This window comes from Paenibacillus sp. FSL H3-0457, assembly GCF_037981725.1.
Taxonomy (GTDB): Bacteria; Bacillota; Bacilli; order Paenibacillales; family Paenibacillaceae; genus Paenibacillus; species Paenibacillus amylolyticus.
The window spans coordinates 6746870-6862212 of sequence record NZ_CP150283.1; the positions used below are offsets into that span (position 1 = coordinate 6746870).

General features: G+C 46.2%; 99 protein-coding genes and 3 pseudogenes (2 of these 102 running past the window's edge). 32 read left to right on the forward strand and 70 right to left on the reverse strand.

The window, feature by feature from the left end; translation table 11 throughout:
* The 3 genes from MHH25_RS29685 to MHH25_RS29695 all read left to right on the forward strand — a co-directional run.
* Positions 1–491 carry the 3' portion of an aldo/keto reductase gene (locus MHH25_RS29685; protein ID WP_340018746.1) on the forward strand. 367 nt of this gene lie to the left of the window's left edge, so 491 of the gene's 858 nt are visible here — the last part of the coding sequence; its start codon lies beyond the left edge, outside the window; the stop codon is at positions 489–491.
* Positions 492–1107: 616 nt separating this feature from the next.
* Positions 1108–1638, forward strand: coding sequence for a hypothetical protein (locus MHH25_RS29690; protein WP_051447254.1), 531 nt, complete (start codon positions 1108–1110; stop codon positions 1636–1638).
* Between the two features lie 26 nt (positions 1639–1664).
* Positions 1665–2282 (forward strand): hypothetical protein, encoded by a 618-nt coding sequence (locus MHH25_RS29695; RefSeq protein ID WP_036612205.1) that lies wholly within the window; start codon positions 1665–1667, stop codon positions 2280–2282.
* Positions 2283–2530: 248 nt separating this feature from the next.
* On the opposite strand, the gene MHH25_RS29700 is transcribed toward MHH25_RS29695, so the two are convergent.
* The 12 genes and pseudogenes from MHH25_RS29700 to MHH25_RS29755 all read right to left on the reverse strand — a co-directional run bounded on the left by MHH25_RS29700 (position 2531) and on the right by MHH25_RS29755 (position 16865).
* Positions 2531–2719: a hypothetical protein gene (locus MHH25_RS29700; protein ID WP_036612207.1), complete on the reverse strand. Its 189-nt coding sequence runs from the start codon at positions 2717–2719 to the stop codon at positions 2531–2533.
* A gap of 317 nt (positions 2720–3036) precedes the next feature.
* Complete coding sequence (locus MHH25_RS29705) at positions 3037–3351, reverse strand: pectinesterase family protein (RefSeq protein WP_162158981.1); 315 nt, start codon at positions 3349–3351, stop codon at positions 3037–3039.
* 228 nt (positions 3352–3579) lie between these two features.
* Positions 3580–4798 (reverse strand): annotated as a pseudogene (locus MHH25_RS29710) (IS3 family transposase).
* A gap of 152 nt (positions 4799–4950) precedes the next feature.
* Positions 4951–7050, reverse strand: a complete 2100-nt coding sequence (locus MHH25_RS29715; RefSeq protein WP_076320128.1) for a glycosyl hydrolase family 18 protein — start codon at positions 7048–7050, stop codon at positions 4951–4953.
* The gene (locus tag MHH25_RS29720) at positions 7051–8562 is read right to left on the reverse strand and encodes a glycosyl hydrolase family 18 protein (RefSeq protein ID WP_256721354.1); all 1512 of its coding nucleotides are present in this window, start codon (positions 8560–8562) and stop codon (positions 7051–7053) included.
* 444 nt (positions 8563–9006) lie between these two features.
* Positions 9007–10062: a pectinesterase family protein gene (locus MHH25_RS29725; RefSeq protein WP_340018747.1), complete on the reverse strand. Its 1056-nt coding sequence runs from the start codon at positions 10060–10062 to the stop codon at positions 9007–9009.
* On the reverse strand, positions 10059–11171 hold the full coding sequence (locus tag MHH25_RS29730) for a glycoside hydrolase family 88 protein (RefSeq protein WP_340018748.1): 1113 nt from the start codon (positions 11169–11171) through the stop codon (positions 10059–10061). Before MHH25_RS29730 ends, MHH25_RS29725 begins: the two co-directional genes overlap by 4 nt.
* A 26-nt stretch (positions 11172–11197) precedes the next feature.
* Positions 11198–12175: a LacI family DNA-binding transcriptional regulator gene (locus tag MHH25_RS29735; RefSeq protein WP_340018749.1), complete on the reverse strand. Its 978-nt coding sequence runs from the start codon at positions 12173–12175 to the stop codon at positions 11198–11200.
* 39 nt (positions 12176–12214) lie between these two features.
* Positions 12215–13810 (reverse strand): extracellular solute-binding protein, encoded by a 1596-nt coding sequence (locus tag MHH25_RS29740; RefSeq protein ID WP_340018750.1) that lies wholly within the window; start codon positions 13808–13810, stop codon positions 12215–12217.
* Between the two features lie 68 nt (positions 13811–13878).
* Complete coding sequence (locus MHH25_RS29745) at positions 13879–14760, reverse strand: carbohydrate ABC transporter permease (protein WP_036612222.1); 882 nt, start codon at positions 14758–14760, stop codon at positions 13879–13881.
* Positions 14761–14789: 29 nt separating this feature from the next.
* Positions 14790–15707: an ABC transporter permease subunit gene (locus MHH25_RS29750; RefSeq protein WP_340018751.1), complete on the reverse strand. Its 918-nt coding sequence runs from the start codon at positions 15705–15707 to the stop codon at positions 14790–14792.
* 354 nt (positions 15708–16061) lie between these two features.
* Positions 16062–16865, reverse strand: coding sequence for a helix-turn-helix domain-containing protein (locus MHH25_RS29755; RefSeq protein WP_340018752.1), 804 nt, complete (start codon positions 16863–16865; stop codon positions 16062–16064).
* A 117-nt stretch (positions 16866–16982) separates the two neighbouring features.
* Here MHH25_RS29755 and MHH25_RS29760 point away from each other — a divergent pair, with 117 nt between their 5' ends.
* Together MHH25_RS29760 and MHH25_RS29765 are read left to right on the forward strand one after the other, a co-directional pair.
* Positions 16983–18206, forward strand: coding sequence for an MFS transporter (locus tag MHH25_RS29760; protein ID WP_340018753.1), 1224 nt, complete (start codon positions 16983–16985; stop codon positions 18204–18206).
* Between the two features lie 78 nt (positions 18207–18284).
* Positions 18285–19067 (forward strand): ABC transporter ATP-binding protein, encoded by a 783-nt coding sequence (locus MHH25_RS29765; protein ID WP_036612232.1) that lies wholly within the window; start codon positions 18285–18287, stop codon positions 19065–19067.
* A gap of 198 nt (positions 19068–19265) precedes the next feature.
* Here the strand turns inward: MHH25_RS29765 and MHH25_RS29770 are convergent, their stop codons facing one another.
* The 5 genes from MHH25_RS29770 to MHH25_RS29790 form a co-directional block, all read right to left on the reverse strand.
* Positions 19266–19994 (reverse strand): class I SAM-dependent methyltransferase, encoded by a 729-nt coding sequence (locus tag MHH25_RS29770; protein WP_036612235.1) that lies wholly within the window; start codon positions 19992–19994, stop codon positions 19266–19268.
* Between the two features lie 146 nt (positions 19995–20140).
* Positions 20141–21436, reverse strand: a complete 1296-nt coding sequence (locus MHH25_RS29775) for a glycosyltransferase (RefSeq protein WP_036612238.1) — start codon at positions 21434–21436, stop codon at positions 20141–20143.
* A 160-nt stretch (positions 21437–21596) separates the two neighbouring features.
* Positions 21597–22472, reverse strand: a complete 876-nt coding sequence (locus MHH25_RS29780; protein ID WP_036612242.1) for a diguanylate cyclase — start codon at positions 22470–22472, stop codon at positions 21597–21599.
* A gap of 112 nt (positions 22473–22584) precedes the next feature.
* Positions 22585–23694 carry a glycosyl hydrolase family 8 gene (locus tag MHH25_RS29785; RefSeq protein WP_036612246.1) on the reverse strand — a complete coding sequence of 370 codons (1110 nt, stop codon included), beginning with the start codon at positions 23692–23694 and terminating at the stop codon, positions 22585–22587.
* Between the two features lie 101 nt (positions 23695–23795).
* On the reverse strand, positions 23796–24236 hold the full coding sequence (locus tag MHH25_RS29790; protein ID WP_036612335.1) for a MarR family transcriptional regulator: 441 nt from the start codon (positions 24234–24236) through the stop codon (positions 23796–23798).
* A gap of 212 nt (positions 24237–24448) precedes the next feature.
* Between MHH25_RS29790 and MHH25_RS29795 the strand changes: the two genes are divergently transcribed.
* Positions 24449–24889: a GNAT family N-acetyltransferase gene (locus tag MHH25_RS29795; protein ID WP_339196083.1), complete on the forward strand. Its 441-nt coding sequence runs from the start codon at positions 24449–24451 to the stop codon at positions 24887–24889.
* A 171-nt stretch (positions 24890–25060) separates the two neighbouring features.
* Here the strand turns inward: MHH25_RS29795 and rlmN are convergent, their stop codons facing one another.
* From rlmN to greA, 3 genes are all read right to left on the reverse strand, one after another.
* Positions 25061–26155, reverse strand: a complete 1095-nt coding sequence (gene rlmN, locus MHH25_RS29800) for a 23S rRNA (adenine(2503)-C(2))-methyltransferase RlmN (protein WP_339196085.1) — start codon at positions 26153–26155, stop codon at positions 25061–25063.
* Between the two features lie 179 nt (positions 26156–26334).
* Complete coding sequence (locus MHH25_RS29805; protein ID WP_076329216.1) at positions 26335–27690, reverse strand: sodium-dependent transporter; 1356 nt, start codon at positions 27688–27690, stop codon at positions 26335–26337.
* A 282-nt stretch (positions 27691–27972) separates the two neighbouring features.
* Positions 27973–28449, reverse strand: coding sequence for a transcription elongation factor GreA (gene greA / locus MHH25_RS29810; RefSeq protein ID WP_036612258.1), 477 nt, complete (start codon positions 28447–28449; stop codon positions 27973–27975).
* Between the two features lie 291 nt (positions 28450–28740).
* On the opposite strand from greA, the gene MHH25_RS29815 reads away from it, so the two are divergent.
* Both MHH25_RS29815 and MHH25_RS29820 read left to right on the forward strand, forming a co-directional pair.
* A complete protein-coding gene (locus MHH25_RS29815) occupies positions 28741–29613 on the forward strand; it encodes an arylamine N-acetyltransferase (RefSeq protein WP_036612261.1) in 873 nt (290 codons plus the stop codon).
* 160 nt (positions 29614–29773) lie between these two features.
* Complete coding sequence (locus tag MHH25_RS29820; RefSeq protein WP_340018754.1) at positions 29774–30460, forward strand: 4'-phosphopantetheinyl transferase superfamily protein; 687 nt, start codon at positions 29774–29776, stop codon at positions 30458–30460.
* 167 nt (positions 30461–30627) lie between these two features.
* On the opposite strand, the gene MHH25_RS29825 is transcribed toward MHH25_RS29820, so the two are convergent.
* Together MHH25_RS29825 and MHH25_RS29830 are read right to left on the reverse strand one after the other, a co-directional pair.
* Complete coding sequence (locus MHH25_RS29825) at positions 30628–31374, reverse strand: Bax inhibitor-1/YccA family protein (protein ID WP_047841093.1); 747 nt, start codon at positions 31372–31374, stop codon at positions 30628–30630.
* A gap of 208 nt (positions 31375–31582) precedes the next feature.
* On the reverse strand, positions 31583–31939 hold the full coding sequence (locus MHH25_RS29830) for a nucleotide excision repair endonuclease (RefSeq protein WP_036612270.1): 357 nt from the start codon (positions 31937–31939) through the stop codon (positions 31583–31585).
* A gap of 673 nt (positions 31940–32612) precedes the next feature.
* On the opposite strand from MHH25_RS29830, the gene MHH25_RS29835 reads away from it, so the two are divergent.
* The 3 genes from MHH25_RS29835 to MHH25_RS29845 are packed head-to-tail and all read left to right on the forward strand — an operon-like array spanning position 32613 to position 35452.
* Positions 32613–34064, forward strand: coding sequence for a PLP-dependent aminotransferase family protein (locus MHH25_RS29835; RefSeq protein WP_340018755.1), 1452 nt, complete (start codon positions 32613–32615; stop codon positions 34062–34064).
* Positions 34065–34076: 12 nt separating this feature from the next.
* A complete protein-coding gene (locus MHH25_RS29840; RefSeq protein WP_340018756.1) occupies positions 34077–34997 on the forward strand; it encodes a D-alanine--D-alanine ligase in 921 nt (306 codons plus the stop codon).
* A complete protein-coding gene (locus tag MHH25_RS29845; RefSeq protein ID WP_235193849.1) occupies positions 34994–35452 on the forward strand; it encodes a GNAT family N-acetyltransferase in 459 nt (152 codons plus the stop codon). The genes MHH25_RS29840 and MHH25_RS29845 overlap by 4 nt, the downstream gene beginning before the upstream one ends.
* Positions 35453–35583: 131 nt before the next feature.
* Here the strand turns inward: MHH25_RS29845 and MHH25_RS29850 are convergent, their stop codons facing one another.
* The 5 genes from MHH25_RS29850 to MHH25_RS29870 all read right to left on the reverse strand — a co-directional run bounded on the left by MHH25_RS29850 (position 35584) and on the right by MHH25_RS29870 (position 40670).
* The gene (locus MHH25_RS29850) at positions 35584–36369 is read right to left on the reverse strand and encodes a glucose 1-dehydrogenase (protein WP_340018757.1); all 786 of its coding nucleotides are present in this window, start codon (positions 36367–36369) and stop codon (positions 35584–35586) included.
* Positions 36370–36512: 143 nt separating this feature from the next.
* Positions 36513–37976 carry a GNAT family N-acetyltransferase gene (locus MHH25_RS29855; RefSeq protein WP_340018758.1) on the reverse strand — a complete coding sequence of 488 codons (1464 nt, stop codon included), beginning with the start codon at positions 37974–37976 and terminating at the stop codon, positions 36513–36515.
* A 244-nt stretch (positions 37977–38220) separates the two neighbouring features.
* The gene (locus MHH25_RS29860) at positions 38221–39729 is read right to left on the reverse strand and encodes a copper amine oxidase N-terminal domain-containing protein (protein WP_340018759.1); all 1509 of its coding nucleotides are present in this window, start codon (positions 39727–39729) and stop codon (positions 38221–38223) included.
* Between the two features lie 208 nt (positions 39730–39937).
* Entirely contained in the window at positions 39938–40066 is a 129-nt protein-coding gene (locus MHH25_RS29865; protein WP_268745229.1) for a hypothetical protein, read from the reverse strand.
* 136 nt (positions 40067–40202) lie between these two features.
* Positions 40203–40670 (reverse strand): DUF1877 family protein, encoded by a 468-nt coding sequence (locus tag MHH25_RS29870; RefSeq protein ID WP_340018760.1) that lies wholly within the window; start codon positions 40668–40670, stop codon positions 40203–40205.
* Between the two features lie 96 nt (positions 40671–40766).
* On the opposite strand from MHH25_RS29870, the gene MHH25_RS29875 reads away from it, so the two are divergent.
* The 3 genes and pseudogenes from MHH25_RS29875 to MHH25_RS29885 all read left to right on the forward strand — a co-directional run bounded on the left by MHH25_RS29875 (position 40767) and on the right by MHH25_RS29885 (position 42642).
* Positions 40767–41231 (forward strand): DUF4385 domain-containing protein, encoded by a 465-nt coding sequence (locus MHH25_RS29875; protein ID WP_340018761.1) that lies wholly within the window; start codon positions 40767–40769, stop codon positions 41229–41231.
* 104 nt (positions 41232–41335) lie between these two features.
* Positions 41336–41626: pseudogene (locus MHH25_RS29880) on the forward strand (TerD family protein); the annotation flags it as partial.
* 188 nt (positions 41627–41814) lie between these two features.
* Positions 41815–42642, forward strand: a complete 828-nt coding sequence (locus tag MHH25_RS29885) for a VWA domain-containing protein (RefSeq protein WP_340018762.1) — start codon at positions 41815–41817, stop codon at positions 42640–42642.
* A gap of 22 nt (positions 42643–42664) precedes the next feature.
* On the opposite strand, the gene MHH25_RS29890 is transcribed toward MHH25_RS29885, so the two are convergent.
* A complete protein-coding gene (locus MHH25_RS29890; protein WP_074092771.1) occupies positions 42665–43480 on the reverse strand; it encodes an SDR family oxidoreductase in 816 nt (271 codons plus the stop codon).
* Between the two features lie 249 nt (positions 43481–43729).
* Here MHH25_RS29890 and MHH25_RS29895 point away from each other — a divergent pair, with 249 nt between their 5' ends.
* The gene (locus MHH25_RS29895) at positions 43730–44389 is read left to right on the forward strand and encodes a TetR/AcrR family transcriptional regulator (RefSeq protein WP_017691579.1); all 660 of its coding nucleotides are present in this window, start codon (positions 43730–43732) and stop codon (positions 44387–44389) included.
* Positions 44390–44519: 130 nt separating this feature from the next.
* On the opposite strand, the gene MHH25_RS29900 is transcribed toward MHH25_RS29895, so the two are convergent.
* From MHH25_RS29900 to MHH25_RS29915, 4 genes are all read right to left on the reverse strand, one after another.
* A complete protein-coding gene (locus tag MHH25_RS29900) occupies positions 44520–45581 on the reverse strand; it encodes an LLM class flavin-dependent oxidoreductase (protein ID WP_017691578.1) in 1062 nt (353 codons plus the stop codon).
* Between the two features lie 155 nt (positions 45582–45736).
* A complete protein-coding gene (locus tag MHH25_RS29905; protein ID WP_156946131.1) occupies positions 45737–45898 on the reverse strand; it encodes a hypothetical protein in 162 nt (53 codons plus the stop codon).
* Between the two features lie 363 nt (positions 45899–46261).
* On the reverse strand, positions 46262–47074 hold the full coding sequence (locus tag MHH25_RS29910; RefSeq protein WP_036612302.1) for a class I SAM-dependent methyltransferase: 813 nt from the start codon (positions 47072–47074) through the stop codon (positions 46262–46264).
* 154 nt (positions 47075–47228) lie between these two features.
* Positions 47229–47570, reverse strand: coding sequence for a zinc ribbon domain-containing protein YjdM (locus tag MHH25_RS29915; RefSeq protein ID WP_036612305.1), 342 nt, complete (start codon positions 47568–47570; stop codon positions 47229–47231).
* A gap of 233 nt (positions 47571–47803) precedes the next feature.
* On the opposite strand from MHH25_RS29915, the gene MHH25_RS29920 reads away from it, so the two are divergent.
* Complete coding sequence (locus tag MHH25_RS29920; protein WP_076320385.1) at positions 47804–48955, forward strand: VanZ family protein; 1152 nt, start codon at positions 47804–47806, stop codon at positions 48953–48955.
* A gap of 172 nt (positions 48956–49127) precedes the next feature.
* Here MHH25_RS29920 and MHH25_RS29925 read toward each other — a convergent pair whose 3' ends face one another.
* The 7 genes from MHH25_RS29925 to MHH25_RS29955 all read right to left on the reverse strand — a co-directional run bounded on the left by MHH25_RS29925 (position 49128) and on the right by MHH25_RS29955 (position 56350).
* On the reverse strand, positions 49128–50585 hold the full coding sequence (locus MHH25_RS29925) for a carboxylesterase/lipase family protein (protein ID WP_036612311.1): 1458 nt from the start codon (positions 50583–50585) through the stop codon (positions 49128–49130).
* A 278-nt stretch (positions 50586–50863) separates the two neighbouring features.
* Positions 50864–51958 carry a metallophosphoesterase family protein gene (locus tag MHH25_RS29930; RefSeq protein WP_340018763.1) on the reverse strand — a complete coding sequence of 365 codons (1095 nt, stop codon included), beginning with the start codon at positions 51956–51958 and terminating at the stop codon, positions 50864–50866.
* Positions 51958–52296 carry a multidrug efflux SMR transporter gene (locus tag MHH25_RS29935; protein WP_340018764.1) on the reverse strand — a complete coding sequence of 113 codons (339 nt, stop codon included), beginning with the start codon at positions 52294–52296 and terminating at the stop codon, positions 51958–51960. Before MHH25_RS29935 ends, MHH25_RS29930 begins: the two co-directional genes overlap by 1 nt.
* Positions 52293–53063, reverse strand: a complete 771-nt coding sequence (locus tag MHH25_RS29940; RefSeq protein ID WP_235193851.1) for an HAD family hydrolase — start codon at positions 53061–53063, stop codon at positions 52293–52295. The genes MHH25_RS29935 and MHH25_RS29940 overlap by 4 nt, the downstream gene beginning before the upstream one ends.
* Before the next feature lie 95 nt (positions 53064–53158).
* Positions 53159–54532 (reverse strand): ABC transporter substrate-binding protein, encoded by a 1374-nt coding sequence (locus MHH25_RS29945; RefSeq protein ID WP_192135348.1) that lies wholly within the window; start codon positions 54530–54532, stop codon positions 53159–53161.
* A gap of 37 nt (positions 54533–54569) precedes the next feature.
* Positions 54570–55415, reverse strand: coding sequence for a carbohydrate ABC transporter permease (locus MHH25_RS29950; protein WP_223199815.1), 846 nt, complete (start codon positions 55413–55415; stop codon positions 54570–54572).
* 59 nt (positions 55416–55474) lie between these two features.
* Entirely contained in the window at positions 55475–56350 is an 876-nt protein-coding gene (locus MHH25_RS29955) for a sugar ABC transporter permease (RefSeq protein WP_036671737.1), read from the reverse strand.
* 198 nt (positions 56351–56548) lie between these two features.
* On the opposite strand from MHH25_RS29955, the gene MHH25_RS29960 reads away from it, so the two are divergent.
* On the forward strand, positions 56549–57121 hold the full coding sequence (locus MHH25_RS29960; RefSeq protein ID WP_036671739.1) for a transcriptional regulator: 573 nt from the start codon (positions 56549–56551) through the stop codon (positions 57119–57121).
* A gap of 239 nt (positions 57122–57360) precedes the next feature.
* On the opposite strand, the gene MHH25_RS29965 is transcribed toward MHH25_RS29960, so the two are convergent.
* From MHH25_RS29965 to MHH25_RS29985, 5 genes and pseudogenes are all read right to left on the reverse strand, one after another.
* Positions 57361–60903 carry a DUF4073 domain-containing protein gene (locus MHH25_RS29965; protein ID WP_340018765.1) on the reverse strand — a complete coding sequence of 1181 codons (3543 nt, stop codon included), beginning with the start codon at positions 60901–60903 and terminating at the stop codon, positions 57361–57363.
* 354 nt (positions 60904–61257) lie between these two features.
* The gene (locus MHH25_RS29970; protein ID WP_340018766.1) at positions 61258–64863 is read right to left on the reverse strand and encodes an S-layer homology domain-containing protein; all 3606 of its coding nucleotides are present in this window, start codon (positions 64861–64863) and stop codon (positions 61258–61260) included.
* A gap of 227 nt (positions 64864–65090) precedes the next feature.
* Positions 65091–65186, reverse strand: a pseudogene (locus MHH25_RS29975) (dehydrogenase); the annotation flags it as partial.
* A 171-nt stretch (positions 65187–65357) separates the two neighbouring features.
* A complete protein-coding gene (locus MHH25_RS29980) occupies positions 65358–66515 on the reverse strand; it encodes a glycerate kinase (RefSeq protein WP_338707358.1) in 1158 nt (385 codons plus the stop codon).
* Positions 66516–66518: 3 nt separating this feature from the next.
* Positions 66519–66953: an Lrp/AsnC family transcriptional regulator gene (locus MHH25_RS29985; protein ID WP_036671743.1), complete on the reverse strand. Its 435-nt coding sequence runs from the start codon at positions 66951–66953 to the stop codon at positions 66519–66521.
* Positions 66954–67114: 161 nt separating this feature from the next.
* On the opposite strand from MHH25_RS29985, the gene MHH25_RS29990 reads away from it, so the two are divergent.
* Complete coding sequence (locus tag MHH25_RS29990) at positions 67115–67582, forward strand: VOC family protein (RefSeq protein WP_340018767.1); 468 nt, start codon at positions 67115–67117, stop codon at positions 67580–67582.
* Positions 67583–67673: 91 nt separating this feature from the next.
* Here MHH25_RS29990 and MHH25_RS29995 read toward each other — a convergent pair whose 3' ends face one another.
* The gene (locus MHH25_RS29995; protein ID WP_076252008.1) at positions 67674–68228 is read right to left on the reverse strand and encodes a hypothetical protein; all 555 of its coding nucleotides are present in this window, start codon (positions 68226–68228) and stop codon (positions 67674–67676) included.
* Between the two features lie 96 nt (positions 68229–68324).
* Here MHH25_RS29995 and MHH25_RS30000 point away from each other — a divergent pair, with 96 nt between their 5' ends.
* Complete coding sequence (locus tag MHH25_RS30000; RefSeq protein WP_076252010.1) at positions 68325–69242, forward strand: phosphatidate cytidylyltransferase; 918 nt, start codon at positions 68325–68327, stop codon at positions 69240–69242.
* A gap of 354 nt (positions 69243–69596) precedes the next feature.
* On the opposite strand, the gene MHH25_RS30005 is transcribed toward MHH25_RS30000, so the two are convergent.
* On the reverse strand, positions 69597–70169 hold the full coding sequence (locus tag MHH25_RS30005) for a hypothetical protein (protein ID WP_340018768.1): 573 nt from the start codon (positions 70167–70169) through the stop codon (positions 69597–69599).
* Positions 70170–70346: 177 nt separating this feature from the next.
* A complete protein-coding gene (locus tag MHH25_RS30010; RefSeq protein ID WP_179086580.1) occupies positions 70347–70724 on the reverse strand; it encodes a LysM peptidoglycan-binding domain-containing protein in 378 nt (125 codons plus the stop codon).
* Positions 70725–71029: 305 nt separating this feature from the next.
* Between MHH25_RS30010 and MHH25_RS30015 the strand changes: the two genes are divergently transcribed.
* The 3 genes from MHH25_RS30015 (at position 71030) to MHH25_RS30025 (ending at position 73502) form a co-directional block, all read left to right on the forward strand.
* Entirely contained in the window at positions 71030–72094 is a 1065-nt protein-coding gene (locus tag MHH25_RS30015; protein WP_076320231.1) for a trifunctional transcriptional activator/DNA repair protein Ada/methylated-DNA--[protein]-cysteine S-methyltransferase, read from the forward strand.
* Between the two features lie 65 nt (positions 72095–72159).
* Complete coding sequence (locus MHH25_RS30020) at positions 72160–72933, forward strand: isocitrate lyase/phosphoenolpyruvate mutase family protein (RefSeq protein ID WP_036611671.1); 774 nt, start codon at positions 72160–72162, stop codon at positions 72931–72933.
* Between the two features lie 50 nt (positions 72934–72983).
* Positions 72984–73502: a hypothetical protein gene (locus MHH25_RS30025; RefSeq protein WP_076252018.1), complete on the forward strand. Its 519-nt coding sequence runs from the start codon at positions 72984–72986 to the stop codon at positions 73500–73502.
* Positions 73503–73665: 163 nt separating this feature from the next.
* Here MHH25_RS30025 and MHH25_RS30030 read toward each other — a convergent pair whose 3' ends face one another.
* The 7 genes from MHH25_RS30030 to MHH25_RS30060 form a co-directional block, all read right to left on the reverse strand.
* The gene (locus tag MHH25_RS30030; RefSeq protein ID WP_340018769.1) at positions 73666–74364 is read right to left on the reverse strand and encodes a hypothetical protein; all 699 of its coding nucleotides are present in this window, start codon (positions 74362–74364) and stop codon (positions 73666–73668) included.
* On the reverse strand, positions 74361–75236 hold the full coding sequence (locus MHH25_RS30035) for an ABC transporter ATP-binding protein (RefSeq protein WP_340018771.1): 876 nt from the start codon (positions 75234–75236) through the stop codon (positions 74361–74363). The genes MHH25_RS30030 and MHH25_RS30035 overlap by 4 nt, the downstream gene beginning before the upstream one ends.
* A complete protein-coding gene (locus MHH25_RS30040; protein ID WP_036611682.1) occupies positions 75233–75613 on the reverse strand; it encodes a GntR family transcriptional regulator in 381 nt (126 codons plus the stop codon). Before MHH25_RS30040 ends, MHH25_RS30035 begins: the two co-directional genes overlap by 4 nt.
* 99 nt (positions 75614–75712) lie before the next feature.
* Positions 75713–75883: an aspartyl-phosphate phosphatase Spo0E family protein gene (locus tag MHH25_RS30045; RefSeq protein ID WP_017691550.1), complete on the reverse strand. Its 171-nt coding sequence runs from the start codon at positions 75881–75883 to the stop codon at positions 75713–75715.
* Positions 75884–76123: 240 nt separating this feature from the next.
* The gene (locus tag MHH25_RS30050) at positions 76124–77506 is read right to left on the reverse strand and encodes a transcriptional regulator (RefSeq protein WP_076252020.1); all 1383 of its coding nucleotides are present in this window, start codon (positions 77504–77506) and stop codon (positions 76124–76126) included.
* Positions 77507–77779: 273 nt separating this feature from the next.
* Positions 77780–78697, reverse strand: a complete 918-nt coding sequence (locus tag MHH25_RS30055; protein WP_076213731.1) for an aldo/keto reductase family oxidoreductase — start codon at positions 78695–78697, stop codon at positions 77780–77782.
* Between the two features lie 147 nt (positions 78698–78844).
* On the reverse strand, positions 78845–79735 hold the full coding sequence (locus tag MHH25_RS30060; RefSeq protein WP_340020560.1) for a diacylglycerol kinase family protein: 891 nt from the start codon (positions 79733–79735) through the stop codon (positions 78845–78847).
* A 380-nt stretch (positions 79736–80115) separates the two neighbouring features.
* On the opposite strand from MHH25_RS30060, the gene MHH25_RS30065 reads away from it, so the two are divergent.
* The 3 genes from MHH25_RS30065 to MHH25_RS30075 all read left to right on the forward strand — a co-directional run bounded on the left by MHH25_RS30065 (position 80116) and on the right by MHH25_RS30075 (position 84746).
* Positions 80116–81633 carry a leucine-rich repeat domain-containing protein gene (locus tag MHH25_RS30065; RefSeq protein WP_340018772.1) on the forward strand — a complete coding sequence of 506 codons (1518 nt, stop codon included), beginning with the start codon at positions 80116–80118 and terminating at the stop codon, positions 81631–81633.
* Positions 81634–81925: 292 nt separating this feature from the next.
* The gene (locus tag MHH25_RS30070; RefSeq protein WP_340018773.1) at positions 81926–83266 is read left to right on the forward strand and encodes a glycoside hydrolase family 30 protein; all 1341 of its coding nucleotides are present in this window, start codon (positions 81926–81928) and stop codon (positions 83264–83266) included.
* Positions 83267–83585: 319 nt separating this feature from the next.
* Positions 83586–84746 carry an MFS transporter gene (locus tag MHH25_RS30075; RefSeq protein ID WP_340018774.1) on the forward strand — a complete coding sequence of 387 codons (1161 nt, stop codon included), beginning with the start codon at positions 83586–83588 and terminating at the stop codon, positions 84744–84746.
* Between the two features lie 140 nt (positions 84747–84886).
* Here the strand turns inward: MHH25_RS30075 and MHH25_RS30080 are convergent, their stop codons facing one another.
* The gene (locus MHH25_RS30080) at positions 84887–85849 is read right to left on the reverse strand and encodes an endo-1,4-beta-xylanase (protein WP_340018775.1); all 963 of its coding nucleotides are present in this window, start codon (positions 85847–85849) and stop codon (positions 84887–84889) included.
* A gap of 260 nt (positions 85850–86109) precedes the next feature.
* Between MHH25_RS30080 and MHH25_RS30085 the strand changes: the two genes are divergently transcribed.
* Positions 86110–88404 (forward strand): 5'-nucleotidase C-terminal domain-containing protein, encoded by a 2295-nt coding sequence (locus MHH25_RS30085; protein WP_340018776.1) that lies wholly within the window; start codon positions 86110–86112, stop codon positions 88402–88404.
* Positions 88405–88496: 92 nt separating this feature from the next.
* Here the strand turns inward: MHH25_RS30085 and MHH25_RS30090 are convergent, their stop codons facing one another.
* The gene (locus MHH25_RS30090; protein WP_340018777.1) at positions 88497–89435 is read right to left on the reverse strand and encodes a macrolide 2'-phosphotransferase; all 939 of its coding nucleotides are present in this window, start codon (positions 89433–89435) and stop codon (positions 88497–88499) included.
* Positions 89436–89871: 436 nt separating this feature from the next.
* On the opposite strand from MHH25_RS30090, the gene MHH25_RS30095 reads away from it, so the two are divergent.
* Together MHH25_RS30095 and MHH25_RS30100 are read left to right on the forward strand one after the other, a co-directional pair.
* Positions 89872–90228, forward strand: coding sequence for a hypothetical protein (locus MHH25_RS30095; RefSeq protein WP_340018778.1), 357 nt, complete (start codon positions 89872–89874; stop codon positions 90226–90228).
* Between the two features lie 223 nt (positions 90229–90451).
* Positions 90452–91897, forward strand: a complete 1446-nt coding sequence (locus tag MHH25_RS30100) for a DEAD/DEAH box helicase (protein ID WP_340018779.1) — start codon at positions 90452–90454, stop codon at positions 91895–91897.
* A 130-nt stretch (positions 91898–92027) separates the two neighbouring features.
* On the opposite strand, the gene MHH25_RS30105 is transcribed toward MHH25_RS30100, so the two are convergent.
* A complete protein-coding gene (locus tag MHH25_RS30105) occupies positions 92028–93440 on the reverse strand; it encodes a DKNYY domain-containing protein (RefSeq protein ID WP_340018780.1) in 1413 nt (470 codons plus the stop codon).
* Between the two features lie 245 nt (positions 93441–93685).
* Here MHH25_RS30105 and MHH25_RS30110 point away from each other — a divergent pair, with 245 nt between their 5' ends.
* Together MHH25_RS30110 and MHH25_RS30115 are read left to right on the forward strand one after the other, a co-directional pair.
* Entirely contained in the window at positions 93686–95554 is a 1869-nt protein-coding gene (locus MHH25_RS30110; RefSeq protein WP_340018781.1) for an AbfB domain-containing protein, read from the forward strand.
* A 106-nt stretch (positions 95555–95660) separates the two neighbouring features.
* A complete protein-coding gene (locus MHH25_RS30115) occupies positions 95661–95810 on the forward strand; it encodes a winged helix-turn-helix transcriptional regulator (protein ID WP_340018782.1) in 150 nt (49 codons plus the stop codon).
* 73 nt (positions 95811–95883) lie between these two features.
* Here MHH25_RS30115 and MHH25_RS30120 read toward each other — a convergent pair whose 3' ends face one another.
* The 5 genes from MHH25_RS30120 to MHH25_RS30140 all read right to left on the reverse strand — a co-directional run bounded on the left by MHH25_RS30120 (position 95884) and on the right by MHH25_RS30140 (position 108294).
* Positions 95884–102963 (reverse strand): InlB B-repeat-containing protein, encoded by a 7080-nt coding sequence (locus tag MHH25_RS30120; protein WP_340018783.1) that lies wholly within the window; start codon positions 102961–102963, stop codon positions 95884–95886.
* 371 nt (positions 102964–103334) lie between these two features.
* Complete coding sequence (minD, locus tag MHH25_RS30125; protein WP_340018784.1) at positions 103335–104144, reverse strand: septum site-determining protein MinD; 810 nt, start codon at positions 104142–104144, stop codon at positions 103335–103337.
* 406 nt (positions 104145–104550) lie between these two features.
* On the reverse strand, positions 104551–105249 hold the full coding sequence (locus MHH25_RS30130; RefSeq protein WP_036671783.1) for a response regulator transcription factor: 699 nt from the start codon (positions 105247–105249) through the stop codon (positions 104551–104553).
* A 4-nt stretch (positions 105250–105253) separates the two neighbouring features.
* Entirely contained in the window at positions 105254–107395 is a 2142-nt protein-coding gene (locus MHH25_RS30135; RefSeq protein WP_340018785.1) for a sensor histidine kinase, read from the reverse strand.
* 269 nt (positions 107396–107664) lie between these two features.
* On the reverse strand, positions 107665–108294 hold the full coding sequence (locus MHH25_RS30140) for a hypothetical protein (RefSeq protein WP_161799407.1): 630 nt from the start codon (positions 108292–108294) through the stop codon (positions 107665–107667).
* 231 nt (positions 108295–108525) lie between these two features.
* Between MHH25_RS30140 and MHH25_RS30145 the strand changes: the two genes are divergently transcribed.
* The gene (locus tag MHH25_RS30145) at positions 108526–109386 is read left to right on the forward strand and encodes a GNAT family N-acetyltransferase (RefSeq protein WP_100526695.1); all 861 of its coding nucleotides are present in this window, start codon (positions 108526–108528) and stop codon (positions 109384–109386) included.
* A gap of 49 nt (positions 109387–109435) precedes the next feature.
* On the opposite strand, the gene MHH25_RS30150 is transcribed toward MHH25_RS30145, so the two are convergent.
* The 5 genes from MHH25_RS30150 to MHH25_RS30170 form a co-directional block, all read right to left on the reverse strand.
* Positions 109436–109660: a hypothetical protein gene (locus tag MHH25_RS30150; protein WP_243391261.1), complete on the reverse strand. Its 225-nt coding sequence runs from the start codon at positions 109658–109660 to the stop codon at positions 109436–109438.
* A 33-nt stretch (positions 109661–109693) separates the two neighbouring features.
* Positions 109694–109981, reverse strand: a complete 288-nt coding sequence (locus MHH25_RS30155) for a hypothetical protein (RefSeq protein WP_340018786.1) — start codon at positions 109979–109981, stop codon at positions 109694–109696.
* Between the two features lie 185 nt (positions 109982–110166).
* The gene (locus MHH25_RS30160) at positions 110167–110436 is read right to left on the reverse strand and encodes a CD3324 family protein (RefSeq protein ID WP_036611734.1); all 270 of its coding nucleotides are present in this window, start codon (positions 110434–110436) and stop codon (positions 110167–110169) included.
* Between the two features lie 271 nt (positions 110437–110707).
* A complete protein-coding gene (locus MHH25_RS30165) occupies positions 110708–111634 on the reverse strand; it encodes an oxidoreductase (RefSeq protein ID WP_100526694.1) in 927 nt (308 codons plus the stop codon).
* 59 nt (positions 111635–111693) lie between these two features.
* The gene (locus MHH25_RS30170) at positions 111694–112602 is read right to left on the reverse strand and encodes a YafY family protein (protein WP_100526693.1); all 909 of its coding nucleotides are present in this window, start codon (positions 112600–112602) and stop codon (positions 111694–111696) included.
* A 69-nt stretch (positions 112603–112671) separates the two neighbouring features.
* Between MHH25_RS30170 and MHH25_RS30175 the strand changes: the two genes are divergently transcribed.
* The gene (locus tag MHH25_RS30175) at positions 112672–113238 is read left to right on the forward strand and encodes a dihydrofolate reductase family protein (protein ID WP_100526692.1); all 567 of its coding nucleotides are present in this window, start codon (positions 112672–112674) and stop codon (positions 113236–113238) included.
* A gap of 139 nt (positions 113239–113377) precedes the next feature.
* Here MHH25_RS30175 and MHH25_RS30180 read toward each other — a convergent pair whose 3' ends face one another.
* The 3 genes from MHH25_RS30180 to MHH25_RS30190 all read right to left on the reverse strand — a co-directional run.
* Entirely contained in the window at positions 113378–114502 is a 1125-nt protein-coding gene (locus MHH25_RS30180; RefSeq protein WP_100526691.1) for an SGNH/GDSL hydrolase family protein, read from the reverse strand.
* A gap of 64 nt (positions 114503–114566) precedes the next feature.
* Positions 114567–114935: a DUF4180 domain-containing protein gene (locus tag MHH25_RS30185; protein ID WP_100526690.1), complete on the reverse strand. Its 369-nt coding sequence runs from the start codon at positions 114933–114935 to the stop codon at positions 114567–114569.
* Between the two features lie 67 nt (positions 114936–115002).
* Positions 115003–115343, reverse strand: the 3' portion of a protein-coding gene (locus tag MHH25_RS30190) for a response regulator (protein WP_100526689.1). It continues 553 nt past the right edge of the window; the window shows 341 of its 894 coding nt (coding positions 554–894); its start codon lies off the right edge, out of view — the gene reads right to left on this strand; it ends in the stop codon at positions 115003–115005.

Genomic DNA, 115343 nt, shown 5'->3' on the forward strand with positions numbered 1-115343 from the left:
CTAAGGCAGGCAAATACAAAGCAGCCTGGAAAGCAATCGAGATACTGTACGCAGCCGGCCGTATTAAGGCGATTGGCGTAAGCAACTTCCAGATTCATCATCTCGAAGACTTGATGCAGGATGTCAAAGTGAAACCAATGATCAATCAGGTGGAATACCACCCTCGCCTGACTCAGGTTGAGCTTAAGGCTTTCTGTGAAAAACATGGTATCCAGCTTGAAGCTTGGTCGCCTCTGATGCAAGGTCAGCTGTTGGACAATCCAGTACTCACGGCTATTGCTTCAGCCAAAGGCAAATCGGTTGCACAAGTCATCCTGCGTTGGGATCTGCAAAATGGAGTCATTACCATTCCGAAGTCCACCAAGGAAAACCGGATTATCGAGAACTCCTCCATCTTCGACTTTGAACTTTCAAATGAAGAGATGGATCAGATCAGTGCTCTGAACGAAGATGTACGCGTTGGACCTGATCCGGACAACTTCGATTTCTAAATTGAATCGAATTGCTGTTATTCTGTGCTGATTTGCAGGTAAAATAAAACAGTGAAAAGCCTCCAGACTTCTCGTTACGTACGAGAGTTGGAGGTTTTTCACTGTTTTTTGTTTCTCAACAGATGACATTGTCACTTCTAAAATTCTGAAACCTCAATCTCTATAATCAATCAGCTTAACTTTCAATTTGATCCGCAACAAATTCATTCTCGCATTGTCAAATTTATAAGTGACATTGAATTCACACACATATGTGGTGGTAGACCGGCCAACAGATCCCCTGAGGTTCAATTTTTTCCAAAAAAAATAAATGTATACACCACCAAACCCAAGGCTATCTTGCTCGTGATAATCCGGAACTGGATCAAATTCATAATTGAAGTTGTATTCTTTTCCTTGCACTTTAACCGAAAGATGTTTTTGTTTGACTGCTAGTGTATTTAAAAGAGTAAAATAGCATCTACTTTTTCGTTTAGTTTAAAATTTCAAAATTATTCCTTTTTTTCTAGTAGATCGCAACCTTTTGTTGAAGTATGACGTTAAGTATATGTGGAAGCATTTTCCAAACCACTCAGAAAACAAAAGCAAGAATAAAAAAACTATGAGGTGATAATGAATGAAGGTTAATTACGTAAAAAATGGTATTATCACATTAGCTCTCGCTGTACCACTTATGTTCAGTTTTAACCTTACAACAAGCGCAGAACTTACTAACTCCGGTAGTCCAGACGCAGGAATTAGCGTAAAGTCTCCAGATAACCTGAATGATACCTGGAAGACACCAATCAATGAAGGAATTATTGCTTGGAACGGTACTCCTACTCCAGTTACAATTGGATACTTGAGTTCATCAACCAACACAATTACAGCGGCTTCTTATCCAGATACCTGGTATGGCCTAAATTCACAGTGGTTTTCCCCAAAGTATAGATACACAATTCAATTAAACTCAAGAACAATTGTCAGAGACGCCACTAATTTCTCCAATTTTGTTAAAGGAGCGACCGTTCATGAATTTGGGCATTCCTTCTTCTTGAAAGATAACCCGAATACAACTAAGGCGTCTATTATGAAATATAGCAATGATTTTAACACAGTCACTACCCCTAGGCAGTATGATATTGACGATGTAAATACTGCTTACTAATTTAAAAGGATTGGGAGGAAGATAGCATGAAGAATTTTACATCTGTAGCTTCAGCATTTTGTATCACTGCAATGTTACTCGCCGGATGTGGAACAGCAGAGCCATCAAAAGAAGGATCCGCTGCAACAGAAACAGCAAAAAAAGAAGTGGTGCTGATGGATGCCTCTTTTCCAACTTACAACAACATTGATGAGTTGGCTAACCAGGCGGATTTAATTATTGAAGGAAAGATTTTAAAATCATCTTTTAAACTTATAAATATCGCAGAAGAACCTGCTGATCCTAATGATGAAAAATTAAACCCAGGTGGGGATATATCAGACAGCCCCGCTATTCCATATACGATCTATGATGTTGAAGTACAAAAAAACTATAAAGGGGAAGCAGCCGAAAAAGAAATCATTCAAGTCAAACAAGTAGGGGGAGAGGATCAAGAACATACATTTAAGGTAGAAGATTCTGAAGAACTCAAAACGAATGAAAACTACGTTATGTTCCTAGCGACGTTTGAAAATTCACCGGCATCACTGTTAAATCCAGTTCAAGGTTCATACACGGTAGAAGATGATGGTACGATTAAAGGGAATGAAAAAAACCAAATCAAAATTGAAATGAACAATTTGTTGAAGTTAGAACAACAGTAAATACTCGAAAGAAGGCACTGACTGGATTAATTTCAGCGCCTTCTTTTTATCCCTCTACTAGCCATTATTTTTCGAAAAACAATAATGGCGTATAGCGCTTGAACAACATTATAATCATCATGATCGGCAATAATGCGAACTTCCGGATTTTGCTCTTAATGAGTTTGGACGTACTGGTACACCTCCGCTACCGTTTCTAATGGATCTGGCGGAAGATACTTTCGCCACGCTTTAAAAATCTGTACGCCTTAAACATCAAATTTCCCCAATTTAACAAAACCATGATGTGAAAGATACACTTCTATAAATCTAACTTCCATTTTGGAATCATTATTATATGAATCGTTCTTGAATCCCCTCTCTAGAAATAGATCGGTAGTATAATCATTGCTCATTATGAAAAAGCCATCTTCGGCACTACTTTTAAGCAGTTCCACATTCAAATTCTCCCACAAAAATTTTTACGATTAATACAACTAGTGTTACCTGAGCGCCAATGTAAGACGTTATAACCTGTAACGCCTACATTAACGTTGAAGCAATCTAGGCCAGCGTCACCGAGTCTACTGTTACGCCTGTAGAACAATCGCGTTGGAGGCGTTACAGCGATAAGGCCCCTTGGCAAGTATCGTTCCAGTACCCCGTGTATCAGTTTTTGTTAATGTAAGCCCACAAAAAAGGCCATCCACCAAGTCCATAAGAGATTCGAAAGACAACCTTTCATTATAAATATCGCAAAGTAAATATACTTGGCTTAATGCCGATTAATCCCTCTCTCCCCAAAAGGCTGCCACCCGTCCTCACCAGACAAAATAAGCGGCAACGCATATTCGGCGGCTTCCTGTTCGCTCAGCACTTTTGCCCATGAAACTCTCGTTGTCGCTTTTCCCGCCCCAGGCCCGAAACTGTTATATTCCACATACTGAACGGTCTGCTCTGCATCTGTCTTGTTCCAGTTGTGCCATCCCTCCCGCTTCACATGAGCGCCGATCCAGCAGTTCACTTGTCCATCCGCATCCTCCGCTTCAGTCAGGCGATGCTTCGTAACGATCTCGTAGCCCTTAAACACCACCGTAGCCGAGCCAAGAATAAAATCGATATCACCTTCGATGTAACAGTCCTCGAAATACTACCGAAGTTTGCGCCGCACTGAACGAAGATGTATGCATTGGACCTGATCCGGACAACTTCGATTTTTAATGAATAGCCTTTTTGGAGCCTGCTTTGTTTGACATAGCATAACGAAAAACCACCGGACCAGGTGAAGTGACCCCGTAAAGTTAGACAGATTATAACGTTAAACAACTTGTTGGGCATTAGTCCGGTACCGTACCGGACTAATGCCTTTTAGTTTTGCCTTGATGCGTTTGTTGATGTAATAATCGATGTATTTGGATAGCTCTTGTTTAATATGTGAGATATTTTCAAATTTCTTTAAAAACAAGAACTCGGATTAATGATGCCAAAGAAGTTCTCCATGACGGCGTTATCGTAACAGTTACCTTTCCGGGACATACTTGCGTGATGCCAACTTCTTTAAGGGTATGACGATATGTTCTCATCTAGTAGTGCCAGCTTGGTCCGAATGAATAAGGAGTTTATCTTCATTTGTTAAACTGCAAAATGGTCGGTCTAACATCGTGGAAACAAGCGAGTAGACCGGTCTTGAACCAATCGTATATGTAATGATTTCTACGTTATACAGATCAAGTATGGGAGATAAATATAGTTTTTCTCCGAACAATTTAAACTCTGTAATGTCCGTTAACCCACTTCTCGTTTGGCCTTTCAGCGCGGAAATTGCGTTCTAATAGGTTCGGTGCAATCTTGCCAATCGAATCTTTATACGAACGATATTTCTTCATATGTACCAAATACTTTAATCCCAATACTTTCATCAAACGCTGTACCTTTTTATGATTCACATGGTGTCCACGATTGATTAACTCATCGCGATTACGACGATAACCATAGCGTCCCTTATGCTCCTCATAAATCGCTTGTATCATGTCTTTTAGCTCTAATTCTTGTCTACCGTACCAAATGCTTTTACCACGTAATAATACGTGCTACGAGGGATATCTGCTAGTTGTAGAAGTGCTTTCACCGAAAATTCGTTCCTTAGTTCATAGACTACTTGCGCTTTGTCTTATTTGGTGAGTTTTCCTTGTTTCGAACTAAGGCATTCAACTTTTTTTTAAATAAGCATTCTCCATTTTCAAACGCTCTACCTCTGCTTGTAAAGCCTCTACAGATCCTTCTGTGCTTTATATCCTTTTTTCATGGATGGGCGCCCCTTTTTCTTTGGTTGAAGGGCGTCTAGTTTAATCTGTGTAGGATATGATGTATAGCCCTTTATAAAAAACTTTTTCCCTATGATGCTCATATTGTCTAATCCAGTTTAAAAAGACAGAATCGTGAAGCCCGCTCGATTTTGCAATGCTTTTCAAGCTTTCTGATCCCTTTTCATAACGCATAACGGCTTGTATTTTTTCATCTGAACTGAATTTAGTCATAAAAAAACTGCACCTCCAATTGGTAGTTGTGTCTAACAATTGGGGTGCAGTTCAACCAGAAACCGGTGTTTTTTCGTTATGTTCTCTTCCCTATAACCAAGCCTCGCTAAAACTACATGTTTCAATTCAAAATGTGGTAATCCATTTTTTAACTATTGAACCTGCCACAATGCAGGGACATTGGATGGTTCCCACCCAGACAAGGATGTGTGGGATTGCAAACATTTATACGTCTTACCGCTATAGGTGACCAGCTGTCCTACAATATAGGCTGTATTCGCCTGCCAGGCGGAAACGCCCGGATTTGTCGTTCCTGCTGCCGTTTTCACAGTCACCGCATTGCTCGCAGCAGAACCATTCCCCGCCGCATCCTTTGCTTTTACCGTAAATGTATACGAGGTATCCGCTGCAAGCCCGCTGATCGTTGCTGTCGTTCCGGTCACGGATGTCGCCAGAGCCGCTCCATTGTACACATCATAACCCGTTACACCCACGTTATCCGTGGATGCCGCCCAGCTCAGCGTTATACTGGATGTTGTTTGCGCGGTTGATGCGAGGTTCGTTGGCGCAGTTGGCGCCTGCGTATCTCCACCCGGCTGAGCTGTCGTGCTTACAGTTACAGCATTACTGGCTGCAGACAGATTACCTGCCGCATCCTTTGCTTTTACCGTAAAGCTATAGGATGTACCCGCTGACAGTCCGCTGATTGTTGCGGTCGTCCCGTTGACGGAGGTCACAAGATTGGCACCATTGTAGACGTTATAACCGGTAACACCCACATTATCTGTTGAAGCATTCCAAGCTAGCGTAACCGAGTTGGCCGTCACGCCTGTCGAACGGGCATTACCGGGTACGCTTGGCGCCGTCGTATCTGCTGGAGGCACTGTACCTCCGGTAGGCAGATCGGCTTTCAGTTTATTTTGAAGTGTTTTGTTCCGGTCACCGCTAAGTTCCCAGAACATCGCTCCGCCGAGTCCTTTGCTTTTGATATAAGCGGTTTTATATCCAATAGACTCCGCATCGTCATAGCTAATAAATCGCTTGTTGGTCGCATTATAGAGATATGGCACCTTGGCTGTGTCATTCCAGTAACGCGTGTACCCGTTTTTGTTAATGTAGTTGGTCTCCAGATCATACAAATCAAAGGAGCCTGCTTCCCATGTTCCAACGGAAGAACCTCCCGCACAGGTCTGATACTGACCATTGCCCGCCTGTGCGCATCCATCCCAGCCGCGGCCATAGAACGGAACACCAAGCACAAGTTTAGCGGCTGGTACGCCTGCATTCAAATGCCCTTGTGCTCCGGCAGCCACATTAAATGTATTGGCATCCGGCACCCCAGCAGCCGAAGCCGCAGGGTCATAGTTCAACGGCGCGTTATGCGCGCTGACTTTTTGCCAAGCCCCGTTAAAATCGTATGTCATAATATTAATCCAGTCGACGATGGCAGCTATATTGGCAAGCTCAGTATTCGCAGCATAGGTCGTCGATGCACCGCTTGCAATCGTAAGCAGATACTTCTTGCCGTCCACAGCTCCGGCAGCATCCAGCTTCTCACGGATTTTGCTCAGAAGCAGTGTGTAATTTTGCTTATCCTCAGGACGTTTGCTGTTACCATCAAGTCCGCCTGATACCGGGTACTCCCAGTCCAGATCTACCCCGTCAAAATTGTATTTCCGCAGGAAGTCGACGGCAGAGTTTGCAAATACCTCTCTCGTTGCAGCAGTCGCAGCTACATCGGAGAAGCGGTTGGACCATGTCCATCCTCCCACGGAGATGATTGTCTTCAGATTAGAATTGATCTGTTTCAGCTTGTTAAGCTGATTGATATTGCCTGCAATGGGCTGATCCCACGTATCGCCTGCAAATGTCTTGCCGGTATCAATCCATGGATCGCCAAGCACGATCGTTCCATTGGGTACATTGATTGTCTGGCTCTTCTCATTCTGACACGACCAGGTCACCGGGTTAGGGCCCGAAGGGTCCGGATTTCCATGAATACCGTTCCAGCAAATATCGGCAAACGCATAGTTGATATGCGTGACTTTGGTTGGGTCGATGTCCGTTACATTATAGTTTCTCCCATACGCAGCCCAGGACGGGTAGTAACCAACAATTTTATAAGAATCTGCAGCTGCTGCCGTAGCGGGTTGGAGCACAAAAGAAGGAATAATGACGGATAAGAGCAGGGATAGACCCAGGAGAAACTTCGCGGTTTTCTTGACAGCAGTGTGTTTATTTAAATGTATCATCTAATATACAACCTCCTTTGTCGTTTGCGTACTCAGCCTGGTCAGGAACGGACGATGTGCGCTCGAAAACTGGTTATTCGTATATACATCCCAGTTGATTGACCAGGTCATAATCCCTTTTATCCCCGCATAGCCCGCAGGCTGGAGCAAGGTATAGGAACCGCCGTATGATACACCTTTGATTAGGTAATTCAGTGCCTTTTGCAGCTCGGCTGGCGTTGTATAACCACCTCCAGCAGCCTGCTGGGAAGCCGGTACACCGATGGCAATCTGATCCGGTCGTAAGGGACTAAAGAAAGGGCCTGTGCTGCCGCCTACATGAAAGCCTTGAAGCAACATCTCCGCCATGGCCACATGGAAATCAGCTGTTCCTTGGGCGTAAGAGCGCCCATCCAGCCCCACCATGGAGCCCGTGTTATAGTGTTGCACATGAAGCAGGGTCAGGTCATTACGCAAGGCATGGATGACTGGCAAGTATGCTCCCCAAGGACCGCCGTAGCTCAGATATCCACCCTGTACATAGGCCGTCTCCGGCGCAGCCGTCAGGATGAAATTGGCGCCGAAGTGTGACTTAACCGCTTTCACGCCTTGGATGAGGTTAACAATTTTCGGTGTAGTTGGACTACGGAAATCGGTATCCCCTGCATTCAGAGACAGGGAGCTTCCTTCCAGATCGATATCTAAACCATTGAAACCATACGTGGAAATGATTGATTTTAACGAATCTTCGAACTGCTGTCTCTTGTTCGCGTCGGTAAGCTCAATGGTACCGTTGGCTCCCCCCATGGAAAGAAGTACTTTTTTCCCCTGGCTTTGCAGATAGGCAATATCGGATTTGAATTCGGCTACCGTCGCATTGTATGGAGTAAAAGCAAGCGTTCCGCTGCCATGTGAAATCGGTTCGGCAAAGGAGACATTAATGACGTCATAGGCGGTTGATACGTTACGAAGTCTGATATTCGTTGAACCATTGTCGAAGTTATGCCAGTAGCCGATCAGCCATTTGCCGCCGGTTGGCCCCGGATTGGATGATCCATTGGAAGTTGTCACACTGAGGGAGGTACTCGCAGCGGATATATTGCCTGCGGCATCTTTGGCTTTTACCGTAAAAGCATAAGTCGTGCTGGCTGTCAGTCCCGTGACTACAGCTGTTGTAGTTGAAGTACTTGTCACAAGAACGCCGTTCCGGTACACCTCATACCCCGCTACGCCCACATTATCCGTGGATGCATTCCAGGAAAGACTCACAGAGGTGTTCGTGACGGAGGATGAAGTCAGACCCGCAGGAACAGAAGGTGGTGCCGTATCTGGCGTCGGCGTTTCCCCTCCCGAACCTTCCCCGACGTATTTCCACAACGCGGGCACAACAGAGGGCTCCCATCCGGTCAAAGCTGTGTGTGCCTGAATACACTCATAATCTTTATTTTGATATGTTACGAGGTCTCCTTTCTTGTATGCGGTGCCTGCCTGCCACTGGGCGGCGGCATCGGCTCTCGGTGCAAACCACGAAATAAGAAGAAGAAATGCCAAAGCAAATGTAATGACCGGGCGGAATCGAACAGCTTGATTCAAGCAAAATCCCTCCTGTACTAAGGATACGTTCACCTTGCAAACAAAACTTCAATTGTCCACCTGCATCTGATCTGTGATCGATTAGAGCCAGCCCCATTCAGCCATCTGATGTTGCGTGTCACTTCACTCCCTTCCCTTACCAAAATGGACCTTCCCTCTCGTGTTCTTTTTTTGCAGGCAACATCCAAATTTTACAGGGAATTTACAGATCCTCACCCTGTATTTAATCAGTAAAATGCAAAAGAGATAAGGGATAAAATAGTTCTATTGGGGGCGAAAAATGTAATATAGCGCACAAAAAAGGTTTTCTTTCAACTCCTTAGGAGACTTGAAAGAAAACCTGTGTTAGATATTGTGCAGAGAAGAGGGCGTGTCTTACCGTCGCTACTCCCCTCTCCGTTCAAAAGGCTGCCATTCATCCACGCCGGACAGAATCAGAGGTATAGTGTACTCGGCCGCTTCCTGTTCGGTCAGTATTTTGGCCCAAGGCACACGATCAGCAGCATATCCGGCACCAGGTCCGGCGCTGTTATATTCAGCATACTGAACGGTCTGCTCTGCATCTGTCTTGTTCCAATTGTGCCATCCCTCCCGCTTCACATGAGCGCCGATCCAGCAGTTCAGAAAACAGACTTTGGCATGATGACGCCACGGTCTGCCCAGATACACCGACTGCGGCGGAGCATTGCTGGTCAGATCACAGTCCAGAAACACATAGCCGTAACGCACATCCTCCGGCGTAGAGGCTGCGGTAATCCAGCCGTTCACTTGTCCATCTGCAGCCTCCGCTTCAGTCAGGCGATTCTTCGTAAAGATCTCGCAGCCCTTAAACACCACCGTAGCCGAACCAAAAATAAAATCGATATCACCTTCGATGTAACAGTCCTCGAAATACTGCCGCAGCTTACGACGCTCGGCACCATCGCGTGGCCCGCCAAAATAACTGCGATCCATGGGCTGCTCCGGCAGCGGGCCGGTGAAGATCGTATCCTGGTGACCGATCAAACGACAGCGGCGAAAGACCGCCCGGTCTCCATCCACATAAACGGCCAGGGCCTGACCAACCTGCTTGCCCGGCCCGGAAGCATTTACGAAGGAAATCCCCTCTGCCGTGAAATCATCGGCACCAATGAAAGCCGTATAGGAATGAAACGTATGATATGGCGACCCGTCCGGAAACTTCTTGAGTGCATGATCATCATACGTAATGATCGTCTGCTCCGCCCCCTCACCAATCAGGTGGATGCCCGGCTTCTCCATATGCAGCTTCTCATGATAGACACCAGCCTTCACTCGAATTGGAACGATTCCGATGCCATTCTCCGGCAGCGCATCAACTGCGGCCTGAATCGTCACATAATCCCCTGTCCCATCTGAAGCAACAGTCAGACAGGGAGCCGATGATTCCAATGCTGTATTTGGCAATCTCTGCTGCGTCATAGCAGTCGCTCCATTTCCAGTGCTGCCAGCAGAAGCGGAGCCACACCCATAAAGGAATCGCTTACAACCGCTTCGGTTACATAGTAGTTGTACGAGCCATCCCGATCCAGGCTTAGTCCTGCGCCATGACAGATCCCGTTTAACCGAACGCCGTCAGCCGTCTCCTCCACCAATCTGGAGGACAGTCCCTGCCATCCCTTCTCCACCGCAGCTCTGAAATGCGGCTCCAGATACCTTAAGCGCACACCCTTCGCAAGTGCATATACAAACATGCTTGATCCGGATGCTTCCAGATAGTTGCCTTTGCGGAAGCCCTGATCCAGCACTTGGAACCATAACCCGCTTTCCTGCTCCTGCACGCGTACCAAAGCATGACACATCCGTTCGAAGATACCGATGATGGTTCCGCGCTTTGGATGATTCACGGGGAAATGCTCCACGCTGTCTACAATCGCCATGGCATACCAGCCCATCGCCCGGCTCCAGAAGTGTGGCGAGCACCCTGTAGATGAATCTGCCCAGACCTGCTCCTTCGATTCATCCCAGCCATGATAGAGCAGCCCGGTCCGCAGATCACGGGTCTGGCGTTCGATCAGCAGAATCTGATGTGCAACTTCATCCCATAACTCGGGACGATGAAATGTCTTCGCATACTCGGACAAAAAGGGAGAGGACATATACAGGCCGTCCAGCCACATCTGGAATGGATAGATTTTTTTGTGCCAGAAGCCGCCCTCCGACGTGCGGGGTTGCCCTGCGAGCTGTGCTGCCAGGAGATGCGCCGCTTCTGCGTAACGCTGATCTTCAGCACCATCCAGTAAGGCAAACAGGTTTTTCCCTTGATTAATCTGATCCAGATTATATTCTTCCAAAGTATAGGTGCCAATAGAGCCATCCGGCTGGATATACAGGTCCATATGTTTTTTCATAAAATCAACATACTCTTGTTTGCCATAATACTGCCCGGTTCGTGCCATCGCCATCAAGGTCATGCCTTCCACGTATGCCCATCGTCCCGAAGGGAACGCATGATAACCGTCCCCGTCACATTGCTGGATGATTGTTGCTGCAATTCGCTCAGACCAGGATAACTGTGTCTGTACCTGCATAAGCAATTCCTCCTTGAATGTTGTACTCACCTAATACATGTATGACTAACTGCTGTTGAATTGCGAAGGTTCAGCTTAGGCTGAATGACTACCGGAACATCGACCTGTTCATCACGGATTAACGAGACAATCAGCTCTGCTGCCTGCACGGCCAGTTCATCCAGAGGCGGGCCAATTGTAGTCAAGGCCACTTCCGCATATTGCATATCCGGCAGATCATCATACCCGATTAACGAGATATCGCTTGGAACGCTGTAACCTGCCTCAAGCAAAGCCCGGAGCGCACCTCGGGTGACTAGGTTGTTCAGTCCAATAAAAGCTGTTGGCGAATCCGCCCCAAACGCATGATTACGTATGGCAAAATACCCGTCTTCCCAGGAGGAATACGCTGGCAGCACATGGTCTTCGTTAAAAGCCAGACCCGTACGCTGCAACGCTTCCCGGTAACCCTCCAACTTGACGTGCTGGGAGTTGCCGATGAATCCGATTCGGCTGTGGCCCAGCGATTTCAGATGCTCCACTGCTTTGAACAGCCCTTCTTTGCGATCAATCTTGATGTAAGGAGAGTTCGGCGCTTCATCTGTACCCAGCACAAAACATGGCATGTTGAGTGTTGCGAACTTTTTCCAGAACATCTCCCGATTGTCCAGTGCATAGTCCCACAGAATACATCCGTCCACGCGCAGCTGGCTGAAGACATCCACGCCATCATCCGCCACAACCAGGATCATCTGATATCCCCGCTTCTTCAGCTCGGTGTGCAGACGGCCGGAGATGTTCGAGAATAACGGATTGCTCAGCTCATCCAGCACAAAACCGATGATGTTGCTCCTGCCGGTGGAGAGCTGCCGAGCCAGCATGTTTTTCCGATATTGATGTTTCTCCGCGACCGCAAGCACCTTCTGCTTTGTTGCCGGTTTGATTCGGGGATCATCATTCAGCGCCTTCGATACCGTGCTATAGCTCACCCCCGCCAGTTTGGCAATGTCTTTAATGGTTATCAAAATCAATCAACACCTCTCATACGCCTGAAGCCCTATTTCCTATTTCTGTGCAGATTTATAACGATCATATTGTGCCTGTCTGCCCGCAATAACCTGCTCTATATTCATCTTTTTCAACGTCTCAATATAACTGTCAAACTGGTCCAGACTGGCGTCCCCGCTAATAAACTTAAAGTTCATCTCTTCCACATATGTCGTGATGTCAGGCATCGCCATGCTTTCCACACTCGCTTCATCCGGCAGGGCATAGACAAACGGGAACGGTTCGCGCACATACGGCTCCAGTTCTTTATCCATCTTCGCATGCCAAGGGGCTACGACGGAATCAGCAGAATCGGTCGATTGAATGTTCGGCAGATTCACCGGACCAATGCCAAGCTTCTGGATGTATTCATTGTCCTTGCCTTTGTCCGTAAATGTCTTCACGCCATTCTCTTCCGTATACGTGTCATCCTTGATGCCCCACGTATAATACGTCTGTGCTTCCTCACTTACGGCATAGTCCAGGAAACGGAAAGCAAGTTCGGGATTTTTACTATCACGTGTAATGCCAAAGATGCCACTCACTGGTGTACGTCCTACATAGAACTGATCCCCATGCGGTCCTTTCAGTGGTAAAATGCCTTTGATGATCGGCTCTTCCGGATTGTAATCCTTGAATAACGGACTGTAGACCATCGACATATACCAGCTAAAATTAAACGTTGCTCCCGTCACATCCTGAGAGATGCGCGACGTGACCTGATCGCTCGTCGTACTCGCATAATCCACCCCAAGCAGACCTTCCTTGTACAGTCCGTTCAGATAGGTCAAGTACTCCTTATAAGTAGGCTCATAATAGCTGAAATGTACCTTGCCCTGATCGTCTGCATAAAACTGGTTGGACAGATCAAGTCCAAATGCCGGGCCAAAGGCCAGTGACACAAATTTTGCTTCCATGGACAGCGGAATCTCATCGGCTTTTCCGTTGCCGTTCGGGTCATCTGTCTTGAATTTGCGCAGCATCGCCGTGAATTCATCCAGCGTGGTCGGCTCGCTTAATCCCAGTTTATCAAGCCAGCGCACATTGACCATAAATACCGGCATGTAGTTGCGGGTTAACGTCTGCTGTGGGATATAATACATTTTACCATCTGGCGTTGTTAAACTGGCTTTAACCGAAGGTGACTTTTCATATATTTTTTTGAGATTCACGCCGTATTTCTCTACCAGTTCACTAATCGGAATGAATAGACCGCTGTTAATGTACTTCATCAGCTGATCCTGATCCGGCAGGTACACGATATCGGGCAAGCCGGTACCAGCAGCCAGCCTCGGATTGACGGCATCCGCATAGTTCTGCGGCGGAATCAGATCCCAATCCACCGTCACACCAGCGTTGCTCTCAATTTTCTTCACGATGGCTGCGGTGGACAAGTCCACATTGGTCGTCCAAGCGTTGGTGCCGAGAATAGACAGTTTGGCATCCGGTTGATCCGTCACCGGCCCTGCTCCGGTATAATTGAAGGCTGGCTCCGAACTGGACGGGGTGCTCCCCGCATCGGTTCCCGCCCCTGTTCCGCCGCTACATCCCGCCAGGCTGATTGCCAGTATCGCTGCGATTACACTTTTTCTTCCTGCCCCTTTAAATCTCATCCATCATTCCTCCTTGGTATGAACCATTTTGAACTCCCTTGAATGACATGACACTTAAGTAAGTAAAGCTATCCTTTCACGGCTCCGAGGGTGATCCCCTTAACGAAGTACCGTTGGATAAACGGGTAGATCGTAACAATAGGCAGAATGCTGACCACAATGGATACATAACGAACCTGAAGGGAGGAGACCGCCAACGCACCGGATGTCATCGTACCGCCCATCTTCTGCATCACTTCCGGCGAAGCCATGATCAGCACTCTTCGCAGGAACATCTGTAAGGGCTGCATATCCTGTTTGCCCAGATATAATAGGGCCGTGAAAAAGTTGTTCCAGTGGAATACCGCATAGTACAGCGTGAGCACAGCCAGTGTTGGCTTAATGATCGGAACCGCCAGACGATAAAGCATCGTCATCTCGTTGGCCCCGTCTATACTGGCACTTTCGAAAATTTCATTCGGAATGCCTTCGAAAGCTGAGCGGCAGATCATGACGTTAAACGTAATCACCAGCACAGGCAGCACCATAACCCAGCGAGTGTTGTACAGCCCAAGCGAGGTAATCAGCATGTAGACCGGAATGAGTCCACCCGAGAAATACATGGTGAAGGCGATGAAGAAATTCAGCTTGCGACGTAAGAAAAACTGCTGTCTGGATAATGGAAACGCCGCAAGACATGTTGCCACGATGTTCAACAGTGTGCCTACCACGGTGTACCAGAGGGTGTTGTAGAACGAAACCCACAACTCCTTGTATTGCAGTACCATTTGGTAACCTGACAGGGTAAACCCAACGGGCCACAATACAACTTTTTGTTTGTCGATGGCATCCACCGAGCTGAATGAAATACTAATGACGTACAGAAAGGGATACAACGTGACAACAACCGCCAGTATGGTCAGCAGGTAGACACATCCGTAGAACAAACGGTCACTTCTCGATTTTTGCATACAGGTCTCCTTTGGTCCGGGGTATAGTCTTACCAGAGTGACATCTTGGTCAGGCGGCGGGTCATGGAATTGGCAGTAAACACAAGGATAAAGGTGATAATGGAGTTGAACAATCCGACCGCTGTGGCAAAACCGTAATTCTGGCCCTCAATCCCCATCCGGTATACATAGGTGGACAAGACATCAGCCGTTTCGTAGGTGGCTCCGTTGTAGAGCAGATATACCTTCTCGAAACCTACACTCATAATGCCGCCAAGCGACAGAAGCAAAAGAATGACAATGGTTGGTTTGATACTGGGTAGGGTCAGGTGCCATAGCTCCTGGAATTTGTTGACGCCATCAATTTTGCCGGAATCATACATCTCGGGGTCGATCCCCATAATGGCTGCAATGTAGATGATGGAGCTGAAGCCAAAACTTTGCCAGATGTCGGAACTTGTGAAAATGGTACGGAACCAGCTCGCATCCATCATGAAGTTCACTTTTTCCATGCCAAGACTCGCGATGAGGGTGTTCACAATACCGTCTGTTGGTGACAGGAAGTTAATAATCATGCCAGCTACAACAACAGTGGAGATGAAGTGAGGAAGGTACGTAACGGTCTGGGCAAATCGCTTGAATGTCCGGTTCTTGATCTCCACGATGCAGACAGCGAATAAAATCGGAATGGAGAAACCAAACAGGAGCGGCAGGAAGGCGAGCAAAAATGTGTTACGCAGCAGTCGCCAGAAGTAAATGGAATTCACGAACTGTTCGAACCAGCGCAGTCCCACCCATTCCCCGCTGAGCATGCCCTGCCCCGGCAAGAAATTACGAAATGCCAACAGCACGCCAGGCATCGGAAGGTACATGAAGATGAGGTAATACAGAAAGATAGGCGAAAACATCAGTAGCAAATACTTATCCCGTCTGATCAGGCTGAACAGCGTGGACATGCGTTTTTTCAACGTGAAACACTCTCCTTCGCTACATAATTACAACGTTTGAATTTTGAATAAAAAGGAACCGTCATTTCACTGACGTATTTGTTATTTATCTCATTCACATTTTGTAACAACCTATACTAATCTGCATAAAAACGAGATATTTGCTTGGAATAGGCCTCCTCGCACCGTATTTCTTTCTTTTAAATACTTGCCATAACCATAATTACAACGTTGTAATTTTAATCTAAATGTATACGCTTACATAAACTTTTTCCCATCTTAGCAAAGTCTTCAATGTTTGGCAACAAAAAAAATCAGTGGCATGCTGTAACGTACTAAATACAGTCTCGCATTCGCGAGACTGCCCGTTAAAATCTACACATGATTCCGATATTCCATCGGTGTCATAACATACACTCGCTGAAAGGCTCTGTAAAACTGACTGACGCTGGAAAATCCCAGTTCATAACTGATTGTGGTTACTGAATCCGTTGTATGGCGAAGCCTCTTGGACGCTTCTTCTACGCGCAAATTCAGCAGATATTGATACGGTGTTGTTCCCGTAAGAGCCTTGAAAGAACGCATAAAATGATACCGGCTCTGATGTGCAACCATCGCCATCGAATCAATATCCATTGGACCTGTATAGGCACTGTGAATGTAATCCAGCACTCGTTGGAGATGAGGATCAATGAATGAGCCGGGATTTACAGTTCTTTTTCCATTTTCATGCCCCGTCAACATACGTCTTAGATACGTCTCGATCGCCATTTCTGTTTCCTGCACTTGCAGCATTTCGGGCACATCATCTAACAAAATGGAATTCCAGCCACGAAACAGACTGCTGATCTCAGCAGGATCAAAAGTCTGGGTAGGTCGAAACTCAGCTCGCCCCCCTCTTGACTCCACACCTTCGAAACTGCCTAATGGCGGTTTACGGAACTTAATCACAATGACAGCCGAATCCGACCCTATCTCAAAATAATGCTCAGTCTGGGGATGAGCAATAATCCCTATGCCTGCTCTTAGCGGGTATGCATGCCGTTCCTGTACCAGATGACATTGACCTCTGACCGGCAGCGTTAGCTGATACCAGTCGTCGTGTACATGCGGCTCATTCGCAAACCCTCCGGTAGCTTTCCATAATTCCAACCCATTTAGCGTCATGTTTAATTCCATCGTTTGCTCACCTGCTGACATTATAGCAAATCGTGCTCACTTTCCAAGCACTTTTCACAAAGACATGATCTGCCCCCATCTTTTATCATTGAAAAAAATAATTCGAGGTGATCTCCCATGGCTCAGGCCACTTTAAGCAAAATGCAAATCAACTCTTCAGCCAATTGGGCACTTGCCGGAGTCAGCTTCGCCCATCTGCTGAATGATGCGATGCAGACAGTTGTTCCGTCTGCTTTCCCGTTATTCCAGCAGACCATGCAACTCAGTTTCGCCCAGATGGGCTGGATTGCCTTCACCCTGAATATTACCGCATCCGTCCTTCAGCCACTGGTCGGTTATATGTCAGACCGCAAGCCAATGCCGATCCTGCTTCCCGGAGGCATGTTATTCTCCCTGATCGGTGTTCTCGGCTTAGCCTTGTCTTCCGAGTTATGGATGCTGCTTGTTGCGGCAGCATTGATTGGTATAGGCTCATCCATCCTCCACCCCGAATCCTCACGAGTGGCCCACATGGCAGCCGGCCGTGGACGCGGAATGGCGCAGTCGATCTTCCAGGTGGGAGGCAACACAGGGCAGGCCATTGCTCCATTGCTGGTCGCCTTCATCCTGCTGCCACATGGGCAGCGTAGTTTTCTATGGCTGATGGGCTTTGCCCTGATCGGCATCTTCATTCAGTCTTTTGTCAGTCGTTGGTACAGAGACAAGCTTACCGAGACTCGCATTCGTCAGCAACGCCCTCTAAAATCAAGCGGCGCAGAGCCAGGAGCTCGGCCTGTAAGCCGGGGATTCATCGCTTTCACAATGGGAATTCTCATCCTGCTGCTGTTCTCCAAATTTGTATATATTGCTGGTATGACCGGATACTACGCCTTCTATTACGCCGATGCATATGACTTACCGCTCTCCCAGGCACAGATCTGTCTATTTATTTTGCAATTTGCAGGCATGGTCGGAACCTTGCTTGGCGGCCCACTCGCTGACCGCTACGGACGCAAACCGATGATCTGGTTTTCCATTGCAGGCACTGCACCGTTTTCCCTGTTGCTACCTTATGCGGGACCTGTCCTGTCCATGGTGTTGTGCGGAATGATTGGACTCATCCTGATGTCCGGCTTCAGCGTCATCATTGTCTATGCACAGGAATTGCTTCCTCGTCATATTGGAACGGTATCCGGATTGTTTTTTGGCCTGTCGTTTGGCATGGCTGGGCTTGGCTCGGTTGTGTTAGGTTCCTTAATTGACGTGACTAGCATTTCGTTTGTTATCAAGTTATGTTCGTTTTTGCCACTGCTTGGTGTGTGTGCTGTATTTCTGCGCAAGGACCAACCAAGAACAGCATGATAACCGTTGAAACCTCACTGATTTTGTGACTACAATACACCTAAGACACTCGAGGATATCAGAAGGAAGGAATAACGCATGATTATTGATGTACAGCATGTCACTTGGAAAAGGGGACCCCTTACCCTGCTGAACGATGTAAGCTGGCAAGTTAATGACGGTGAACACTGGGCGTTGCTCGGCCTGAATGGCTCCGGCAAAACAACACTTCTGAACATGATCACCGGATATCTCTGGCCGACCGAAGGTAAGATATCCGTGTTAGGCCATGAATATGGGGATGTGGATCTGAGACAGCTTCGCAAATCCATTGGCTGGGTCAGTTCATCTCTGCAAGAGAAATTGCATGGCACAGACCGCACACAGTATGTCGTGATCAGCGGCAAACATGCCACCATTGGCTTGTATGACAAGCTGTCGAATGATGATCTGGAACAGGCACAGGAATTGATGCAAACGCTGGGCTGTCGGCACCTGTGGGATCGCGAATATCGTACCTGTTCTCAAGGGGAGAAACAGAAACTTCTCATTGCACGAGCACTTATGGCCAACCCACGGGTACTTATTCTGGACGAGCCTTGCAATGGACTGGATCTGTTCTCAAGAGAGCGACTGCTGGAGAGTATTCGTGAATTGTCCCAGCGACCGGATACCCCATCGCTCATCTATGTCACCCATCACACGGAGGAAATATTGCCCGTATTCAGTCACAGCCTCCTGCTTCGACGGGGCGAAGTCGTCCGTAGCGGATTAACTGGCGATCTGATGAATACGGAAGTGCTTAGCGACTTCTTCGAGGCACCTGTGGAAGTTGATCAGCATGGAGAACGTGTCTATGTCAGAGCTGCGGCGGATTTATAATTGCGGGGTTATACACAGCAAACGTAACATAGGTGAAGAAACTTAACAGTAAAAGCCCGATATCTTATCCACATGTGGATAGATTTCGGGCTTTTTACTCCTATATCTAGTGTTATCCACCGTTTTCTGTGTAGAACTTTCTAATTTATGAGTATAACTTTACGGTTTCATCTATTTATCTATACGTTTACCAATATCCTATTTCCGGGCACTTAAAAACAGAAACAATGGAATGCGTTGCCTGCGCAGATAGGTTTCCTCGTTTACAAAATAAGCACGTTGTGGTGCTGACTCGCGCAAATGTTCTACACGGAACCCTGCCCGCTGCAATGCCATAAAATACGATTCAATGGAACGATGCATCTTTTTCACAGAACCGCCCAGCCACTGCTGCTCCCGATATCCTTCTACAAAATACTGATCAACCACCCAATCCGTTCGAGTCCCGGAGGGTTGCAGTGTGGACGTGATCACAGGATGTTCTACAGAGAATACAAATGTCCCGTTCTCTTTCAAAGTATTGTATATGTTGCGGAACAGGCTCTCCACATCTTCAATATAGTGAACAGCCAGTCTCGATATAACCAGATCATATGCTCCCGCCGGATAGGTCCAGTCTTCCATGAACGCTTGCTCAATCTGTGCATTCGTGCCTTTAACCGATTCGTTAGCTGCCCGCACCATATTCAGTGAACCTTCAACTCCCGTGTAAGTTGTACCCTCTTGACCAGAACGGAGCAATTCTACGCCAAACCTCGCATCCCCGCAGCCAAGATCCAGTATGCTCTTGCCCGCAACGTCTCCGATCAGCTCTAGCATAACAGGTTTCTCTAACGTATCATTGGCATTCTCCTGCCACTGGCGGCGTTCCATATACTTCTCAAAGTTTTCCTCATTATCGTAAAACTCAGGTCCTCTGTAGCCCATTCCACACGCCTCCGTTTCCTTTATGCAACGTTCAATATGTACAGCCTGAAAGAGTATACATAATGCCAACCAATCTTTCCATAGTAAAAAAGACTGCCTTCTGAACGAATCCAGAAAACAGCCCTTCATTTATAAGTTGATGTTTCTCAGCCAAAACGCTGCGTTTTGTACCATTTGGTTTCTCTCCGGAATAGCTTATCTCCAATAAGCGAGATAAATGCTTTGACGGATATGACCAGAAATAACTGGGCATATGTGAAATAGGAGAGGCAGGCCACAATAAAATTCTGCGTATTGCTTTGCCCAATATCTGCTGAGAGTGCGAGATTAATTTGTAGTACATAAATGTAGTACATTAATGCCCATGCTATTACGAGATACACGTAAACATCCCCTGAGAACTGGAAGGGAGAAATGACATTCGGATTAAATAATGCAATAACCTGATACACTAGATTCGAGACAAAAATAATATCCGATACAATAATAGCGATCATAAACCAAAAATAACTTGCAGCATAGTACAGAACATGCAGTTTAATTCTCCAGCTAGTACGGTCAAATAAATGCTTCACATTGTCGATAACAACCTGGTAATTTCCCTTGGACCAGCGCTGGCGCTGTTTCATATATACCGATAATTGCTCAGGTTCCTGCTGGTAAGCCTCTGCTTGTGGCGCTAATGCAATAAGCTGACCCCGAGTAAGAATATCAAACGACACGGCCGTATCTTCCGTGATCGCATCAGGGTCCCATCCACCAATCTCACGGATCAGTGCTGCCTTGATAATATAGTTCGTACCAGGAATCGTGCCCAGTTTGAATAACTCCCATAGCCCCGTATGGTGAACACGTTGGACCGTTACAAGTTCCAGATTAATGCAACGGGAGAGAAAATTCTGACCCCGATTACGAGCTTTGTTTCGACCAAATACAGCACCATACTTCTCCGGGTTTTCCAATGCTTTTTGTGTCAAAAACATCAATGCATTCCGCTCAGGCGCCGCATCTGCGTCATAGATACATATCCATTCTCCCCACGCCAGTTCAAGGCCATCATTCAAAGCTCCCGACTTCCCACCTGTACCGGTACGCTCCAGAATGGTAAAGTCACGATCTGCATAACTCGTCTTGGCCTTGAGTTCCTTCAGGCGCTCTGCTGTATTATCTGTACAATTATCTGCAATAACAATAACTTGAACTTTATGCTCAGGGTAGTTCAGACGCAATATATGCTCAACGGTAGACACGATAACTACCCCTTCATTATGCGCAGGCACCATGACAGTCACAGTGGGGTAATCATCCATACTTTCAGGAATTTGAATTCCCTTTTTTTCTTGTTTGTTAATGAAACGAATAGCTCCAGCCATAATGACAATCGACTCGGTGACGGATATCCAAATACTGAGGATGGACATCAACAGCAGGAAATCAGCCATTCAATTTCCTCCGATCATATTTCCTGTTAATTTTCCCTCGAAAACGAAGAGTCGCAAAGGTTAATATAAGAATCGTAATGGCAAAGAAACTGCTAACTACAATACATAATGGAACAAACCATGTTAAATAATTCACAGAAATACTCCTCCCCCATAGCATCTAGATGTATTCACCAATGAGATCTGTCTCTGTGTTCCGTTCCAGTGCCGCAATAACAGCATCGATATCCTCATACTTACTGAATTGTTCCTTCTGAAATACCAGTGCACCCGATCGAATAACCGTCTGCAACTCATTTCCCTTTTTATCGATGATTTGCAGATCCATCATGGCTTTTTTGATCCGTTGTGTCAGGATGGGCAAGTACTCCACATTGGTCATTGGACAGATAATCACAAAACGTCCTCGATCCACAAAAAATTTATAATCCTCAAACCGAATCTGCTTCTGTATGGTAGTGGATAGTTCAAGAAGGAACTGTGCATAACGTACGGAACCGAGTGATTCCAGTACCAACGGCAAAAACTCGATCTTGAACATCGCCATGCTGAATCCATATTGCTCCGAATAACGTCTGGCTAGATTACTTTGCTTAACAAGCGTATCCGCAAGTGCATCCTTATTACCCAGAGAGGTATCCAGGTCAATCTCCGGATTACGCTCCTGAAGCTCCTGCAGACGCTCCATGACACGCGCATTGCGCACAAGACTTGCCTTGATAAAAGCAGCCACAGCCACATTGGCTGGAATGAGCAGCCACCAAGAGAACGTAAGTACACTTACATCCGCGTAGGTAACAAGCCATACAAAATAAGAGACCAGATAGATAAATCCGGCGACGACAGATACCCCGACAGGTATCACAAAACCCAGGATCAGCGCTCCAAGCGACACAATACTAAACACCACATCCAGTGTAGTATAACTCTGATTCATATAAATCTTAAGATAGACAACGAGCTGCTGGATTACGGCTAATCCAATCAAACTCGCATATCCCCATGCAATACGAAGGATGGGTGCTTTATTCCTCATAGGTTTCTTCTCTCCAGTAGATTGGTTAGTGATATTTCGAGTAAACAATATATGACATGAATAGACAAACATCATGTTAACACATTGTTGAATATATTAAATGACATTTTTATTACTTTTTAAGTAACTTTTGTAATTCAGTCTCCCCAAGCAAAGGAAACAGGTTATCAAACATATGTGTGTTTCCACTAAATACATATCCGCCTGGATAACTGGCGTCCAGACTACGCATGCTGATCATATGCTTATACAGCTGTTTCGCCCATTTTGGATCACCTGACTGAACCGCAAGCAGCATCGCGAGTCCATATACGGATGGAGATTGGTAAGATACCGCAGGTGTGCGAGTACTACGCTTATATTGTCCCGGCAGCTGATGACGGGTATTGAATTCTTTTTTCAAAAAAGCAATGAGCTTGTCCGGTTTGCGGCTGGTCGCAGTTAGATGGTTCGCTACGATCAGCTGATCAATCAGATTCACTGTGTCATCATATGTATACTCTTTCGTCCCCACATTGAATGTTTTCGGATAAAATATCCCGTCATCCGGCATACTCTTCAACATAGATTCGTACTTGGCATATGTGCCCGGCTCCAGCAATTCATGCTTCTCCATTAATTGGAGAGACGGTAGATCCACATAAACCAGGCTTAACATATCCGCGGAGTAACCATTGCCAAAATCGTGAAAATCAACATAATATCCTTTATTCTGAACCGACTGCGTCAGTGTACGGGAAATATCCGAGGCCGTTGCCATTTTGGCTTCTCTTCCCTGTTGCCATTGATCTGCTGCCTTTAATAAGGCACCGACAATTCGGAAATCATCACCGAGCGCGTTGGTGGTCACGTGAGATTTTCCCTCAGCATCCAGCTTCCAGGCAATATATTTTTGCGGCATGAGGAAATAGGTCGTCAGCAGCTCATAGCTTTGCTCAAATAACGCCTGATCGTTCTTGGCTACAGCATATTGCATCCAAAGACCAAGTGATTCAGATAAAACCTCTCTGCCTGCTACGATATCCGCTTTTTCGGATGTGGCATCCTGCAAATAGGACGCAAGTAAACCATTGGGATTGGTCATATGATCTTGGACAAAGGATACTGTAGGGGATAATTCATTCATCACGAACCGCTCCTTCATGAAAATAATGAACGCTGCTGCAATACTGACCACCAATATGACCAACCACGTTACTGTTTTCCGGTTCATTCTCTTCATGATTCCCTCCTGTACTTTTGCTATTGTGAGATAATGACTCTGCTCCTTGAGATCGGTTCGGCTAGGGTCTGGGATGTAGGGGTCAAGGATAGAGGTATTGTTCATTCTGAGATATCCATGTAGGACCGCCGTCCGCCCTTTTTGACAAATTTCCAGTCTACCTCGATGTTGTGGCGCATTCGGCGGAGAAGCTTAACCGCGGTCTCGATCTCTTCATCCGTAAAGCCGTCCAGCGTCACCTGGTCGGAATGCTCGCCCTCTTTACGAATGAATTCCCATGCTTTCAGGCCAGCTTCTGTCGGATATAACAACTTGTTCTTCTTATTGTCTATTGCCGACTGTTTGACAATAAATCCATCGGATTCGAGTTTGCTAATCGCTCTGGCCGCTGTCGTTCGATCTACTTTGATTAGTTCAGCCAGCTGGTTGGGAATAATGCCCGGATTCTCACATATGCGATAAAGATACAGATATTGGCCTCGGGACAAGTTCAGATGTTGAAATTCGACATTGCTGATCGAATCCAGACAGCGGGCAATCATGCCAATTTCACGCAACACTTCTTTTTTATCAGTCAATGCGCTCACGCCCTTTTATAAAATTGTTGCATTCACAACATAAATAGTGATATAACTACAGTTAAATTGAATTGAATTTTAACCATCATACTCACATGGAACGGCTGCAATGATTATGCTATATACCAGTTTATCATGCCCGGATATGATTACTATCGTCCAAAGGAGAAACATTCATGAATACAACGATTGTTGAAGTTACTAATCAGGAATTGCTCGATGCCTGCTTCGCCATTCGTACGGCTATTTTCGTCGAAGAACAAGGCGTATCCGCAGCGGACGAATTCGATGCTTATGATACATTAGACGCGGAGGTGCGCCACATTCTGCTCTACGTAGACGGTGTACCTGCTGCTTCCTCCAGACTGCGCATTGTGGAACAGGTCGCCAAATTGGAACGGATCTGTGTCTTGCTTGATTACCGCAAACACGGCCTGGGCCGTGTGCTGATCAACAAACTGGAGCAGATGGCTGTTGCTGATGGTCTTGAGAAAGCCAAGCTGCACGCACAGGTACAAGCTTCCGGGTTCTACGAACGTCTCGGATATGCACCCGCGTCGGAAGTATTTATGGAAGACGGCATCCCCCATCTGCTGATGACCAAAAAACTGAAATAATGAAACTCCAAAAAACGCCTCCGTTATCACTTCTCAGTGATATACAGAGGCGTTTTGCATTCAGGCAACGCATTCGCGAACTCAACAACGGTAGGTGGCACGTACAAAGTACAGGCACTAATAATTATACAACCAAGTATCCTAACTTACTTGCCAGCTCCGCGTTGTATCTTATCCCAGTGCCAGACGGCCTGGTTCGGATTCGACAGCGTTGTTCTTCATTTGTTTACTGCGCAACTGTCCGCAGGCAGCATCGATATCGGTACCATGTTCCATACGTACAGTGGAGTTGATGTTGTTCTTTTTGAGTGTATCATAGAAGCCCAGAATCGACTCTTCTGTACTCCGTTGATACTGACTGTGCTCATCCACCGGGTTGTATGGGATTAGATTCACACTGACCATACTTCTGCGACTGGACAACAGTTCAGCGAGCTCCGCGGCATGCTCACGTTGATCGTTAACATCACGTAACAGGATGTACTCAAACATGATGCGTTTGTTCGTTGTAGCCAGATAATAATCCACCGCATCCATCAATTGCTCAATCGGAAAAGCCCGGTTGATCTTCATGATGTGTGTACGCAGTTCATTATTAGGTGCATGCAGAGAGATCGCTAAGTTAACCTGCAGACTGCTGTCTGCAAATTCCTTGATCTTGTCCGGAAGGCCACTCGTGGACACAGTAATCCGTTTGGCGGCAAGTGCCAGTCCTTTGCGATCCTTGATGACTTCGATGAAATCACTCATGTGCTGGAAGTTGTCGAATGGTTCACCAATCCCCATCACAACCACGTTGGTTACCCGCTCATCTTGACCTGCTGCATCCAGATGTCGCTGCACATGCATAATCTGTTCCACAATCTCTCCAGCGGTCAGGTCCCGGCTCTTCTTGATCAGACCGCTCGCACAGAAGCTACAGCCAATATTACAGCCCACTTGTGTGGTCACACAGACGGTAAGTCCGTATTTTTGCCGCATCAATACTGTCTCAATCAGGTTGCCGTCCTGCATCCGAAGCAGAAACTTCACGGTACCATCTGCCGATTCCTGCTTCACATGTTCGCTAAGAGAGTTCATTGTGAAGTGCTCAGAAAGAACAGCCAAACATTCTTGACGGACATCGGACATCGCGGGGAAATCGTGTACACGCTCTTGATATAACCATTCCCAGATCCGGGATGCACGGGATTTTTTCTGCCCATGCTCCGGCAGCCAGGAACGTAATTGCTCTAATGTTAATCCATATATGGATGATTTGTTCATTGTATAATCCTCTTTTCGCAAAAAAGCATATGGCTTATCGGTCCTACCCAAAAAACCTCTACTCCGTATTGTCCCAAAATTGACGAGGGAAAACAAGGGCTTTTGCATTTCTTCCAAGAGGTTTTATCCATGGTAAATCTGCACAACATACCATATTTCACCCTATCGGGCCTTCACCATTAGAAGTGAATGATACCGGATGTGTGCAGTAGAACCAGCAGAACCAGGATCGGAGCTACGTAACGCAGCATGAACAGCCACACCCGGAACCATCCGGAACGCAGGCCGGAAGCTTCCGCAGCCGTTTTCCAGAAGTATCCGGCAAAAATCGTTACAAGCAGTCCACCGACAGGCAACAGGATGTTGGATGCTACAAAGTCCATCCAGTCGAACACACTCTTCGATCCAATCGTCCATTCAGGCAGCAAGCCGAGCGACAATACCGAAGGAAGTCCCACGATGAAGACCGCTAGTGATATAACCCATACCGCACGACTTCGGCTCCAGGACAAACGTTCCATGAAATATTTCACCGGAACTTCCAGCAAGGATACTGCTGACGTTAATGCCGCAATAGCCAGCAGGATGAAGAACAGTCCACCAAACAAGAAACCAAGTGGCATTGCCGAGAAGGCCGCCGGAAGTGCCACAAAGATCAGTGACGGTCCTTGGTCCGGTGCAATACCAAACGAGAATGTTGTTGGGAAGATGATCAGACCGGCAATGAATGCATAGATCAGGTCACCTGCACCAACGGCGACGGTTGCCGCACCGAGGGATTGATTTTTATCCACATACGAACCGTAGGTTACAAGAATACCCATCCCCAGTGACAGGGAGAAGAAGGCATGTCCAAGCGCCACCAGTGCGGATTCCGTTGTAAGCTGCGAGAAGTCCGGATTCAGGAAGAAGGAGACACCTGCGCCTGCACCCGGTAATGTAACCGCACGGATCATCAGGATAATAAGCAGTACAAGCATAGCTGGAATCAGAACTTTGTTGAATTTCTCGATTCCGTTGGATACCCCTTTGGCTACAATCCAGCCTGTAATGAGGACCGCGACCAGTTGCCATACAATCGGCATATAACCACCTATGAAGGAATCGAACTGTCCGGCATAATCCGGATTGTTGAACAGTGTTCCACTGAATGACGTAATTGCATATTGGAGGGTCCACCCTGCAATAATGACATAAAAAGAAAGGATGATAAAAGGCGTCAGTACTTGCAGCAATCCGGCTGCGAGCCAACCTTTATGTCCACCTGCTTTGATAAAAGCCGTAGCTGCACTACCTCTGCCACTGCGACCAATCGCAAGTTCCGCCAGTAGCACCGGCAGACCAATCAGCAGCAAACAAACGATGAAGAGCAGGAAAAACGCAGCCCCTCCGTTCTCACCCGTAATGTATGGGAATTTCCACATGTTGCCCAGACCAACCGAACTACCAATGGCCGCCAGGATAAATCCAGCTTGGGAGAAACGTTCTCCTTTGCCAGCGTTGTCTTGATCTAGATTAGGCTTACTAAAATTCATCGTATCTACTCCATCACTTTAAAGTTTTCCCGTAATTATATACTACTCAACTTGTCAGGTCATTCGAAATTCGAAATTTGTCGAAATGTTATTTTTTTACATATAAAACATACGGAAATCTTCAGCTCATAAGTTCCTTAAACACAGTATGTGATAAAGTCCGTTAGTCCAACCGTATGAAGTTTCAACAAATCCGTATTCCCAACCGTTAAAGCCCAATAGAATCAAAAAGAGGTGTCCCCTCAGCCATTTGGATGACTGCGAAGCACCTCTCTTTTTGAATTACACTTTAATTTGAAGTAACTCGTACTTGATAACGCCCATCGGAGCATTGACATGAATGACGCTGCCCACTTCTTTGCCCATTATCTCCTTGCCCAGCGGGCTCTCGTACGAAATTTTATTATCCGCAACATCGGCCTCGGCAGGACCAACCACTTTATATTCAATCTTCTCGGCGAACTCAATGTCATTAAGCAACACCGTCGATCCAATGCTCACTTTGTTGGAGTCTATATTGTCTGAAGAAATGACTCTTGCTTTTGTCAGCATCTTCTCCAAGATCAAAATTCGGGTCTCCATAAAGGCCTGATCATCTTTGGCTGAATGATACTCACTATTTTCCTTCAGGTCACCGTAACTGATCGCGAGTTTCAGACGAGCTGCCAATTCCTTACGCTTCACCGTCTTCAAATCCTTCAGTTCGTCCTCCAGCTTTTCCAAGCCTTCCTGTGTCAAAATCACTTCATCATTAGCCATTTTTCCATCTCCTAATCCTGCTATCTATCTATATTCTAACCTATATCCACTCCAAAGGGTTAGCATACCCCGGAAAAAGAAATAGCTCATCCATATATTGTATTTCAATGAAATCAGAACCATGCCCATCTCTTGAGATGAATTTCAAGGCTTTGTTCAATAATTGTACCGTTACAATCTGCACAACTGATGATGTCGTTTTCATCCGTTCGCTTTTACAATGAACACAGGGCAGCAGAAGTTTATAACCATCGCCTGCAGCCCACTATATGACGTGAGGTGATCTGAATAATGATTGAACTATTGAATACAGCTGAAATACAGGCCTATCTGAAACGGATCGGCATAGATGATATAAAGGAACCTACACTGGAATTCTTATTTGAACTCCAGCGAGCACATGTGCAATATTTATCCTGGCAAACGCTCGATATTTTTGCAGGTCTTCCTGCGGAAATCAGTCTTCAAGATTCAATTCAGCTTATATTACAGGGACGTAGCGGCTACTGCTTTCATCTAAATGGTGCATTTAGTGTTCTTCTCCGCTCGCTGGGTTATACGGTTGATTGGCATCGCGGGGGAGTACAGCCTCATGGGGAACAACCCCGTGTGAACTCATTCCATCTCGGTCTATCTGTGCTTCTGCCAGATGCTGACCCGACAGTTGAACGCTGGATTGTAGATGTAGGTCTCGGCGGAATGCCCTTTGAACCTCTGCCACTTCGTTATGGAACCTATGGTTCAGCTCCGTTCACGTACCAATTGATGCCATCATCTGTTGTGGCTGGGGGATGGCGGCTTGAGTACGAGCCGAATGGGCCAAGTGAAGGTGTGGACTATGCTCCTGAAGCAATTACCAGCCTGGAAGAGTTCATTCCCAAACATGAATTCTACAGTCGGGCAGTCGAATCACCTTGGCATAACGTATTTTTGCTTCGTCAGCGGAATGAGATCCGCAGTCATGAACTACGTGGATGTATGCTTCGAACACATGATATGGAAGGAATCCGGAAAAAGGAGATCCGGAATTATACCGAGTGGCGTAACGTATTAACTGAAATATTCTATGAACCCTTGGTGAATTACAGCGAACTGGAATGCCAAGATATGTGGGAGCGAATACAAGCTGCGCATACAGAATGGAAACGAGTACAGGAAGCATGAAGAGGAAGATGCAAAACCTGAGGCCTTAACATGAAAAGCGAGACAATCGGCTTGCTTGTTAGGGGCATCCGTATAGTGATGATTTGGGAGGAAGAGTTGAGGGGACGTTCCATATAAAGGAAAGTTACTGAACTGCGCCGAATACGTATTCAGGTGATTAATGATGATAACTATTCGTGTACTCCAAGTTCCAGAAGTATTGCCCGAGGCGAACTGGAACCAATTGCTATCGCAAGTTTCTGCGGAGCGACGTGCTCAGGCTTCGCGTTTTGTGCGTCAGGCTGACGCGTATCGCTCCGTGCTGGGAGAGATATTGACTCGTGTGACTTTGAGCAAGTTAACTGGACTGAGACCTGCTGAGCTTTCTTTTACCCGTAATTCCTACGGCAAACCTTCGCTCAGTCACCATTCGGATGTACAATTCAACGTCTCCCATTCTGGTGATTGGATTGCTCTGATCTCCGGCAGTACAGATGAACTAGGCGTGGATGTGGAAAAGATAGCTCCAATTGACATGCAGATTGCAGAGCGTTTCTTCTCTCCTAAGGAAAGCCAGTTCTTGGCTGCCGAGCCTGACGATCGTCGGCTGGAAACCTTCTACCGTCTATGGACGCTGAAGGAAAGTTATATCAAGGCAGTCGGTATGGGCTTGTCCATGCCACTGGATTCCTTCGCCATCCTTCCCAATGAGCGGGAAGATTGGCATTGCAAACAGGCCGGGACATATCTCTTTCTCAGTCAGCGACTGGATGATGGACATATGCTGGCAGCCTGTTCGGCTGGGGGAGAGCTGCCGAGCAAGCCGGAAATCATAACCTTAGAGGATCTGTATCCGGATTTAGTATAGAGTGGTGCTGGGCCTCAACGAGTTGGAATCAGTTGAGTTTTGTAAGAGGCCGCCATTAAGATAATCCTGCTAATGTTAATCAAAAAAGCTAACGACGTGAGTATCACGCGTTAGCTTTTTTGGCTTTATATTCACACTCCGTTTACGTCTCTGACGTATGGATAGGACTAGTCCCGACTCCGCAATTTGCCAAGCAGGCGGATGATCTCAATGTACAACCATACCAGCGTCACCATCAATCCAAATGCACCGTACCACTCCATATACTTGGGCGCACCACGTTCAGCACCACCCTCGATGAAGTCGAAATCAAGGACCAGATTGAGGGCAGCCACAATGACGATAACGACCGAAATACCGATGCCGATCAAGCTGTTATCATGCAGATAAGGAATTGAAATGCCGAAGAAACCCAGTACAAAGCTCAACAGATACATGATCATGATGCCGCCAGTTGCAGCAACAACGCCCAACTTGAAGTTCTCCGTAGCTTTGATCAATCTGGTTTTGTATGCCACCAGCAGAGCGATGAATACAGCCATGGTCAACAGAGCCGCCTGCAAGGTAATTCCGTTATACAGGGACTCATAGGTTGCAGAGAGTGCTCCAAGGAAAAGGCCTTCTGCCACGGCATAGATAGGTACTAGATACGGTGCCGCTACTGGTTTGAAGGAAATGACAAGCGCCAGAATGAAACCAACGATTAATCCACCATAAGCGAGCGGCATCACTTGTTGTCCGTTAAAGAACATCATCCATGTTGCAAACGCACTGCCCAGCAGAATCACAAGCGTAATAAACGCTTTGTTCACCGTGCCGTTAATCGTCATGTAATTCTGATACCGATCTTCTCCATATCCTCTGTTTTCAAACGTGCTGTCTTTAAGTGTAGGGTTACCGCTACGACCGATCAACACAATCACCTCTTCATATGTATTTGATATATCTGTGATACTAAGTTTGGGCGTACTACGTTTCAAAATCTACAAGCTACTCCCTCGAAAAGATCGGGATGGCACCAGAAGGAATCGGATGCAATCCTTCGATTACATCCTTACCCACTGGCGAACCACTTAGGACATATGTCCCAGACATTGCATGTTCATGTGCTTTTTAAGCGTCTTATTTGTACAAAACTTTATCTACATTGTATTTCGCACGCATCGTGTTGATGATATACGTCTCGTAAATTTCACGATCTACCGGATCTTCAACCAGGCATACTTCAATCTTCGTTACTTCTTCGCGGTGATTCTTAATTGGTGATACGGTATCTTCAAAATGCTTTTTGATGCGGGGTCTTAATTTTCGTGCTTTCCCGACAAATAACAATTCTCCAGCGGCATTGTAAAACATGAAAATCCCGCCTAGTTCCCGGGTAATCAGGTGAAAATCAGTAAATCCATAAATGTGGCTAAGCTGTGGATCAGCCTGCTTTGTGATGGTTACATCCGGTGTTGGCACGGTAATATTAATCAATAGGCTCACTTCCTCATTATCTATAGGTTTACATCCTATCACATATTATAAAGGGACACCATTTCAATCTATATGAAGTACAATTCACGCAATTTTCGCTATTACGACAAATATTTCAAAAAAAAGGTTAACTTCCCTGATTCAAAGTGGTACTATAGGGGTATGAGGAAGAAATTGGGCACTGAGACATACGTCTTTATATCTACCTCCGTCTATTGTACCCTATGATTGAAACTCTTTTTCATGCTGAATTCTGTTATGTGATCACGACAAGAGTACAGTTAGCAAGAACCCTAGCTTATAGATTGTAGATTCATCATCTAATCGACCCTTGCAGCAAGCAAACCTAGAAAGACCTAGATTCATGATTCACTGTAGATTTTAAGTATCACCTAGAAAGCCTGCAATTATAGTCGTACTGAAGTTAATAGACACACGTAGAAGGTCAGATAGCTATCGATCCTAGAGAGACTAGTCATGCAATACAACTGTAGAAATTATAGCAGCAGTACTATAGAAAATGGATCAAGTTTCACCACCAGGCCCCGGCATACTGCCAGGGCTTTTTTGCGTTTGTGCGAACAACCAACCACACGCTCAGGGAAACAGAGGTATCGTGGTTCTTTCTGCGGGGTTTATAATATGACAAGATACCAGTAGAGGGAGTGATGGGATGTATTCCGATCTGCAACTGACGGAGGACCGCCCTGTATATATACAAGTCAAAGATTATATGAAGCGATTGATGCTCAAAGGCGGCCTGCAAGCCAAACAAAAACTGCCCTCGACCCGTGAACTCAGTACACTCATGAAGGTTAGTCGCAGCACGGTCCTGCTCGCTTATGCCGAGCTTGAAGATGAAGGTCTGATTTATGCAGTCAAAGGCAAGGGCAATTACGTCAGTACCTCCATCAAAACACCTGAGGCAGCAGCAAGCTGGGAACTGGACTGGACGACGGAGGTAAGCGAGTATGCAATTCACGCAGAGCAGTACGATCTGATGAAGCATGGCTCCGGAGCAGAGCGCGGTGAGATATCGTTTACCAGCATAGCGCCGGATGAAAAGCTGTTTGATCTGCACAACGTGAAACGGGCTTTTCTGGATCGCATGTCACTTGAGGGCGAAGTACTGCTGAATTACGGATATGCGCAAGGATACAGACCGCTGATGAACTATTTACTACGTTATATGGAGAACAAAGGTGTTGACCTCCGTGGCAAGGACATCCTGATCACCAACGGATTCACGGAAGGATTCGATCTGGTGCTTGGAGCGTTACGCAAAAAAAGCGGAAAAGCGCTCTGCGAGAATCCAACGCACCACACGGCGATCAAAAATCTAAAATTGCACCAGTTTCAACTGACCGGTGTGAACATGGAGCCGGATGGCCTGGACTTGAAGCAACTGGAACATGAACTTGAGGCAAGTCCATATGATCTGGCGTATCTCGTGCCATCCTATCACAATCCAACCGGGATTGTGACGTCCCCTGCGAAACGGGTAGAGATCATCCGGTTGATGAACAAGTATCAGGTACCGATTATTGAAGACGGTTTTAACGAAGAATTGCGATATTCCGGTTCGCATGTCTCTCCCCTGATCGCCAGCATGGGCAAAGGCAATGGACTGGTGTATCTGGGCAGCTTCTCCAAAGTCCTGTTCCCAGGTCTGCGGGTGGGTTGGATTATTGCGGATGCGGCGCTGATTGATTATCTGGAGAGTATGAAACGGGCACGCAGCATCCATACCTCCACGCTGGACCAATCGTTATTGTATCAATATCTGAGCAACGGTAATTTCGAGAAATATTTGAAGCGAGCTCGCACCGAATATAAGCGAAAATATGAATTGGTTGTGCGTTGCCTGAAACAGTATCTGCCAATGTGCCGAATTTCCGGTGCGGGTGGTCTGCATCTGTTCGTGCAGTTCCCGTCCGAATACAGAACCCGTGAACTGCTGGAAGCCTGTAAAGTGAAAGGTGTAACGTTCACACCAGGGGATACCTTTTATCTGGAACCCGGTCAGGGTGTAAACACGATGCGTCTGGGTTTCTCCAGAGTCAGCGATGAGAATATACGTAAAGGCATTCGCATCATTGGCGAGACAGCAGCTCAAATGAGATAAGGAGGATTTCACATGAAAGTTGGCGTGATTATGGGCGGTACATCTTCAGAGCGGGATATTTCCCTGCTCACCGGACAGGAGATGATTGCAAACCTGAATAAAGACAAATACGAGGTTGTACCCATCGAGCTGAATACCAAGCGCGATCTAATCGACAAGTCAGCGGGGATCGATGTGGCACTGCTTGCCCTGCATGGCAAATATGGCGAAGACGGTACGGTCCAAGGCACATTAGAATCTCTGGGTATTCCCTACACAGGCTGTGGTGTGCTGGCAAGCAGTGTATGCATGGATAAAGACATGTCCAAACAACTCATGCAGCATGCAGGTGTGCTTACCGGGGAATGGCTGCGGGTGAACCATATGGAGGAACTGTCCTCTATTGCTGTTCAACAATTAACGTACCCCGTGGTGGTCAAACCCAATTCAGGTGGTTCCAGCATTGGTACCCAAGTCGTGAAGGAAGCTTCCGCCCTGCCGACTGCCGTAGAGGCTGCACTCATCTGGGACGATACGGTCATGATTGAACAGTATATCGAAGGTGAAGAAATTACCTGTGCCATTCTGGATGGTAAGATGCTGCCGGTGATCTCCATTCGTTCGAACGCGGAGTTTTTCGATTATTCTTCCAAATATGATGACCACGGGGCCGATGAGCAGGTTGTGCAATTGCCTTTGGACCTTCACAATCGCGTCGAAGCCGCGGCCTTGGCCTGTTATCAGGTGCTCAAATGCAGCGTCTACGCTCGCGTGGATATGATGATTCGGGAGGGCATGCCGTATGTGCTTGAAGTGAATACGCTGCCGGGTCTTACCCGTAACAGTCTGCTGCCCAAAAGTGCAGCTGCTGCAGGCATTTCTTTTGCAGAACTGCTGGATACCATTATTGAACTTTCGTTGAAGGAAAGACCCAAGGAGGATACAACATTATGAGCCTGGATGTGACGATTAGACATAGCTCCACTACCGATCTGCAAGATATGGTCATTCTGATGGACCAACTTGGTTATCCCACCACGTACGCCGAGATGGAAGAGCGCTATACCCATATCTCTGCGGACGCAAACTTTACTACACTCGTTGCTGAAGCACGAGGCCGCGTAGTTGGACTGATCGGATTACAGACTTCTTATATGTATGAAAAAAACGGAAGACACTGCCGCATCTTGGCATTGGTTGTACACGACCAGTTCAGGGGCTCAGGCATCGGCCGTCAGCTCATTCTTGAAGCTGAGCAATGGGCAGCCACGCATAACGTGGATTCCCTGTCTCTGAACAGTGGCAATCGCCCAGAACGTGAAGCTGCACATGAATTCTATCGCCAGATGGGCTTTACAGCCGGGAGTACCGGCTTTAGCAAAAAGCCGCAGATTCTACAGCACACTTAACCTGCCGGATACGGGATACGCCCCTTGAATATCAAACCAAAAAAAGAACGCCCCAATCCGCACATTGGCGAAAAAGGGCGTTCTTCAGTATATATCTATGTCGCATTGATGTGCTGTTGATGATTATGGGATCAATATTTGGCTGACTGCGCACCATCAATCGGAATAATGGCTCCATTGATAAACGGTGCTTCACCGGACAGCAGGAAGGCAACTAGACGCCCTACTTCCTTCGGTTCACCCAAGCGCTTCGCCGGGTTGTCCTTCACGAACTCTTTGGATGCTGACTCCCAGTCATTCGGATTGATCTGTTTGAACGAGCCGATAACCATATCTGTCAGAATGGCTCCGGGTGCAATTGCATTAACGCTGATCCCATGCTCGGCGTATTCAATCGCTGCATCTTTGGTCATGCCGGCTACGGCATGTTTGCTCGCTCCGTAGGCTACCAGGTTTGGCACGGCGCGAATCCCTCCAACAGAGGACGCGTTCACGATGTAGCCTTCTCCCTGTTTTTTCATCACAGGTAGAACGTGCTTCAACCCAAAAAATACACCCTTCAGATTGATATCGATAACTTTATTGAACATCTCCGTCTCGTAGTTCTCGATCAGGTTTTGCTTGCCTTCAATGCCTGCATTGTTGAAAAATGCATCGATACGCCCAAATTCATTGACCGTATCACTAACATACTTCTTCACAGCTTCTTCGTCCGATACGTCACCTTCAATTAACAGAAACTCGGCATGCTGTACCTCTTCCGAGATCACACGCTTGGTCTCTTCCAGCGCCTTCATGTTCACATCCACTAGGGCAAGCTTCGCCCCTTCACGTGCAACTTCCACAGCAGCTGATCGTCCAAGACCGGAGCCACCGCCTGTAATCATTACCACTTTACCCGCAAATCGTTCAGTCATAATCCATAGACCTCCCTTTGCTGTTTTGACATCCTCCATACGTAAATACCCATTTCTTCATTTGCTCTAATCTAACGGGGAACAGTTACAGCCATCATCTCAACCGGATTAGTATGCTTCCGTACTGGCCCTGCCATTCGTCCTCAGGACTTCATAGCCTCATAGGCTGCAAGTAATTCCCTTACTTCTACTCCGTTGATCTTCATCCCGTTCACTTGACACTGTTCCAACTGTACTCCAGATAAATCGCAATCGATAAAACGACTTCCCCCAAGATCACAATGCGCCCACTGCATGGGTACACGGTCAGATCCAAGATGTGTGTCCTGGAATTGAACGCCATCCAAAGCACAAAATTCAATCTTGCTATCAGTTAGGCGTAAATCAGCTAGCAATATATTGGTCATATTTAAATTGGTAAATTTGCTTCCACTCAGGTTGCAGTCGGTAATCCGACTATTGGTCAGATTACTGGTGCTGTAACGGACTGAGTCCAGATTAGCTTGAACATATTCAACCACCGACTCACCCGAGTCCTTGGCTAATGTCTCATCACATGTTGGATCAAAAGAATCAACGGACTTGTTCTTCTCATATACAAACTCATCCTCAGATGCATAGATACAAACATATCCCATTTTTTCGTAAAAATGATGATTATCCAGCTGCCGACCTGAGGTCTCCAACTTCCAGGTTTCAATCTGCGGAAATTCAGCCTCAATAAGCCTCATGACTTGAGTTCCAACGCCACGGCCCTGGCATACCGGGTCAATATAGATCTTATCGATCCTGGCATGTTTTCGTCCAAGCACGTTAACACTCACTCCGCCAATAGCGCATCCATCTGATTCTACAACATAATAATCCCATTCACGGATCACGTAACGATGCATTCGCACTGACGAATAATCAGGCGGGCATAGATTGCTATCGATATCCTTCTCATTATCCGCCCAGACTTTTATGACATGATCAAAAGCACGAGTGCAAATCTCTGTAAGTACAACAGCATCTTCCTGCTGTGCTCGTCGTAAGCGAATTTCAGAATGTATCTGTTTCGGTTGCATTGGTTCGGTCTTTACTATGAGCAGTTCAAAATAATCGTAGCACTCCTTGTCCATAAGCATTCTGCGAGAGATATAACGAAAACCCGCATGCTCCAGAACTTTGCGTGACGGCTGATTGAAGGGCTTCACAATGCCCACAATTCGATCCAGCAAGGTATGCTCAAATAAATATGCTGTTAGGGCATGCACCGCCTCTGAGATATATCCTTTATTCCGGTAATCCCGGGAGATGGCGTAGGCCACTTCACGGTCATCACGATCCAGCAGTTCATTTGGAAATACGCCACACCAACCAATGATACGCTGATCTTTATTGTGTACAACAGCAAGCAGGATGCGCACATCTTCCGGGTTGAACTGTTCGTAACTGCCAACGACAAATTGTAAGAATTCGCGCAACTGCTCCTCGGTCATCTTCCAATCTGGCAGGACATCTGTGATTTCAGGTTGTTGGGTTAATGCATACACAGCAGCCTGATCTTCAAGCGTAAATGGACGCAACGTAACGGAGTTTGAATGGATGAATAATTGACTTTTCATATACAACACCTCTGGGGATTTATTTAGGATGAAACGACAAAGAGGAGCACCTCCAATAGAGGCACTCCCCGATCCGTTTCATCATTTCAGAAACGCCGAAGCTCCTCGTAATGGGTCAAAAGGACACACGTATCCCGTTCATGGTCTAACGGAATTTTTGCGGTGTTCTTTTCACGATCATTACGAGAAATCTGGCATACTCTAAAATCCCCTCTCATACTAAGGATTACTTATAACGTCTCCCTTAAGGACGGTCAATGTAAATCCAGCCTGTTTCTTGTTCCTTATCTACAGTAGCTCCAAGGGATTCAGCCATAAAGCGCAGCGGCACATACGTCTTGCCGTCTTTGCCTACATAAGCGGATTCCACCATGGTTACTTCTTTACCAGCAACGGTTGCTTTCTTGGAACCTACAGTCAGGACAATCTCATCACCAGTGATGTCGTCAATGACAACGATTTGGTTTGAGCCTTTGGTCCATTTCACTTCAGCATCCAGTTCTTCAGACACGTAGCGAAGCGGAACAAATGTTGTATTCTTAACGGTGATCGCCCCAGCGTATTCATCATCCGGGAAGAGCACTACACTTTTACTCGTGATTCCAGCTTCCTCTTTCAGCAATTGGTAAGCCAGTGAATTGGAATCAAAATTGCGCAGCATCTGTCCAGGCGTAATATCATCCTTCATCAGATCCATAACGCCGCCCGATACATCCACTTCATCAACTGCAACTGTGCCACCGATATTCCACTGTTCACTGTCTCCACTTACCGTCACAGAGTTCACCGGCAGATCCTCAGAAGCAGGCAGCGCTACTTTCAGTTCAAAGTTTTGCTTGCGAATATCCAGCTTGCTGTCGAGATAGAAGTCCAATTTCAGTTTGGTTTCTGTGCCAAAGACCGTTTTGAATTCAGGGGTCTCATTCAACAGGTTGTTCAGCTCCTGATCATAATTGACCAGCATACTGTCCAGTCCTACTTTGATGATGGCATATAGTGACGCAACGGCTTCATCTTTCGATTCAGGAACGATCGAATTCAGCGTGTCGTCTCCCCCACCTTCTACCTCATTCACTGCTTCCAGTACAGGGTAGAACACATCGTACAGATCGCCAATCAGATCTTTCAGTCCTTGCTCATCCTTCGAAATACTCGTCAGGAATGGTTTAACCATGGCAAGCATCTCTTCACCACTAACTTCCAGATGCAGCTTGGAGAGGCTAAGTGCTTCGCCATTCACGGATTCCTGTACCGGTGTTACGGAGATGTTCTTCGGATTGGACAGATGCTTCAGGACAAAAGAGAACAGTTTCGGGGAAATTTCCTCGAGTTGTTTCTCCAGAGCCTTCGTATCTACCATTGGAAGCGCCTGTGCATCCTGGAACGTATCCAGAGACATGTACAGCGGTTTCTGGGCTCCGTCCAGATCAATGACCAATTGGGACTCATTCATGGACACGTGGAAAGGTAACTTCGTTCCCTCCATGCTCAATGTACCTTTGATCGATGCTGTCTTCGCATCTTTCATTTTGGCTTGATCAATATCCAGGGATATGGAGTTAATAAGTTCGATCATTTCAAGGTCTTTTTCTGTAGCAAATTCCTTAGCCGGTTCTATGTTTATATTCATGGATTGTCTGGATTCACCGGACTTGATACTCGCGCCATTGGCCATTGCTTTGCCAACGTCTACTCCACCCACAGCCTGACATCCTGTAAGAACAACCATTAAAAGTACTAGTGGCACTGCCATCCATTGGACTAACTTCCGATTCGTAATATGAACTCCTCCTTAGAAAAATATGGTTCATTTCCATTATGAAGGTATAGGTAATTCTTGTAAACGGATACGCAAAAAAATAAACCAAAAGGCCGGAACATGTCCGACCTCTGGTCTATCTATATTTCAGCATATCGTATGTTTCGATAAAACATCCTGCTTCATTGTGCAATGCTGGGAGTTATTCTTTCTCCTGATCTTCTGCAAGTTTCTCATCCGTTTCTTCATCTTCCGCAGTTGCGGGAGTCTCGAATTGATCCGGCTCGTCCTCTTGAATCGCTTTGTTCTCTTCGTTCTGATCCTGTGTCATATCGCATTCCCTCTCTTCTACCGGATTGTCATGTCATCAAGGCCTGAGCCTTGTGTCTATCAATAACCCGAATAGGCGTAGTTCAAACCTGCCTCAGTGTCGGCCATAGAATCCCCATCATAATTTTAGTGCTCATTTAGAAAACATAAAAGATGATCCCGTTCCCACTTGCAGCCGTGGCCTGAAACAAGGCCTGGACATCATCCGCAGTCTGAACGATCTCCTGAAATGTCTCTTCCGCGTCCCAATCTTCCATGACAGGATAGACGCCTTCAGCGATCATATGGTCAAGGCTATACCGCTCCTTTAATTCTTCCGGTGTGAGCTGTTCCAGTGCCATGTAGGCTTCCAGCACCTGCTCGTTACTAAGCAAAAACAGATCCATATCCGAATAGTTTCCCACGTATTGCTCACCTGCGAGAGGCACAACATATCCCAGGGGCGGCTCCCCTTCTACCAAGTTACCGTTCAGCGTGAACTGCAGCATTTGCCATGTTTTATCGATATCCAGATCCACTGCACAATCATGCACACTAACCTCACCTGACTTGATGGATTCAACCAGCTCCTCAGTTACCACAAGATATCTGCCGGACATTCCCATACCGCTACCCCTCCTGTGTAATTCCTTCTATTGTTCCCCATTAACCGTGCTTGTTGGTTCAGAATCGGGGTAATCCCTATCAAGGAGGGTGTATACATGAAAAAATTTGATTACAGTCTCAATTATGATGAGTTGGATCTGCGCAAACATCCTGAGCTGTACACCGTAGGCCGGGGCGAGCAGGGTGTTCTGATGGTAGAGCCGTACAAAGGCGAGATTCTGCCACACTGGCGGTTCAAAACACCCGAGATTGCGACAGAGTCATCGGAGAAGATCTATGAGCTATTTTTGGACTATAAGAAAAAGGGAGATTTCGTGGGTATGGATATGGCACGCAAATTTCTCCAGATGGGTTATACACGGGCCAGACGGTATACAAATCACAAAGGAGGACGCAAATACTCGAAGAAGGATGGCTCGATTCTGCCCTATCAGAATGATAAGGTGAAGGCAGAAGCCGCGGCTATATTCAAAGCACAATGGGAGATTGCGAAGACGGATCCAGACTATGTGAAGATGAAGAAGGAGCATCGGGAAAAGTACGAGTCTGATGAGGCGTAGGATCAACGGTGAAAAGATTGACTTATGGAAACATTTGTCTCAGAATCGATCTTGTTACTGTACATTTTCAACCATTATATTGGAGAAGAGAGGCGCATCCGATTATGACAGATTCGTTCATCCACTTAAACACAGGCCAGAATATCAGTATCAACGAATCCACCCAACTTCAGGTAACCATTCAATGTACATCATCTCCTTCTCCCTTGGATGTTAGCTGCTTTATGGTGAACGAAGAGGGAAAGGTCCCATCTGACGACTATTTTGTATTTTATAATCAGACGGCCGATCCCCATCAAAGTGTGCATTTGCAACAGGCAGAGGAACTGAAATCGTCTTTTGTACTGGATACCAATCAATTACGGCAGGCCCCTGTGGAAAAATGTGTGTTTACGGCTACTCTGGATGCGGGAGGGACTTTCGCCGATGTTCAGGCATGTCAGGCGATTGTACAAGCTGGTTCCCAGCAGATCACCTATAGATCAAGCAGGTCACTGCGGAAACAGCTCTTATTTTTATTGAAATCTATAAGTATCGTGACGGGTTCAAAGTTCGTGCGATTGGACGAGGTTTCTTTGGTGGATTGCAGCCGCTGGCAGAGTCATTTGGTGTTGAAATTGAGAGTAACGACACCTCGGAAGCCGAACAAGTTCTTCTCACGGCACAAGCTGAAGTAGCAGCGGCCTCTCCAGAAGTCTTGGCACCTGTTGCTGTACCAAACACGGTTCATCCGCCGCTTAACCTGACCAAGATCGATCTCCTCAAGCGTAAAGTAACCCTGTCTCTACAAAAGAAAAAGATCGAACCTATACAGGCACGTGTTGCCGTTGTATTTGATGCATCTGGCTCCATGTACCATCTGTATCGCAAAGGCATCGTGCAAGAAGCCTTCGAGCGTATCCTGGCGATTGCATCCGCTTTTGATGATAACGGAGAGTTGGACGTCTGGTTCTTCGCCAAAGACTTCTTGCGTGCACCTAGCATCACCGCCAGGGATTTCGAGAATTATATTGAACGCACATATACGCTGGGAAGCAAAGGCGGTACCAATAACGAACCTCCTGTGATGCAGGATGTCATTCGCAAATATACGATCGAGGAACCCGATGTGAAGATGCCAACGTATATTATCTTTTTTAGCGATGGTGGAGTCAGTCAAAAAGGGAAAATCATGCGGCTTATTACCGAAAGCTCAACCAAAAACCTGTTCTGGCAATTTGTTGGCCTAGGCCAAGCCAATTACGGTATTCTCGAGAAACTCGATGACATGACTGGACGTTTCATCGATAATGCTGACTTTTTTGCATTGGACGACATTTCCAAGATCAGCGATGAAGAATTGTACGATCGTCTCCTCACTGAATTTCCAGGTTGGATAAAGGAAGCTCGGGCCAAAGGCATTTTGGCCTAAAGTTTGTACCCTATACCCCTAATCAGGCTTGTACTTTTTCTGGTTTAACACCCTCGGAACGTGGACGAAGCATACTTCCTACGATTCGCAACATGGACTTGCGTGGTATGAGACGGGTGAACTGTGCTGTCCAATAATTCCTGGCCCCCGGCACAGCATAAGGTTTGCCTGACTCCAGTGCCCTCATGGCTACGGCCACGACATGCTCAGGTGTATCACGTTTGCCCACCGAGGCTTCATCAGCACCCACTACATCAAAGAACGAAGTCTCGGTTGAACCTGGGCATAGTGCCAAAAACTGAACGCCACGCTTCCTGTTTTCTTCGTATAATGCCTCTGTAAAAGAAAGTACAAATGCCTTTGTCGCTCCATACACAGCCATATACGGATCAGGTTGAAAGGCAGCCGTCGACGATACATTAATGACAGCACCATTTTTCTTCTGTAACATGCCTGGCAAGAAAAGATGCGTCATGTTTGTCAAGGCGAGCACGTTCAACATAATCTCCTCCTGTTGCCGGGAACCATCCAGTTGTTCAAAACATCCATGGGTAGCAAATCCCGCATTGTTGATCAGCATATCGATGTGTATTCCCCGATTCTGACATTCCTCATATACGTTCTGAGGTGCCTCTACTTCGGAAAGATCCGATACGATTACCTCAGCCCTTACTTGATATGTACGTTCTATGCGTTCTGCCAATTGATTCAGTTTGGATTCTGTTCTAGCCACCAGCACGATATTTTTACCCTTAGAAGCCATCTCGAGTGCAAAAATTTCCCCAATACCTGAAGAAGCACCTGTAATAAGTACCCATTGATGCTGTTCCTTTATCATCTCTCATCCATCCTCTGTGTATAATTTAAACACTTGTTTTCATCAGGAAACATTGTTTCTGTATAGAATCATCGTAACCAAAACCCATGACGCTGTCAAATGCATTTGTTAAATTTGAATCTAGAACGGGGTGCTTACTTACTAAACTCGGATTAAATTGACGTTATCCGGCGTAAAACAGTAGAATGACCTTAAGAAAAGGAAACGTAGTTTCTGTTCAACAACAATACGGTTACGAGGATGAAATCAATGAAGGATCTTAATTCGGGTTCTACGGAATCTGCACATACGGTAACAACCTTTCAGGAAGCCAGACTGCAGCACTCGGATAATCTGCGGCAAAATATTGTGCATGCTGCTGCTGCTTTACTGCAAGAGCATGGACCAGAAGCCGTCACAGTACGCCGTGTAGCTGAACGCATGGAGTGCTCCACCAAAATCATATATAATCTCTTCGGCAAAAAAGAAGGGTTAGCCAAACATCTGTATTTAGAGGGATGCTCCCTCATGGCCCAGCGTTTTGAAGCTATGCCCCGGCAGGCATCGTTCGAACAATATTTCCGTGATCTGGCCCACGTCTACTGGGACTTCGGCATTTCTCAATCCAGCTTCTATCAGCTGATGTTTGGAGGATCTTTTTCCGAATTCAAACCAGATGGAGAGACCTTACAGGGAACAGCAACTGCACTGAAACAAGTGTCTGCCTTGGTTGAGGTAGCGATTGAACAGGGAATGCTTCAGGTGCAAGATCCCCTGCTTGCGGTTCGGATGATCTGGGCTCCCTTACACGGTGTTATTCATCTGTATTTGGGAGGCCATATTGAGAGCGAAGAAGCTGCCAAAACCCTCTATGATCATACGTTGTCCATGGTTATACACTCCCTTGTGAGTACATCTGCGAATGGGTAAGCATTAAATCTGTGCTGTTTTAGATACTTTTAGAAGATAAACAAAAAGGAGCAGCCCCATTGGCGTAATACGCCTAGGGCATGCTCCTTTGTTTTGTTGACTCATCTAGTTCCGTAACGGTTTCAGTCGATTAACGTGCCTCTTCGTTCTCAGCTTCCCAACGTGCAATTTCTTTACGCACGATAGGAGCGACTTCTTTACCAAGCAGTTCGATCGCTCTCATGACCTCGTTGTGCGGCATGGTGCCGAGGGGAGTGTGTAACATGAAGCGTGTAATCCCAACTTCTTTGCGTAGGTAAATAATTTTCTGAGCTACGGTATCCACATCACCTACATACAATGCACCTTCCAGGCTACGCGCCGCATCAAATGTCGCACGGCTGTAGTGTCCCCATCCACGTTCACGACCCAGGATGTTCATGACCGCTTGCGCTGGCGGGAAGAATTTCTCCACGGCTTCGTCTGTTGTATCGGCAATGAAGCCGTGAGAGTGAGAAGCAACGGTCAGCTTGGAAGCATCATGTCCTGCATGTGCAGCTGCTTTCTTGTACAGCTCCACCAGTGGTGCGAATTGCACCGGACGACCACCAATAATGGCAAGCACCAGTGGCAAACCGAGCAGTCCTGCACGAACAACGGATTCCTGATTACCGCCACTGCCAATCCATACCGGAAGTTTTTCCTGTACTGGGCGCGGGTAGATGCCCAGATTGTTAAAGGAAGGGCGGTGTTTGCCTTCCCAGGTTACTTTTTCCGAATCACGCAGCTTGAGCAGCAAATCCAGTTTCTCGTCGAATAACTCATCGTAGTCGTTCAGATCATAGCCGAACAGTGGGAACGATTCGATAAATGATCCCCGCCCTGCCATAATCTCTGCACGCCCGTTCGAAATGCCGTCCAGTGTCGCAAAATCCTGATAGACCCGTACCGGATCATGCGATGACAGCACGGTTACCGCACTCGTCAAGCGAATATTCTTGGTCTGTGAAGCTGCAGCCGCCAGAATGACAGCTGGTGATGAAGCGGCGTAGTCGGCACGATGATGTTCTCCCACGCCATATACATCCAGACCTACCTGATCTGCCAAAACAATCTCTTCAACAACATCCCGAATTCGCTGCGCATGACTGATAAGTTCTCCTGTTTTTACATCCGGATTCGTCTCCACAAATGTACTAATTCCGATTTCCATTGTCTGTTCCTCCCTGGTATGAAGCGATCCGTTGTTCATCTTACCTATTGTAAGTAGATCACCTTTTGTTATGTATCTTAATATTGAACTATTTTGATGAAAAACACAAGTACCCCCTGTTTCCAGAGGGCACATTTATGTTTATTTTCTATAGATTACAGCTTATCTATACTTAGTTCCATCAGGTTGGCATTAATTACAACACCGGTCTGTTTCATAAAATTAAATCCCAGAATTCCGTCAATCTCCAAACCATAATCCATATTTCCTATTTCAACTTGAAATTCATTAATCGTTGTTCCATCTGAAATTTTCATCGAGGACCTCTCATGCCAACATATCGTTCTCTTGCCACAACTTCTGGACGTGAAGTGTGAAAAAAGCAGTATTCCCGTCTGGGATCTTCCTGATGCAATTCACCATAACGTTTTAGTGCCTTTGTAGAATCATCAAATGAATCAATCACTGCCATCTCTTCAATGTAACGCTGGCCTTCTCAAGAGTACGCCTTGGTTGCCTCAAAAACGACCCATTCATTAGGGAATCGCTCCTGAACTTCCTTCCATTGCATAGTGACACCTCCAGACCATCAGATAGAGATATTATATCATGTGGAAACAGTATTCCACGGGCTGAAATTCTAAAATACATAGATTTTTAGAGCATTGCCTGTAAGTCTATTATTTCTTCCTCCCGATGTACAGCAGATGCGACGAGATTCCCAATATGGAAGGGTCTTTGGCGGCTTCAATCATATATTGCATGAGTTCATCATACTCGCCACGCTCTTTCCAGTATTGCTGCTGCTCGTCCGTAAACATCGCTCTAAGGCTGGATGAACCAATCAAATCAACGGTTTCAAATCCATGTTGCTCCATGAAAGGTTTAACGTCCTGAATATTAAAATAGTATGCTCCCGTAAATCGTCCTTGATCCTGATGATTGAATATACCCTTTTCCACAAAAGAATGGATTGCTGCCATGTTATCATTCGGTTTCCAGTGCTGCGGGGATTGCAGCGAATTGATACTCATGCGCATTCGACTCTGCATGGCTACGAACACCACGCCACCTCGCTTGGTCACACGGTACAACTCCCGTACAGCATCCGTGCGCTCTTCGTCTGTCTGCAGATGATATAACGGCCCCAGCATGAGGGACGCATCGTACGTCTCGTCAGCCATACCGGAGAGCGAAGTGGCATCGAGAACATGGAACCCATCGAATTGTTGTGTCAAACCAAACTCCTGAGCCTTTTGCCGCGCAGTATCCACGGAGGAAGGTGTCAGATCCGATAAAGTGACCTTGTACCCCAGCTTCGCAAGCTCCATGGCATACTTTCCTGGTCCTGCGCCATTATCCAGAATACAACCAGTAGCGGGGAGATGTTCCCTGATGTAATGCATGTTAATGATGAATTCAATTGGTTCCCGCTCCAGTCTGCCCCACTCATCAAACCCGGAATAATATTCAATAATATGATCTCTCTTCATCGCTCTGACACCTGCCTTTTCTTATATATAGACTACTCATCCATGTTCAAAAAAATTAAATTCCAACCAGTATATATCCACTAAATATTTCCTGTCAAACAAAAAAACGTTCGATTCCCATTGAATGCGGAACTGAACGTTTCTCAATCTGATCTTATATCTTTTTCACAAACTCAGACTTCAACTTCATTGCACCCAAGCTGTCGATCTTGCAATCAATATCATGATCCCCATCAATCAGGCGGATATTCTTTACCTTCGTGCCCTGTTTGACCACGAGCGAGCTACCTTTTACCTTCAGATCTTTAATGACGGTAACGGTATCGCCATCACTTAGCACATTTCCGTTGGCATCGCGGATTACTTTTGTATCCTCAGCGTTATCATTGTCTGCTTCCAAAGACCATTCATGCGCACACTCTGGGCAAACCAACAGGTTACCATCCTCGTACGTGTACTCTGAATTACATTTGGGGCAGTTAGGCAAATTAGACATATGTATTAAACTCTCCATTCTACGATTGGCATTCCCGCAAGTATACGGGATTTCGACGGTATATTCCATACGCTTGGTCACTGCATGGATGGATTTAAACCAAATTTAAGGTTCATGCATCCCTCACTTTAAGGGTAACTACTTATGATGTAACTAATAGATACGCACTACACATACATGAATTTTAATGTCTATGAATGTTATTATATTTAATACCAAAGGAGTTCCTACTCATGTCCTCATATGTTTTCCCTGTGCAAATGGCTTTTTTGATCTTTGTTGTTGCGGCCATGTTTTTGCTGGTGCCGTGGTTGATCTATGGGTATCGTAAAGACGGTTTCTTCAGCTGGTCACGGTTTGGCATCAGCTTTTCGTTTATCTTTTATATTCTGGCCGCCTATTGCCTCGTCATTCTCCCGTTTCCAACTACGCGAGATACCTGTGCGCAGCAAGCCGCTGACACGATCTACTACAATCTGGTTCCATTCACTTTTGTCAAAGACATCATGAAGGAAACACCCATTGTATGGACCCAGCCTTCCAGCTATCTCAGCATGATTCAGGGCAGAGCCTTTCTGCAAGTATTGTTTAACGTCCTGCTTCTCATGCCGCTGGGTGTATATATCCGTTATTTTTTTCAAAAGAGATCATTCTGGAAGTACGCCCTGCTTGGTGGATTAGGGCTTTCCTTATTCTTCGAGATCACTCAAATCACCGGATTCTACGGGTATTATAATTGTCCTTACCGCCTCTTCGATGTAGATGATCTGTTATTGAATACTTCGGGAGCAGTCATTGGATTCTTCACAGCGCCCATCCTGCTTGCTTTATTCCCATCACGTGCAAGCATTCAGGCGAAGAGTGAACAGATCGTGGAGCAAAACCGAGTGTATACTATGCCTCAATTGCTCGCGTTAATTATTGATGGAATCATTGTTGTCTTCCTTTCGAATCTGATATCAATCTTCACAGCATCTGATGTGATCAGTGATGCGCTAAGTACATCCATTGCTATGGTCATTGTACTGTTCTTCATCCCTTGGGTGCGAAATGGGGTAACTCCAGGCTCGGCCATCTTGCGATTCCGCTATGTGAATCGTCAGACCGGCACACCCACCAGTGAATCGTTATTCAAAAGATTTGCCGCACTCTATGTTCCATGGCTGCTCGTTACGATCATTCGCTTGGTCAACGATTATGCTTTTTCAGGTCATCAGGATGTTATGCTTCAGCCTTATCAAATGTGGATCTCCTTGGGGACATTCGGTATCTATATGTTAGTCTACGCCGTACTCTTTGTTCATGTCTTGATCGTACTCTTCTCCCGTGGAAAACGTTCCTTCTACTTCGATGAGGTGTCCCGCACTCGTGCCTCTCGTAAATAATGTTTGGAGTATAACAATGCAATGCATAATGTCCCCCCTAATTGGTGCTTGCGTTATGCTTACTTCATTAGCCAGATTACAAAAAGAGGACGTTCATTCTGAGAATGAACGTCCTCTTTTGATCGGGCGCATAGCAGTTATTCAGAGTATCCATTCAAATAATCAGCCTGGGTTATAATCCTAACAGCTCTCGCTTGGCTGCATCCGGATCATGTACGACCTCAATCTCATGGTTGAAAATTAGTGTCGCACGATCCTGCTCATATTCAGGCCAGTTCACACCTGCAACTTCAGGTTGGCCATTCTTGGCAAAGGAAATCCAGGCATCCTGTACCTTGAGGGCAAGTGCCGCAGCAGCTTCATCCGGTTCTGCATTCATGAATTTGAGGACATGCAGTGTATTAAACACAAAGAACATTTCGATGCTGTGAATCGCTCTTTTTAACAAGGGATGTTCCGGCATCACCCAATCAAATCGATACATCCACACCGGGGCATATTTCTGCTGTGCCGCAGCATATTGCAGCGCTGAACGCCAGAAGAACATATCGGTCATGACTTGGGCTTGTCCATCTGCCGTTTTTGGATAACTGTCCGCAATGGCTACCCGGTTCTCCAGATCTGGCGTCATAAAGTCTACGCCCTGAACCATATCGATTTCTTTTGAAAAAGGCACATGTGGCTGGATGAACAGCGCACCCTCGTGTAATGTCGTACCAATCAGCACCGGAATATCCTGCGCTGAGCCTTCGCTCACTGCCTGAAGTGGCACCTGTGGTAGTGTCTGCCCATCCAATACAGGTTGGAAGAATAATGCCATACCTGCCCCGCTCTGCTGTTTGACCGTTTCACCGGCTGCAATAATCTGCTCTACAGGAATTGTATTTAACTTCTGCAGGTTGTCCCCGTCCACCCCAAGAATCTTTAACATCCCTTCCCGCAACGCTGAAGCTTGCTCTGCCGGCATGAACTGGGATGCACCACTCTCCATAATGGCACGTTGGAACAGTCCTTTGGCCGCTGGCATCGCCATCAGTGCTGCAATACTCATGCTACCTGCTGATTCGCCGAACACCGTAACTTGATCTGGGTTACCACCAAAAGCAGAGATATTATCCTTCACCCACTGTAATGCCGCAACCTGATCCAGCAGACCTGCATTGGATACATATGAATCACCTAATGGAGCCATATGCAGGAAACCCAAAGGTCCTAATCGGTAGTTGATCGTCACAACGATGACGTCCCCCCGAACCGCTAACTGTGTACCATCATACATCGGCTGGCTACCTGAACCTGTTACAAAGGAACCACCGTGAATCCATACCATGACCGGCAGTGGTGTTGCTCTTTTTCCCTTAGGTGCCCAGATGTTCAGATATAAACTATCTTCTGACTCATTCGGAATTTCTGTCTGGCCTTCTGGTTGATGATTTCGTGGTTGTATATTCTCAGGTCCAAATTGAGTGGCCTGTCTGATTCCATCCCATGACTCGGGCTGTACCGGAGCCTTGAAACGCAGCTCACCTACCGGAGGTTTCGCATAGGGAATGCCTTTCCATACACTTGCGTCGTGCAAAAGTTCGCCTTGAACGGTACCATATGTCGTTTGAACTTGAAGTTCTCTCATGCCACTTCTACTTCCTCTCCGTAAATAGGTTAGACTAACGATGAATGAGTTCATGTGTACTTATTTGAGTATAGTTTGTTGTCATACCCATTTACAACTTTACCCAACTCTAGCCTCCCCTGCTACGTTTCACGTGGAACTTTATGGGGTGGATGATCTGATATATATCTTTAAGATGAACACCAAAAAGGCCACCCATTAAGCAATGTCATCAAGTTTAACTTGTCTTAATGGCATTGACCCTTAGAGTAACCCTTTCCTTTTCACCACCCAAATAACTACCCTTTTACAGGATAACGCACCGTAAACTCAGCACCCTCAATCCATTCGCTCGTAACAAAGTTCCGCCCCTTTACAACCACTCGATCCTTATAAACCTCCACATGAAGCCCTTCGCTGCCCTCCAGATGTTCATCCTGATCCGTCCATAGATAACCTACAGACGACGCATTGAACATGGTTGGCATGTGGCCTGCACCATCGTACATCGTATGCTGTGCTTCCAGTTGCCAATGGGTATGACCGGAGAAGAGAATCACTTGCGGGTAATTGGCCAGAACGACCTTGAGTTCCGCATCCTGATTCACACCATACCATCCCTGTTCCTTCAGCGATCCTGCTACCGTATCCATAAGCGGCTGGTGTAAGAATAGGAAGATGGGATGATCGAGTGTTGCATGCTCAGACAATTTCGCATCCAGCCAGTCCAACTGTTCAGCCGACATATCACAATCCTTCGGATGAGGTTGCTCAGTGCCCAGGAATATATAATGATACCCATCAATCCAATGGTCGTGGTATGCGCCCTTCATGCCTGTTGTCCCTTCAAAATCACTTAATCGACGTTGCCATAACCCTGCGACTGTAATGGGGTCTACTCCTGAAGAGATCGGTCCCCCGTCTTGGCCCTCCTGCTCCGAAGTTACAGCAGACAACGTATAGGTCCCGCCGGATAGTTGCTCAATTAGTGCAGCTGATTCAGCAGCGGTTTGTTTTGTGACCAGTTCCATATCTGCTTCCTGCTCCAACAACTCGGTTACTTCATCCTCTTTCATCTCAAGCAAAACGATCGGCGGATCTTGCCATACCACGGCTCCAATATCATGGTTACCTACCGTGTACCGGATGTCCGGCAAACTCTCCGCATGCTGCTTCCATATCCGCTGCAACTCACGATATTCGCTCGGCAGACCCCGATCCGTCACATCGCCCACATGCATAATCCCGCTGCTCCCCTGACTAAATGTAGCTATGTCGGCTAATGCTTGGTCCAGATGCCGGTTATGAATATGGTCTGCCTCATCTCGCACATGTGTGTCCGTAATAACCTGGAAGCTGACAATAGGTTGCTCCGGTGTATGTTCATTTTTCATCAAGAATCACTCCATTTCAGTCCAATAATGCCAATCAGAATAAAACCGATCCATACCATCGACGTGAGCCGCAGACGTTCACCAAAAAAGTAATGCCCCACGACACCAATGAGCGTAATGCCCACCCCAGACCAGATCGCATATGCTACAGCCAGCGGCACATACTTCACTGCAAAATTAAGAAAGGTAAAACTTGCGCCATAACAGACAAACATCAACACCGAAGGCCATAACCGTGAGAACCCATCCGATACTTTTAGCAAAATGGTAGCGCTCAGCTCCAGCCCGATGGCCAATGCCAACAGTACCCAGCCCAAGTAGGCGTGACTGTTCGTCATCGATTCAGCCCACCATTCAGCAATTCATGGAAGGATTGAATCGTTCTATCCGCCAAGCGGATTTTTCCCGGTTCTCCAATGCCCATCCTGTACCCCGCACCAGCGGTTCGTGCCATCTCCATGTCTCCGTCCGTATCTCCAATGACCACGGTATACTGCACGGATACACCCAACCGTTCACAGGCAAGCAGTAGCATATCGGGAAAAGGTTTGCCCCGCTCCACCAGATCTGTACCAATCACCACGTCAAAAAAGGAATCCAGTCCCATCCACTGTAAATGTTTAATTGCACTGGGTGTATCATCTGCCGTCACGACACCCATAGCGACACCTTCGCTACGGCACTGTTCAAGGAATTCTTGAACTCCCGGTAACGGACGTGCCGGACGATGCTGTTCCATCTCTTCCTCCGCTCGCGCCAAACACTCCCGGACTATAATCTTGGCTTCCGCCCAGCTGAGACCCGCACGATATCCATGCCACGTCAGCACGGCATACACTTCATCCATCGTGCCCATCGCAAGTGGCCCCCGCACGTCATACCCATTCATCCGGCCTTGGTCATCGTGGAATGTACCCCAGATCTGTGGGAATTCCTCTGTATCGATACGAAGTCCCCTGGTCGCCAACTGGTCTCTGAAGTCGTTCAACACACAATCGGTCCAGAACCCCCACATGCCCGTAAAATCAAGTAATGTCCCGTCCTTGTCGAACAAAACGGCTTCAATCGGATTTGGTAATCCGTCCACATACATCTCATCTTGCATTGGTTAAACTCCTTGTCTGCGATCTTGTATGAACGGAAAGGACGGTACAGCATGTACCGCCCTTATCGCGTGAGTCAATTGCCTGTATACGTTTCTTATTTCGTTACCCGATCCAGTTCCTTCTGTGCTTTCTCTTTCGCTTCCTTCAGCGCTTGTTCCGCTGGCATATTATTGATCTGTACCTGATCAGCTGCATCTTTTAAAGCATCATTGATCTTGCCACCCGTTGGATCCTGGAAGGGAGCCGAAGCGTGAGCTGCCTGTTGCAGTGGTACGGTGATCTGTGGATTTTCCTCACTGAATTTCATGAACTCTGGATCTTGTTGGGCCGATTGACGTACTGCGATATATCCGGTGTTCATGGACCATGAAGCTGTGTTCGAAGTTTCAGAGAAATACGTAAGCCATTTATAAGCTGCCTGCTGTTGCTCTGGACTCGCTGCTGACGGAATACCTGCCGAAATGGCACTTGCTACCGGTTTTCCTTCACCAATACCTTCCCAGCCTGGTTGTTGCATCGCAGCGACTACGCTAAAGTCCAAGTCGCCTTGGTCACCACTAGATCCGGTATAACCTGCTGCTTTATTTTTCATCACATCATCAATCGTTTTGTACCAGTACTCCCAGCCCTGACCTCCATAATGAATGCCCATAATCTTGTCTTCGTTAATCCATTTACGGAACAAGTCCCATGTCTCGATCCATTCCGGAGAGTCGATCATAACGGTTTTGCCATCGTCGCTAAGAATCTGTCCGCCCTTACCCAGCACGGCATCAATCATATTGTCTCTACCCCACATCGGTTCCCAACCGTAGAATGTGGTCTTACCATTTTCTTGTTTGCTCATCTTCGCAGCCGCCTCAGCCAGCTTCTCCCATGTCGTCAGAGTTGCTGGGTCGATTCCGTTCTCCTTGAACGTATCCATACGGTAATACATGATCTGAGTTGTACCATACATTGGCAAAAAGTATTGCTTTCCATCCACCTGTCCCTGGTTCAGGAATGTCTGAATGAAATCGTCTTTCTTAAAATTCGGATCAGCTGCAATCATCTCATCCATGGGTGCATAATATCCTTTGCGTGCCCAGTCTATATTGGAGCTGAGTACAGCGGCTGGAACCTTCTTGGAAGCAATTGCTGCTTGCAGCTTCTGTTCCGTTTCCGTGTAATCTGCTTGTACAATCCCTTTTACAACGACTTCGTTCTGGGAGGCGTTGAACGCATCAATCGTCTTTTTCATGTTATCGCCCAGATTACCACCCAGACCATACCAGAACTCAATCTCCACCGGATCTTTCGCCTGAGCTTCGGTTCCACTGGCAGCAGCCGTCGTGCCTGATTCTGCGGGTGCTTGTGTTCCACAAGCGGTCAGCAGTGCAAAGCTGGTCGCAAGTACCAGCGACATGCCACCCTTCCAGTTCAACCTCAATCTCTTTTTCCATGTCATGCTTGCCTGACTCCAATTCATTGTTGTTCCTCCCGTTTTAGGTGAATGGTAGTGCATATCAGTTCTTGTTCACACCAGCCGTAATATTCACGCTCTGCATGATCGTCTTCTGGGTGAACAGGAAGAGAATAAGTAGAGGTGCGATGGTGAAGGCACTCGCAGCCATAATCTGTGGCCAAGCAAGTCCATATGCCCCGCCTTCTACAAAGAAGCTACGCAGACCCGCCGATACCAGCTGTAAATCAGGGTCTTTGGTGATGAGCATAGGCCAGAAATAGTTGTTGTACTGTTCAATAAACGTAATCAGCACCATCACGGCGAAGCTTGAGCGAACAAGCGGCGTAATAATCGTCCAGAGAATCCGGAAGTGGGATGCACCGTCCAGTTGTCCGGCTTCCACCAATTCATGAGATACCTGCATGAACGCCTGCCGGATCAGGAAGATCGAGAACACGCTGACACAGTTGGATACAATCAAGCCGGTGTAGGAATCCAGCAGATTAAGCTCACTAAGCACCAAGTAACTAGGCAGATACACAGCCGTACTCGGTATCATATAACCCACCAGAATCAGGGATGTCAGTACACCTTTGAGACGGAATTTCATATGTGTCAGGGCGTACGCCATCATACTGGAGTTGACGATCTGAAATAAACAGATGGCTAAGGCTACACCGGTACTGTTCAGGATGTAACGGGCAAATGGTGCCGCATTCCAGGCATCCACATAGTTGCTCCACAGGAACGTCTCCGGCCAGAAGGTCGGCGGAAACTGCCAGATCTCATCATTGGTTTTGAACCCGCTAATGACCATCCAATAGAAGGGAAAGGCTGTACCCAGCGCGATAATGGCTAACAGAAGGTAGCGGATTAATTTACTTATTTTAAAATTCGGTTGTGACACGTTCTGCAACTCCTTGCGCTTCATCCGTTTAGACTTTTTGTTGGGCAATGTCATTGTCATTAGTAGTGCACCAGACGTCTGCCAAGCAGGAAGGATACTCCCGAGAGCAACACGCAGATCAGAATGATCACAACGGCGATGGACGAAGCTTCACCTACGTTAAAGGATTCGAATGCAGACTGGTAATACATGTACAGCAACGTTCTCGTTGATCCTGCCGGTCCACCCTGCGTCATGACATTGATCTGGTCATAGGCTTGCAAGGACTGGATTGTAAGAATAATTGAGAGAAAAAACGTCGTTGGTGAGATCAGCGGCAATGTGATACTTCTGAACTTATCCCAACCGTTTGCACCATCGATTGAAGCTGCTTCGAGCAGATCGGAAGGTAGATTTCGTAGCGCAACGAGATAAAATACCATCGCCCACCCAATCGACTTCCAAAGCGTGACGATCAGAACGGCAACCAGTGCCCAGTCCGCGTCACGCAACCAGCCGATCGGAGATACGCCAACCCAGCCCAGCATAAGATTAGCGAGCCCCACTTCGGGCTCAAAGATCCAGGACCACGCAATGGACACCGCAACTGTCGGGGTGACCCAAGGTGAGAAGAGTAATGTCCGGAAGATGCCGGATGATTTGATTTTGCTATTCATGAGCATCGCAAGCGCCAATCCGCCCACAATGGTTGGGATTACACTCCCCAGTCCGAATAACAAGGTGACTTTCAATGACCGATAGAATTCAGAGTTTGTCAACAGATAACTGTAATTGTCCAAACCAACAAACAGCTTGTCCGGGCTCATGAAGTCCCAATCGGTGAAACTGAGATAAACGATATATCCCAGAGGTCCCAGCCAGAAGATCAGCAATGGGATTAGAGCTGGCAGCGTGAATAGTACCGCCTCAGACTCCCTCCATAGTTTTAAACGCAAATCCCCCACTCCTTACTGTCCAATTTTTCTTTAATGATTGGGAATTTTTGAGTATAATCAGCTTTATATTTATTCTGTACAAAATTGATTGTACACTCGTATTGAAAATTCTAATTCCGGCTTATGTTAAAATTGGAGCAAGTCATGTAAAATATGAGGCAGCTAGTGGGAACGCTATCATAAACCAGAGGTGACATTGTGGGAAAAGAAACCGCCGGGAACCCGAATCATTCTTCGTTACCTGATCGGCATGCGCTGAGGGAGAGAGTCATTGAGGCCATCGCCAATACGATGGATCTATATGGGGTTAATCATACGTTTGGCAAATTATACGGCATCATGTATTTTGAGGATCGACCGATGACACTTGAAGAGATGAAAAACTCGATGAATATGAGCAAGAGCAACATGAGCTATGCGGTTCGTTCGCTTACAGAATCACAGATGATCTATAAACTGGAGGAAAAGAAGGAGCGCCAGGATCAGTATCTGGCTGAGACCGACTTCTATCGTACGTTCCAGAATTTCTTCGGGGCCAAGCTCCAACGGGAAGTAGATGTTATGTTAGAAGGCATTCGTGAGGTCATTCCTGACCTGTCGGCAATGATCCTTTCGGAACATACCTCGTCCAAAGATCGAGAGGATGCACTGCGTGATCTGCACAAACTCCAACATGCGGAGCAATACTACGTCTGGCTACAAGGATTCGTGGATCAGTTGCGAGATGGTAAGTTTTACGAGAATGCTTCACACACGCCCGATAAAGAGTAGTACAACTGCGTAACAGAATAACTAATGAGTGACCTACGCGCTAACAAACCTAGACGACCTGACGTACCAATGTTGAGTCACACTAAAGCGCAAAAAGGAGCTGTTCCTAGCCAATGTATGGCTTTTGGAACAGCTCTTTTTTTATTCTATCTATTGTATTGTCATATCCTATCCGTTTTTAGGGGTTTTCTTTTCCATATACTACTGCATTAATGACCCCTTTTTTTCTTTTTAAAATATTACTTTTGCGCTGCAGCTTCGATATCTGCATATGCCCAGTGGGATGAAGGTACATCACTGAACGTTGGCGTAACTTCGCCAGTTAGTGGTGTGCGGTTGAACAATACATTCAACACTTTCACGGCTTCCGCACGTGTCAGCTTGCTATCCGGTTTGAATGTACCATCGTTGTATCCAACCATCAGGCCAGCGGATTGTACGTATGCAATCGCCTCTGCTGCCCACAGGTCTGCGGATACATCTGTGAAGGACACTGCTGTACCATTCACGGTTGTTGCACTCGCTTGTTGCTGCGTCCAGCGATACGCAATCGTCGCCATCTGTGCACGGGTGATCGAACCTTCCGGTGCAAATTGAGTGTTGCTCATGCCGTTCATGATGCCAGCGGATTGAGCCTTTTGAATCTCACTTGTTGCCCAGTGTGTCGCAGATACATCCTTGTAGCTCACGCTATCCACGGAACTTGCTGCTTCAGTTGGAAGATTTCGAGCCAGCATGGCTGCCATCTGTGCACGTGTTACGAATGCATCTGGGCGGAAATCTGTACCAAATCCTTGGATGTACGGTTGGTGTGTAACTTGTGAAGCTTTCAGTCCATCCACAACAACGAGGGTGAACGTGCTGAATTTTGTTACGGTAAATTCGATGCCTTCGCTGTTATCCGCGAGTTGCACCAATTTGCCTTGAATCAATTCTTTTGTGCCGTCACTGTGTTCGATATAGATCGCCAGGTTGTCCAATGCTTGCTGACGCGCAGTCGGATCAGTTGGCAGACTGTCACGCAGTGGCAATGTGAGTGTCACTTCGCGGCTCTGCATATTCGTGTCGATCTCTACCGGACGAGCCAGTACACGCACATTCGTATTCGGAGCAACTTGTTGAATCAACTGTTCTTTCTTCGCACGCTCTTCGACTTCTTTACGTTCCGATTCCTGTTTCAGTGGAACGACGCGGAAGTACAAATCTTGATCGAATCCTGCGATGGAATTCGTCGGAACGGAGATCACTACATTTTCAGTGGAGATTTCAAGTTTCAGTGAACCATCATTCAGTTCTTTCACCGCTGCCTTAGGCAGTTCAATACGTGTCTCGGACACGGCATCTTTGGTGTCTGGGATGACAATGCGTGCGGTGTTCATGTTCAATTGCTTCGCTTTTTCAACAGATTCCTTGGCAATCGCTTCGGTCATTTTCACCAGGTCTTTGATCGTGCCGTTGGTTTCGGTTGTACGGGTAATTGGCGTTTTGGTCAGGTTGGTACCGTTTGTTCCATTAACGTCAACCACGATCTGCTCTTGTTTCGTTGTTGGAGCAGGTGTAGAGGTTACTGGTGTAGTTGTTACAGGCGCCGTAGATCCGCCGCCACCACCAGTGTTTCCGCCAGGATTAGGTGTTGGAGTATTGGATGTAAACGTAAGTGTTGTCCATTTCCATGCCGGTGTGTTGCCTTTGGCTCTTACACGAACCACAATTATTTGGTTGCCCTCAAATCGATCTGTATTGGTAAATTTATTCCAAGTCTCCCCATTATCTTTGGAATATTCCATCGTTTCATCTGCACCGATAACCACATTGGCTGTATCATCAGCAGTCACTTTAGGCGCTGGGGGAGCAAAGAACAAGTCAAATGCTCTTTGAATATCTTTAATTTTTTCATATCCTCCATCAGGTCGTTCACTAAGCATCCACTCTGCGAGTTGTTGCTGTTCCGCATTCGTTGATAATGTTACTATCTGGTCAAACTTCAGAGGGGATTCCTGAAGACTTAATTCTGGATTGTTGGCTAAAAGTATTTGGTACTGCATTTGAAGCATTTGGTACAAATTCAAGTTATTTAATATCTCACTCGCTGTCTCTGCTTGGTTAATTGAAGGGAACTCTTCAGATAGCGTAAACATTAGACCTACAGACGATTCAGTGTCCATTGCAACAGAAGTGAACTTCGCAATATAAGCAATTAACTGCTGATCCGCCTGGTTAGCTTTCAGATAAAAATCTGCTGCTCTCTTGAACTGTTCAAACTCTTCTTCAGAAAACAGATTAGCACCCTTTGCAATGACCTGATCGTAAATGTTATTTAATGCAGAAGCCATATCTCGGTAATCTAACCGATACCCCAAAAGGATATTGATACTTATATCTACAATAAATTGAACCTGATCTCCATTGTAAGATCCCGATCTCGGAGTCAACTGCACTAACGTAGCAGCAACTGTCTTTTGTTCTTGATCTGTTAGCTCACTAAACGCTCCAGGATGATTGAGCAGATCTGTATTTTTTAATATGGATAACACTGTAACTTTATCCTTGAGAACTATCGCTGCGTTCAGCTGCTTCAGCGATTGCTTCTCAGGAGTGCCAAAGAACTCATCAAATGCTTCTTGCGCGGATTTATATGTTAAATAGCCATTACCCGGCTTTTTCAACAGCATCCAGTCAGTAAGCTTTTCCATTTCAGTCATGTTGGAGGAAATGCTTTTCATTTTACTAAAATCAAGCGGGAATGTACCAACGAGGGTCTCTTTATCTGTGCCTTTAAACGCCTCTGCTTGTTCTTGTAGCTGATATAAATCCATTAGCGCATTAATCATTTCACTTTGTGTTGAGGCATTCGTGAAATTGATAATTTGGCTCGATGCCATAGAAAGATTCATAACTGATTCTTCAAGGGATGAATTATTAGCAATTCGTTGTAGTTTAATTTTGAATGCCAATACATTCTGTTCCAGATCAGAAGCTAGAAGATATCGATCTAGCATCGGTTTCATCATATTCAGATATTCAGGACTAACCGCCGCTGCAAAAATAAGAGATTTGTCGTAATAAGCAGTCAGTCTTTCTTGGACATCGGACAATTCATTTACTTTCGATACTGAAATGCCTTGTTGAATATAATCTACCAAAAATTGAACCTCACTGTTACTCTGATACGCATTAACAGGCTCATTCATATGTCCCGCTAATGTTACCAGTGCATTCTGTTCTTCCAGGGGAAGAGATTCAAAATCCGGCGTCGTAGTGATAAAATTTTCATTTTCGAACAGTTCAGTTATTTTAGCTGCATCAAAGTTTTGACCAATAGAGTTATTGAATCCATTCAGCGGTGTAGTAAATTTAATGGATTGCATCTGATAAGCAGTTTCCATACTGTATCTATCCTGAACAATTACATTGAAATAATAGGTCTCACCATCGCTTAAACCCGTAATTTGTTGGTGAAAAGTACCATCTGTAGATTCCGAACCCTGAATCCAACGGTTATAGGAATAATCGGTTGTGTGACCGTTAATTGTAGCAGCGTCTATTAGATTCGGTTCGTCAGATAAGAAAACCCGATAATATAAATCAGGCGGGGAAGTAGAATCGGAATAGGCGTATGTCCAACTAATTTCAACCGAGTTGTCATCTACACCTTTCACTGTAATTAGGCCATTGTTCCCTGGATTGGTATATCCTCCTGCACTTACCTTTCCTGCTGGTGCCAGCCATGGAGCTACCAACACCAAAATGAGCAACATGCTCATTATTTTTCTGTATTGCATCTTTTCTTTCCTCCCTAATCTCGCTTCTCTAAGATAGGCCTATTGTAGTACACAACTCTGAACGGATTCTGAACAACAGAGCAAATAAAAGGGTTTAAAACCATTTATTTAGATATAATTAGTAAAAATACTCATTTTTTTCGTCATTATTCAACATTTTTATTTTGAGATATATTATCTAAGACCTATAAAAATATATACCGCGAGTTTAATCAAATCTTAGAATATACTTCCCTGAATTTCAGTAGAACAAAGAAGACCACCCTATTTGGGGTGGCCTTCTTTGTTCTACTTTATTAGCTTGCTCATAACTAAACTGCCTGCTGTAAGCCTCTTAATCTTGCAAAGATATTATTACTGCGCTGCAGCTTCAATATCTGCATATGCCCAGTGTGTATCTGGTACATCACTGAACGTTGGCGTAACTGCACCAGTTAGAGGTGTGCGGTTGAATAATACATTCAGCACTTTCACCGCTTCAGCACGGGTCAGCTTACTGTCCGGTTTGAATGTACCATCGTTGTAACCAACCATCAGGCCAGCAGATTGCACGTATGCAATCGCATCTGCTGCCCACAGGTCTGCGGATACGTCTGTGAAGGACACTGCTGTACCATTCACTGTTGTATTACTCGCTTGTTGCTGCATCCAGCGATAAGCAATGGTAGCCATCTGTGCACGGGTGATCGAACCTTTCGGTGCAAATTGAGTGTTGCTCATGCCGTTCATGATGCCAGCGGATTGCGCTTTTTGAATCTCACTTGTTGCCCAGTGTGTCGCAGATACATCCTTGTAGCTCAAGCTACTCACGGAACCTGCTGCCGCTTCAGTTGGAAGATTGCGAGCCAGCATGGCTGCCATCTGTGCACGTGTTACGAATGCATCCGGGCGGAAATCTGCACCAAAACCTTGGATGTACGGTTGATGTGTACTTTGTGAAGCTTTCAGTCCATCCACAACAACGAGGGTGAACGTACTGAATTTTGTTACGGTAAATTCGATGCCTTCGCTATTATCCGTGAGTTTCACCAATTTGCCTTGGATCAATTCTTTTGTGCCGTCACTGTGTTCGATATAGATCGCCAGGTTGTCCAATGCTTGCTGACGAGCAGCCGGATCGGTTGGCAGACTGTCACGCAGTGGCAATGTGAGTGTCACTTCGCGGCTCTGCATATTCGTGTCGATCTCTACCGGACGAGCCAGTACACGAACATTCGTATTCGGAGCAACTTGTTGAATCAACTGCTCTTTCTTCGCACGTTCTTCAACTTCTTTGCGCTCCGATTCCTTTTTCAAAGGTACAACGCGGAAGTACAAGTCTTGATCGAATCCAGCGATGGAATTCGTCGGAACGGAAATCACTACATTCTCTGTAGAGATTTCAAGTTTGAGCGAACCATCATTTAGTTCTTTTACCGCTGCTTTAGGAAGTTCAATACGTGTCTCGGACACGGAATCTTTAGTGTCTGGAATAACAATGCGTGCGGTGTTCATATTCAATTGTTTCGCTTTTTCCACCGATTCCTTGGCAATGGCTTCGGTCATTTTCACCAGATCTTTGATCGTGCCGTTGGTTTCGGTTGTACGGGTAATTGGTGTTTTGGTCAGGTTGGTGCCGTTTGTTCCATTAACATCAACCACGATCTGCTCTTGTTTCGTTGTTGGTGCAGGTGTAGACGTTACTGGCGTAGTCGTAGATGATCCGCCACCACCACCTGTGTTACCACCCGGGTTAGGCGTTGGCGTATTGCCATTATCTGTGCTGCTATCACCATTCTGTGTAAAGACAAACTTCACGGCGCGGCCTGGCAGTTCATCGCTGATTGCTTTGTAACGAACCCATACCGTTTTGTTACCGCTAAGGTCCATTTTTTGAATGAAGGCAACATCAATCCAGTGCAGCTTATTGTCAAAGGATATCTCCATCGTGCTGTCCAAGCCCGTTAGGGTGTTATTGATGTCATTCCCCTTCACATTAGGAGCCGTAAAGAATCGGTTAAATACATTTTGTAGATTCCCAACATCCTCATACCTGTCTTGTTCATTTAGGACCCATTCAGCCAATTCCTTCTGGCCTTCAGGACTAAGTTCTGCTCTTTTGGATAAATCAAGAGCGCCTCTAAGATTAAATTTGTACTTGCTGAAGAATGCTTCACCTTTAATCTGATCTTTCATTGCTTTATCAAGCCATTGATCCATTCGCGGTATAGAAGTAGCTTGCTCAAATGAATCGATAGGCATAGAGAGGAGATTCAGGACAATATCAGGATCAACAATATCCCCTTTAGACATTCCTTCCAATCTTTCGAATGCAACTAGATGCAAGTAATTGAATGCCAGTACACCTTTATCTACTTTGCTACGTTCCAAATGTTGTTGTCCAAGGCTGCGTAACACATATGTCTGTTGGTCATTAAAGTGATTAGGTCCATTTACTAATTGCTGAGCGAGCAGATCCAGTTTATTCCTAAGAACACTGAGTTCCCTCTGCCCCCAAACAGATTGTGCCAATACACCAAGTTCAATCATATATTGGACCTGTTCTTTGTTTTTGTAATCTTTATTTACATATTCAATCAGGAATCCCGCAATGAAATCTCTAACCTGCAAAGACAAGGCACCGTATCCATTGGGTAAAGTAATACCCAGATCCGGATCTTCCATAGCCATTCGCATAGCCGCTATATTACTGTTGCTCTTTGCAGTATTTAAGACACTCAATGGATCGCTTTCGTTATCATCCGGGAAAAATTTATTAAATGCAGTCTGAATTTCTTCAAAACTTGCATATCCACCAAGTGGTCTTTCACTAAGCATATATTCTGCCAATTCTTCTTGTTCTTCGGAAGTAAGATCATTCAATTTGCTAACATCCAAAGGGAATTTTCCAAGTGGTTTTTCTTGGTTTTCTTCTTTGGAATTATACGATTCAATATCTTCTTGAATTTCTAACATATTTATTAACTTGTTCACCATCTCTTCTACTGTTGTTACCTTGTTAATAAAAGGGGTGTCTTCCAATGCAGATTTTGTATAATCGAGTATTTGTGAAATATCAAGATTTCTGGTGAGTTTACCCTCATATCTGAAAGCTGCCATACGTCTTTCAATTTCAGAGGAATCAAGATAATAGTGGATACGTTCATAGTACTCATTATCTTCTTCCTGGTTATGAAATTGTAGCTGTAGTCGCTCTGCTTGTTTATTAAAAAATGCATCAAGGACTTCTCTGGAGTCAAGTCCACCAATTTCTCGAGGAAGATTCCGAGCTTGCAAGGCTAATTGCACTACATATTGGACTTGTTCCTTACTCTCATATCTACTAGATGCTGGTGGGCTTGACTCCTTTAACATGTACTCTGCAATCTCATATTGCTCATCCTCAGACAACGATTCAAAATCGGGATCAGCTAAGAAGTCTTTGTTACTAAACAGCTCCATTACTTCTGGTATAAAATCGGTGTAATTATCCAAAACTTTTCTCTCTTTAACATCGTTGAATTGCTCCAACGGACTCAGCTGTGTATTCGGATTGAATGATTTCATCTGATAGGCGGCTTCTAAATCATATCGATCCACAACCATCACATTATAATAGAGCGTCTGGCTGGTATCTAAACCTTGAAATATTTTGAAGAACGTATCGTCATTAGATGTTGAACCCAACACCCAATCCTCATCTCCATACTCTAGATTGTCCCTGATCTCTGTCATGTTGTTCAGATTAGAAGTATTAGAAACAAAGACCTGATATTTTAGGTTACGAGTTTCAGTGGTGTCAGAGAAACCAGCGCCCCAACGCACCTCTATGTTATTATCATCAGTAAGCTTGACAGTAATTAATCCATTTTTGCCTGGCACAGGGCTTGAGCCACCTGCACTAACCTTCCCTGCTGGTGCCAACCATGGAGCTATTAACACCATAATGAGCATCAAACTAATTATTTTCCTGTAATTCATGTACTTGATCCTCCCTGTCTCATGTTTTTACATATAAATTCAATCCCTCTGATACGTAAGGCCTATTGTATTGCACTGCGATAAACAGAATCTAAACAAAAAGAGCAAATAAAAGGAAAAAGATCCACCCTGTAGTACAAAAACAGGATAGATCTCAACTTTTTTCGCCAAAATTCATCATTTTATTTTAAAAAAAGTATTCTTCGGGACCTATATAACTCCAGCTCTTAAATCAAGGTGTACCCGCCATCCACATACAATGTGCTGCCAGTCGTGAACGTATTAGTCATCAGATACATAACTGTATGTGCAATTTCTTCATTGTGCCATCAAGGGTAAAGATAACGCGAACGAAGCGATTTGAACGACAACTATACAATGGAACTTCACAGCAAAAAACGAGAGACAGATCACCTGATATCAGGCATATCCGTATCTCGTCTTTGTCACATCACATTCCAATCCGACCCTATACGATCTGGATGGTCACTGACCTAAGAAAGTAACCCCAGCTTCAGCACCCTGGCAATATTCTCGGTGGTACGTTCCACATTCTCCGGGCCTTCTCGCAATAGTCGATCCAGATCTGCTGCCCCAGGCACAATACCAAATATGGCATCGATGCCTTCCGCGTAGAGGGTGTCGATCCCTTCGCCCACACAGCCTGCAAGGGCAATCACAGGTTTACCCGCTTCCTTGGCTGCCCGAGCAACACCATAGGGGGTCTTGCCAAATTTCGTTTGGAAGTCGATACCGCCTTCACCCGTAAATACCACATCCGCAGTAATCAACTTTTTACGCAACTCAGTATATTCAATGACAATCTCAATCCCTTTACGTAATACAGCCTGTGTAAAAATCAAGAGTCCCGCGCCCAACCCTCCAGCCGCTCCGGCTCCTGGTACATCTCGGATATCTTTATGAAGCTGTCGTTTCACTACATCTGCATAATGGGACAGATTTGCATCCAGCTGCTCAACCATCTCTGGAGTAGCCCCTTTTTGTGGTCCAAACACCCTTGATGCGCCATGCTCCCCACATAGGGGATTGGTCACATCACAGGCCACAATGAACTCCACTTCTTGCAAACGCTCATCCAGACCAGATACATCAATCTGAGCCAGTTGATCCAGAACCCCGCCACCACGCGCAAGCGGACGACCCTCTGCATCCAGAAACTTCGCACCAAGCGCTTCAGCCATGCCAGCCCCACCATCGTTGGTCGCGCTACCACCAATACCAATGATGATCTTGCGTATGCCAAGGTCCAGACATGCGCGAATCATCTCGCCTGTTCCATAGGTTGTCGTCCGGAGCGGGTCCTGGGTGTCCTTGGTAACCAAGTGGATGCCGCTGGCCGATGCCATCTCGATGGCCGCCGTTGTTCCGCCACCCAGAATGCCATACTGCGCAGTGACTGTCTGGCCCAATGGTCCGCTCACCTCGTGCTGGTGAAGGACGCCGCCGGAAGCGTCCACAAGGGACTGCACCGTACCTTCCCCACCATCTGCCATAGGTACATGAATATAGCGTGCCGTCGGATATATTTTACGCAACCCTTTTTCCATCGCGATACATACTTCTTTTGCTGTCATGCTTTCTTTGAACGAATCCGGTGCCAGAACAAATGTCTTCTCTCTAGTCTCTCTCATATCTTAAAGGAGAACACGGTTTTCCATAATATTTTTCATGCTGATATGGGATTTGGAGGGTCCCAGCTTCACCAGTGAATCCTGAAATTCGGCAAGTTCTTCAATGGACGCCGTCTGTACCTTGATCAGGTAGTTATACTCACCGCTAATCCGATAGACATCCGTGACTTCGATAGCCTGTTCACAGAACTGAACCAACTCGTCGCAATGCTCTGTTTTGAGCAAAATAAACGTCGTGGTTCCACGGTTTAACTGGGCCAGATTATAGATGGTTGAATATCCCGTTATTACACCTCTCTCCTCCAGTTTCAGAATTCTTTCCTTAACCGAAGGTTGGGACATGTTAATTTCTTTGCTTATCTGTGCAACGGGGATACGTGCATGATGTTGCAGCAAGCGCATAATCTGCTGATCGATTTCATCTATCATGTGTTCCATTTGCAAGACCTCCGAGTCGTCGACTTATTTAATAAGGTTTCCCTGATAAATTAGCTAAAAATAGTTAGATTTTATCTCATTATATCCTTTGATATTGTATGGTTCCAATGCGATATCAACCCTATAATTTAGACTACAATCTAAAGAAGGAGCGATGTAATGTGAGTGTTATTGGACTTGCACATGTAGCCATTCAGGCTCGTAATTACGAAGATACTCTGGCGTTTTATACAAAAGTATTGGGATTCAAGGTCGGTCACTCCTGGAGTTTGCCTTCCTTCCACATTACCGAGGCATGTATGCTGATCTCTCCGGATCAGCGCACCTGTATTGAGGTATTTGACCCAAAAGCCGTCATTCCCGCCGAGGGTGAACCTGCCACCTCGCCTGAAGCGGTCCGGCACGGCGCACTGTTACATCTCGCCTTTTACGTGCATGATGTAGAAGATATCTATGAGCGAGCGCTCGCCCATGGAGCCAAGGCCTACGTTGAACCGGATTGGATATCGCTTGGCGAACCTGCACTTCGGGTTAGAAATGCGCTCGTCCACAGTCCGAATGGTGAAGTGATCGAATTCCTTGAAGAGGTTAATTTCGACCGATCCTCATCCTCACCATCATCTACATGAAGTACACAAACAGCCTGTTGCCTCGTTATCCGTGGCAGCAGGCTATTTCATGATTGGATTTGCTTGGCAAGCACCAGCACACACACCTACCCTACTCTTGCTCTGCATTCCCCAGCGTATACTCACTTAGTTTCCCTTCATAAACCAGTTGCAATCGTTCACTCTGGCGAAAATCATCCGGTGTCACCAGCGCAGGCAGCTTGTTCCACAGTTTGATTCCCGAACGCTGCAGAATCTCAGCTACAAATTGGGAGCAGAAGTAGGAGTTGCTGAACTCCACCGGTTCCTTGAGTGTAATGCCGATCACGCCGAGCAGATTGTACATATATTTCTGGCGGCTGCGGATGAAGATGTGCAGCACACGTTTCATCTTTTCCACTTCCCGATCCGTCACCTGAAGCTTGTATATGACACATGTGGTATTGGGATACTTGCTGTATGTACCTGTCTGAATATTTTCCTTCACAAACCCACCATTCAGCGGATTGCTCGGATGCTTGCGGCCGAAGCTGTACAGCTCGGTTAACTCCCGGTCAAATGAGATCGATGCGTGATTATATGGCGCTCGGGTATAGCTCTGAATAACCTTGGTAAACAGCGTTCCTGTATTCGTAAGCAGGATATAGATGGAGCGTTCATCTGTCATAGCAAAATTTCCCCTTATCAAGTTGGCACTATTCCTTCATAATAACATAGGTACCCTATAATGGAATCTTACTTTGAATAAGCAGGTGATCGGTACGTGAGCAGTTCACTCTTTACACTAACGTTAATCTTCACAGCTTTACTTGTGATACATATCGTGTACAAAATTATTGCAAAGCTTCAGCCAAGCAAAGACTATTCAGGCATCGGCCAAAAAATCAAAACCTGGTGGGGTATGTTTGTGATCTTCTGCCTCGCCACCCTTTTTAACCCCATCGTGTCCCTCATCTCCCTCATGGTGCTTGCATTCTTCTCACTCAAAGAATACTTCTCCATGATTCGCAGCACACGCAAAGCCGACCGTAGGCTGTTCCTATGGGCGTATCTGGCGATTCCGGTTCAGTTCTACTGGATCTACATTGGATGGTATGGCATGTTTATCGTGTTTATTCCCCTATATGTGTTCCTGGTGCTGCCCTTGCCACGCCTGATTAACAAAGGTACGGTCGGTTTCCTGCGCAGTGTCAGCTCCACACAATGGGGACTAATGCTGATGGTGTTTGGGCTGAGCCACCTGGCCTATTTTCCATTTGCCTCACCGGAGTACGGGTCCAAGCTGGTGCTGTTTCTCGTCGTGTTAACACAGCTTAATGATGTGGTGCACTATCTGGTCTCTCTCTATCTGGGCAAACGAAAAGTGGTGCCTACTGCCAATCCATTTGTCACCTGGGAAGGGTTCGCGTGTGCATTTATTGTAACGACAGCTACGTCTTATTTCATCCATCCCTACCTGACGCCATTTGATTGGAAATTCTCGCTGTTCATCGGGGTGTTGATCAGTCTGGCTGGATTCTTTGGCAGTCTGACGGTGTCTGTTCTGAAGCGCGACCTGTTAATCGGGGATGACAACAAGTTCGATTCGCTCAAAAAAAGCTACCTGAGCCGGGTTGATAGCCTGACTTATACCTCGCCGGTTATGTTCCACGTGGTCCGTTATTTCTTTGACTTTATGTAGCAACTATATAAATTGAACTAAAAAGTAATTTTTACACTTGCCACTCCGATGACAGAACAACCTTCAGATCGCTGTTACCCCCGATTTTTTTAATTACTTTTATAAAGGTGAAAATCCGGGGATAAAGGCGAAGTATATGCTTCCGAAGCAGCTTTCCTTTAGAAAGCATTTAGCTCCGCTTCTTCCGATTGTTTCTGTCCTCTACGTTCTCGTGTAAATCTTCAGTTCAATCTTTATAGATGTAGCGACAGATAGATCGGTGATCTTGTAATTATGTATGTCAAAAAAAGCAGCCCAAGTGGCTGCTTTTCCTGTTCAACAGGCTCTAGATGGAGCCTTCATGATATGCCTACGCTACTTCAACGTAATTTCTTTTTCGGACATGATTTCGTTCCCCTCATCATTTGTGAAGACAAATGTCGCTTTGCCCCGCTCGCCCTTCATCTCATCCGAATAGATAAAGCCGGAGAATTGTCCATTGCCGCTAAAGTAAAAGCCATCTTCTCCATTTCCACCATGTTCAATGGCTTCCTGTAGTGAATTCACAATCGTCACCGTGTTAGACGTCCACCGCATCTCCGTTAGTGTATACCCCTTCGGAACCTGTTTAATTCCAAAATCAAAGCTGTTACCCTCGCTCGGTTTCTCCGACTGGTCAATGACGATATCAATCTTCTCAGACGGTTCAGTGGATTCCGATTGAGCTGTAGGCTTGCCCTCATCACCACTGGCACTGCCTTGATCATTGTTATTCTTCGCATCCGCATTCGGAACAGAGTTTTCTCCAGCTTCCTCTACAGGTTGCTTCGATTCCGGATAGGCATGTTCCTGAACCGATTCACCACTAGTGCCACAGGCACTAACGAATAGCGAAATACAGAGCACAGACATGCAAAGTGCAGATTTCTTTATATTTATTTTCATCATCTACTTCTCCCTTCATCCATCTTCAGCACGTATATCCAACACACCACTTACTAATCACTACACCATATCGTCCCACATGAAGCTCCATTATATGTAAATGATTAATAAATTCAGCATGTAACTGCACCTCGATGAATAAAAAAAGAACTCTGTTCATGACGTCATGCACCGTTTATTTTATCGATCAAACCCAGGTAAGACCAACACTTGTCCAATCTGAATGGCGTTATGCTCAATTTTGTTCACTTTCTTGATAGCTTCTACATACACACGAGTGTCCATCTGCTGAGGTTTATGTACCAATGAAATGCCCCACAGTGTATCTCCCTGAGATACAACGATCTGGTCCCCCGACAACAATTGCTCATCTCCGGCAAATGCAGTGAATACAGCACTACACCCTATGATTATAATTAGAGTTATAGTGACGATCTTCATTAGCCAGATTGGCGTCTTCACACGCTGCATGAATTGACCTTTAACATACATGGTGCGAGACTCGGACGTTTTGGTATAAACGGATTCATAAATACTTTTGTACGTAGAATATCTCATTCTATTCGACCTCCAGACTTTCATTCCGCTAATCTTTAATTTCATGTTTACCTATGTATTTTTCCTATAACAATGAATGATCAATAACTCACTTTTTCACTATATAGGTATCTTTGCCTAAGTCACCCTACCCTGATAGGTCTATACTACCAGTTCACTCTAAACAAATTCTGAACAACCGAATTTAAATGTTATATCCGATTCAATTTATCCAATATTCATGCCTGATTTTCGGCGATGCTTGCTGCAACGTTTTTCTATAATAGGTTATAGATAAAGATTCTAATGAGTAAGGACGTGCCCCCATGATTTCTGCTGATCTGAAGGAACAATATTACGAGGCGCTTGTGGCCAAGGATTCGGAATACGAGGGTTTATTCTATGTTGGAGTCCGAACCACAGGTGTGTTCTGTCGTCCCACATGCCCTGCGCGAAAGCCAAAATTCGAAAACTGCGAATTCTATGAGACGGCTCAACAGGCACTTCTGGCCTCTTATCGCCCTTGCCAGCGCTGTCGTCCACTTTCTCACCCCAACCAGGTATCCGATGTCGTTCGCATATTAGTGGAAGCTGTGGAGAAAAATCCGGAGAAACGCTGGAAAGAACAGGATTTCAAGGCCCTCTCCATCGACGAATCCACTGCTCGCCGACAATTCAAGAAGCGGTTCGGCATGACCTTTGTAGAATATGCTCGCGCTCGCCGCATGGGACTTGCCCTGAAAAATATTCGCTCCGGCCGCACCGTGATTGATAGCCAATTATCTACCGGATATGAATCAAGCAGCGGCTTCCGCGATGCCTTTTCACGGATCATGGGTGCTGCCCCTACACAAGTCGATGAAGGACATATCCTAAAAGCGTCCTGGATTGACACCCGCCTCGGCCCGATGATGGCTATTGCTGATGAGGAGTCGCTATATTTACTGGAATTTGTGGACCGCAGAGGTCTGGAACGCGAAGTTGAGCGTCTGCGCAAACGAACCAAATCAGCGATTGTACCCGGCACTACAGCTCCCATCCAGTCCATTGAGCGTGAACTAAACGAGTACTTTCAAGGTATTCGGACAGCATTCGACACACCGTTGTTCTGTTTAGGAACACCATTCCAAAAACGTGTGTGGGAACAGCTAATGGCCATTCCGGCTGGGGAAACGAGGTCATATCTGGAGATTGCAAATGCACTGGGAAAACCGACTGCTTGCCGAGCTGTGGCACAGGCGAATGGAGCCAATCAGCTTGCCATTGTGATTCCATGTCACCGTGTAATCAATGCCAGTGGTGAGCTGGGCGGATACGGCGGAGGATTAACTCGCAAAAACTGGCTTTTGACTCACGAGAAACAAAAACAGGGTAGGCGAAAAACAGAATGAAGTAATGAAGTACGCATCAAATGTCCAAAGGAATGCATGATATAACAAAGGAGAGTCAACATAATATGAGTACCTTAGAAGAAAAAGCAGCGTTGTTCCAACAATACCATGTGAAAGGAAAACCACTTGTTCTGGTCAATGTATGGGATGCCGGAAGCGCACAAGCCATCCAATCCGCTGGAGCAACGGCCATTGCTACCGGAAGCTGGTCCGTTGCTGCGGCCCACGGTGAACGCGATGGTGAAGCCATGCCATTCCATCTGGTGCTTGCCAATCTCGCACGGATTACAGCAAGCGTGGATCTGCCTGTAACAATCGATATAGAGGGAGGGTATGGGAGGTCCGTGTCAGAAGTGAAGCAAAATATCCTGCAAGTCATCGATCATGGTGCTGTAGGAATCAACATTGAAGATCAACTTCCCGCTGGCTTGGGATTGTACACTGTGGAGGAGCAATGCCCGAGATTGTCCGCCGCCCGGGAAGCTGCGCAGCAGGCAGGCATCCCGTTGTTCATTAACGCCCGCACAGATATTTTTCTGCAACATGCACCTGAACACCATAACCACTCTCTCCTGGAGGAAGCACTTATACGTTCGAGCCATTATGCAGATGCAGGAGCCAGTGGTCTGTTTGTACCCGGTTTGCAGGATCACCAACTGATTCAGGAATTGTGTGAGCGTTCACCGCTGCCAATTAACGTCATGGTTACGTCTCCTGAGCCTTCACCAAAACAGCTTGCCACACTGGGTGTAGCACGTGTAAGTTACGGGCCATATCCCTATCTGCAAGTTATGGAACACCTAAAAGAACTGGGGAGAAACATTTTATCGGGAAATTAACAGGAGGGCATGTTATAATCACCTCTATTGAACATTTACAGGAGGCAATTATGCTTAACGTGGAACAAAAGCTAGAAGTGCTACAATCGTATCCCCAACTGCAACGCAAAGATGTTTCTCTCGGTCGAGTTAATTTCCACTACGAGGATAGTGCGTATGATAAAAAAATTGTTGCTCTCCATATTCACCCTAACGGAAACGGTTATATCTATGCAGGACTACTGCCTAACTATGAGACCGATGCTAAAGGATTCGTCAATATTCGTGATTACTCCGAAGCAGATCTGCGCACCTTGTTAGATGAAACGATCCAAGCGATGTCTCACAATCCCAACGCAGTTGAATTCCAAGAGCCAGAACAAGTAAAAGCTGCTGCTCCTGCATTGTCTACAATCTCTACGGGTGGCGGAACGTGGATCGATGAAGATGGACATACGCTGACTTTAAAATACGAAGATGACATGTGGTATGTGTATTCCGGTGATAACCTGGATATGGCTTTTGAAACGCGTAGCGAAGCTGGCGAGTATCTCAAAGACGAAGGATTCAAACCGCAGGCTCAGGCTTAAGGGATGCACCTTCATTTGGAATTGCGTATAAAGATTGTTGAATAGGTAAATCCAATGATTTAGGATGATACAAAAAACACGAGGCGTGTTTGCACTCGTGTTTTCTGATTTCGGAATGATTTCACTTAGATTCCCTGCCCAGTTCCTTTATAACTGTTTCCTGTCAGTCTTTTTTGGATTTCATGGTAAGCGGCGCATTCTTCATCATGGGGTACGTAGATAGAAGTAGCGCACCACCAATGCATCCCAGAACGGTGAACAATGTCATGCGATTGATCCTAGCAATCCACAACATAAACTCACCAAGATCGCCCAATGTAATTATCAGCGTAAAGACCAAGCCAACCCCGAAGAACATAATGAAGAAGTTACGCATCCCCAAGCGCATCCAACAAACCGTTGGGAAGACAGAGATTCCCAGTACGAGAAAGCCACACATCAGATCGATCCACAGGTAGGATAAAAAATGATATTTGTTTGAATACAACATGCCTGGTTGATAAAGGGTTACGTCAACAATTCCTTTTTCCTGAATCAAATGTATGAGGAAATACGCCACATGCAGAATGACCATGGTGCCTGCAACCATCCATACCGAGTTCATATAGAAGGATTTCATGAATTGAATTCGTGTACTGCCCATACCAATCGCAACCGGAAACAGTGTAATCATTCCCCCGATTGCAAACGTACATATCCCTCCGTACATGGGACCAAACAGTTGCGTAGCATACGAGACATCAAATATGAAGCCAATGGCCAGATATACAACGGCGAGCATCAGAGCGATGGATGAAAAAATGCCCAGATACAAACGCATATCATCGCGAATCAGTCGATTCGTACCTTTTACTGCGTTCATGGTTTAACCCCCTCTTGATTACGGGTCCTGTTAACCAAATAATCTTGTAATGTCGCTTTCTCAATGGATAGCCCCTGTGAATGAGCGATATCCTTCCACATTTTCGAGTAGGGCTCATCAATCATGACTTTCACAGTTGATCCCATTTGGGAAGACTCTATAACTTTAACACCTGCTGTGACTCGATTGATATCATCTATTCGCCCTGTTAGAAGAACTCCTTTTTCGCGCATCTCTTCCATCGATTGATTAAACAACACCTCTCCGGCTTGCAAAACGATAAGGGACTCACATAAAGGCTGAATCTCCTCAATATGATGGCTGGATATCAGAATCAGACGCGGGTTATCTTCATAACTTTCCAGTAGCGCATTATAGAAGAATTTACGCTTCTCAGCATCGAGCCCATTGGTGGGTTCATCCAGAATGGTTATCTTTGCATTACTGGCAAGACCTAATATAATCTGGGTGGCAGTCTTCATGCCTTTCGAAAATTTAATGATCTTTTTCTTCTCCGGTAGTTCGAACACATCGATTAAACGTTCCGCCAACTCCTGATTCCACTGCGGATGAAAATATTGCCCCATTTGAACCATGTCACTAACCGTCCAGTTTTTCCCCAGGGGATGATTCTCCTGGATGTAACACAGATGCTCTTGGGCGGCCAGATTATTATAGGGGTCTTGACCCATGATCTGAACGGTTCCACTGTCCGGGCGGTTATGCCCTGCCAGTAAACTCATCATGGTTGTTTTACCCGCTCCATTTCTTCCCCAGATTGCACTAATGATTGGCTCACTCTCATGTAGCGTAACCTGGTTCAGAACGGGCGCCTTCTGGTAGCTGTAGTCGACCTGCTCCATATGAATCATAACTCACTCTCCTTATCCTTCTTGCCACGAATCAGATCAATGATCATGTCTTCATTCATGTGAATCCGTCTGGCTTCTTCAAGTAAAGGCTTGATGTATTCTTCATAAAAATCTTGCTTCCGTTCAACGAGCAATGCTTCTCTTGCTCCCTTTGCAACAAACATTCCAACACCTCGCTGTTTGTATATAATCCCCTTGTCTACGAGCTCCTGCAGTCCTTTGCGGGCTGTAGCCGGATTAATATTGTAGAAGCGTGACAGTTCATTGGTTGAGGGAACCTGTTCTTCCACCTTCAATCTGCCCTCCACAATATCGTCCATAATCATCGTAGCAATCTGATGAAAAATAGGCTGAGATTCATCCAAAGTCGATTTCATGTGCTTCCAACTTTCATACGTATTCATTAGTCAGTTAGTCGGTTAGTTACTCATGTAACTAACTATAGTATACAAAAACGAAAATGTAAATAGGCGAACTTAATTCATCGCCTTCCCTACCTTTGCTCTGTTGTATTGATTAATAAGCCCGTCTAGGACTACGGATTGCTGGATCACTTCCGGATGAAGCAGACTGCCGTATTCCATATGCATGCGATATAACAACTGTCTGGCATCTTCGATCCGTGATATCAAATCCAGGCGATCCATAGTACCCCTCCTTTTTGTCATATTTTAGTGTATTATGCCAATCATAAGCGCATGTGAGATACGACATACTTATTCTTCCACTTTGATACACAAAAAAAGAACGCTTCTGAATAAATCAGAAGCGTTCTTTACTTTCATTAAGTTCCAAATCCATGATCAGCGGGTCTCATAATTTCGGGGTTCGGGATTTCCTTGCCTGGGACAGGTTCCGTAGCAGGGGCTACGATGAATACAACGATACTACAGGTAGCTATCAGCAAAGCCAACTTTCTCTTCATTGAGTTTCTGCACCTCACTAATTATCATTTTGTATTGCTGTTTCGCCGTCTCAGATGCAAATTCCCGATATTGCTCGAACAGTCCGACACCTCTAAGCATACCTCGTCCACTGCTAATTTCAATAGAAAATTTTAAACTATCTAGCACAAATTCTATACCTAAATGATACTCGTCTTTCTTTAAATAATATGCACCCAAATCTGCTAAAAGTCGTAAATATCGATCATCCGTAACCTGACTGCTCACTTTGCCAATTCGGTTACTCTGTTCCTGATAAGTGAAGTACGATTCATACTGTTTGAGAACATGATCAATATCCTTATCATAACGGTTAGCCGCTGTTACAATATCACACAGCGCTGGGAATATCTCATTTTCCTTCGTTGAGATATACGCCAGATAATCAGGTAACACCTCAAAATGACCGCCCATTAAATGATATATATATCGATTAGCTTCAGCCCATTCCTGAAACTGATTCATAACAACGATTTCATCTTTATCCGGGTTCCTCACCCAGCGATTATCCGAATATAAAGAAACATATTTAAGTGCCCCAGTGTAGTCTTTCAAATGATAACAGGCACTTCCTGCAGCTAGATCGGAGTACAGAATATAGAAGACAATTGGTCTTTTGGTCTCTTCTTGTTTCCTTCGGCCATTCATCTCATAATGGATGGACGCTTTTACTTTCAATTTTTCAGATAACTCCTGAACCTTGTTCCATCTATGCAATGCTCCAAATGCATTAATTAGTTCGTTAAGCGCATCCAATTGATAGCGCTCATCCAGCCGATCCACATAATATTCGAACCGGGCTGCGATAATCAGATTCCGCTGCTGATCATTGGTCAGTCCCAATCTGAACAGCCGATACTGACAGAGTGCAAGCCGCTCGGAATGTTGCATTTTCTCGCTTTCAGCAATGTTTTCATATAGAAGAATGGCCGGTTTGAATTTACCCGCTTGGAAGAATTCTTCAGCCACATCAAATAATAAAGGAATATAGGATAGATTATCCATCATCAGACGAATAACCTCTTCAATACAGTCCAACTTGTCCAACTCGGCACAGCGATGAAGGAAGGGTCCCAGTCTTCGCCAGTCCGGGGTCGCGTGTACGAAACACTCATCTATGTATAACTCATAGAAGTAACCTTCTTCCAGTCTCATGGCGGAAGTAATGCGATCCAACTGCTGCATGGCAATCGGCCGATTTTTATTCAAAATATTGCTGAGCGTACCCGAATTAATCCCTGACGTTTCCGAAAAATGACTAATGGACATCTGTTCACGCTTCAGATAACTTTCCAAGTGATCGCGTATCGTGGTTGTCGACTCCAAACGAACACCACCCTCCAAAATAAAAAAACACAAACAGGATTATCGGTATGCAAAAGTAATTATATGTAATTAGAAAGTATCGGTCAATATAATAATTTCAACTAATTTGTATTAAAACCATTTTAATCCTTTTATAAAACAGACACTCCTATCTTTATTTTATATCGAAAACGCGCCTGACATCAAACCTGAAAATAGACAAAAAACACGAGCCATCTACGGGCTCGTGTTCTCAACTGACTCAGCAGTCATCATGCTCACTATAACTTGGATTTAAGGCAGTATGTTACCTGCCGCACGGTAAATTTCATACCACTCTGGACGAGTGAGATGAACATCTCCTGCTTTTACACAGTCTTGCAGACGTTCAATATTCATCGTGCCTGTCACAGGTTGCATCTGCGCAGGGTGACGAAGCAACCATGCGATTGCAATCGTTGTATTGCTCACGTCATACTTCGCAGCAATCTCGTCAATCTTTGCATTCAATTCCGGGAACTTGTCGCTACCCAGGAATACACCTTCGAAGAATCCGTACTGGAACGGGGACCACGGCTGAATGGTGATATCATGCAGACGACAGTAATCAAGAATGCTACCGTCACGGTTAACCGCGGCATCGTTCTCCATGTTCACATTAATGCCACTGTCAATCATCGTGGTATTGGTAATACTCATCTGCAACTGGTTGGCTACCAGTGGCTGTTTCACGTATTTTTTCAACAATTCGATCTGGTTCGGATTCTGGTTGGATACCCCGAAGTGACGCACTTTACCTTCGCGCTCCAGTTGATCAAAGGCTTCAGCCACTTCCTCCGGCTCAACCAATGCATCAGGACGGTGCAGCAGCAGAACGTCAAGATATTCCGTTTTCAGACGTTGAAGGATACCATCCACCGAATTCAGGATGTGCTCTTTGGAGAAATCAAACATGCCTTTGCGGATACCGCATTTGGATTGAAGAATCATATTTTCACGAACTTGGGGATTCATCTGTACTGCTTCGGCGAAGATCTCCTCACATGTTCCTGTACCATAAATGTCGGCATGGTCAAAGAAATTTGCGCCAACCTCCATTGCAGAACGAACAAAATGTTCGGCTTCCTTACCGTCTAGTGAATTAATCCGCATGCAGCCCACCGCAACTACAGGTACTTCTAGTGCGCTGCTGCCCAATTTAATCGTTCTCAAGATGTTTTCCCTCCATATTCGAATATTATCGTGTATCTTACCTTTGATTGTGACATATATCTGCAATCGGTTTCAATAGCTTTATCCTACATTCATATGGAGAAATGATAGGTTCTTCATTCCAGCCTATAGATCCAAAAGAATAAACTATACTTCTTCCGGTATAATGACCTCAATATGCCTTGGCAGGACACGGATATGAATCGGCAGGGCAGGACCTTCTTCCCCATCTACATTAGTGCGAATGGCTTCGTCTGAGCGAACATGAACTTCTTTGGCTGTAAAATAGTCCACGTCCTTATGGTCTTTCAGACTACCAAATAATAGGGAGGTGCCCAGGGTCAGACTGTTGAACACACTGATATTACGAACAACAAAACAATGTATCAGACCATCGTCCACCTCTGCATCCGGGGACAACTTCTCGAATCCTCCGACCGAGTTGGTCAGCGCCGCCAGAAAAAGTGGCGATTCCCCCTCCCAGAGCTGTCCGTCATATTCGATGGTTAGATGATTGGCTGGTGTATTCACCAGGTCTTTCAAGCCTTCTTTGAGATATGCGAATGATCCCAACTTCGACTTTTCTTCCGAGGATACGGAGAACAAAGCTTCTGCCAAAGAACCTGCAGCCACAACGTTGGCAAACAGGCGATCATTGATTTTCCCCAGATCCACGATATGGGTCTGATTCGAACGTAACTGCCTAATGGCTTCTTCCGGGTCAAGCGAGATATTCAGCGCACGCGCAAAATCATTCACCGTACCTAGCGGTACCACGCCCAATCGGGGGCGATGATCCTGATCCATCATGCCGTTAATCGTCTCATGCAGTGTACCGTCGCCTCCGATGGAGATGACCAGATCACAGCCGTCTTTGCAAGCGCTCAGACAGTAGTTGGTGGCATCACCTTCCCCGGCCGTCTCATTAACAACCACCTCATACTGCTGTGACTCCAGAATTTCTCTGACTTGGGACACATACTGCTCGGCCTCTTCCTTACCTGACGATGGATTACTAATGATCATGGCTTGGCGCATACTCACATCTTCCCCTCCAAATTGGCATCTTTACTTCATCTTTACCCGTTTCGAGGGTGGGTTGAATAGGGTCTGCGGGAGATGTTTTATTTTTTTTGATAAACATGTCTCTGAAGAGTGCAGAGCAGGGTTTGTTTCATATAGAATAGAAGTAGAGAAATACCCATTACGAAATTTCTTGTTCCTTTTTCCTGTTGACGGGTTAATAACTATAGATGTGCTTTGAGCCGAACCTGTATATGTTAAACTCTTCAATTCACACTGAACACTCCGTTGGCAGAACAACCTTCCGGTCGCTGTTATCGTGTAGATACTATACTTAACTAACTCAATCTGTTCGGATTATTTTATAATTCTAAAAATCGGAGGGAATGCATGCAATGAGAAGAATGACGCTACTATTTCTAGTATTCATCCTGAGTCTCGGGGCATCGGGGCAAGCCATGGCTTACACAACTACGGACTTGGGCGAGGGAATCATTGAAGATCCCGCTTTGGAGGACGGACTGAAGCTAATCCTGAACAAACCTCTGGATGTACCATTAACTTCAACGGATCTGGAGCAGCTTGAGGTGGTAGATCTAAGCAATGCAGGTATTCACAGCCTGACCGGTCTGGAATATGCAACCAACCTGACTCACCTCCGATTATATGGGAATGAGATTGAGGATCTCACACCGCTGGCGCACCTAACCCAGCTTCGCGAGATCGATGTTCGCAACAATTACATTACATCCATAGACGCACTTGCTGAATTAAAAGACTTGGGAAGGCTGTATATCAGCAACAATTCCATTTCATCCATAGAGGTTGTACGTGGGTTCAACCGATTACATACGTTCCACGCCAGCGGTAACCAGATCACTAGTCTTGCGGCCCTCTCGGATGCGGATGCACTGAAGTGGCTTGAGATCTCGAACAATACAATTAGCGATCTGACACCGATCATGGATAAAACCCGGCTTCAACAACTCAATGTAGCAAACAACCAGATTCAGACGCTGGACGTACTGGCTGAATTGCCTAATACACTACGGAATCTGAATGTGGCAGGCAATCAAATCACGGATCTGACACCACTGGAGCACATGACACGGCTTCGGACACTTGATATCTCCGGTAACCAAGTACAACACCTCAAGGGGCTTGAGGGACTGACTGGGCTGAAGGAGCTGAATGCAGAATCCAATCAGATCTATGATCTGGAACCTTTACGGCAGCTTTCCAGCCTGGACGTGTTGAAATTATCCAACAACCGGGTGTGGGATCTGACACCGATCGCAGGTTTTACGTTTACCCGTGATCAGTCAGCGACAAATGTTATACAGGATATCTCGGCGTCTACCTCGTTATCCTCCGGTATTCAGACTTCTGTCTCAGAGGTTGAGCCTGCCGGACTCACGGTGCAGAACAATTATCTGGATGTTGTGAGTGGCAGTCATACGATGCAGCTTCTGAACCGGATGAATGTGCGGGAGCAGAAACGAACGCCCCAGGGCAGCTTCCAGCGTCTGATTGAAGGGTCCACCACTGCTTATGTAGGAGATCGCGCTTATGTACTGGATGCTGCACCTTTTATCGATGAAGGGCGGACCTATGTGCCTCTGCGATTTGTCTCGGAGCAGTTAAACGCCAGTGTGAACTGGAACAGTGGTACACGCGAAGCTGTGATCACACAGAATGACAAGACGATTCGCTGGACTGTAGGCAACAAACAAGTTGTCGTGAATGACACGCTTGCGATCAATGATGCTCCTCTTCTGATGAAAAATGGTAAAGCTTTTGTACCGGTTCGCTTCATCTCGGAGCAATTCAATACCTCTGTTGGTTACATCGGAAGCAGCAAAACAATTCTGATTTTTGAAAATAAACAGCTTGGTGAGAGTGTACAGCCTTAAGTTGTGTCTCACGTTCATTTCAGTCATAAGAGAATATGAGATATATAGCAAGTCCCCGTCTGAACAATCAGCGGGGATTTTTTGTGCCATGACATTGGATAATGGTATATGGACATCGCTGATCACAAGCAAATACAGCATACGATCTGTCTATGCGAATACGAACTCGTGATACGCCATCTTCGATTAGGGTAAATTTCACACGGTTTAGCATATCTTCTTTTGCCGTGGGAGTTGTTATACTGAACGTAATATATATGACAACTGAGGTTCAAGCGAGGAGGAAATTCACATGACATTCACGCTCACTGGTTATTCCACAACCCAAGACACCCCGTGGAGAGAGCTATTTTTTGTGCCGACTAATGAAAGCGCTAACTTAAAACTGACGGGTGAACAGCACCAACTTGTGGAAGGGTTTGGCGGATGTTTCAACGAGCTTGGTTATATTGCTCTGTCCCATTTGAATGAGGAGCAGCGCCATGAGGTATTTCACTCTCTTTTCCATCCGGAGGGCGAGCACAAGTTTAATATCTGTCGCCTGCCGATCGGCGCAAGTGATTATGCGGAGCAGTGGTACAGCCACAACGAGGTGGACGGCGACGTGGCCATGGAACATTTTTCGATCAATCGTGATTTCAAATACCTGATTCCTTACATCAAGGAAGCTCTAAGTTATAACCCGAACCTGCAATTCTTCGCCTCGCCATGGAGTCCACCAACGTGGATGAAGTCGCCCAAAGCCTATAACTACGGGACACTGCGCTGGGAGAAAGATATTCTGGAGGCCTACGCCCTGTATTTCGTAAAGTTTGTACAGGCTTACCGTGACGCAGGCATTACGATCCATCAGGTGCATGTGCAGAACGAAGTGATTGCAGATCAGAAATTTCCTTCTTGCATGTGGACAGGCGAGCAGCTTCGTGAGTTTATTGCCGATTATCTGGGCCCGGCTTTTGACCAACACGGTCTGGATACGGAGATCTGGCTGGGAACGATCAACGCCCCTGATCCATGGGAGGAATTAATCAAGAAAAAAACAAATGACTTCGATGAGTACGCCGGGCTTGTCCTGAGTGATCCAAAGGCCTATTCCTATATCAAAGGTGTTGGCTATCAGTGGGCAGGCAAAAATGCGATTCAACGTACCTCGGCGAGTTATCCAGAGCTGCGTTATATGCAAACCGAGAACGAATGCGGTGATGGCAACAACTCATGGAACTATGCCAAGTATGTATATAATATCTATCAGCACTACTTCAGCAACGGAGTGAACGCGTACATCTACTGGAACATGGTTCTGGAACCCAAAGGCCGTAGCACATGGGGCTGGGAGCAGAACTCCATGATCACCGTAGATCCGGACAATAAGGAGGTTACTCGTAACCCGGAGTATTATGTGATGAAACACTTCGCTCATCATATTGTTCCTGGTGCTCGAAGAGTCGGTCTATCTGGCGCGTGGAGCGGGAAATCCGTTGCTTTCCGCAACCCGGATAACAGTCTCGTGATTGTCATCAACAATCCATTCCAGGACCGTCGTGACCTGTATCTAACCCTTGAAGAAGGACAGACCCTACACATGAAGCTGGAAGCCGATTCATTCAACAGCATGGTTATTCAACCGAAATAACTAATCCAACACATCGGTAAAAACGCGGACATCAATAGCGTCAGGCCCCAAGGATTCCCCGGGCCGGCGCTATTTTCATGGGCCAGACCATGCTTATTGTCCCCATGAATACTCCTGTACAACACAAGCCGAAGACGACTTAAAGATATGACGTTTCACCTTTTATATTTACAAATCTATAAATCTAGATATAATGTAATCCAGAGAACTTAGTCTCATGTCCATCATATTATAGGAGTTATAGGAGGCAAGGCAGGCTCATTTCGACATAATATATCTACTTTTCTGTATATTTAAATTCATTGGAGGTACGCTTTACATGAAATCACAACAGGTCAATCCACTCCTTATTTTGATGCTGGCACTCGGGGTATTCGGAATTATTACAACAGAAATGGGAATCGTGGGGGTACTTCCTCAGGTTGCGTATAAGTTCAATATCTCGGCTGTACAGGCTGGTTGGCTGGTCAGTATATTTGCGCTGGTCGTAGCCATTGCCGGTCCCTTTCTCACCTTGCTGGCGTCCGGCATCAATCGCAAAATTATCCTTTTAACCGCTGTGCTGATGTTTGCCATTTCAAACGTCGTCTATGCCTACGCCACAACATTTGGTACCATGCTTATCTTCCGTATCATTCCCGCGTTATTCCATCCCGTCTTTTTTTCCGTAGCCCTGGTCACCAGTGCCCAACTTGTTCCGGCAGAGAAAAGCAGTCAAGCTGTCGCTAAAGTATTTACCGGAGTTACCGCGGGCTTTGCCTTTGGCGTGCCACTGACATCGTATCTTGCTGAACGGCTATCCCTCGAAATCGCCTTCCTGTTTGGAGCGATGGTCAGTGTGGTCGCTTTAATCGGCATATGGATCTGGCTACCCTCGATGCCCGTGAAGGAAAAGATGTCCTATGGCAAGCAGCTCGGTATTCTGCGCAAACCTGGATTATGGCTGAATGTTGCCGCAGTCATTTTTATATTCGCCGCCATGTTCTCCGTATACAGCTATTTCGCCGAGTATCTTGGACAGGTCACCCACATGAGCGGATCATGGATCAGTGTCATGCTTACGGTTTTTGGTGTCGTCATGATCATCGGAAATTTGGGGTTTGGACAGTTTCTTCGTAAGAGCATGGTCCGCACTGTCCTCATGTTCCCCCTGCTGTATGTAGCAGCTTACGCACTCGTCTATTGGGCCGGTCCCCACTTCATGTGGATGGTTATTGTAGTTATCCTCTGGGCATCCGTGCATTCAGGAGGATTGATTGTAAGCCAGACCTGGTTAACCGCTGAGGCGCAGGATGCGCCTGAATTCGGCAACAGCTTGTATGTATCCTTTTCCAACCTCGGTATTACCCTGGGTACTGCTATCGGCGGATGGTTCATCGCAAACCTGGGAATACATCAACTGATCTGGAGCGGAATGATATTTGCGCTGATCGCTTTTGTACTGGTTTGGATTAAAATTAAATGCTTCCCTGCACCATGAATTGCCGAACACTGATGAGACAAAGCATTAACACAAAAAGCGCCATGTTCCCATGTTTAACATGTGGAATAGGCGCTATTTGGTGTTATATGATAGTGATCGGAATCAAAAGGGAAGCTCAGATTCGTGCAAACGCACGCTTAAGGATTGTTCGCCAGGTAATTTCTCAGCCATTGCATAGCTGGACGTTCTGTACCGTTGCTATTAACCAGATGTGAACCATTTACCCACGTTTGCCCCTGATTGTAGCCCCACAGCGTCACGCCTTTAACGGCTGAATGCTTCCAAAGCACAGGGAATTTTTGTTGGTAACGCTGCAATTGCGTATTATCATCGCCCGTCATATCCAGCTCGGATACATAGATTGGTAGCCCCGTAGCCGCAAGCTTGTTCAGTACCGTGTTCATCGTGTTCACAGAAACGTTGTCCATATTGAAGTGATGCGCTTGAATACCAATACCATCAACTAGACCTCTGTTTTTCAAAAGGTTAATGATCTGAATATATTGATCTGCTTTAGCCGGATCTCCGATAATACCATATTCATTGATCAGCAATTTAGCGTTCGGGAAAGCTTGCCTCGCCTGCTGGAATGACCAGATTACCCAATCCCAGCCAGTGGCTCCATCTCCACCTATCGCGTTGCGATAAGAAGGCTTAGCATGCAACGGCTCATTGACGACATCCACATATGCTGCCTTGGAATATCGCTGACCTGCGGCTTTAATCCATTGTGTCACTTCAGCCTTCTGATCTGCGGCTGAGAGACTGTTAATCCAATTTGGCTGCTGACTTCCCCATACGAGGGTATGGAACTTGAACGGGAACCCGTTGTTGTTAGCATAGTTGTAGGCCATGTCCGCCTGGCCCCAATTCATTACGTTGCGTGTGCCTTCAACAGCATCCCACTTGGTAGAGTTCTCCGGAGTTACCTGGTTCCAATAGGGGCTAAAATTCGAAGGAACTTGGCTAGCTATAATATTCCCCAAAAATTTGCTGCCTTTCGCCAGACCAGCACTAACACTGCCCACCGCAACTGAAGCAGCGAGAACCCCTACCAACGCCAGTGAGCCGACTGTTTTAAACCACTTAGACTTAATCAATGATTTTCCTCCTTAGTATTCAATTTTGTAAAGCGCTTACAAACATCATTTTACTGGATAATTTTGGTTTTTAACACCTGTCAAATTATAGTATTTCATTGTAAAAAAATAGATTTAAATGCTTTTTCTGAAGTTATTCATAGATTCACTCTCTTAAATCCAACATAACTCTTACATTGGAGTTTACATTCACCAGATGTTTATCTAGTATGAAATGATACATATCTTTACACACACTAGATAACAAGGGAGATTACAACATGCGCAAAATTTCAACGAAACGTTTCGCCGGATGGCCTTTATCTTTCCTCTTATGTGCCTCCATTTTGTTTGCCCCTTTTGCTTCTACTCCAGCTCAGGCTGCTGAGGCAGACAAGGAAACCAAGATCACCTTGCTGGGTACATCGGATATACATGGTCGATTTATGCCGTGGGACTATGCTCTGGACGGTCCAAACCCAACCGGGAGCATGACACAGCTCTACACCATTGTGAAAAAAGTCCGTGCGGAGAATCCCAACACGATCCTGCTGGATGCAGGAGACATGATTCAGGATAACTCGGCTGAGTTGTTTAATGATCAACCTCAATCTCCCATGATGGTTGCAATGAACGAAATGAAATATGACGCATGGGTTATGGGTAACCATGAGTTTAACTTTGGACTGGACGTACTGGAGAAGATCTCTTCCCAATTCAATGGACAGCCTCTCGTGGGTAACATTTTCAAAGAAAACGGCGACCGCTACATGCCTGCCTATACGATTATCGAGAAAGACGGAATCAAAGTGGGTGTTATCGGAATGAACACACCTATGATTACCGAATTTGAAAAAGGCACGGATCACCTGGACGGCATCATCGTCAAAGATCCTGTGGAAGAGACCAAAAAGGCCATTGCTGAGCTGAAAGGCAAAGTCGATGTCATGGTTGGACTCATGCATATGGGATTGGACAACGAGAACGGTAATCCGGGAACCGGAGTGACGGATATCGCCAATGCCAACCCGGAGCTGGCTGCCATTTTTGCCGGACACATGCATACTTTGATTGAATCCCAAACGGTTAACGGCGTATTGATCTCCGAACCGAATAAATATGGCTCACATATTTCACGAATCGATCTGACATTTGAAAAAGACGGCGACAAAGTCGTGCTGAAAAGCAAAGAAGCTCAAGCACTCGCTGTAAAAGCAGCAGACGGAACGTATGAAGTCTCCGATCCTGCGCTGGAAGAGACTTTGCACCCATTCCACGAGTTCGCTCGTGCCGATGCCAACATTGAAGTGGCTGAACTGAAAGGAACGAACCTGGTCCCTGCTGATGAGATTAAGGGTATCCCTGCGGTGCAGATCCAGGAAACACCTTTGTCTGATTTTTTCACCGAAGTGATGTTGCATTACAGTGATGCCGATGTGGTCGCGCATCAGATTGATAACGACAAAGCCAAGCTGGATGTAGGCCCGATTAAGAAAAAGGATATTGCATTCAACTACCAATACACCTTTGGTGAAGTGACTGTATATGAAGTAACCGGACGTGATCTGAAGGATTACATGGAATGGTCTGCGGGATACTTCAACTCCACACGCCCGGGTGATGTGACCGTCAGCTTTGATCCGAAACGACGTGCTTCCAAATACAGCACCGATGATTTCTTCGGCGGCGTGACGTATGAGATTGACCTGACCAAGCCATACGGTAGTCGGATTACAAATCTCAAGTACAGCAATGGATCAGTAGTCAAAGAAGACGATACGCTGAAGCTCGGTATGAATGCCTACCGGATGGAAGCCCTGATTGCCAAAGGCGGCGCCATGGAAGGGCGTAAGTTCAAGCAGCTCTGGTCCTCCAAGGATGCCTCGGCATTTGGTGAGATTCAAGGCACGATTCGCAACCTGTCCATCGCCTATCTGAAAGATGTCATGGAAGGTGTCTACGAACCGAAGATTCAACGCAACTGGAAAATCACCGGTGTAGACCTGACTGCACCGGAACGTGCAGATGTGGTGGAGTTAGTTAACGATGGCATCATGTCTGTGCCAACAACGGAAGATGGCAAGTACACCAACATTGCCTCCATTAACATTTTGGATGCGGTGACTCAAGAAGAGATTGATACACTATCTGCCAAAGCAGGTGTGAGTGCAGCACAATTCGCAGGCGTAAAAAACAAGGGAGCATTCTACCAACAGTTGAACAAGGCTCGCAAAGCGGCTGGCAATGGTGAGGGGGCAACTACTCCTACACCTGAGAAGCCGACAACGCCAACAGTACCAAAACCAACACCAACTCCAGGCACGTCGAAACCTGGTAAACCATCCACACCAAGCACTGGTAACCCGGGAACTGTCATCAAAGGCAAACAAGCCAAGGTTACTGCGGCTTACCTGAACGTACGCGCTGGCGCTTCATCCAAAGCGAAGGTTGTTGCTGCGGTACCAAAGGGCACCCTGCTTGAGGTGATCAGTACAGACAAGTATGGATGGGTAAAAGTGAAGTTAGATGGACGTGTAGCATTCGTATATGGGAAATACGTGAGTATTTTGAAATAGGTACAATCGTTACGCATCACGCTTAAAGAAAAACAAAAAGGGCGATTCTCCCATGGAACTCATGGTCGGGATCGCCCTTTGTTATGTTAAGCTCAACCTCTCTTTACATCCCAGTTCGCAAGCATGCCTCTCGCCATTTCCATCGTCGACTCTTCCCCTGTGGTTAGAGCAAACTTGGCAACCAGTGCCGGGTAAGCAGCCCATTGTTCCCGAATATGCTCAAACATCTGAGGCCATGTTCTTCCCCCTGCCTTCTCATAACGACTCAAAAGCTCACGCAGCCCATCCTCCTGAAAGAGTGCATAGTAGATAACAAAGTCCTTACCCGGATCTGCAATCTCCGCTTCCGTCCAATCAATAAGTCCGGTTACTCGCTGGGCATCATCGACAATAATATGCGGTGGATGCAGATCACCATGGATGAACGCCGAGTGCTGCGGCCAATAGCTACTTATAGACAGCCATACCGTCCATCGTTCAACTAACTCGGTTGGCACCTTAAAATTCTGCTTAACCTCCTCTATATTGGCTGCAAATTCTTTGCGAGCTTCCATAGGGGTCTTGATCCGCACTCCACCTTTCTTCGCCTTGTCGGGATCGATGTTATGCAGCGTGGCAAGAGTCGTAGCCAGTGAATCCAGGAATGTATCCGATAAGCTCTCCTGAGGGAATCGCCATACATACCCTCCCCCTGCGGGATCCACAACTGCGATCGGATCACCATCAAGTAAAGGATAAGCTATCAACTCTGGCGTGAAGATCCTCCAATCCGGTACTTGTGCGGGTATATTTCCTCGGACCACATCCAGTACCTTACGCTCATTCTCGGCTCGCTCCCATACGTCTTCACGTCGCGGCTGGCGCAGAACCCATCTGCGGCGTTCTTCATCCGTAGCGAATGCTACACGAAAATCCATACCCGACTCGTTAATCTCCAAGGATTCCTCAACGATAAGAAGTCCGTTCTGTTTTGCTAAAAATAATAGTTCCTTTTGAATTGCCAAATGCTCTTTTAAGTTCGGTTTTGTCATATCAGGTACTCCCCTTTTCCTGGATAAAATAAAAAACACAGACATGTCCGCCTGTGCAGTTCATTTCGGATGTTGGTATACCAGAATGCTCACAAAAAAAATAGTAGTACATCAAAGAACCACTTCGAAGAATGGTTCTTTCACGACGACTAGCGGCATACGTGTAAAATGGCAAACCGATCCCGATGAACTGCACATAGGCAGAAAACAGCAAGCGTAAACAGACGTTTTTCGCCACACTATCTCAATCGGGAAAAATTTTGCACACGTATCCCTCCGTTCAGTAAGTCACCCATATGCTAACATATTCCAAATTTCAGTTCCAGACTGAATCGAATGATTTAGGTTCTTTTTTATTGATATACAGGAACTTCGTCGCCTCAGGTAACGTCCGTAGATATATATGTATTAAAAAGGATGAGAGGCGAGTAACCCGATGTCCATTGTACGAAGATTATCCTTATTACCAGTCATCATGCTCCTGTTAACCCTTGGATGCGCAGAGAAGCTCGTAGAACAAGGGAAAGAGAAGCCACATGTACGAGGAATTATTACGGATTTTGAGGAAGAAAGAGGTCAGGTACTCATCGAGAATAAAGAGGATGGCGGTGTTGATTCTGGACCGATTTGGGTCTCGCTCAGCACGGACGCCGAACTCATCATCGAAGAAGAGATTGTCACCGTCTCTTTGGATGAGACATTCGTTGGTCGAAGTGCAGAAGTGTGGATCAATGGAGTTATTGCTCAATCTTCCCCTCCCCAAACCAAGGCTGTAAAAATGGTCATTCATTAACACCAAGCAAAATACGCCGATACATTTCGTTTCACGTGGAACGTTATGATACACATACGAATAGCAACAAACGCTGCTCCCTCAAATCAGGAATCATGAAAACAATTTACACACTTGAAGCATTTACTCCGTTAGCCTGCCTGCATATAGAGTATAATGAAGAGGTATACGATAAATGTACGGTGCAATAATTGTACAAAAACTAACGCAAAAGAGGTAAACGATGAGCGAGCAACAATTTAAAGATTATGGACTTGGTGAAGAGATCGTAAAAGCACTGGACAGTCTGGGCTATGAGACACCAACCGAGGTACAGACTAAAGTTATTCCGGTAGCACTGGAGAATCAGGATCTTGTGGTCAAATCACAGACAGGTAGTGGTAAAACAGCCGCCTACGGCATTCCGCTCTGCGAGCTGGTGGATTGGAACGAGAATAAGCCACAGGCTTTGATTCTTACACCAACCCGGGAACTGGCTTTGCAGGTTAACGAAGATATTACGAATATCGGCCGCTTTAAGCGTATTAAAGCAACCGCACTATACGGACAGTCCCCTTTTCATATCCAAAAAGCGGAGTTAAAACAAAGAACCCATGTGGCTGTTGGTACGCCAGGTCGGGTACTGGATCATATCGAACGTGGTACGCTTCCACTCGAACGGATCGCCTATCTCGTTATTGACGAGGCGGATGAGATGCTGAATATGGGCTTTATTGAGACAGTACAAGCGATTATTCAGAAACTGCCGCAGGAGCGAGTAACGATGTTGTTCTCCGCTACGTTCCCTGAAGATGTAGCCAAACTGTCACGCAAATACATGAACAAACCGGTAGAGATCGAGATCAAGGCAAGTGGACTGACAACAGCCACGATTGAACATGCTGTGATTAACGTACCCGAGGTGAACAAAACCGCGTTGCTTCAGGACTTGTTCATTGTGGAAAATCCGGATAGCTGCATCGTGTTCTGCCGTACGCAGGAGAATGTCGATAAACTGTTCCGGGTCATGGCTGACCTTGACTACCCAGCAGATCGTATCCATGGTGGTATGGAGCAGGATGAGCGGATCGAAGTGATGAACGCATTCAGACGTGGACAATTCCGTTATCTGATCGCGACGGATGTAGCTGCACGTGGTATTGATATCACGAATATTACCCATGTCATCAACTACGACATTCCTTTGGAAAAAGAGGGATACGTTCACCGCACAGGCCGTACGGGTCGCGCAGGCAAAACAGGTAAAGCCATTACGTTGATTACACCGAAAGATGGCAGACGTCTGGCGGAGATTGAATCCTATATTGGATTCGAAATCCCTGTTGTGAAAGCACCTTCTGAAGATGCTGTAGATCGCCGCAGAGAAGATTTCGAGATGCGATTGAAGATTGTTCCTGAACGTAAAAAGGACAAGCGTGAACAGCTGAACCAACAGATCATGAAGCTGAACTTCAACGGAGGCAAGAAGAAGAAACTTCGTGCCGTTGACTTTGTAGGTACCATCGCCAAGCTTGAAGGGGTTACAGCAGACGATATCGGGATCATTACGATTCAGGATAATGTGACGGATGTAGAGATCCTGAACGGCAAAGGCCCTCTCGTACTGGAGCTCATGCAGAATACAACGATCAAAAAGATGCAGCTCAAGGTTCGCAAAGGTCATAAATAGTTTGGTAAACACGGTCAAATAACTAGGAATTCAAACAGGGATAGTGGACTCTTTTCTAAGTCTGCTATCCCTTTTTTTCTGTCATTTAGATGCATGTCTCTATTATTCCAAACCTCTCTTACCGTTCAATTCACCTCTTCTTTTTCCGCACTATACCGCCTTCCACCTTATACCGAAATAGCGTATCTTCGGCGCCCCCGATATCATCCGTAACCATAAACGTCGCTGCATCTCCCGACTTATAAACCCCACCCGTCACAAAGCTGAACACCACACGCTCATCTTTACCCCAATATTGATTCAGCATGACAAATGTACTGCCGTTAACGCCCTTCACTGTGCAGTTTCCATTGGCATTATACAGACCATTCTTGTCTTTCGCGAAGCTCTGGGGATCGGCATCGAATAGATGTGTAAAGCTGACTCGATCGATATGTTTATTTGGTTTACCCCATAGATACACACGATTAGCATCCACCGCCCAACTGCCGGAAGGCGTTATTAACTCAAACGTCGCTGCATCTGCCCCCTTGATGATCTGAAGCACATCATCAGGATGACCGAAGGGCTGACTTGTCCGAATAACCTCGGCACGATACACATGTTGCTGATCCTTGGAAAGTCCAAGATGCTCCGTCCCGGCAAACGCTACAAATTGCCGAGCATCTGCCTCGTCGACACGGTAACCGTTGTAATACACGTGTTTGCCATCACGACCAAAAGGCCCACCTAGCGGCTGGAACGTATCCGGGTCTGCTCCTTTTACAGTACGCCACTGAAAATAAACACGTTCCCGGTCCCGTGCAAACTGCTCGTCCAGCGGTTCAAAGGTAGACCTGTCCGCTCCACGAACAAGGTTAAGCACGCCCTTCGCTTCTCGACGATACGTACCGCCCCATTCTGTTCTATAAAAAATGGACGACGCCGTCTCATACCAGTTCCCTGTAATCTGCGTATGGCCCTCTACACTGTGGGCATAATGCACATTCCACCAGCCAGGTACATCGGGATGATGTTCTTGCAGCCACGCCCTCACCTCATCCTTTTCCCCATTCGCATAACGAAGAGAGCTGGACAAATGGAACAGATGGTCCTTGTCGGTGCAATAGTCGTGATGAGCAATCACAGAGTTCGTATCGATATCCTCAAATAGATGAAAATGAGTGCTGCTCTTTACATATAAATAACGTTGGTCCTGAGCAAAGTAGGGCGTATCCGGCAATAGCCGAAAGCTGTCCGGATCTGAGTCAGGCACGGCCTGATCTTCCAGATAGACATACTGAGAGTCGCAGCAGTAATCTTCATCGATCACACGAAAAGCTTCCGTATCCCGACTGAACAAACTCGCCTTGTTCTTGCGGGCATTGAACCACCATATTCCCTGATGATCACGCAGATAGGCGAAGGTCAACCATCCCTTTTGATACGTAGAGATGACTTCAAAATCCTGAGCGGTAATGCCTCCCTTAATCGGAGTGTTCGTTCCATCCTCGTCATTATGCAATTTTACTTGAAGGTCTTCATCTACAATAAACTTGTTCATGACGGTCCACCCTCCAACCATGATGTGAATTCAGTCTAGCTTTATTTTAACGTGTGTACCTGATTCTCTCCACATCATCGCACATGATATTTCAGCACAATTCCTCCGCTCTCACCGCTCAGCCCCATTGAAATGCCGGTTTGTTCAGCAATGGATGGATTGTTCACTTGAAAAAGAGTCTGACCCAACTACAATATAAATGAGAGCGCTTCATTTAATTTAATATCTTTCGGGAGGTGTATGTAATGGGTAACAGGAAAGCTCTCTGGTTTCTGGTCTTCGCACTCACGTTCACCCTGTTTGGACTTCATCCTGAACGAACAAGCGCAGCAAGTGTCACGATAACCAACGGTACCGACTGGCTCGATACCGCAGGCAACCCCATCCATGCGAACAGCGGCAACATTCTGCAGGTAGGCTCGACGTATTATCTGTACGGTGAACATGCAGTGGGTGGCAGGTTCGACAGAGTGAACGTCTACACCTCCACCGATCTGAAGAACTGGACTTTCAGCAACGCCATCCTGACGAAAGATTCCGCAACCGAGCTGGCCTCCAGTAAGATCGAACGCCCCAAAGTCATCTATAACGCCTCCACCAATCAGTATGTGCTCTGGGCACACTATGAGAACGGTACAGACTACAACCTCGGGCGTGTAGCGGTCGCAACAAGCAATACCCCGAATGGCAAATTCACCTATGAGGGCAGCTTCCGCCCGCTGAATTATGAATCCCGTGACATGACCGTCTTTGTTGATACAGATGGCACAGGTTATCTGGTTACTGCTTCACGCAAAAATGGCGGTGCCAATGATACGATGGCTATTTTTAAAATGAATGCAAGTTACACCGGAATACAGTCCTTCGAGGGCTGGCTGTTCGAGAACGCCTACCGTGAAGCACCTGCTGTTGTGAAAAAAGGAAACCGTTACTACCTCTTCACCTCTCAAGCCGCTGGCTGGTATCCGAATCAGGGCGCTTATGCTACAGCAACTTCTATGACGGGTCCATGGGCTGCGCTTACGCCATATGGCAATCCATCTGCCTTCGGTTCGCAGATTCACGATATTGCCACGATTACAGGCAGCAACACCACATCCTTCATCTACATGGCGGATCGCTGGAATCCGATGAACCTCGGAGAGCACAAACATATCTGGCTGCCACTAACCTTGAATGATTCGAACGGAACAGCATCACTGGAATGGTATACCACATGGAATATTGATGCAGTAACAGGTGTAGTAACACCGCCTGCTCTCGTCAATCATGCACAAGGCAAAACAGCTACCGCCAGCTCCACAGCCTCCGGTTCGTCTGCATCCAACGTCAATGATGGCAACTACCAGACTTCATGGGTGGCTTCCTCCAATAGCTGGCCTGCCTGGTGGCAGGTGGACTTCGGCGCACCGAAGACGATCACCGAGATCGACACGTCCTGGTTTATGTATAAAGGTTCCGAAGGATACTACAAATACAAAATTGAAATTAGCAACGATGGAGTTAATTACTCCACCTTGGATCGCACCAATAATCTGACCTATGGCTTCACCACGGATGCCGTGCATTTCACTGCCCGTTATGTACGGATCAATATGGTGAACGCCGTCTTGTGGAATAATCCGGGGAACTGGTACACCCCAACCCTGCACGAGGTCAAAATGTTGGGCCCTGCAACACCTGAAGCCACAGGTTACAGCCGGTTCAGTTCACACAACGTTCCGGATCGATACATCCGCCATGCCAATTACACCGCTCGCGTGGATGCCAACGTCTCTCCTGTTCTGGATTCACAGTTCCGCGTCGTACCAGGCCTTGCCAGCTCCACGGGAATTTCACTGGAGTCCATCAACTTCCCGGGTTACTTTCTGAAGCGCAACACCAGCAACAAAATTGTACTTGAAGCATATGCGGACACTGCAGCCTATAAGGGAGATGCTACGTTCCTAAGCAGCCCTGGTTGGGCTGACAGCACCAAAGTATCCCTTCAATCGTATAGTCAGCCCGGCTATTACATCCGGCATTATGATTACGTGTTACAGCTCGATACCATCAATGCATCTAGCAGCTCGACGGTGAAGAGTGACGCTACGTTTGGGCGAACCAATTTCTAAGCAAAATAATTGGAGTTGAGGATGAGTCATCTACATCTGCAATTTAAATCTCGGGAAAGGCCGTTTTTTCAGGGTTCAAAACTGAAGAAGCGGTTAACGTGAAGGTGTGATAAACCGAGTTGAGTACGATCAAACCCCGCCCAAAGTGGAGTATTCCTTAACCCACCGAGGTAAAAGTCTAATACCCATTCTGGAGGAAATCTGTAAATGGGGTGTGCATAACGTCCCAGAGACACAAACGCTGCATGAAATATAGTGAATTACGGAATATATGCAAAAAAGCCTACTCCGATGGGAGTAGGCTCTTCTGCCAGTCTGATCTATCCAAGTTATTTGAAATTAGGATCAAACTTCATCACGTTCATTTTACCTTGTTCCTTATAACTCACATAGATGTTATCGGTGCTGTCTATGGTGATGTCTAGCTGAAGAACATCACCAGCGGAGAATCCGGCAGACCCTACGGGTCTCCAATCCAAATTCTCGTATTTCATCACAGTCACCCTGTTGCCATTTGCAGCATCTCGATAAGCAACGTAAGGCGTTCCTTCGCTGTCAAAGGCCATATCTATGCTTCCTTCTTGAGATGAACCGACCAAGAATTCGGGAGTACTCACCTTCTCCCATGCTGTATCTTCTGACGGAATGGTGTGCGGATATTTCCACATTTCAACAACGTTGGAGCTGCTGAGATAGATCATATAAGGTACGCCAGATGGATCAAGCGCGGATGCAGCATCCATATTCGCAGTTATTAGATATGCTTTACGATCCAATTGTTTCCATGATCCATCTACCAAGCTATATCCTGTTGCCACAGGGGTACCAGTTAACCTGAATGGAGCAAATAAATACATGCCGTTGTTTGGTAATGGTGCGAGGAAGGCTCTTAGACCTGCGAATGCCTCTAGTCTCGCTTCTTGTTTCCATCCACTACCTTCATGATAACTCCATGACATAAGCATTGACGGTTCCGCAGCATTACCGGCCAAAATACCTCTAAACATCAGAAAAGGATTATCATCCTTATCGAAGGTAATGAAGAAGCTATCATTAACTTTATCCACTTTTCTGCTTGTCTTTCCATCATTCCAACTGAAATCAGAGATAGTAGATACTGGTCTCCACCACTTATGTTCATCATTATAATTCTTAAAGCTTACTTTACCTGAGCTATTCTTATAAGCAACATAAAGCTTGTCCTTACTGTCTATTCCGAGCGATATAGCTGAGCTCCCTAATCCTCCCGCTTTTTCAAGATCGCTTTGATTGCCAAAGGACTGCCACTTGCCTCCCTTAAATTGCATCACAAACACTTCGTAATTGTCCTTTATATAAGCCACGTAAGGAGTTCCTTGACTGTCGAAGATGACATTGGACTTACTATTCAAGTCCAACAAGTCACCTACTTGCAGCCACGATGTCATCGTCCACTTCGCGTACAGGGTGATGTTTGACGTCACCGGCGTCATGAAGTCGTAGGCGATCTCCAGATCGCGATCGCTGTACCAACCTTCAAATCGATACCCTGCCCACTTCAGCGCAGCAGGTGCCACAGCTTTGTCGCCAGTAACCACCGTCTGACTACCTACTGCTGCTCCACCGTTACTGTCAAAGTCCACCGTGCGGCTGTTAAATGTCCACTTCGCGTACAGCGTGAGGTTACCCGTCACCGATGTCGTGAAGCTGTAGGCTTCATTCAGTCCAGCGTCGCTGTACCAACCGTTAAACACGTAACCGTCCCTCGTCGGTACGGCAGGCTCCGTAGCATTACCGCCGGTTTGCATATTCTGTTCAGCCACCAGTGATCCGCCGTTACTGTTGAAGGTGACCGTATATATAGCCGTCCACTTCGCGTACAATGTGAGGTTATTCATCACAGGTGTCATGAAGCTGTAAGATTCATTCAGACCAGCATCGCTATACCAGCCTTCAAATACATGCCCTGCACGGGTCGGTGCGTCAGGAACTACTGCCGTGTCACCTTCACTCACGGACTGACTGCTCACCGACGATCCGTTGTTACTGTTGAAGCTCACTGTGTAGCTGTTCTTTGTCCACTTCCCGTACAGCATCACATTGGCCATTACACCTTCTGTGAAACCATAAGGTATCATCAATTCGCTATCGCTATACCAGCCATCGAACGTATACCCTTCCAGCATCGGAGCGCCAGGAGCAGTAGCCACGGCACCTTCATTCACAGTCTGTTCTGTGACCAACGATCCGCCGTTACTCTCGAAAGTTACAGTGTAGGTAATCGGTACATATACCGTCCACTTCGCGTACAATGTCAGGTCTCCCGTAACCACCATAGTCGTGAAATTGTAGGCGTTCATTAGCTCACTATCGCTGTACCAGCCGCTAAACACATAGCCGTCTTTCGTCGGAGGGGCAGGAGCCATAGCCTTGACGCCTTCATTCACTGTTTGGGCATCTACTACCGACCCTTCATTACTCTCGAAGCTTATCGTGTAAGGGATCAGCCACTTCGCATACAGTGTGAGATCCGCCGTCACCGCTGCAGCGAAGTCGTAAGCATTCGTCAACGTGTTATCACTGTACCAACCGCCGAATACATAACCATCTTTCGTCGGTTCAGTCGGCGTACTAATCGTGGCGCCAAACCCTACAGTCTGAGCCGGCACTTCTTCGGACCCACCGTTACTGTCGAAATTTACAGTGTAGTCGTTAATTGCCCACTGAGCGGTAAACTGGACATCTTCGGCAGGCATCGTGGTCGGAGGCGTTGGCGACCAACCCGTAAAGCTATATCCCTGCCATGTCGGAGTGCCTAGACGCAACAGCATCGTCGCTCCGAAAGGAACATTATCCGTTTTATTTGTTGCCCCAGAACCGTTATAATCAACCGTCATTTGGTATACATCACGCTTATAATATACCTTCAACGCCGTTTTGCCGTTGCTCGTGATTAGATCCGTCAGTACCGAAATGCTGTCGTCCCGCACGAAGCCATCATAGGATCTCGGCTTGACATCCGCCAAATTCGCCTCGGTACCCGTAACTCCACGATACGATTCCGTATCTGCAACCGTATAGGTGTCACTTCCGATATTTTGCAGCAAGTACACGACCTGATAAGGCGTACCCTCTCTCCCCGTCCACTTCGCTGTATACGTAGTATCCTCAATCGGCATTGTACTTGGAGCTTCTGGCGACCAACCGGCAAACGTATATCCCTGCCTTGTCGGCACAGGTATACGAGCAGCAATGTTCTTGCCAACGGCTTCCGTTAGCGAGATTTGGGGCGCACCGGCATAACCCCCAGCGAAGGTCATCTTTCGATTCTCCGGATAGTAATTAACTCTTACGACTGTCGAGCCGTCTCCCTTGATTAATACGCCGCTTACCGTTCCGGTCGCATAGCCCTGCTCCTTAAACCTGTCGGAGCTGATTCGAATCTCTGTGTCCGTTGTTCCAGTCCTATTTTCAGTATCCACAGGCGGAGCCTGTATTCTGCTGTTCGGGTCTAGCACATAATACTCAACCGTATACGGCGTATTCTTGTTCGCAATCCAGTGCGCGTACAGTTTCCGATCCTCTGCAGCCATTCGGTTCGGAATCGTGATCTTCGTGCCGCCGGAAGCGGCCGTATACCAGCCGTCAAAGGTGTATCCTGGATATACCGGGGTGACCACGCTGATTGGCGCGTTATAAGGAGCCGCCACAACCTGGGTCACTCCGCTGTTCTGTGGATCCAGCTGAAGGATGTAGTCACCCACTCTGGCAAGCCAGCTTAACTGAATCGTACGCTTGAGAGGCTCGGACATGAACGACGCCGGTGCCCCCTTCCAGGTGATAACCAGATTGCCATCACTCACCTGAATGTTCTTGTCCACCACTTCAATCATCCCGTTTGCTGCGTCATACTTGAAGTTTGGATTGTCCACCTGAATATCGAAATTCGAGCGATCATACGCCTGTTCATCCGTATCGCCTGTCTTCAAATCAAAGGTATTCATCGTGACCCACAACTCCGGTACAGCGATGGATGACGCAGAACCCGCCATGTTCACTTTGAGCGACTTATCCTGTGGATAGGCGAAGTCGTAGACGTTCTGTTCTTCTCCAATCGTATACAGTGGCCACTCTTCATCGACCAGCTCTACGCCGCCGGAAAGCCCGCCATCACCTAATTGAGCGCCGAGTTCGACCTCCAAATAGATACCGATCTCAACGAACAGGGCGCCTAAAGACTTCGTGGTCTTCACCCCGCTAATATTTTTCAATTGATAATAGAAGTAGCCCCACAGATTCACATACACACCGGGTTCTACAGCAAGCCCGATACTATTCAACTTGACGCTTCCAATCCCCGCTTTGACCTCCATATGAATACCAGCTCGTAAACCGATCGTCCCCATCACATAGAAGGTAAATTGGTAATCTCCGTCTCCCGGCAAGCTGACCGTATTGCTCGAACCACTGAAACTCAATACGCGCAAGCTAACCGAGTAGCGCTTGGCCATCTTATAGTAGAAATCTGCCCCCACCGTCAGGTTCACCTGGGCGCTGACCACAAACTCCGCTTCAAATTTGACTTCCACAATACCTAAAGCCACGCGTACGCTCTTTTCAAAAAGCTCTTTCTTGATTAACGGAACCCACTCCGTGTCTTGCTCCAACATCTCTTGATACTTTTCCTTCAACGATTCCGCATCTACGGCAGTATCCTGCACACCCGCCATTACCGCTTTAATCTGTGTCGCAATGTTCTGAACCTTTCCCAACCTGCCAGCGTTCTTCTCGCCCACCCAGTCATTCAGTACATCATTTAACTTATCGTGTTCAACGAGAGCTATCTCTGCCGTGATGTTCATCCCGGTATAGCTATAAGCATCCAGATTCGCCGTAATTACATAATCATCAATGCTGTACCAGTAAGGAATCCCCCACTTTTTCAGCCAGTGCCCTTTCATATCCCCATTGATACCGAGGTCCAGGCTCATCTCCTGCACGAATGTACCCGTCATATGGATGACAAGATCGCTGTCTTCATTGATATTGACAACAATATCGGCACCCACTTGTAATGTAACGCTTACGCCTGAGGTTCGGCCGTCAATATTCTTCAGCCTCGTGCCGAGTGAAGCAAAAACGGTCAGATTCTCCACACTTACCCGGCTCCCTTTACTGGACGCTAGGGAGGACTGAGCCTTGATCTCCTGAATTTCCTTTGTCTCCATGGCGATGTCAGACAGATAATCCGCGGCTTCATTGACGAATCCGCTGTCTCTCGCTTGCTGCTCAATTTGCTCTTCGAGCTGTGCAATCTGTTCTTCCGAAAACAGATCGTCGCCGTCAATTGCTTGCTTCTGATAGATGTTGAAGGCATTTTCAATATCTTCAATGGTGGCATCTTCATACGTAATTACGTCCATCTCCGCCTCAGGCGTAATCGACGTAATACGTCCATAACCCATGATCTCAATACCTTCTTGATCGAATTGTCCATCATAAAAACCAATAAAGTCGCCCACATCAACAGTGGTCAGCTCATCCAAACCAAAGGGCTTGTACAGGCTGTCACTGTAGTTCATGGCAGTGTGCTCAACCGTGATGGAATGGTTATTGGGAATTCCATCCTTATCTGCTTCTATGCTCACCGGTAGAACATCCGGCTTGAACAACACTTGATTGGCATCTGCGTGATCATAAGTGTAGACACTTCCATCTACCGCCGTGATCTGGACATAGGCCACATCACCATCGTCTTCACCAGTCGTTTCGACTGTGCGCAGTTTGGGACTAACTCCCTCATAGATGGCTACGGTATCACCGACTTGAATTACCGTGCCAGTGCTTCCGGTGTACTTGAACGTTCCACTACTCGCATTCACTTCGGCGAGTGCATTTTCGCCACCTACCGTCGTAGTAACGACTGAAATCGCGGGCGAATCGACATCTGCTCCATTTATCACCATATCCGTGACATCCGTGAACGGAATGTAGATCATATTCGGATTGAGTGGAACATTCATGACTTCTTGTTTAGCAACGCTAAATACATAAATACTTGTCGTCGCGTCTTGGCCTTGGAAGGACAAGCTGTCATCCGTCAACGTAAGTTGATATGTGTTACCTTCAACGAACTTGCCGTTTTCGGCTGCTGACGATACCGTGAAAACTCCGTTCCCGCCAGAGACGGTAACCCCTTCGAATTCGGGATTCGCCGTATCCACGAAGTTCATCCCCTCTTTGACCTGGGATTCCGTTAGACTGCCCGATGAATCCTGCACCTTAATGGTGAAGTTCGGCGCGACATCCAGTACCGAATAGCTTGGTACGCTCTGTACTGCACGATCTATGCTATCCGTATACTTTGCATACAACTTTGTATCCGCGTTCAGGGTGCTGCCGCTTGCGAAGATGAGTGAAAGATCACTATCCGCAAACCACCCTTGGAATATATATCCTTCTTTTGTTGGAGCAGGTAGATTATTTAGCACCTGGCCTTTTCGTACCGTCTGCGCAGCAACTGCCGTGCCTCCGTTGCTCTCAAACGTGAGCGTATACGCAGTGGAACCCGTGCCTGGGTTACCTCCGTTATCTCCAGGCGTTCCGCCACCACTATTACTGCCGGGTGACGGTGTTGGCGTTGATGTCACCGGCGATGTCGGTGTTGGTGTCACTGGCGATGTCGGTGTCACCGGCGTTTGATTCTGATTTTTCCACGCCTCTACAACCGCGTTGTTGCGCATGAAGAGAACCGCTGCTTCCGCGCGAGTCGCTTGCGCACGCGGATTGAAGTTCCCCTTTTCATCCCCGGTGAACACACCGGCTTGCCACAGCTTAATGACCGCATCAGCCGCCCAAGGCGATACATCCCCGAGATCGCCCGGTTCTGTCGTGACCGGATTCTCGGTCTGATAAGGGATCTGTTCGCTTTCGAAATACCGCAACGTCATCGTCGCCATTTGCTCCCGAGATACGGTAGCATCCGGCGAATATTTCCGATCCCCCGTGCCATCGGTAATTCCCTTCTTAACCGCCCATTCGACATATGGCGCATACCAGCTGCCCGCCTGTACATCGGCAAAGCTCGAAGTGGAGTACGCCCCCGCATCGACTCCGGCCATCCGTCCAAGTGCCGTTACATACATGGCACGTGTCATTGTCCCCTTAGGAGAGAAGCTACTCGCGTTCGTTCCGCTGAATATGCCCTTCTCCTGCACATGGACGACTGCATCATAGAACCAGTCGGTGGGACTCACATCCTGGAATCCAGTGGATGTGGTTACTTTTGTCTTCTGCATCGGCAGTTCAGCCGCTACTGCCGATTGCGCTGGTAATAGGGGCACGGCAGAAACTATTAAGCTGATCACCAGCATCCACATCAGGATCTGCCGGCTCACCTTCCATCCCTGTCTTACTTTCTTCACTTTCATTCATCCCTTCTATGTATAGATCAAACTAAAAAAGACCGTCCAAAATTCGACTGCTTTAAGGTACGATAATGCCAACTTTACAGATTGAATTCGTTCACCGACCTTTCTTATCAGTCGCAGTCGAATTGTGACACCAATACATGCAAATTATGTCGTTTTTTCTTCCGTATTTTATCATGCGAGATAGGGGCGCTTGTGAATTATAAAGAAAACTTTAAGTAAGCAACAACTCACAAGCGAGAACATCATAAACACAAAAAAAGGCGTAGGGAGGGTAACTCCTACACCACTATTTTTTCAGGAACTCTTTAGCTAGTTCGTAATCCATTTCAGATGATTTGCGTCTAAACGATCTCTCACTCCAAAATCGACTACACAGAACTATTCTCCCCCCAGCGCCGTCTTTGAGGAATCGAAAAAATACTTCTATGCTTCTTAGATCTTAATGAGATAAAAGGCTCCTGCTGATTCTTCGCCACATTGTGGGCGATATGCCTGAAGCGCAGCCCGCTTTCAAACTCAGGATTAAGCGCAATCGGGATGCCCTTATGTACGGAACGTATAATTTCTACATCGGCATGGATCACGCCAATCACACCGATATTGAGAATATCGATAATATCCTGCATCTTTACCGTTGCCGAACGGGCTTCCTGTCCGTCGGCCATATTAATGATGAGCTGTGGCGGAGCCGGAATCATATCTTCTAATAATCCGATTACGCGATCCGCGTCCTGAAGCGATGTACGATGAGGCGTAGTAACGACAATAGCCTCACCTGCTGCCAAAGCCGCATTCCAGAATCCATTTTCAATGCCTGCCGGCGAATCGATCAGCACATAATCATAGTTCTGGGCTATTTGCTGTACAACCTCGCCAAAAACTTGCGGATCATCGTGATGCACCGTGTCGTTACTACAGGAGATAAAGGACAAGGTACTGATTCGCTTATCTTTGACGATCACTTGATGTAAAGCACATCGACCCGTCAGAAAATCAGAAATATGATACCTTACCCTATTACTCAAACCAAGCGGAATATCCAGATTTCTCAATCCAAAATCAGCGTCGATCAGGCAAACGCTGCTCCCCGATAAGGCAAGGGCAGTCCCGAGATTAGCCGTGACCGTTGTCTTGCCAACTCCGCCTTTCCCTGATGTGATACATATAACTCGTGCCATCGGAGCCACTTCCTTCTCTTCAAGTACTAATGCGGGACAGCAAGACAACCATTTCTTCACGTATTATCGTTTGATCCGGCTTGAATGTAACGTCCTCGTAGCTAATAATCAGTTGCAATTTGATGAAATATGTCGTTATATCGACCACAGTGATTTTATCATGATGGATTATCCTACTTGAGAAATCTAAAGAAAACTTTAAATCCGTGCGTATTGGATCGTTTAATTTTTCGGAGAGATGGCACATCATTTTGACGAGGATGGAAAAGCGCAGACTGGTGTTGAGGGATTCAATATCTTGAGTCGATTACGAAGCTAGTGGAAAGAACAAAAAATGGGCCAATAGCGTCAGATACTGCTCCAACGCCATTTTCCCATTTATAATAGACTACCCTTACTGCTATATTCATGCTTGTGACGTACTGTTAGAAACCAGCATATATCCACTCCCCCGAACCGTAATGATTCGCTCGGGGTCGGCAGGGTCAGACTCAATTTTTTTGCGTAAATTACTGATATGTACAGCAACCGTTCTCGTATCCTCCAGACTTTCCATTCCCCAGATGATTTGAAACAACGTATCGACACTGACGACACGATTCACGTTTTGTGCCATATAGGACAGCAGACTGAATTCTTTTTTCGATAAAGAGATAGATGTACTTCCCATGTTGACGGACTGCGTGTAGAAATCCAGTGTCAAACCCGGTAACTCCAGCAGTTGTTCCCTTCTACCCGTCGACACTCTGCGAAGGTGAGCCTTGATCTTGGCCATGAGCACTCCCGGACTGAACGGCTTGGTCACATAATCGTCCCCGCCATAGGATAATGCGCTAATTTTTATTTCGTCTTCCTCTTGACTGCTCAGAAACACAATCGGCGCACTGGTGAGATTACGCGCATTCCTGCACCAGTCAATACCGTTTTCATTAGCCAGCAATATATCCAGTATAATTAAATCCGGCTCAAACGATGCAAGCAGCTCCATCGCTTCTGACCCGCTATGACTGCAGGTGGAGACAAATCCCTCCCTATCACAATACACCTGCACAATCTCGCATATATGAGGATCATCATCAACGATCATGATTTTGTGCGTGTCCATCTCATCACCCCTTTCCTTCAATCACCGTACAAGGAAACGTTACATAGAATGTCGCCCCCATCTTGCCGTCGCTCTCCGCTCGAACCATTCCTCCGTGCGCTTGTACGATTTCCCTGCAAATTGCCAGCCCCAGTCCACTGCCCTCTATGCCCATTCCCGGCCGATCATATCTGTAATTACGTTCGAAGATTTGCTCAAGCTGATCCGGAGGAATCCCCATTCCAGAATCCTGTATGCTAATGACTGCATGGGGAGCATGATTCACCACTTCCACAACTAGTGCAATACGCACCAGCCCCCCGCTGGAGGTGAACTTCATGGCATTTGACACTAGATTAAATAAAGCCTGCTCTATTCTTTTCGCATCCATCTCGACAACTGGCAAAATAGATCGTCTATCCTCGGCATCTCCGATATCCAGTATGAAGTCTAATCCTGCGTCGCGCACTACCAACTCATATTGTTCAAAAAAACCATGCAAGAAAGGAATCATCTGAACTGGCTCCATTCGGTACGAGACTTGTCCAGTCTCCAAATGAGACAAGAAGGACAACTCCTCGATCATACGGTTAATCCTTATCGTGTTCTCCCGGATGTACTTCAGATATTGTTCATTGCGTTCCGGCTTGACCCTGTCCTGTATAGCTTCTACATATCCAAGCATACTGGACAACGGCATACGCAGATCATGCGTAATATAAGCAAGTAGCTTCTTCCTCCCTTGCTCGGAGTGAAGCAGTCGGTCATACGAGGTTTGGAGATCATCATGCACTGTAGATAAGGCCTGTGTTCGCTCCTGAACGGTCTGTTCCAGATTCATATTCATTTCAATCAGCTTGTCATTAACGTTCTGTAATTCACGTGTAATTCTCTCTTCGTTCGATGCCGTCCTCGTAGATCGCGAAGACAGCAGAATCAGCTGCGCGATCGTAAATATCAATAAGCCAAGCGGAGATGTATTTCCAACTAGCGACCATCCGTTAAAATACAAAAAATCGTTGACAACCGTGACCAAAGTAACCACCGACACCAGCAGGAAGATCAGCGCTCCCTCCATACGTCGCACAGCCGCCTGAACCAGCCCGATCATCAGATAAATCATATGTAGAACTACCATCACACCGATTACCAGCAAAAATTTTGTATATATAATTGCAGGGGTTACCACTACAAGGATACAGAATGCACCAGTTACGATCCGGGTGCCAAGGCGAAACCATCGCGACACATAATTCGGAAAAATACAATCAAAATACATGGTGATGATATAACCGCTGAGGCAAAGAATCAGATATTCGATCTTGAACTGCAATTCCCAAGGAAAATGAGGCAACCATTGTGTAAAGATAAGCTCGCCGTTGAACAAGGATCGAATACCAAGCAGTACAGTAAACAGGCCAAAATATAACGGAGCTTTATCCTTACGTCGCAGCATAAACAACAGCAGATTATACAAACCGATCACTAGCAAACTTGCCGTGATGAACATATCCCTGGCAAGATTCAGATTGGTCTTGGTCGTTAGTACGTCACTGCCACCCAGCTCGATATCCTTGGTAATGCCGCCCCGATGATGTTGGAAGTTGGATACTTGCATGACCAGCTCTAACGTGTCGCTTTCAGGCTGAAAATACACCAGCTTTGTTTCCAATTGCGGGGTCATGCTGTGCTTGTCCTGACCAACATCACCAACTTCTGCCAGCAGCTCGCCATTGACCCATAATTTGTACGCATTAAAAATGCTAGACAGCCGCAGAGCAAGCATCTCATCGCGATCCTGCTCGCTTAGATGAACGACCAGTCCAAAGGTTGCATAGCCTGTACCGCTCAGCCGCTGACCTTCTAACGGGTAGCCCAGCCAGGAGCTTGGGATGTTAATCCAGTGGTCCTGATTTCCTTCCCTTGCCGAACGAACCCGCATATCCTCAGGCGACAGCAGTTCTTGCCAATAGAACGCCCACTTCCCTGTTAATTTTTGCGGATTCGTACTAAGTTGAGCCTGCGTTAAATCCAGAATACCTTCTTCACTTTGGAGCCTAGGAGAGTCCGGCGAAGAGAGGACGACATAGCCTGTAACCAAACCAATAACAGCAGCAATGATATACAACCAAACCTTACGAGAACCGACTCGGAGAATCTCCCTCATGATGAACCCAACCCCATTCTACAAGAGCGCAATAAGTAAGTTGATCATCCAAATAATATCATCAATACAGGAGAATGTACCCTGCAAATTTCTAGCAGGTGTCGATAGCTAACATCGCGATGATACCCTTTTGACGACGCGCGCTTAGCTGGGTGCGCCGCCACAAAAAAAGTACACACTTTGAAGTGCATACTGATATGAAGGATCTTATTCGCAATGAATAATTCGAGCACAATCTGTATGTGCCAGATTCACAGATGACTCATGCATTATAGTGAATTATTGATGATTTCTGTGAAGGGCTTCATGTTGTACGTGTCATCCTGAATGCGCCATTCTCCCTGATCCTGCAAAAAGGTGATATCACCCGATAACGGAATGGACTTGAACTCTTTGCCATCCTTATCCGTAAATTTCAAATCGAGCGTGTATTCCACAAGAATCCAGTCACTCTTGCTATCTTTGATCTTGGTTTGTATATTTTCAGGATGCAGCAGAGCCTTCTCTTTGTCTGCTACACGTAAAGGAATCTTGTTAAATCGCGCATCTATATTGGATTCGAAATTCCTTTCTGTCAAAAATGGTCTGATTACTTCTGCTCTAGCCAGCAGACCCTCCACAGTTAACGTATCTTCATAGTCCTTATAATCAACAGTCAGTTCGGTTGTTTTATAATCCAGCGACATTTCGAGGGCCTGCTGCTCATCTATGGCTGACGCCTTCTGATTGCTCACAATACTCGGCTGATTCGTCGCTGGTGGAATGGTCTCTTTAACGTTCTCGGCTGACTCAGATGGGGTGCACCCCATTATCATGACAGATGAAAGAAACAACGTACTCATCACATAAGCTAACTTACGCGAGGTGATCAACTCCTTTCTCGTCAGTATTACTCTCAATTATCCCTTCAATAGGATATAATGTCCAGTTATTAGGAACATCTGAACAGACACCCAGTGAATTACATCCATTGGGTGTCATCTTCATCATAGATTGTGTTATAGTCATCGGGAAGTGATTTGGAGGAGATAATGATGATGATCAAAATTACAACTGGACCAACTCTCGAAGGACAGCGCCTGCGGGTCCAATAACTGCGTGTTTCCTTCAACAATGAAGGTGTGAAAGCTATGTTAACTTATCAAGTCGTTCCTATGATCTATGATTCCAAGGAACAGATTGATGCTATTATTTTACTCGAACAACAATGTAAACAGCTTGATTCCATTCATCTGAAAGCAGACCTTGACCATATTAGCAAAAAAGACGGAGACCATGCACTCCTCTGTTATCGCCACGGTGATTTGGTAGGACTCCTCAGTTGGTATCCATCCGACGGCGTAACCGGGAATATTAATGCCATCGTACACCCAGATTTTCGTCGCCAAGGTGTGTTCGGCAGCCTACTGAAAAGAGCCATCCTGGATATGAAACCACAAGGGATTAACCAACTCAGTTATCGCGTTCCTCAGGGCTTATCTCCGGGTGTTCATACTGCCCAATCCCTTGGAGCCATTTATGATCGTGCGGAGTACTCGATGCAACTTGTGAATGAGGTCCTTTCGGTTGTGGAGCCACCTGAACTAACGTTGTCCGTGGCAGAAACCGAGGATATGGAGTTTATGGTCACTTGCTCCTCCCAAGCCTTTGGAGATTCGGAGGACTGGACACGCGAGTACTTTATGCAAACGAATGAACCCAGCCGAGTCACCTATATTGCATGGCAGAATCAACTGCCTGTTGGGCTGGTACGGGTCAACTCCATTAATGCAACAACCGCATTTATTCATAACTTCTGTATCTTGCCTGCTTATCAGGGACAGAAACTGGGGCGCACTGCGCTTAGCATCCTGGTTGATCTCCTAAGGAAACAAAGTTACACAGATATCCGCTTATCCGTTGTTACCGAGAACAAACGTGCTTTGAATCTGTACCGCAGTGTTGGTTTTGAAGTAAATTCTGAGTATCACTATTTCAACGGTAGTTTATAAAAGGCAGTAGAGAGAGATCGTTTTCCTCATTGGGAGACGGTCTCTCTTTTTATATATTGGAGAATTGAAAAATCAATTTATAACCATCGAACGTTTGCCCGTACATTTCCCGATAGTTACCTTTGGTATAATTATTCACTGTTTTCCGCCAGAAAGATTGGCCAATCTTATTTTTCTCCGATGGATTGGTGAACAACTCCCAGTTTCCTCTAAACATTCCGAAGATCGTCGATGCCGCGTGTTCAGCAACGCCTACACCTCGAAACGGCTGCATCAGAAAGAAGTCATGTACAAAGAAATTCGTGCCTTATGAACAATATGGCGGAGTAGCTATGAACGCAAACCCTGCCGGTATGCCACCCACAATCATGAGGAACGGATAAAGACACTCCGGTTTTTCCCACCATATGTTCTGGACGTTATACTGATCCTGCAAAGTTATATAATCAGGACTTGGCTCAAAAATGCCATGTTCGTTCGGGGTATGCTCTCCACCCAGACCATAATGTCCGGATAGATCATGAAGGTATAGCGGGTACATATTTTTAATCACATACGCCTCGTCTTTATTCGTTAATTTCACTTCTATATTCATATTCACCAACCTTACCAGATGATTTAAGGAGTTAATTTCAAGAACTCTCAACGCATATCCTTGTACCGTCAAATGAATTGTACGCGTAATTAACAACCTCGAATATGTAAAAAAGCTTTAATAACTATTCTTTATTCTTACAGGAAAAAGCCACATTCGATTGCTCGAACATGGCTTTTATAGTTTCATCCCTTTTTGCAATACACAATTTTCTTGATGCTATCGATGGATAAACAGTATTGGTCCGCAAGCTGATCGATGGTTGTTCCGGCAGCAAAAAGCTGGCGGATCTCGTCGTTCCGCTCCCGGACAATCCTTCTGCCACCCGAATTCTCGCCCCACTTCTTGTGGGCATCCTTGGGCCTCGGAATATAGATCAAGCCACCAGAGATATGACGCTGTATTTCTTTGAGTAATTCTTCCGGGAAGATTGTATCCGCATTAATATATTTCACGTTGCTCCACTCCTTAAAAGTTAAAATCTTTAAGGCAGCAGAGTCGTACAATGAACACATTGGATATGCACTACAATGATATGGCGGAAATGGATTTCACGCTCTATACAAACAACCGCCGTTGTTCATCACATGGACTCTGCATAGAGCGGATCGTGAAATTTCTTATGAAACGAATCATGGTAGCCCCCCATTCAGTTAATCTTATTCGTGCTGAAGAACTTTTAACTGTCTATTCCATAATAAGGTTTATTTTCCTTCATGGCAAAATCTACACGTCGAATCTGTAATATACCCCTGTTAATTCTTCTGATACGCTCCATAGCTTGTTTGAAATGTTAGCGTCATATAATTTTTCGATGATCTTAGCGCTCTTGGGATAGCCCTTAGTGCCGCCCATACCGCTGGGAGCAATATACTCCCCTCCCGTGATCGTCGGATCTGCTGCAGCATATAAGGTAGGTAATGCCCCCATATGTGCCGGTTGACTAATGATTTTCAAAAGACTGCGCATGAATATATTGGTCTGTTTCCCCGAACCGAAGGAAAATAGGTTGGTATGCGAAATTCCTGGATGAGCGGCGATACTCATGGAATCAATATGGGCGGAATTAAATTTATTCTGCAGCTCTCTCGCAAACATCAGATTGGCTAGCTTGCTTTGACTGTAGAACTTCATGGGATTATATCCTTTGGAGCCATCTAAATTATTAAAATCAATCGCACCATTATGAGCTGCCATACTACTTACAGTGACAACTCTCGATTTCGGAGTAGAGATCAATCGAGGCAATAGTAGACCCGTAAGCGCAAAATGGCCTAGATGATTACTACCAAACTGTAATTCAAAGCCATCTTTCGTCAACTGGAATGGAGGGTTCATAATTCCTGCATTATTAACGAGAATGGACAAAGAATCGTATTGCTCAAGAAAAGCGGCTGCGAACTTACGGATACTAGCTAAATCGCTAAGATCAAGTTGCATAACGATTACCTCTCCAGCTACATGCACAGACGACTTTATTTTATTAGCTGCCTTTTCACCTTTTTCCAGATTACGAACTGCAAGGATAACTTTTGCCCCTTTTTCAGCTAACGCTAATGCCGTTTCATACCCTAACCCGCCGTTCGAACCTGTCACAATCACTACTTTATCGGATACAGTCGGGATGATGTCTTTAGTCCAAACTTCGCTCATTTGTCTACACACCTTTCTTATCTCTTCCTTGATACCCTAATATCCAGCTTTTAAAGCTTTTATCCCCCACCATACTGGCTTAAACTCCGTTCCAGCATCCCTCTAACCTGCTGTTGCAGTTCGAGCGGAGACACCACCTTCACTTCCGGCCCATAGGAGAGTAATTTTCGCGCTGTAAAAGAGAACTCCTCGGGCGGAACAAGTCCGCGCCACTCATGGCCTTCAACTGACTTGAACAACACATCTGACGCCGCAATCCTTGCTCCAAATTCCGTGAATTGCAGCACCACTTCTACGCTTGCTCTATCTTCTTTGGCAGCTAGCCATGCCTTTAGACTTGGAACAGATTTATCCACTGATTCCATAACCGTCAATTGCTGCATGCGATCCACCCGATACAATAACACGCGGTCCTTATTTCGGGCTGGCATGTACCAATGTCCCTGCTCATAGTAGATGCCATAGGGAAAGACCTGTACTTTTTTAGGACCACTGCGGGCATGATACATAAATTCGATTTCTCTCTTTTCTACCGCTGCACCCAATATCGCTGTTGTTAAAGGCTCGGAATGCCCACCGGGGTGCTGGACAAAGGTGATATGCTCTCTCATTCGCATAATCAGATCCTGTACATCTTCGGGCAAAGTAGAGAAATACTGCTCAGCCAGATGTTCACGCATTAATCCATACGGAAAATCCGGTACTTGCTGTAGATATTCCAGCATCATAAACAGCCCTAATGCCTCCTGCTGTGTCAGTTGAAGAGGTGGCAAAATCCGATTGGGCAACACCCGATATCCTCCGTTCACGCCAACTTCTGTGTACAAAGGAAAACCCAGCGCCTGCAATGCATCCAGATCTCGCTGGATCGTACGAATCGATACGTCGAACCGTTCTGCCAGTTCCCGGGCGGTGAACTTTTGTCTGGAATCCATCAGGCGCATAATAGCCAGTTTTCGATGATTCATGAATTCAACATCCTAACTACGTCAACTTTTGTCATAGTTAAAGTGTATCATACATTTTAGAAAGGAGCGATGAACATGTCTGATAACAAAACAATTTTGTACATTGCTATGAGTTTGGATGGATATATCGCAAGACTGGACGGTTCGGTAGATTGGTTATTTGATGTGGAGGGTGATGGTGGAGACAACGGGTATGCTGCCTTTTATGAAACAATCGGTAGCGTTGTTATGGGACGTTATACGTATGAAGAGGTGCTCACACTTTCCGAAGAATTTCCCTATGCGGATCGCCCAACGTATGTGCTTTCCCGCTCGGAACAGCCGCCCGCTCCGCATGTACAGTTTACAACCGAGGAGGTAGATACGCTCATTCCCCAGTTAAAACAAACTTCTGATGGAGATGTGTGGATTGTGGGTGGCGGCATATTGGTTCAAGCTGTGTTAGCAAAAAAACTACTGGATGAGATCGAAGTCGCCATCATTCCCAAGATTCTTGGTGAAGGCATTCCTTTATTCCCGACAGGCACTGTGCCAAGTCAATTTAAAATGCTCCGAACCCAGACGCTGGGACAGATCATTTCGATTCGTTATGAGGTACAGAACAGCGGCCCAGCGGATACAGCTTCGAATGTCTAGATAAGTAGAAAAGGGAAAAACCATTCTTGTGATACATGGACACCATAAAGTTAGACACCATCTAACCATTGGGGTACCCGTTCATGAAAGAGTGGTCTTTCCATTACCATGTATCAAGTATCAAGTATCAAGTATCAAGTTATCCTATCATTCCTCGTACATATTCCGCTAACACCTCTGCCGTCCTACGGTGAGATAACTCGCCAGGATGGGTACGCGCTCCTACCGTCTCTTCGGTTGTATCAGGAAGCTGGATGATTGAGACCTTGCGGTCTCCTGTCCCCTTCGTATACGTATCAACCGCGCGGTAGATGGCAGGCATCATGGGAAAACCAAGCATGCCATAAGCCCATACGAGTTGTGCATCCGGATTGTTTTTCCGAAGTTTGAACAGGAACTGTTCCACCGCTTTCTCAAAAGCAGCCAGATCTTCTTCATGATACGTACCGTCTTCGTTCAAACGCTGCTTGTACACCTTGCCAGTGTCGGGGTCTTTCCATTCCGGTGACTGAAATGCACCCCCATCATTGCTACCCAGGTTCACGACCACCACGTCCGGCTGCCACGAACCAAAATCATGCTCATCTCCTGCACCTAACGCTTCGTTACGTTCACCAGTAAGCAAGCCACAGACCTGTTCGTAATACTCGGGGATGTTCCCCTTTGGATTGTTATCCCAACTTGTCAGCACACCCCAGCCACTTTGCGAGATGACCCGATATTCTGCATTCAATGCCTCTGCTGTCATAAACGTATAATTATGTATGGCGCTGAACCACATCGGAATCCAATCTTCCTCCGCTTTCGCTCCAATCGCACCTTCACCAGATGTAATACTGTCACCAATGAACTCGATCTTGTACGGTTTTTCCTGCACAGGCAGGAACGCTCCATCCGATTTCACCGCATGAATCTGCAAGGAACAACCCGGGTCACCACTCATCGCTTGAACATCCTTAACGATCCGAACATTCTTCACCACATTCGCGTTCATACCTCGGAATACACAGACCCAGTACCTTCCCGCCGTTAACATCTGTCTGCTCACCGAAACACCATTGATCAGAATGCTGATCCATGACTCATACATGTCATACTGCGACTCTACTTCAACCCATAGTTCGGAGCCCTGTACATTGAGTTCAACTGCACTCCCCGTCCAAAATAACGTCAACGGCGATCGCTCTCCAGTTGTTCTGCCATGCACTTTAAGATTTCCGATCTCAGGCAGAGTATATACCTTTAAATTCTCATTAGATATCACGGTGCAAACCTCCTACGTTTGGTTCATATTATAAGCAGGCTCTCTACATGCCTCGGATGTACGCTTAACTGATATTATGCAACTTTTGAAGCGCTTCCTCTTTGTTTTTCAAAAAGAAAACATGCTTGCCATTGTTGCACTCATAGATGAAATCTCTCAAGCTCTTGCTGTTATGTCCTTCGAAATCTCCCACAATAGCAAGCTTAACATGATAGTTCACGTATTTCTGCAAAATCTCGCCTGCAAGCTTGGTTTTTAGTTCGAAGAACTCTTCCGTGATGTTCGATTTGTCGATAATGAGTTTATCAGCATCATCGGTATACCTTACCGAAGCCATCAAATCCAGTGCATCTTGAGCATTGTTGATGACGATACCATCACTTTCAATAATGGCGACCTTGGAATTGCCTTGCTGATCAATAGTTATGTTCATTTCACTTTCTCCTCCTCTGGACATCGGCTTTTGGTTAAGAGATAACTATCTCAGTTACTATAATTATTTAGTTATTCATCTTTTCAAGCGTCTCCATGTAGAACACATGCAGGAACTTTTTGATATTAACCTTGCCTTTGTCGCCTGCCTGATCTTCTTCCATGGCTCTCATCTTCATTCGAACATCCTGGAAGTCGAAGTACAGGGGAGCATAATGCTCAAACTTGTGGTTGCTATAATCGGTGAGTCCAATCGAGGCCATGTTTGTTAACGCGGCAATTACCGTTCTGCGAATGCGCTGTTCCATCGCCTTGCTCTCTTTCTCGACGTCTTTGGGCGTGGACTTGTACGTCTGGGCCACCGCTTCATAGGACTCCTTCAGTGGCGGCCACTCTGCGACCTGCTTCT

Bases quoted from the DNA above. Each gene is read 5' to 3' on its own strand.
- MHH25_RS29690 (WP_051447254.1), top strand. From the start codon at position 1,108: ATGAAGGTTAATTACGTAAAAAATGGTATTATCACATTAGCTCTCGCT.
- MHH25_RS29695 (WP_036612205.1), top strand. From the start codon at position 1,665: ATGAAGAATTTTACATCTGTAGCTTCAGCATTTTGTATCACTGCAATG.
- MHH25_RS29715 (WP_076320128.1), bottom strand. From the start codon at position 7,050: ATGATACATTTAAATAAACACACTGCTGTCAAGAAAACCGCGAAGTTT.
- MHH25_RS29725 (WP_340018747.1), bottom strand. From the start codon at position 10,062: ATGACGCAGCAGAGATTGCCAAATACAGCATTGGAATCATCGGCTCCC.
- MHH25_RS29730 (WP_340018748.1), bottom strand. From the start codon at position 11,171: ATGCAGGTACAGACACAGTTATCCTGGTCTGAGCGAATTGCAGCAACA.
- MHH25_RS29740 (WP_340018750.1), bottom strand. From the start codon at position 13,810: ATGAGATTTAAAGGGGCAGGAAGAAAAAGTGTAATCGCAGCGATACTG.
- MHH25_RS29745 (WP_036612222.1), bottom strand. From the start codon at position 14,760: ATGCAAAAATCGAGAAGTGACCGTTTGTTCTACGGATGTGTCTACCTG.
- MHH25_RS29755 (WP_340018752.1), bottom strand. From the start codon at position 16,865: ATGGAATTAAACATGACGCTAAATGGGTTGGAATTATGGAAAGCTACC.
- MHH25_RS29760 (WP_340018753.1), top strand. From the start codon at position 16,983: ATGGCTCAGGCCACTTTAAGCAAAATGCAAATCAACTCTTCAGCCAAT.
- MHH25_RS29765 (WP_036612232.1), top strand. From the start codon at position 18,285: ATGATTATTGATGTACAGCATGTCACTTGGAAAAGGGGACCCCTTACC.
- MHH25_RS29770 (WP_036612235.1), bottom strand. From the start codon at position 19,994: ATGGGCTACAGAGGACCTGAGTTTTACGATAATGAGGAAAACTTTGAG.
- MHH25_RS29775 (WP_036612238.1), bottom strand. From the start codon at position 21,436: ATGGCTGATTTCCTGCTGTTGATGTCCATCCTCAGTATTTGGATATCC.
- MHH25_RS29780 (WP_036612242.1), bottom strand. From the start codon at position 22,472: ATGAGGAATAAAGCACCCATCCTTCGTATTGCATGGGGATATGCGAGT.
- MHH25_RS29785 (WP_036612246.1), bottom strand. From the start codon at position 23,694: ATGAAGAGAATGAACCGGAAAACAGTAACGTGGTTGGTCATATTGGTG.
- MHH25_RS29790 (WP_036612335.1), bottom strand. From the start codon at position 24,236: ATGATTGCCCGCTGTCTGGATTCGATCAGCAATGTCGAATTTCAACAT.
- MHH25_RS29795 (WP_339196083.1), top strand. From the start codon at position 24,449: ATGAATACAACGATTGTTGAAGTTACTAATCAGGAATTGCTCGATGCC.
- rlmN (WP_339196085.1), bottom strand. From the start codon at position 26,155: ATGAACAAATCATCCATATATGGATTAACATTAGAGCAATTACGTTCC.
- MHH25_RS29805 (WP_076329216.1), bottom strand. From the start codon at position 27,690: ATGAATTTTAGTAAGCCTAATCTAGATCAAGACAACGCTGGCAAAGGA.
- greA (WP_036612258.1), bottom strand. From the start codon at position 28,449: ATGGCTAATGATGAAGTGATTTTGACACAGGAAGGCTTGGAAAAGCTG.
- MHH25_RS29815 (WP_036612261.1), top strand. From the start codon at position 28,741: ATGATTGAACTATTGAATACAGCTGAAATACAGGCCTATCTGAAACGG.
- MHH25_RS29820 (WP_340018754.1), top strand. From the start codon at position 29,774: ATGATGATAACTATTCGTGTACTCCAAGTTCCAGAAGTATTGCCCGAG.
- MHH25_RS29835 (WP_340018755.1), top strand. From the start codon at position 32,613: ATGTATTCCGATCTGCAACTGACGGAGGACCGCCCTGTATATATACAA.
- MHH25_RS29840 (WP_340018756.1), top strand. From the start codon at position 34,077: ATGAAAGTTGGCGTGATTATGGGCGGTACATCTTCAGAGCGGGATATT.
- MHH25_RS29845 (WP_235193849.1), top strand. From the start codon at position 34,994: ATGAGCCTGGATGTGACGATTAGACATAGCTCCACTACCGATCTGCAA.
- MHH25_RS29850 (WP_340018757.1), bottom strand. From the start codon at position 36,369: ATGACTGAACGATTTGCGGGTAAAGTGGTAATGATTACAGGCGGTGGC.
- MHH25_RS29855 (WP_340018758.1), bottom strand. From the start codon at position 37,976: ATGAAAAGTCAATTATTCATCCATTCAAACTCCGTTACGTTGCGTCCA.
- MHH25_RS29860 (WP_340018759.1), bottom strand. From the start codon at position 39,729: ATGGCAGTGCCACTAGTACTTTTAATGGTTGTTCTTACAGGATGTCAG.
- MHH25_RS29865 (WP_268745229.1), bottom strand. From the start codon at position 40,066: ATGACACAGGATCAGAACGAAGAGAACAAAGCGATTCAAGAGGACGAG.
- MHH25_RS29870 (WP_340018760.1), bottom strand. From the start codon at position 40,670: ATGGGAATGTCCGGCAGATATCTTGTGGTAACTGAGGAGCTGGTTGAA.
- MHH25_RS29875 (WP_340018761.1), top strand. From the start codon at position 40,767: ATGAAAAAATTTGATTACAGTCTCAATTATGATGAGTTGGATCTGCGC.
- MHH25_RS29890 (WP_074092771.1), bottom strand. From the start codon at position 43,480: ATGATAAAGGAACAGCATCAATGGGTACTTATTACAGGTGCTTCTTCA.
- MHH25_RS29895 (WP_017691579.1), top strand. From the start codon at position 43,730: ATGAAGGATCTTAATTCGGGTTCTACGGAATCTGCACATACGGTAACA.
- MHH25_RS29900 (WP_017691578.1), bottom strand. From the start codon at position 45,581: ATGGAAATCGGAATTAGTACATTTGTGGAGACGAATCCGGATGTAAAA.
- MHH25_RS29905 (WP_156946131.1), bottom strand. From the start codon at position 45,898: ATGAAAATTTCAGATGGAACAACGATTAATGAATTTCAAGTTGAAATA.
- MHH25_RS29910 (WP_036612302.1), bottom strand. From the start codon at position 47,074: ATGAAGAGAGATCATATTATTGAATATTATTCCGGGTTTGATGAGTGG.
- MHH25_RS29915 (WP_036612305.1), bottom strand. From the start codon at position 47,570: ATGTCTAATTTGCCTAACTGCCCCAAATGTAATTCAGAGTACACGTAC.
- MHH25_RS29920 (WP_076320385.1), top strand. From the start codon at position 47,804: ATGTCCTCATATGTTTTCCCTGTGCAAATGGCTTTTTTGATCTTTGTT.
- MHH25_RS29925 (WP_036612311.1), bottom strand. From the start codon at position 50,585: ATGAGAGAACTTCAAGTTCAAACGACATATGGTACCGTTCAAGGCGAA.
- MHH25_RS29930 (WP_340018763.1), bottom strand. From the start codon at position 51,958: ATGAAAAATGAACATACACCGGAGCAACCTATTGTCAGCTTCCAGGTT.
- MHH25_RS29935 (WP_340018764.1), bottom strand. From the start codon at position 52,296: ATGACGAACAGTCACGCCTACTTGGGCTGGGTACTGTTGGCATTGGCC.
- MHH25_RS29940 (WP_235193851.1), bottom strand. From the start codon at position 53,063: ATGCAAGATGAGATGTATGTGGACGGATTACCAAATCCGATTGAAGCC.
- MHH25_RS29945 (WP_192135348.1), bottom strand. From the start codon at position 54,532: ATGAATTGGAGTCAGGCAAGCATGACATGGAAAAAGAGATTGAGGTTG.
- MHH25_RS29965 (WP_340018765.1), bottom strand. From the start codon at position 60,903: ATGCAATACAGAAAAATAATGAGCATGTTGCTCATTTTGGTGTTGGTA.
- MHH25_RS29970 (WP_340018766.1), bottom strand. From the start codon at position 64,863: ATGAATTACAGGAAAATAATTAGTTTGATGCTCATTATGGTGTTAATA.
- MHH25_RS29980 (WP_338707358.1), bottom strand. From the start codon at position 66,515: ATGAGAGAGACTAGAGAGAAGACATTTGTTCTGGCACCGGATTCGTTC.
- MHH25_RS29985 (WP_036671743.1), bottom strand. From the start codon at position 66,953: ATGGAACACATGATAGATGAAATCGATCAGCAGATTATGCGCTTGCTG.
- MHH25_RS29995 (WP_076252008.1), bottom strand. From the start codon at position 68,228: ATGACAGATGAACGCTCCATCTATATCCTGCTTACGAATACAGGAACG.
- MHH25_RS30005 (WP_340018768.1), bottom strand. From the start codon at position 70,169: ATGATGAAAATAAATATAAAGAAATCTGCACTTTGCATGTCTGTGCTC.
- MHH25_RS30010 (WP_179086580.1), bottom strand. From the start codon at position 70,724: ATGAGATATTCTACGTACAAAAGTATTTATGAATCCGTTTATACCAAA.
- MHH25_RS30015 (WP_076320231.1), top strand. From the start codon at position 71,030: ATGATTTCTGCTGATCTGAAGGAACAATATTACGAGGCGCTTGTGGCC.
- MHH25_RS30020 (WP_036611671.1), top strand. From the start codon at position 72,160: ATGAGTACCTTAGAAGAAAAAGCAGCGTTGTTCCAACAATACCATGTG.
- MHH25_RS30025 (WP_076252018.1), top strand. From the start codon at position 72,984: ATGCTTAACGTGGAACAAAAGCTAGAAGTGCTACAATCGTATCCCCAA.
- MHH25_RS30030 (WP_340018769.1), bottom strand. From the start codon at position 74,364: ATGAACGCAGTAAAAGGTACGAATCGACTGATTCGCGATGATATGCGT.
- MHH25_RS30035 (WP_340018771.1), bottom strand. From the start codon at position 75,236: ATGATTCATATGGAGCAGGTCGACTACAGCTACCAGAAGGCGCCCGTT.
- MHH25_RS30040 (WP_036611682.1), bottom strand. From the start codon at position 75,613: ATGAAATCGACTTTGGATGAATCTCAGCCTATTTTTCATCAGATTGCT.
- MHH25_RS30045 (WP_017691550.1), bottom strand. From the start codon at position 75,883: ATGGATCGCCTGGATTTGATATCACGGATCGAAGATGCCAGACAGTTG.
- MHH25_RS30060 (WP_340020560.1), bottom strand. From the start codon at position 79,735: ATGCGCCAAGCCATGATCATTAGTAATCCATCGTCAGGTAAGGAAGAG.
- MHH25_RS30065 (WP_340018772.1), top strand. From the start codon at position 80,116: ATGAGAAGAATGACGCTACTATTTCTAGTATTCATCCTGAGTCTCGGG.
- MHH25_RS30070 (WP_340018773.1), top strand. From the start codon at position 81,926: ATGACATTCACGCTCACTGGTTATTCCACAACCCAAGACACCCCGTGG.
- MHH25_RS30075 (WP_340018774.1), top strand. From the start codon at position 83,586: ATGAAATCACAACAGGTCAATCCACTCCTTATTTTGATGCTGGCACTC.
- MHH25_RS30085 (WP_340018776.1), top strand. From the start codon at position 86,110: ATGCGCAAAATTTCAACGAAACGTTTCGCCGGATGGCCTTTATCTTTC.
- MHH25_RS30090 (WP_340018777.1), bottom strand. From the start codon at position 89,435: ATGACAAAACCGAACTTAAAAGAGCATTTGGCAATTCAAAAGGAACTA.
- MHH25_RS30095 (WP_340018778.1), top strand. From the start codon at position 89,872: ATGTCCATTGTACGAAGATTATCCTTATTACCAGTCATCATGCTCCTG.
- MHH25_RS30100 (WP_340018779.1), top strand. From the start codon at position 90,452: ATGAGCGAGCAACAATTTAAAGATTATGGACTTGGTGAAGAGATCGTA.
- MHH25_RS30105 (WP_340018780.1), bottom strand. From the start codon at position 93,440: ATGAACAAGTTTATTGTAGATGAAGACCTTCAAGTAAAATTGCATAAT.
- MHH25_RS30110 (WP_340018781.1), top strand. From the start codon at position 93,686: ATGGGTAACAGGAAAGCTCTCTGGTTTCTGGTCTTCGCACTCACGTTC.
- MHH25_RS30120 (WP_340018783.1), bottom strand. From the start codon at position 102,963: ATGAAAGTGAAGAAAGTAAGACAGGGATGGAAGGTGAGCCGGCAGATC.
- minD (WP_340018784.1), bottom strand. From the start codon at position 104,144: ATGGCACGAGTTATATGTATCACATCAGGGAAAGGCGGAGTTGGCAAG.
- MHH25_RS30130 (WP_036671783.1), bottom strand. From the start codon at position 105,249: ATGGACACGCACAAAATCATGATCGTTGATGATGATCCTCATATATGC.
- MHH25_RS30135 (WP_340018785.1), bottom strand. From the start codon at position 107,395: ATGAGGGAGATTCTCCGAGTCGGTTCTCGTAAGGTTTGGTTGTATATC.
- MHH25_RS30145 (WP_100526695.1), top strand. From the start codon at position 108,526: ATGTTAACTTATCAAGTCGTTCCTATGATCTATGATTCCAAGGAACAG.
- MHH25_RS30150 (WP_243391261.1), bottom strand. From the start codon at position 109,660: ATGCAGCCGTTTCGAGGTGTAGGCGTTGCTGAACACGCGGCATCGACG.
- MHH25_RS30155 (WP_340018786.1), bottom strand. From the start codon at position 109,981: ATGAATATAGAAGTGAAATTAACGAATAAAGACGAGGCGTATGTGATT.
- MHH25_RS30165 (WP_100526694.1), bottom strand. From the start codon at position 111,634: ATGAGCGAAGTTTGGACTAAAGACATCATCCCGACTGTATCCGATAAA.
- MHH25_RS30170 (WP_100526693.1), bottom strand. From the start codon at position 112,602: ATGAATCATCGAAAACTGGCTATTATGCGCCTGATGGATTCCAGACAA.
- MHH25_RS30175 (WP_100526692.1), top strand. From the start codon at position 112,672: ATGAACATGTCTGATAACAAAACAATTTTGTACATTGCTATGAGTTTG.
- MHH25_RS30185 (WP_100526690.1), bottom strand. From the start codon at position 114,935: ATGAACATAACTATTGATCAGCAAGGCAATTCCAAGGTCGCCATTATT.